Origin of the sequence: Zobellia uliginosa, assembly GCF_900156625.1 — a bacterium.
GTDB lineage: Bacteria > Bacteroidota > Bacteroidia > Flavobacteriales > Flavobacteriaceae > Zobellia > Zobellia uliginosa.
In genome coordinates, this window is the sequence record NZ_FTOB01000001.1 from 980,417 (window position 1) to 1,095,759 (window position 115,343).

102 protein-coding genes, 1 tRNA gene and 1 pseudogene (2 of these 104 running past the window's edge) are annotated in these 115,343 nt (G+C 41.9%); 42 read left to right on the plus strand and 62 right to left on the minus strand.

Translation table 11 applies throughout. From position 1 onward, the window contains the following. The 3 genes from BW980_RS04095 to BW980_RS04105 form a co-directional block, all read left to right on the plus strand. Positions 1–458, plus strand: the 3' portion of a protein-coding gene (locus BW980_RS04095; RefSeq protein WP_076453630.1) for a TolC family protein. The gene continues 907 nt to the left of window position 1, outside the view; the window shows 458 of its 1,365 coding nt (coding positions 908–1,365); its start codon lies beyond the left edge, outside the window; the stop codon is at positions 456–458. Between the two features lie 69 nt (positions 459–527). Next, entirely contained in the window at positions 528–1,547 is a 1,020-nt protein-coding gene (locus tag BW980_RS04100) for a Gfo/Idh/MocA family protein (protein WP_076453631.1), read from the plus strand. Positions 1,548–1,557: 10 nt separating this feature from the next. Further along, positions 1,558–1,740 carry a CPXCG motif-containing cysteine-rich protein gene (locus BW980_RS04105; protein ID WP_046287365.1) on the plus strand — a complete coding sequence of 61 codons (183 nt, stop codon included), beginning with the start codon at positions 1,558–1,560 and terminating at the stop codon, positions 1,738–1,740. A gap of 2 nt (positions 1,741–1,742) precedes the next feature. On the opposite strand, the gene BW980_RS04110 is transcribed toward BW980_RS04105, so the two are convergent. Beyond that, entirely contained in the window at positions 1,743–2,423 is a 681-nt protein-coding gene (locus BW980_RS04110) for a head GIN domain-containing protein (protein WP_076453632.1), read from the minus strand. A gap of 218 nt (positions 2,424–2,641) precedes the next feature. Here BW980_RS04110 and BW980_RS04115 point away from each other — a divergent pair, with 218 nt between their 5' ends. From BW980_RS04115 to BW980_RS04140, 6 genes are all read left to right on the plus strand, one after another. Further along, on the plus strand, positions 2,642–3,688 hold the full coding sequence (locus BW980_RS04115; RefSeq protein ID WP_245799934.1) for a formylglycine-generating enzyme family protein: 1,047 nt from the start codon (positions 2,642–2,644) through the stop codon (positions 3,686–3,688). 60 nt (positions 3,689–3,748) lie between these two features. After that, entirely contained in the window at positions 3,749–4,291 is a 543-nt protein-coding gene (locus BW980_RS04120; protein WP_083690338.1) for a YceI family protein, read from the plus strand. 35 nt (positions 4,292–4,326) lie between these two features. Beyond that, on the plus strand, positions 4,327–5,514 hold the full coding sequence (locus BW980_RS04125; RefSeq protein WP_076453634.1) for a M20 metallopeptidase family protein: 1,188 nt from the start codon (positions 4,327–4,329) through the stop codon (positions 5,512–5,514). A gap of 198 nt (positions 5,515–5,712) precedes the next feature. Next, positions 5,713–8,046, plus strand: a complete 2,334-nt coding sequence (locus tag BW980_RS04130) for a PSD1 and planctomycete cytochrome C domain-containing protein (protein WP_076453635.1) — start codon at positions 5,713–5,715, stop codon at positions 8,044–8,046. Between the two features lie 3 nt (positions 8,047–8,049). Beyond that, the gene (locus BW980_RS04135; protein ID WP_076453636.1) at positions 8,050–9,510 is read left to right on the plus strand and encodes a DUF1501 domain-containing protein; all 1,461 of its coding nucleotides are present in this window, start codon (positions 8,050–8,052) and stop codon (positions 9,508–9,510) included. A gap of 3 nt (positions 9,511–9,513) precedes the next feature. Next, on the plus strand, positions 9,514–10,947 hold the full coding sequence (locus BW980_RS04140; RefSeq protein ID WP_076453637.1) for a c-type cytochrome domain-containing protein: 1,434 nt from the start codon (positions 9,514–9,516) through the stop codon (positions 10,945–10,947). Positions 10,948–11,356: 409 nt separating this feature from the next. On the opposite strand, the gene BW980_RS04145 is transcribed toward BW980_RS04140, so the two are convergent. The 21 genes from BW980_RS04145 to BW980_RS04250 all read right to left on the minus strand — a co-directional run bounded on the left by BW980_RS04145 (position 11,357) and on the right by BW980_RS04250 (position 34,911). Then, entirely contained in the window at positions 11,357–12,424 is a 1,068-nt protein-coding gene (locus BW980_RS04145) for a DUF3137 domain-containing protein (protein WP_076453638.1), read from the minus strand. A 10-nt stretch (positions 12,425–12,434) separates the two neighbouring features. Then, a complete protein-coding gene (locus BW980_RS04150) occupies positions 12,435–13,241 on the minus strand; it encodes a DUF1266 domain-containing protein (RefSeq protein WP_083690339.1) in 807 nt (268 codons plus the stop codon). 3 nt (positions 13,242–13,244) lie between these two features. After that, positions 13,245–13,805, minus strand: coding sequence for a LemA family protein (locus BW980_RS04155; protein WP_076453640.1), 561 nt, complete (start codon positions 13,803–13,805; stop codon positions 13,245–13,247). A gap of 18 nt (positions 13,806–13,823) precedes the next feature. Beyond that, positions 13,824–14,546 (minus strand): hypothetical protein, encoded by a 723-nt coding sequence (locus BW980_RS04160; protein ID WP_076453641.1) that lies wholly within the window; start codon positions 14,544–14,546, stop codon positions 13,824–13,826. After that, positions 14,543–16,426, minus strand: coding sequence for a PA3715 family protein (locus BW980_RS04165; protein ID WP_076453642.1), 1,884 nt, complete (start codon positions 16,424–16,426; stop codon positions 14,543–14,545). The genes BW980_RS04160 and BW980_RS04165 overlap by 4 nt, the downstream gene beginning before the upstream one ends. Positions 16,427–16,475: 49 nt before the next feature. After that, complete coding sequence (locus BW980_RS04170) at positions 16,476–16,817, minus strand: hypothetical protein (RefSeq protein ID WP_076453643.1); 342 nt, start codon at positions 16,815–16,817, stop codon at positions 16,476–16,478. Next, on the minus strand, positions 16,818–17,990 hold the full coding sequence (locus BW980_RS04175) for a hypothetical protein (RefSeq protein WP_076453644.1): 1,173 nt from the start codon (positions 17,988–17,990) through the stop codon (positions 16,818–16,820). It lies immediately after the preceding gene. Next, positions 17,987–18,604 (minus strand): hypothetical protein, encoded by a 618-nt coding sequence (locus BW980_RS04180; protein WP_076453645.1) that lies wholly within the window; start codon positions 18,602–18,604, stop codon positions 17,987–17,989. Before BW980_RS04180 ends, BW980_RS04175 begins: the two co-directional genes overlap by 4 nt. Before the next feature lie 31 nt (positions 18,605–18,635). After that, a complete protein-coding gene (locus tag BW980_RS04185) occupies positions 18,636–19,775 on the minus strand; it encodes a hypothetical protein (RefSeq protein WP_139327579.1) in 1,140 nt (379 codons plus the stop codon). Positions 19,776–19,800: 25 nt separating this feature from the next. Then, a complete protein-coding gene (locus tag BW980_RS04190) occupies positions 19,801–20,865 on the minus strand; it encodes a trypsin-like peptidase domain-containing protein (protein ID WP_076453647.1) in 1,065 nt (354 codons plus the stop codon). Positions 20,866–20,875: 10 nt separating this feature from the next. Beyond that, complete coding sequence (locus BW980_RS04195; RefSeq protein ID WP_076453648.1) at positions 20,876–22,081, minus strand: type III secretion system chaperone family protein; 1,206 nt, start codon at positions 22,079–22,081, stop codon at positions 20,876–20,878. Positions 22,082–22,122: 41 nt separating this feature from the next. Next, a complete protein-coding gene (locus BW980_RS22760; RefSeq protein WP_245799936.1) occupies positions 22,123–22,341 on the minus strand; it encodes a hypothetical protein in 219 nt (72 codons plus the stop codon). A gap of 237 nt (positions 22,342–22,578) precedes the next feature. Continuing rightward, complete coding sequence (locus BW980_RS04205) at positions 22,579–24,270, minus strand: hypothetical protein (RefSeq protein ID WP_076453649.1); 1,692 nt, start codon at positions 24,268–24,270, stop codon at positions 22,579–22,581. A 49-nt stretch (positions 24,271–24,319) separates the two neighbouring features. Then, on the minus strand, positions 24,320–24,880 hold the full coding sequence (locus BW980_RS04210; RefSeq protein WP_139327580.1) for a hypothetical protein: 561 nt from the start codon (positions 24,878–24,880) through the stop codon (positions 24,320–24,322). Between the two features lie 469 nt (positions 24,881–25,349). After that, entirely contained in the window at positions 25,350–26,087 is a 738-nt protein-coding gene (locus BW980_RS04220; protein WP_076453651.1) for a LytR/AlgR family response regulator transcription factor, read from the minus strand. Further along, the gene (locus BW980_RS04225; protein WP_175609842.1) at positions 26,084–28,237 is read right to left on the minus strand and encodes a tetratricopeptide repeat protein; all 2,154 of its coding nucleotides are present in this window, start codon (positions 28,235–28,237) and stop codon (positions 26,084–26,086) included. Before BW980_RS04225 ends, BW980_RS04220 begins: the two co-directional genes overlap by 4 nt. A 708-nt stretch (positions 28,238–28,945) precedes the next feature. Then, a tRNA-Arg gene (locus BW980_RS04230) sits at positions 28,946–29,019 on the minus strand. A gap of 163 nt (positions 29,020–29,182) precedes the next feature. Then, on the minus strand, positions 29,183–29,578 hold the full coding sequence (locus tag BW980_RS04235; RefSeq protein WP_076453652.1) for a response regulator: 396 nt from the start codon (positions 29,576–29,578) through the stop codon (positions 29,183–29,185). A gap of 4 nt (positions 29,579–29,582) precedes the next feature. Then, complete coding sequence (locus BW980_RS04240; RefSeq protein WP_076453653.1) at positions 29,583–31,148, minus strand: sensor histidine kinase; 1,566 nt, start codon at positions 31,146–31,148, stop codon at positions 29,583–29,585. A 274-nt stretch (positions 31,149–31,422) separates the two neighbouring features. Continuing rightward, positions 31,423–33,513 carry a methylmalonyl-CoA mutase gene (gene scpA / locus BW980_RS04245; RefSeq protein ID WP_076453654.1) on the minus strand — a complete coding sequence of 697 codons (2,091 nt, stop codon included), beginning with the start codon at positions 33,511–33,513 and terminating at the stop codon, positions 31,423–31,425. Between the two features lie 12 nt (positions 33,514–33,525). After that, positions 33,526–34,911 carry a methylmalonyl-CoA mutase subunit beta gene (locus tag BW980_RS04250; RefSeq protein ID WP_076453655.1) on the minus strand — a complete coding sequence of 462 codons (1,386 nt, stop codon included), beginning with the start codon at positions 34,909–34,911 and terminating at the stop codon, positions 33,526–33,528. Positions 34,912–34,976: 65 nt separating this feature from the next. Between BW980_RS04250 and BW980_RS22890 the strand changes: the two genes are divergently transcribed. The 12 genes from BW980_RS22890 (at position 34,977) to BW980_RS04305 (ending at position 47,044) form a co-directional block, all read left to right on the plus strand. Then, entirely contained in the window at positions 34,977–35,099 is a 123-nt protein-coding gene (locus BW980_RS22890) for a hypothetical protein (RefSeq protein WP_262508135.1), read from the plus strand. Positions 35,100–35,128: 29 nt separating this feature from the next. Then, entirely contained in the window at positions 35,129–35,632 is a 504-nt protein-coding gene (locus tag BW980_RS04255; RefSeq protein ID WP_076453656.1) for a T9SS type A sorting domain-containing protein, read from the plus strand. Between the two features lie 203 nt (positions 35,633–35,835). Beyond that, a complete protein-coding gene (locus BW980_RS04260; protein ID WP_076453657.1) occupies positions 35,836–36,831 on the plus strand; it encodes a T9SS type A sorting domain-containing protein in 996 nt (331 codons plus the stop codon). A gap of 4 nt (positions 36,832–36,835) precedes the next feature. Beyond that, positions 36,836–37,315, plus strand: coding sequence for a hypothetical protein (locus BW980_RS04265; protein ID WP_076453658.1), 480 nt, complete (start codon positions 36,836–36,838; stop codon positions 37,313–37,315). Beyond that, positions 37,285–37,578: a hypothetical protein gene (locus BW980_RS22255; RefSeq protein WP_139327581.1), complete on the plus strand. Its 294-nt coding sequence runs from the start codon at positions 37,285–37,287 to the stop codon at positions 37,576–37,578. Before BW980_RS04265 ends, BW980_RS22255 begins: the two co-directional genes overlap by 31 nt. Continuing rightward, a complete protein-coding gene (locus BW980_RS04275) occupies positions 37,575–39,731 on the plus strand; it encodes a hypothetical protein (protein ID WP_076453660.1) in 2,157 nt (718 codons plus the stop codon). The genes BW980_RS22255 and BW980_RS04275 overlap by 4 nt, the downstream gene beginning before the upstream one ends. Positions 39,732–40,078: 347 nt before the next feature. Further along, positions 40,079–41,245, plus strand: coding sequence for a glycosyltransferase (locus BW980_RS04280; RefSeq protein WP_076453661.1), 1,167 nt, complete (start codon positions 40,079–40,081; stop codon positions 41,243–41,245). A gap of 15 nt (positions 41,246–41,260) precedes the next feature. Next, positions 41,261–42,400, plus strand: coding sequence for a polysaccharide pyruvyl transferase family protein (locus BW980_RS04285; protein ID WP_076453806.1), 1,140 nt, complete (start codon positions 41,261–41,263; stop codon positions 42,398–42,400). 3 nt (positions 42,401–42,403) lie between these two features. Continuing rightward, positions 42,404–43,813 (plus strand): Coenzyme F420 hydrogenase/dehydrogenase, beta subunit C-terminal domain, encoded by a 1,410-nt coding sequence (locus BW980_RS04290; RefSeq protein WP_076453662.1) that lies wholly within the window; start codon positions 42,404–42,406, stop codon positions 43,811–43,813. Beyond that, positions 43,810–44,364, plus strand: coding sequence for an LbetaH domain-containing protein (locus BW980_RS04295; protein WP_076453663.1), 555 nt, complete (start codon positions 43,810–43,812; stop codon positions 44,362–44,364). The genes BW980_RS04290 and BW980_RS04295 overlap by 4 nt, the downstream gene beginning before the upstream one ends. Continuing rightward, a complete protein-coding gene (locus BW980_RS04300) occupies positions 44,364–45,266 on the plus strand; it encodes a glycosyltransferase family 2 protein (RefSeq protein WP_076453664.1) in 903 nt (300 codons plus the stop codon). The genes BW980_RS04295 and BW980_RS04300 overlap by 1 nt, the downstream gene beginning before the upstream one ends. 35 nt (positions 45,267–45,301) lie before the next feature. Continuing rightward, positions 45,302–47,044, plus strand: a complete 1,743-nt coding sequence (locus BW980_RS04305; protein ID WP_076453665.1) for a PQQ-dependent sugar dehydrogenase — start codon at positions 45,302–45,304, stop codon at positions 47,042–47,044. 60 nt (positions 47,045–47,104) lie between these two features. Here BW980_RS04305 and BW980_RS04310 read toward each other — a convergent pair whose 3' ends face one another. Genes BW980_RS04310 through BW980_RS22260 form a run of 3 tightly spaced genes read right to left on the minus strand, consistent with a single transcriptional unit; the run spans position 47,105 to position 49,511 of the window. Continuing rightward, positions 47,105–48,250 carry a sugar-transfer associated ATP-grasp domain-containing protein gene (locus BW980_RS04310; RefSeq protein WP_083690342.1) on the minus strand — a complete coding sequence of 382 codons (1,146 nt, stop codon included), beginning with the start codon at positions 48,248–48,250 and terminating at the stop codon, positions 47,105–47,107. Next, positions 48,175–49,293: a phenylacetate--CoA ligase family protein gene (locus tag BW980_RS04315; protein WP_076453667.1), complete on the minus strand. Its 1,119-nt coding sequence runs from the start codon at positions 49,291–49,293 to the stop codon at positions 48,175–48,177. The genes BW980_RS04310 and BW980_RS04315 overlap by 76 nt, the downstream gene beginning before the upstream one ends. A gap of 11 nt (positions 49,294–49,304) precedes the next feature. Next, complete coding sequence (locus BW980_RS22260; RefSeq protein ID WP_139327582.1) at positions 49,305–49,511, minus strand: hypothetical protein; 207 nt, start codon at positions 49,509–49,511, stop codon at positions 49,305–49,307. Between the two features lie 15 nt (positions 49,512–49,526). Between BW980_RS22260 and BW980_RS22490 the strand changes: the two genes are divergently transcribed. Then, positions 49,527–49,691 (plus strand): hypothetical protein, encoded by a 165-nt coding sequence (locus tag BW980_RS22490; protein WP_175609843.1) that lies wholly within the window; start codon positions 49,527–49,529, stop codon positions 49,689–49,691. A gap of 6 nt (positions 49,692–49,697) precedes the next feature. Here the strand turns inward: BW980_RS22490 and BW980_RS04320 are convergent, their stop codons facing one another. The 10 genes from BW980_RS04320 to BW980_RS04360 form a co-directional block, all read right to left on the minus strand. After that, complete coding sequence (locus tag BW980_RS04320) at positions 49,698–50,957, minus strand: WcaI family glycosyltransferase (RefSeq protein WP_076453668.1); 1,260 nt, start codon at positions 50,955–50,957, stop codon at positions 49,698–49,700. Between the two features lie 25 nt (positions 50,958–50,982). Further along, the gene (locus BW980_RS04325) at positions 50,983–52,308 is read right to left on the minus strand and encodes a hypothetical protein (protein ID WP_139327583.1); all 1,326 of its coding nucleotides are present in this window, start codon (positions 52,306–52,308) and stop codon (positions 50,983–50,985) included. Positions 52,309–52,333: 25 nt separating this feature from the next. Then, on the minus strand, positions 52,334–53,572 hold the full coding sequence (locus tag BW980_RS04330) for a glycosyltransferase family 4 protein (RefSeq protein ID WP_076453669.1): 1,239 nt from the start codon (positions 53,570–53,572) through the stop codon (positions 52,334–52,336). A 56-nt stretch (positions 53,573–53,628) separates the two neighbouring features. Next, complete coding sequence (locus BW980_RS04335; RefSeq protein ID WP_076453670.1) at positions 53,629–54,951, minus strand: lipopolysaccharide biosynthesis protein; 1,323 nt, start codon at positions 54,949–54,951, stop codon at positions 53,629–53,631. Between the two features lie 42 nt (positions 54,952–54,993). Further along, the gene (locus BW980_RS04340) at positions 54,994–57,264 is read right to left on the minus strand and encodes a GumC family protein (protein ID WP_076453671.1); all 2,271 of its coding nucleotides are present in this window, start codon (positions 57,262–57,264) and stop codon (positions 54,994–54,996) included. Positions 57,265–57,653: 389 nt separating this feature from the next. Further along, positions 57,654–59,009, minus strand: coding sequence for an exopolysaccharide biosynthesis polyprenyl glycosylphosphotransferase (locus BW980_RS04345; protein WP_076453672.1), 1,356 nt, complete (start codon positions 59,007–59,009; stop codon positions 57,654–57,656). 737 nt (positions 59,010–59,746) lie between these two features. Then, positions 59,747–59,878: a hypothetical protein gene (locus BW980_RS22895; RefSeq protein ID WP_013992472.1), complete on the minus strand. Its 132-nt coding sequence runs from the start codon at positions 59,876–59,878 to the stop codon at positions 59,747–59,749. Between the two features lie 12 nt (positions 59,879–59,890). After that, positions 59,891–60,367: a hypothetical protein gene (locus tag BW980_RS04350; protein WP_139327584.1), complete on the minus strand. Its 477-nt coding sequence runs from the start codon at positions 60,365–60,367 to the stop codon at positions 59,891–59,893. 41 nt (positions 60,368–60,408) lie between these two features. Then, positions 60,409–61,227: an SDR family NAD(P)-dependent oxidoreductase gene (locus BW980_RS04355; protein ID WP_076453674.1), complete on the minus strand. Its 819-nt coding sequence runs from the start codon at positions 61,225–61,227 to the stop codon at positions 60,409–60,411. A gap of 38 nt (positions 61,228–61,265) precedes the next feature. After that, the gene (locus BW980_RS04360) at positions 61,266–62,084 is read right to left on the minus strand and encodes an SDR family oxidoreductase (RefSeq protein WP_076453808.1); all 819 of its coding nucleotides are present in this window, start codon (positions 62,082–62,084) and stop codon (positions 61,266–61,268) included. 418 nt (positions 62,085–62,502) lie between these two features. On the opposite strand from BW980_RS04360, the gene BW980_RS04365 reads away from it, so the two are divergent. The 5 genes from BW980_RS04365 (at position 62,503) to BW980_RS04385 (ending at position 71,783) form a co-directional block, all read left to right on the plus strand. Next, on the plus strand, positions 62,503–62,949 hold the full coding sequence (locus BW980_RS04365) for a hypothetical protein (protein ID WP_139327585.1): 447 nt from the start codon (positions 62,503–62,505) through the stop codon (positions 62,947–62,949). Beyond that, positions 62,946–63,701 (plus strand): alpha/beta fold hydrolase, encoded by a 756-nt coding sequence (locus BW980_RS04370; RefSeq protein WP_076453676.1) that lies wholly within the window; start codon positions 62,946–62,948, stop codon positions 63,699–63,701. Before BW980_RS04365 ends, BW980_RS04370 begins: the two co-directional genes overlap by 4 nt. Before the next feature lie 113 nt (positions 63,702–63,814). Further along, positions 63,815–68,809, plus strand: coding sequence for a translocation/assembly module TamB domain-containing protein (locus BW980_RS04375; RefSeq protein WP_076453677.1), 4,995 nt, complete (start codon positions 63,815–63,817; stop codon positions 68,807–68,809). A 2-nt stretch (positions 68,810–68,811) separates the two neighbouring features. Beyond that, complete coding sequence (gene tamL / locus BW980_RS04380) at positions 68,812–71,133, plus strand: translocation and assembly module lipoprotein TamL (protein WP_076453678.1); 2,322 nt, start codon at positions 68,812–68,814, stop codon at positions 71,131–71,133. Positions 71,134–71,345: 212 nt separating this feature from the next. Further along, complete coding sequence (locus BW980_RS04385; RefSeq protein ID WP_076453679.1) at positions 71,346–71,783, plus strand: BLUF domain-containing protein; 438 nt, start codon at positions 71,346–71,348, stop codon at positions 71,781–71,783. A 61-nt stretch (positions 71,784–71,844) separates the two neighbouring features. On the opposite strand, the gene BW980_RS04390 is transcribed toward BW980_RS04385, so the two are convergent. Further along, a complete protein-coding gene (locus BW980_RS04390; protein ID WP_013992461.1) occupies positions 71,845–72,345 on the minus strand; it encodes a Dps family protein in 501 nt (166 codons plus the stop codon). Between the two features lie 216 nt (positions 72,346–72,561). Here BW980_RS04390 and BW980_RS04395 point away from each other — a divergent pair, with 216 nt between their 5' ends. Beyond that, positions 72,562–73,053 (plus strand): YciE/YciF ferroxidase family protein, encoded by a 492-nt coding sequence (locus BW980_RS04395; RefSeq protein ID WP_076453680.1) that lies wholly within the window; start codon positions 72,562–72,564, stop codon positions 73,051–73,053. A 259-nt stretch (positions 73,054–73,312) separates the two neighbouring features. Here the strand turns inward: BW980_RS04395 and BW980_RS04400 are convergent, their stop codons facing one another. The 10 genes from BW980_RS04400 to BW980_RS04440 form a co-directional block, all read right to left on the minus strand. Beyond that, entirely contained in the window at positions 73,313–74,341 is a 1,029-nt protein-coding gene (locus tag BW980_RS04400) for a helix-turn-helix domain-containing protein (protein ID WP_076453681.1), read from the minus strand. Between the two features lie 44 nt (positions 74,342–74,385). Then, positions 74,386–74,529 carry a hypothetical protein gene (locus BW980_RS22495; protein WP_175609844.1) on the minus strand — a complete coding sequence of 48 codons (144 nt, stop codon included), beginning with the start codon at positions 74,527–74,529 and terminating at the stop codon, positions 74,386–74,388. Between the two features lie 220 nt (positions 74,530–74,749). Beyond that, a complete protein-coding gene (locus BW980_RS04405; protein WP_076453682.1) occupies positions 74,750–77,749 on the minus strand; it encodes a PAS domain-containing protein in 3,000 nt (999 codons plus the stop codon). Between the two features lie 5 nt (positions 77,750–77,754). Further along, positions 77,755–78,201, minus strand: coding sequence for a response regulator (locus BW980_RS04410; protein ID WP_076453683.1), 447 nt, complete (start codon positions 78,199–78,201; stop codon positions 77,755–77,757). Between the two features lie 9 nt (positions 78,202–78,210). Beyond that, on the minus strand, positions 78,211–78,774 hold the full coding sequence (locus BW980_RS04415; RefSeq protein ID WP_076453684.1) for a helix-turn-helix domain-containing protein: 564 nt from the start codon (positions 78,772–78,774) through the stop codon (positions 78,211–78,213). A 272-nt stretch (positions 78,775–79,046) separates the two neighbouring features. After that, positions 79,047–79,238 (minus strand): hypothetical protein, encoded by a 192-nt coding sequence (locus BW980_RS04420; protein WP_076453685.1) that lies wholly within the window; start codon positions 79,236–79,238, stop codon positions 79,047–79,049. A gap of 28 nt (positions 79,239–79,266) precedes the next feature. Next, positions 79,267–79,428 (minus strand): DUF1328 family protein, encoded by a 162-nt coding sequence (locus BW980_RS04425; RefSeq protein WP_013992452.1) that lies wholly within the window; start codon positions 79,426–79,428, stop codon positions 79,267–79,269. A 164-nt stretch (positions 79,429–79,592) separates the two neighbouring features. Continuing rightward, a complete protein-coding gene (locus BW980_RS04430; RefSeq protein ID WP_139327586.1) occupies positions 79,593–80,333 on the minus strand; it encodes an SOS response-associated peptidase family protein in 741 nt (246 codons plus the stop codon). Between the two features lie 77 nt (positions 80,334–80,410). After that, the gene (locus tag BW980_RS04435) at positions 80,411–80,860 is read right to left on the minus strand and encodes a ferritin-like domain-containing protein (RefSeq protein WP_076453687.1); all 450 of its coding nucleotides are present in this window, start codon (positions 80,858–80,860) and stop codon (positions 80,411–80,413) included. 198 nt (positions 80,861–81,058) lie between these two features. After that, on the minus strand, positions 81,059–82,129 hold the full coding sequence (locus tag BW980_RS04440) for a DNA topoisomerase IB (protein WP_076453688.1): 1,071 nt from the start codon (positions 82,127–82,129) through the stop codon (positions 81,059–81,061). Between the two features lie 228 nt (positions 82,130–82,357). On the opposite strand from BW980_RS04440, the gene BW980_RS04450 reads away from it, so the two are divergent. Beyond that, the gene (locus BW980_RS04450) at positions 82,358–82,543 is read left to right on the plus strand and encodes a hypothetical protein (RefSeq protein ID WP_076453690.1); all 186 of its coding nucleotides are present in this window, start codon (positions 82,358–82,360) and stop codon (positions 82,541–82,543) included. Between the two features lie 45 nt (positions 82,544–82,588). Here the strand turns inward: BW980_RS04450 and BW980_RS04455 are convergent, their stop codons facing one another. The 11 genes from BW980_RS04455 to BW980_RS04500 form a co-directional block, all read right to left on the minus strand. Continuing rightward, on the minus strand, positions 82,589–83,689 hold the full coding sequence (locus tag BW980_RS04455; RefSeq protein WP_076453691.1) for an AI-2E family transporter: 1,101 nt from the start codon (positions 83,687–83,689) through the stop codon (positions 82,589–82,591). A gap of 78 nt (positions 83,690–83,767) precedes the next feature. Further along, on the minus strand, positions 83,768–84,667 hold the full coding sequence (locus BW980_RS04460) for a mechanosensitive ion channel family protein (protein WP_076453692.1): 900 nt from the start codon (positions 84,665–84,667) through the stop codon (positions 83,768–83,770). A 111-nt stretch (positions 84,668–84,778) separates the two neighbouring features. Further along, positions 84,779–85,651: an SLC13 family permease gene (locus tag BW980_RS04465; RefSeq protein WP_245799938.1), complete on the minus strand. Its 873-nt coding sequence runs from the start codon at positions 85,649–85,651 to the stop codon at positions 84,779–84,781. 62 nt (positions 85,652–85,713) lie between these two features. Continuing rightward, entirely contained in the window at positions 85,714–85,875 is a 162-nt protein-coding gene (locus BW980_RS22500; RefSeq protein ID WP_175609845.1) for a hypothetical protein, read from the minus strand. Positions 85,876–85,913: 38 nt separating this feature from the next. Then, positions 85,914–86,213 carry a ribosome hibernation-promoting factor, HPF/YfiA family gene (gene hpf, locus BW980_RS04470; RefSeq protein ID WP_013992442.1) on the minus strand — a complete coding sequence of 100 codons (300 nt, stop codon included), beginning with the start codon at positions 86,211–86,213 and terminating at the stop codon, positions 85,914–85,916. Between the two features lie 198 nt (positions 86,214–86,411). Next, entirely contained in the window at positions 86,412–87,437 is a 1,026-nt protein-coding gene (locus tag BW980_RS04475; protein ID WP_076453693.1) for an AI-2E family transporter, read from the minus strand. A gap of 37 nt (positions 87,438–87,474) precedes the next feature. Then, the gene (locus BW980_RS04480; protein WP_076453694.1) at positions 87,475–87,714 is read right to left on the minus strand and encodes a DUF7218 family protein; all 240 of its coding nucleotides are present in this window, start codon (positions 87,712–87,714) and stop codon (positions 87,475–87,477) included. 50 nt (positions 87,715–87,764) lie between these two features. Continuing rightward, entirely contained in the window at positions 87,765–88,508 is a 744-nt protein-coding gene (locus BW980_RS04485) for an SDR family oxidoreductase (RefSeq protein WP_076453695.1), read from the minus strand. 120 nt (positions 88,509–88,628) lie between these two features. Beyond that, the gene (locus BW980_RS04490; protein WP_076453696.1) at positions 88,629–89,534 is read right to left on the minus strand and encodes a YihY/virulence factor BrkB family protein; all 906 of its coding nucleotides are present in this window, start codon (positions 89,532–89,534) and stop codon (positions 88,629–88,631) included. Between the two features lie 202 nt (positions 89,535–89,736). After that, a complete protein-coding gene (locus tag BW980_RS04495) occupies positions 89,737–90,711 on the minus strand; it encodes a serine hydrolase domain-containing protein (protein WP_076453697.1) in 975 nt (324 codons plus the stop codon). Positions 90,712–90,957: 246 nt separating this feature from the next. Further along, positions 90,958–91,440 (minus strand): hypothetical protein, encoded by a 483-nt coding sequence (locus BW980_RS04500; RefSeq protein WP_139327587.1) that lies wholly within the window; start codon positions 91,438–91,440, stop codon positions 90,958–90,960. Positions 91,441–92,289: 849 nt separating this feature from the next. Here BW980_RS04500 and BW980_RS04505 point away from each other — a divergent pair. From BW980_RS04505 to BW980_RS04525, 5 genes are all read left to right on the plus strand, one after another. After that, positions 92,290–93,270, plus strand: a complete 981-nt coding sequence (locus BW980_RS04505) for a fatty acid desaturase family protein (RefSeq protein ID WP_083690361.1) — start codon at positions 92,290–92,292, stop codon at positions 93,268–93,270. A 9-nt stretch (positions 93,271–93,279) separates the two neighbouring features. Next, a complete protein-coding gene (locus BW980_RS04510; RefSeq protein WP_076453700.1) occupies positions 93,280–94,437 on the plus strand; it encodes a DEAD/DEAH box helicase in 1,158 nt (385 codons plus the stop codon). A gap of 25 nt (positions 94,438–94,462) precedes the next feature. Next, complete coding sequence (locus tag BW980_RS04515) at positions 94,463–94,654, plus strand: cold-shock protein (RefSeq protein WP_013992432.1); 192 nt, start codon at positions 94,463–94,465, stop codon at positions 94,652–94,654. Between the two features lie 322 nt (positions 94,655–94,976). After that, the gene (locus tag BW980_RS04520; RefSeq protein ID WP_175609846.1) at positions 94,977–95,282 is read left to right on the plus strand and encodes a hypothetical protein; all 306 of its coding nucleotides are present in this window, start codon (positions 94,977–94,979) and stop codon (positions 95,280–95,282) included. A gap of 112 nt (positions 95,283–95,394) precedes the next feature. Then, a complete protein-coding gene (locus tag BW980_RS04525; protein ID WP_076453702.1) occupies positions 95,395–95,784 on the plus strand; it encodes a helix-turn-helix transcriptional regulator in 390 nt (129 codons plus the stop codon). 175 nt (positions 95,785–95,959) lie between these two features. Here the strand turns inward: BW980_RS04525 and BW980_RS04530 are convergent, their stop codons facing one another. The 4 genes and pseudogenes from BW980_RS04530 to speB all read right to left on the minus strand — a co-directional run bounded on the left by BW980_RS04530 (position 95,960) and on the right by speB (position 104,657). After that, positions 95,960–99,250, minus strand: a complete 3,291-nt coding sequence (locus tag BW980_RS04530) for a VCBS repeat-containing protein (RefSeq protein ID WP_076453703.1) — start codon at positions 99,248–99,250, stop codon at positions 95,960–95,962. After that, positions 99,240–102,767 (minus strand): VCBS repeat-containing protein, encoded by a 3,528-nt coding sequence (locus BW980_RS04535; protein WP_076453704.1) that lies wholly within the window; start codon positions 102,765–102,767, stop codon positions 99,240–99,242. The genes BW980_RS04530 and BW980_RS04535 overlap by 11 nt, the downstream gene beginning before the upstream one ends. Before the next feature lie 367 nt (positions 102,768–103,134). After that, positions 103,135–103,854: pseudogene (locus tag BW980_RS04540) on the minus strand (Dph6-related ATP pyrophosphatase). A 26-nt stretch (positions 103,855–103,880) separates the two neighbouring features. Beyond that, complete coding sequence (gene speB / locus BW980_RS04545) at positions 103,881–104,657, minus strand: agmatinase (RefSeq protein WP_076453705.1); 777 nt, start codon at positions 104,655–104,657, stop codon at positions 103,881–103,883. Between the two features lie 179 nt (positions 104,658–104,836). Between speB and BW980_RS04550 the strand changes: the two genes are divergently transcribed. The 7 genes from BW980_RS04550 to BW980_RS04580 all read left to right on the plus strand — a co-directional run bounded on the left by BW980_RS04550 (position 104,837) and on the right by BW980_RS04580 (position 112,454). Continuing rightward, entirely contained in the window at positions 104,837–105,523 is a 687-nt protein-coding gene (locus BW980_RS04550; RefSeq protein ID WP_076453706.1) for a GNAT family N-acetyltransferase, read from the plus strand. Positions 105,524–105,683: 160 nt separating this feature from the next. After that, the gene (locus BW980_RS04555; RefSeq protein WP_076453707.1) at positions 105,684–106,259 is read left to right on the plus strand and encodes a Crp/Fnr family transcriptional regulator; all 576 of its coding nucleotides are present in this window, start codon (positions 105,684–105,686) and stop codon (positions 106,257–106,259) included. A gap of 68 nt (positions 106,260–106,327) precedes the next feature. Then, positions 106,328–106,882: a hypothetical protein gene (locus BW980_RS04560; protein WP_076453708.1), complete on the plus strand. Its 555-nt coding sequence runs from the start codon at positions 106,328–106,330 to the stop codon at positions 106,880–106,882. 97 nt (positions 106,883–106,979) lie between these two features. Next, on the plus strand, positions 106,980–109,316 hold the full coding sequence (locus BW980_RS04565; RefSeq protein ID WP_076453809.1) for a helix-turn-helix domain-containing protein: 2,337 nt from the start codon (positions 106,980–106,982) through the stop codon (positions 109,314–109,316). A 120-nt stretch (positions 109,317–109,436) separates the two neighbouring features. Beyond that, positions 109,437–110,477: a serine hydrolase domain-containing protein gene (locus BW980_RS04570; protein ID WP_076453810.1), complete on the plus strand. Its 1,041-nt coding sequence runs from the start codon at positions 109,437–109,439 to the stop codon at positions 110,475–110,477. A gap of 23 nt (positions 110,478–110,500) precedes the next feature. Then, on the plus strand, positions 110,501–111,358 hold the full coding sequence (locus BW980_RS04575) for an alpha/beta hydrolase (protein ID WP_076453709.1): 858 nt from the start codon (positions 110,501–110,503) through the stop codon (positions 111,356–111,358). A 205-nt stretch (positions 111,359–111,563) separates the two neighbouring features. Further along, the gene (locus tag BW980_RS04580) at positions 111,564–112,454 is read left to right on the plus strand and encodes a metalloprotease (protein ID WP_076453710.1); all 891 of its coding nucleotides are present in this window, start codon (positions 111,564–111,566) and stop codon (positions 112,452–112,454) included. Between the two features lie 163 nt (positions 112,455–112,617). On the opposite strand, the gene BW980_RS04585 is transcribed toward BW980_RS04580, so the two are convergent. Next, positions 112,618–113,499, minus strand: a complete 882-nt coding sequence (locus tag BW980_RS04585) for a family 16 glycosylhydrolase (RefSeq protein ID WP_076453711.1) — start codon at positions 113,497–113,499, stop codon at positions 112,618–112,620. A 1,015-nt stretch (positions 113,500–114,514) separates the two neighbouring features. On the opposite strand from BW980_RS04585, the gene BW980_RS04590 reads away from it, so the two are divergent. Then, on the plus strand, positions 114,515–115,343 hold the 5' portion of the coding sequence (locus tag BW980_RS04590) for a carbohydrate-binding protein (protein WP_076453712.1). Its footprint extends 779 nt past the window's final position; the window shows 829 of its 1,608 coding nt (coding positions 1–829); it begins with the start codon at positions 114,515–114,517; its stop codon lies off the right edge, out of view.

The following is a 115,343-nucleotide window of genomic DNA, read 5'->3' on the forward strand; positions in this document are numbered from 1 at the left end:
GTGCGCCCAATTCGTTTTTGCCGGGCCAAGTTATTCCGGGCAGTAACCGGTCTAGCCTTACCTTCGGTTTGGGGGCAAGTTTAACTTGGAATCTCTTTGATGGGGGAAGGACCACTACCTTGCTCAAGAATTCTAAAATAAGCTATGAAAACCAAGAGTTGCTTCAAGAACAGGTAGCGCTTGAAGTCGACCGTGATATTCTCAATGCCTTGGCGAGCTATGAAAATCGCTTGAACATCTATGAAATCCAAGAGCAGAACGTACTTACCAACCGCAACAATTTTGAGCGCTCAAAAGAGCAGTTTCAATTGGGAAGGATTACGTCTATTGAATTTCGTCAGGCGCAGATCAATCTTTTGAATGCCCAGACCAATAAGAATTTGGCCAAGTATGACACCAAATTGGCAGAATTGCAATTGCTTCAACTTACCGGGCAATTGTTGAATGTTGAATTGTAACCTAATAGCTTGGTTTGTCGCTTACGTAATTTCTTCGTAGTATAGTCGAAATTCCAAAACAGCTTTTACATGTCGCAAATCGGTATCGGAATCGTGGGTACGGGATCCATTGTACACACCTACCTCAAATGTATCTCGGAAATGGCAACGGCCAAGGTCGTGGCCCTGTGTACTTCGTCTCCCGATAGGGCTCGGGAAGTTGAGACGGAATTCGGATATCCGGTCTTTAGTGATTACCCAGAATTTCTTGCCAAAAGTGATATCGACCTTGTATGTGTATGCAACGAGAGCGGTAAACATGGGGAGGCGATTAAGGCTGCGGCAATGGCGGGCAAGCATATTTTGACTGAAAAACCCTTGGAAGTAACAACGGAAAAGATAGATGCCCTAATCGCTTTGTGCAAAGAACGTCAGGTTTATCTGGGCTGCGTCCTTCAAAATCGATGTGCTGCGGACTATAAACGCGCGGAGGAGGCCATAAGGTCGGGTAAATTGGGGAAGTTGCTTATGGGGAACGCCAGTATCGATTGGTATCGGTCAGAGGACTATTATGCAAAGAGCGAATGGCGCGGTACCCTGGCTTTGGATGGTGGTGCGGCCTTTATCAATCAAGGCATCCATACCATAGATTTACTCATAAACCTTATGGGCCCCGTTTTTTCAGTCTATGCCCATGTGCAAACGAGGGTCCACAAAATTGAAGGGGAAGATGTGGGCGCTGCCTTGGTGAATTATACCAATGGGGCCATCGGCACCCTTACGGCAGGAACGGCCCTCTATCCTGGCTATCCCGAACGCTTGGAGGTGTATGGGGAGAAAGGAAGCATCATTATGGAAGGGGGGCAGATCATCGCCTGGAATGTCGAAGGGGAAGACCATAAGGCTGTGTCTTCGGAAACCTTGGGAAGTGGGGCTTCGGATCCGACCGCAATCGGTCATGAAAACCATAAAACGGTACTCGAAGATATGGTCGAGGCCATCCAGATGAAGCGGCCGCCAATGGTAGATGGTGAGGAGGCCAGAAAATCCGTAGCGCTGATAAACGCCATTTACGAGTCGTCAAAGCGGCGTAGTTTGATTCACCTGTAACCCGATACGCATGTACGAACACTTTTTTCAATGCCCGTATTGCTGGGAAGAAATATCCATGTTGATGGACCCATCCGTAAGTAAACAGACCTATGTAGAAGACTGTGAGGTCTGCTGCAATCCTATAGAGGTAAGCCCGCAATTTCAAGATAACGAACTGGTCGCCTTTGAAGCCCGTGATATAGAGCAATAGGCTTAATCCATTTCCTTGATCCTTCCTCCAAAGACTTTGTCCTTTTCAATGCTTTTAGGGTTTCCGTAAATGTAGATGGATCCACCTGCACGTACTTTGGCGCTCACTTTATCGGAGGCGTTTACATCGGCCCTTCCCCCCGCGTTGACCACTACTGTAGTTTCCTTGGTGTCAAGCTGCTTGTTATAGGTTTTTCCTCCCGTATTCACCATAATCTCTTGCTGGGTGGCCGAACCACTAAGGGTTACTTCCCCGCCGGATACGGATTTTGTATAAAGATCTTTGATGTCCACTTTTAGCTCTATCTGTCCTCCCTCTTGGGTCTTGATCTCTACGCGTTCCCCTTTTACCGTTTCGTCAGATTGTATGCTTGCGTTTTCGTTCGCGTCGATCAAGGTAAGTTCCTCGGTGTAGTATAGGGTGGCATTTGCCTCGTTCCCATCTAAGAAATTATCGAACTCCATTTTAATTTTTAAGAGTCCGTTCTTGTTGGAGATGTTTACTTCATCCTTGTCATCGCCCGTAATGACCAATTTGTTCTCGTTGCTTTTTACAAGTTTAACGATAATACGGTCGTAGACTTTGAGTTCGTTGAACTTTTCCAGGGTTTTTGTATTTGACTTTTGTGCCCATATGCCTGCCGAGATGAACAGGGCAAGGACGAGTAGTTTTATTTTTTTCATCGCGCTTATCATTTCTAGTGTTGGCCCAAATATAGGCTATTTTTGGTGAAGCAATTTTGTCGGTCGTGCCCCATAATGGCATGCCGTCATTGGTTTTGTGGCTTTTTCAAACAAAAGTTGTAGGTCTTGTTATCTCTTTGTCCGTGTTGTGTTTTTAAGGGGGGCGGGTTTGTGTTCTATCGATAAAAAAAGCTATTTTTAACGAAAACCAAACATCAATGCAAATTCCGTATACTAAAGTTACCATGGCAGTCTGCCTTCTAGGCGCGATGCTACAATCTTGTAAAACTTCAAAACCAGCGGCAGAAAACCCGGCTCCAGTGGCACAGACGGAGGCCCCGTCTACCGCCAAGGCCCTTCCGGAAGCTGTTGAAGGTTATACTGAAGTCGTACCCGGCACCGATAAGGGGTTTAAGATGGTTTACATCCCTGCGGGAAAATTTACCATGGGCAGTCCGGAAACAGAAGCGAACAGAAAGGCTGATGAAGGCCCTCAGAAGGAAGTGGAACTCGATCCCTTTTATATGGCCCAACATGAATTGACCTGGGATTTGTTCGAACTGTTCTTTAAGCAAAACAAGGAGCTGTTCGTTAAATTGGAGAACGATAAGGTGATGAAAATCGATGCGATCACCCGACCGAGCCCACCTTACGAGGATCCTTCCTATGGTATGGGCAAGGACGGTTTCCCTGCTGTGAGTATGTCGGCCTATTCGGCCTTGGTCTATTGCAAATGGCTCAGTACGGTGACCGGAAAATTCTATCGATTGCCTACCGAGGCGGAATGGGAATATGCCGCAAAAGCCGGAACGCAAACGGCCTATAGTTTCGGGGATGACCTGGCACAATTGGATGACTATGCGGTCTATTATAAGAACTCCGATGGGAAGTATGCCAAAGTAGGAAGTAAAAAACCGAATCCTTGGGGCTTGTACGATATGCACGGAAATGCCGCGGAATGGACCTTGGACGAGTATAAGAGCGATGCCTATGCCACAACCGACGCCAAAAATCCATGGGTGACACCCACGGTAATACATCCGAGGTCGTATAGAGGGGGTTCATGGGACGATGATGCCGACAAGCTGCGTTCATCGGCTCGGTCGGCCTCAAGCCTGAAACAACAAAAACGAGATCCCCAGATCCCGAAGAGTTTTTGGTGGTTTACCGATTCCAATTATGTTGGCTTTCGCGTGGTGAGTCCAAAAAATCAACCCAGTCCCGAAGAGCAGAAGAAGTTCTGGCAAATTGTTTTGGATGAATAGTAGGCTTGCTAAGGCAGGTCGCAATAGAATTAATAACGCCAATCACTTAATTGGCTCCATATGTTTACAATGAAAAATACCTTTTTAGTATGGCTTTTGGTCGCCTTTGCCTTTGTGGGAAGGGCGCAAGATGAATACGTGCTTTCCGATCAGAGTAAACTGACGATCAGTGGCACTTCTACCGTGCACGATTGGACGGTTGCGGCAAATGCCCTTTCGGGCCGCTTGGGTTACGATGGTACAGCCCCTACCCAAATCGATTTTGAGGTGGCCGTCGAAAATATTCAGAGTGAACGTGGAGCGGCAATGGACAAAAAAATGCACGCCGCCCTTAAGAAGGAAGAGCATCCAACCATAACTTTCAAGCTTAAGGAAGTAAAGGATAAATCGATTTTTGTGGGGGTGTTGCGCATTGCGGGCGTAGAGCAGTCCGTGGAGATTCCGGTCGATATGGAATCGGATTCCCAAGGATTGAAAATCACAGGGAAAAAGCAATTGATCTTACAAGATTATGGAATGGAAGCTCCCACGGCAATGTTCGGACAGATAATCGTAGGGGACGAGGTTACCGTTAACTTCGATTTGCGTTTCTCAAAGAACTAAGGTGTTTTCGGGGGCGGCTTTTAAAAACCTTTTATATGGATGAACGTCAAAAGATTAAAAATCTGGCCGCCCAATATGCTCCCGACTTTGTGGCCGTACGAAGGCATCTGCACCAACACCCTGAGCTTTCCTTTCAAGAACACCGAACCTGTGCCTACCTAAAAGAGCAATTGTTGTTGCTGGGGGTGACCGATATTGTATCGGTTGCCGAAACGGGGCTTTTGGCTACCATCCATGGCAGCCGAGCGGGAAAAACGGTACTCTTACGGGCCGATATCGATGCCCTGCCCATTCAGGAACGCAATACGGTCGATTATGTTTCCAAAAACGATGGGGTCATGCATGCCTGTGGTCACGACGCCCATAGTGCCTCGCTTTTGCTCTGTGCCAAGATTTTAATGGAGTTAAAGGAGGTTTTTTCAGGAAGCGTAAAGCTGCTTTTTCAACCTGCGGAAGAGTTGAGTCCCGGTGGAGCCAGTGCGGTCATCCGTGAGAAGGTCTATACGGCTTTAGGAAGCCTTCCCCATTTAGGACAACACGTACGGCCCGATATCCCAGTGGGAAAGGTAGGTTTCCGTTCCGGAAAGTTTATGGCCAGTATGGACGAACTTTTTTTAACGGTCAAAGGGAAAGGGGGCCATGCCGCCATGCCTGAAAAGACCATAGACCCCGTTTTGATCGCCTCCCATATCATAGTGGCCGCCCAGCAATTGGTCAGCCGCAGGGCCGACCCCAAAATACCTTCCGTACTTTCTTTTGGAAAGGTAATCGCCGATGGGGCCATAAATGTCATTCCCGATGAGGTGATTATAGAAGGCACGTTCCGAACATTGGACGAAGATTGGCGAAAGATCGCTTTGGGGCAACTCGATAAATTGGTGACAACCTTGGCCGAAGCCATGGGAGGCAGTTGTGAATTGAAGATCAATCACGGCTATCCGCATTTAAGGAACGAGCCCGTATTGACCGAGCGACTAAAGGCCCTCTCGGAAGACTACCTCGGAAAGGAAAACGTATTGGAGTTGGACCAATGGATGGCTGCGGAAGACTTTGCCTATTACAGCCAACAAAACCCGGCTTGCTTCTATATGTTGGGTGTGGGCAATGCGGAGAAGCACATTGGCTCGGGCTTGCATACCCCCACCTTTGATATTGATGAGTCTGCCCTTGAGATCGGTGGGGGGCTCATGGTTTGGTTGGCCTTAAGTACACTCTCGGCCTAATCTCTTGGTTTACTATTTTTAGATTGATGTATTTTTATTTTTCGTAGGACAGTTTTGGTGATTTTGTTAAAAACGAGGATGAATATTCAAAAAATACTAAAGAATAGCGAAAAAGTACAACTCATTGAGTTGTCGACATAGCCCCAAACGACTACTTTTAAGGAATAACATTAAGTGTATAATGTACTATTCCTAAAAATGAGATATAAGGTAATTATTACAGTAGCTTTGGCAAGTTTGATCGGTTTTCTTTTCCTATATAAGAAAGGGGTATTCGATAGGGAAGAGAATGCCTATTCCGATATGAAGCTTCCTGAAACCGTAGATTACAATTTTCACATCAAACCTATTCTTTCCGATAATTGTTATACCTGTCACGGACCCGATGCGAATAAAAGAAAGGCGGGCTTGCGTCTCGATTTGGAAGAGGCCGCTTTTAAGGAGCTTTCCGAAAACCCCGGACACTATCCCATCGTTTCAAAAAATTTGAAAAAAAGTAGATTGTACCAGGTAGTCGTTTCCGATGATGACGATGTGTTGATGCCTCCTCCCGATTCAAAATTGGCCTTGAATTCCTATGAGAAGAAATTGATAAAAAAATGGATCCAACAAGGGGCAAAGTTCGAAAAGCACTGGGCTTATATTCCTCCTAAAAAGAAAAGCGCCCCCCAAACGGAAAACACACAGTGGGTGCAGAACGAAATCGATGGTTTCATTTTGGAAAAACTGGAAGAAAAAGGTTTGGTCCCTTCTGAAAAGGCGCCCATAGAAACCTTAATACGACGGATAAGCTTAGATTTAACGGGCTTGCCGCCCCAGCTTGAGCAGGTGGAACAGCTTAGGTCGGAAACCGATATTGCCAAGATCGTTGATACCTTTTTAGCGTTGCCCGCCTATGGTGAGCGTATGACGCAGTCTTGGCTAGACGTTGCCCGCTATGCCGATTCACACGGATACCAAGACGATAGTTACCGTACCATGTGGCCTTGGCGTGATTGGGTTATCCATGCGTTCAATAAAAACTTGCCCTATGATGAATTTTTAACCTGGCAGCTGGCCGGTGACCTATTGCCCAATGCTAGCAAGGAACAGATACTGGCTACGGCCTTTAACCGCAACCACCCCATAACACAAGAAGGTGGGGTTATCCAAGAAGAGTATCGTACCAATTACATCTTGGATCGCACCAATACATTGGGGAAGGGCATTTTGGGGATTACCTTGGAGTGCGCCCAATGCCATGACCATAAGTACGACGCCATTTCACAGGCCGACTATTTTGAGATGTTCGCCTTTTTTAATCAGGTCAATGAAAGGGGCTTGCAAATGGACGCCGTTCAGGCAGGGAGGCGAAAATTCTTTGCCGACCCCCCTTATATTACGATAACGAAGGAGGAAACGGAAGACGTTTTATCGTTTATCCATATGGATAGCCTGTCGCAAATCAATGTGATGGTGATGAACGATTCGGCTCCTAGAACGACCCATATATTAAATAGGGGACAATATGATCAACCGGCAGATTCGGTGAGTCCGAAAACGCCCGAGGCCATCTTGGCCTTTTCCGATGACCTTCCCAAGAATAGGTTGGGACTTGCGCAGTGGCTGGTCGATAAAGAAAATCCGTTAACGGCAAGGGTATATGTAAACCGTATCTGGGCCATGTTGTTCGGTAAGGGCTTAGTAGAGACCTCTGAAGATTTTGGCGTTCAGGGAAGCCTGCCTAGCCACCCCAAACTATTGGATTGGTTGGCGGTAGATTTTATGGAACACGATTGGGATATCAAGTACCTCTTAAAAAAGATTATGCTATCGGCAACCTATCAGCAAAAATCGGAATTGCGGTCCGATCTTAAAAAGGCCGATCCCGAAAACAAATTGTTGGCACGGGCACCGCGCTTTAGAATGAGCGGTGAGATGATCAGGGATTATATTTTGGCCACAAGCGGCTTGCTCAACCCTGAATTGGGCGGGCCAAGCGTAAAACCCTACCAACCTGCGGGTCTATGGGAAGAAACCAATGCGGGAGGCAACCGCGGGGTACTTACCAAATACGTACCCGATACCGGGGAAGATTTGTACCGCCGCTCGTTGTATACCTTTTGGAAGCGGACTTTGCCACCGCCGAACATGACGATTTTTGATGCACCTACAAGGGATTATTCGGAAGTACGGAGACAGAAGACCAATACGCCCTTACAGGCCCTAGTGATGCAGAACGATACCCAGGTATTGGAAGCGGCAAGGGTTTTGGCACAACGCTGTATAGAGGCGACACCCGATGATCCCGATATTGTGGCGACCATGTTTAAACGCATACTTGTGCGGAGTCCGAGGGAAGAGGAATTATTGACCTTGAACAGTTATTACCACAGCGCATTGGAGCAATACAAGAACGATAGTGAAAGTGCCGAAAAGCTGATTGCGGTCGGTGAATATGAACAATTGCCGGTCGATCCCGGAAAAACGGCAGCCCTGATGCTTACGGCACAGGTGATTTACAATTTAGACGAAACCATTACAAAAGAATAGGCCATGAAAGAAGACGAAAACCAAAAAGAAAATCCGCTAAAGGGAAATCGACGCCATTTTTTTTCACAACTGAGTGTGGGTATCGGTTCCTTGGCCTTAGGGTCATTGTTGATTCCCGATTTGTTCAAGGGCGGTAATGCCCAACCTTTGACCCAACCCTTGGGAATACCCCATTTTGCCCCCAAGGCGAAGAGGGTGATTTATTTATTTCAGGCCGGGGCGCCCTCACAATTCGAGTCGTTCGATTATAAGCCGACTTTGCGCAAACGTATGGGGGAAGACTTGCCCGAATCGATACGGAACGGACAGCGCCTGACGGGAATGACCGCAGGACAGGACAAATTTCCATTGATGCCGGCGGCTACCAATTTTAAGCAATACGGCGATAGCGGAACGTGGATTAGTGACTACTTTCCCCATATCGCAAAAATAGCCGATGATATTACGGTGGTGCGCAGTATGCATACCGAAGCCATTAACCATGACCCCGCCATTACCTTTTTTCAAACCGGAAGCCAGATTTCGGGTCGCCCCAGTATGGGATCATGGATGAGCTACGGACTGGGAAGCGAAAACAAGAACTTGCCCTCTTTCGTTGTACTTACCTCGCGGGGTAAGGGCAATAGCCAAGGACTCTACTCTAAATTGTGGTCAAGTGGGTTTTTAGATTCCAAACATCAAGGGGTGCTTTTGCGCTCGGGCAAAGACCCGGTATTGTATTTGAACGATCCCGACGGTATTTCAAGATCCGATAAGCGCCATTTGTTGAACGAGGTTAGCCAATTGAACAAGTTACATCATGTGGAGACGGGAGATGATGAGATAGAATCGCGTATTGCCCAGTATGAAATGGCCTACCGTATGCAAATGTCGGTGCCGGATGTCATGGATATTTCAAAAGAACCGGAATCGATTGTCAAACTGTACGGTGAAGACTGTCAGGTGCCGGGTACCTATGCCGCAAACGCCTTACAGGCACGAAGATTGGCGGAAAATGGCGTACGCTTTATACAACTCTACCACCAAGGGTGGGACCAACACGGTAATTTGCCCAATGCCATGGCAGGTCAGGCCAAGGATGTGGATCAGGCGTCTGCCGCCCTGGTCATGGACCTGAAGCAGCGGGGTATGTTAGAAGATACCCTAGTAGTTTGGGGCGGTGAATTCGGTAGGACCAATTATTGCCAAGGCAAATTTGATCCGGCCGATTTCGGTAGGGACCACCACCCAAGGGCCTTTAGCATTTGGATGGCCGGTGGCGGTATCAAACCCGGACTCAATTACGGGAAGACCGATGAGTTTGGATACAACGTTATAGAAAACCCCGTACACGTAAATGACTTTCACGCGACTTTAATGCATGCCATGGGACTTGATCACGAGCAATTGACCTATAAATATCAAGGTCGACGATTTCGATTGACCGATGTGGCCGGTAATGTAGTCAAAGACCTTTTAGCATAGCCGATGACCGATATTTTAAAAAAACGTTGGGTAGATTATACCATTTTGGGCCTATCCGTATTCCTAGTATTTTGTTTGGTTTTTGATGCGTATATCGTACTGCCTAATCTGGTGGCGTGGTTGGGACGCTGGCACCCTTTGGTGCTCCACTTTCCGATTGTACTCTTGCTTATAGCCGCTTTTTTAGGATTGACAGGAAGGCCAATTCCACATCGCTTGTTGGTCATAGCCGTATTATCGGCCCTGCTTACCGCTATATCCGGTTTTTTTCTAGGAAAGGAAGTAGCCGTAAAGGGCAATTTGCTCTTTTGGCACCAGTGGATGGGTGGCGCCGTGGCCCTTATGGCATCGGTATGGTACCTTCTGAGCGATAGGGGGCTGGACCGTACGGTTTACGGGAAGGGACTTCAGGTCGTTTTGATTGTTTTGGTTGGGTTTACGGGGCATTATGGGGGAATGGTAACCCATGGGGAAGAGTTTTTGGCCCTTCCGACATCAAAAAAACAAAAAGAGATACCCGAGAACCCAATAGTGTATACCGATGTGGTAGCGCGTATCTTGGATGACAAATGCGTGTCTTGTCACAATGCCAATAAAAAGAAGGGGGAATTGCTGATGATCAATATGGCGGAACTGCTGGAAGGTGGTAAAAGCGGGCATACCATAGTCCCAGGGGAGCCTCTTAAGAGCGAATTGATAGGTAGGCTACACTTGCCCTTGGAAAACGAAGAACATATGCCTCCCGAAGGGAAAACGCCCCTAACGGATGCGGAAATTAAAATCTTGGAAAGATGGGTGGCCTTAGGGGCTTCCGATACCTTACGTTTTGATCAATTGCCCAAAAGCGAACCCTTGGTCGCACTGATCAAAGGGCTTATGGAACCCGACCCCATGTCAAAATGGGCGGACTTGCCCTTTGTGGCCGATAGCACCCTACAAAACTTGGGATCGGATTATCTGACGATTGAGCGGGTGGCAAGCAATTCCAATGCCTTGAGCGTAGATGTGTATTTGCCGCCCGAGTACGATGCAGCGGCTGTTGTGGCCATGGAGCGCATTGCTGGACATATTGTGGAACTCGACCTTAGTGGCCTGCCCATAGGGGCCGCGGAAATGGATTTTGTTGCAAAATGCCAAAACCTGGAATGGTTGGAAATCGACAAGACCCCAATAGGTGACAGCGAACTTGAAAAGTTGGCAAGCTTGAAAAACCTGAAGTTCTTAAAAACCTACGCCACTTCCATTACAGATAAGAGTATACCGGTCTTTGAAAATATGAAGGGACTAAAAAATCTCTATGTATATCAAACCGGCATTTCTAGGGAAGCTCTTGAAAAACTTCAGGCCAAGAACCCAACCTTGTCGGTCAACTATGGCATCGACCCGGAAATTGAAGCGTTTTTTGTGGCTGGCGACTCCGTGGTCGTGGCGAAATAGTTTTAATACCTTGTTCTTATAGAAAAGCACGGGCCCTATAAGGCTTTTGCTGTTTCTGAAGCCCCTGTTGTTATAGGGTTTTTCAAATCAATGCTTAGCTAGGTGAAAAGGCATAAAAAAAGGCTTCCGATAATTCGGAAGCCTTTTTACTAAGAGTGATGCGCCAGGATTACCTTACCTTTTTTATCAATGGTGCAAATAGAAAACCACAACGTCTTTACAGTCCAAATTTTACACTAATCTAAAAAGCGGATTAACCGAACTCTAAACTGTATTCAAAACAGTACATTCTGTGGTGAAACTTATGGGTGTTTTGCAAAGTAGAATTAATAATAATTAGCTTATTGGAGCTAATCTTAAAGCGTCGGTTTTACCAATAAATTCCCATAGTATCAGATGAATACACAATCTACAATTTTAATTCTTCGGAAATCTCCAAGGCAGTTTCAATGTCATTGGCCAATTCTTCCACTAGCTTCATACTGTCCAGCTTTCCTGATGGAAATGAAAACAGCCCATTCGCATTTTTTACGGCCATATACATTTGTCTATTTTGAAAGGACAAGGATATGGGGCGGTCAAATTCTTCTTTTAAAGCAACAATTTTTTCCATGATTGAAGCAGATAGAACATAACGGGCCTCCACTTGGTCGGTACCGTACACCATAAACTTGCTGGTAAACCTTGGATCTTCCAAATGTATTTCCTGCTCTTCCTTAAAATTAAAACTGGCCAATCGGTCCACTTTTGTCATTTGGTTTTTGGACAATACCACCGTATGGCCGTTCAATTTCTTTTTAAACCGCAACCAACAGAACATACCCCGGAAAGAATAGTTGGTGTTGTCAGCTAATTTTTTGGTTACCATATTCTTGAATACGGTCTGGTACATAACGCCTAACATATTTAGAACGGGAATACGCATTAATATACCCAAAAACTTGTTGGCTACATTGTTTTCCACAATGCCCAAGTCCGTTATGTTTATTTCTGTATCATTGGTTCTTCCTCTAATCTGCCCGTAACTATAAACTGGTGCTTCTTCCTTTATCCAAGGGAATAATTTGCTTTTTACCACTTCATTGGTTGGGGCCATTGCACCTTGGGTAAACTCAACCTGTGGAAACAGCATTTTGACCATTTTAGCAATGGTTTTCTGTTCCGTGGTTTTGAATTTTTGAAATGCCCTGGTAAAAAAGATGGTGGTCGGATATAAAAGGACCATCAGCCCCATTATTGGATAGAGGGATGCGTAGGGGTCGGTGTGACTGCTCTTGAAAACATCCAAAAAAGCCAAAGAAGTATTTTCGAGCATTGGTATGTATTGTATGCCCAACAATGCAAGCATAAATATGAGGTACATACCGGTAATGCCCCACATGACTCTTTGCAAAAAAAGGGTGCGCTTCTTTTTTTTATAAAGCGTATCCAACACTTTGCTGGTTTCGGAATAGGCCGCTACTATGCGCTCTTGCATTATCTTAATATTATGGCCATTTTATGGTGTTCCACGGACTGTCTGGGCTTTCCAAAACCTGTTTGTAAAGGTGGAATACTTCTTCTTTGTACGTACTGGAATCGGCACTTATATCTATGGCAAAACCAAGGGCAAAGCTTTTTCCAAAATCTTCCCAAGAAGAAAAATGTTGCAAGGCCAATGCTTTGGCAAAATTGATGACCTTCCAGGCTTCTTCCTCAGAAATAAGATTGCCGGTATAGGCTTTACGTGCCTGCCCGACCAATACTGCCGCATCATAACCTGCCACACCAAGCTTTAATTCGGAATCAAAAAGGATGATGCCTTTTTGCTTTAAACTGTTTAGGGCTTCTCCAGAACTTAACGTTTTCAAATAACGATGGGCCCGCTCATTACTGCCGAATTTTTGATCCATTAGTTCGCCCCATTTTTCTTGAGGTTCGTTTTCAATCATTCCTTGGATAAAATCAAAGTACCATCGGCGACCATCTTTCATAAAATACTCGGTCAAACCCCAATACCCTTCCACGGTATCAATGCCCCAACCTTCCAGATAGGGCTTAACATCTTTGGCAGTGAGAAATGATAGGGTGTTGGTGTTGGCTTTCCACCATTCGGCTATGGGCGTATACAAGGCTAAGCCAAATAATTGTTCTTGATTGAGATCACTGTTTGGCGACTTTCTAAATTTCGCCTTCGTCTTGGCCGGGGTATCGTATTCTTTCTTTCCAATTTTAAAATAACGAATGGCATAAGAAGCAATAGCGATGGCCAGTATCACATAACCGTACCAGGGTAAGTTTTCGAACATTTGCATGATTTATGGTTTTAAAAATTGATTAACGTTGATTTCTTTTTGTTCCGCTTTAGGAATTTCCAATAGCGTACCGGGTTGGTCTTTTCGAATACCCGCGATAATACTTGCGGGAAACATTTCTATGGTATTGTTATAGCTGGTGACCGCCGCATTATAGGCACGTCGTGCCGCGGATATCTGGTCTTCAATATCAGAAAGTTCATATTCGATGTTCGTGAATTGCTTGTCGGCCTTTAAATCGGGGTAGTTTTCCACGTTGATGTTCAACCCGCCAATAATATGAGTTAGCTCGTTTGAGGCCTTTATTTTTTCGTTCGCCCCAGAGGCTTTTTCAACAGTACTACGTAGTTCTGTGATCTTTAGCAAGGTTTCCTTTTCATGCGCCAGATATTTGTTGAGCATGGCGATAAGGTTCGGAATCAAATCAAACCTTTTTTTAAGATAAATCTCAATGCTGCCAAAGGCTTGTTTGATTTGATTTTTTTTACCAATTATCCGGTTGTTGACAATAATGCCAGTTAGCCCGATAAGCGCTAGAATTGCAATGGCGATAATGATTTTCATACTACTTTTTTTAAATGGTTATATGCGTAACTGTTGAAATTCCCACTCAAAGGGTTTACCTAAAGACTGGATTGTTTTTAAGTGGTCTAACTCAAATTTTTTTAAGGTTTCCTCATATTCACGCTCATCGTCTTCATTGCGGGTTTCGGTTGTGATTTTCAGTGTTTTATTTTGAAAATCGATGCTATAGTTCATTTCATCGCCCGATACCCTTTGGACGACACCTTTCTTATATTCGACCAATTCAAAAGCTCTATTTTGAAACCTGAAAATGTATTCGTGGGAAGACCATGTGGTACATTCGCGACATGGCCATATATAAAACTCAATTTGCAAATCTCCATTTGGAAGAATTTGAAGCCCTTTAAAAGGTTCTTCCATCGTGGGTGTATTTTGGTTAATGATAAACGCGTTGGATTGAAGTACTTTTTTGAATTTTCCATTGCGTTTGCCAAAGTAGATACCCAATACCCTCGGGTTAATGTGTAGCGTATCGCTATCTGAACCGTCTCTGTAGATATATTTTTTCTCTATGGGACTTTCGATCGCAAATACGATGTCTTTATAACCGTCTCCGTTTAGATCTCCTGAAGCTTTTGACAAAATTTTATAATTGGTCGGGATTATATTTTGCATCGACCTTCCCTTGGCGGGCAGCTCCGACAGCATAGGTTCACTTTGGGCGTAAAACACCTGAACCAAAAAGAATGCCATCAAAAATGCTATGTCCCTAAAATTCATTTCCAATTTGTTTTCAACGCCAATTCATTGTTTTGATACACGTAAATGACATTTTTGTTGGTCCTAAGCGTGTCTTCTGAACCAGGCTTTAGAATCACTTCTTCAGATTTGAGGGCGAAAACAAGGCTACCTTCTATTTCATTTATCTCTAAAACATCTGTCAAATAATTATCCAAATTTTCATCATAGGGTTCAATGTCAAGGGTTCCCATAGACTTCAGGTTTCCGTTTTCAAGAATAAAAGCCTCACCTCCAAAGGGATATTCAAATGCCATTTGACAAATAATAATGACTTTGTCCGATGCGTTGCTTTTATAAAAATGGGGCTCAAATAGATAGGCATCACCTATACCTTTTGATCGGTATACTATTTTGTTGGATGCATCCAACATTAAAAGGCGGTCGCCCCAATCCGTTTCGGTATCTGGGGCTACGGTTCGTCCGTTTTCTGGTTTATAGTTTCCTGCTGCTATTCTGAATGCCTCCAACTGATAGGCGTGATCTACATTAAATCTGTCTATGTGAATGTCCTCCAATTTTTCTGGATCGTACTCGGAAAATAAAATGGCCCCAGAATCATGTTCGGTATACGTACTTCCATTGAATTTCAAGACATTGTTTTTAACATGAAAGAATTTTTCTGTTTGGCATTCCCCATCATTATCTTTAAATATCTTGGTTTCGGTTATCTTGTTGTTTATTAGAATATCAAAATGGTCATTGGTCTTCTTAGTGCTCATCACCACCGCTTTTTCTTCATCTTTAAATCTTCCGTCACAATCCCCATCCCATTCTCCACGATTCATGGCAACGGTATAATTGGCAAGCACCTTGGTCAAACTATCTTTTGATTTCATGAAAAGGGACAGTGTTTTATTTTGGTATGGATTGACCCTTGAGTGTCCGAAGTAGGAAACGTACAAGCCGAAAGCCACTTTATTTTCAGTAATCTCAAATAAATTTGGGGCAATCTGAATTTCGTTTAACTCAATGGCATCAGAAATCCATTGGTTGGTCTGGTGACTTTCAAAGTACTTGTTCATTATTTTTCCAGAACGGTTGTCCGCAATAACAATGTGGCTGTTGAGATCAAAATACTGTTCGCCTTCATCCACGACTTCTGGGATGACCACAATGCTTTCATCTGGGTTTTCTGGATTTACTCTAGTGGCAATTAAATCGGTCTTTGTTTGCATCCAATCCAAATTCAGGTCCGTTAAAACGCCATTGATCAGCGCAAAATTTTTAAAGGAATCGTTCAATTTTTTGGCATCTATTTTTATAATGGTGCCATTACCCCGAATTTCATATTGAATTTCTTCTACTTCTTTGGTGTTGCCCCAAAATATTTTGTTTACCGTTAGTTTGCTTTCGCTAATTCGGGAGACTGTCCTGGACATGCCTTCGGCTATTTCATCGAAAGCTACTTGTTTGTGATCTATGATGTTCCCCTCCGTATCATAATTGATTATAATCGTCTCCATTTCATGGTCCCCGTGTTGAATGGTTGCAACAATGGTGTGAAAATTTGTATTCACAGGTATCTTATAGATGGTGATTGCCCTGTAATTATGACCTTCCGAATTAAAATCAGGATAGATTTGGTCCAGTTTCAAAGCTTTGGCATCTACTTCATCATAATCATCTTCATCGATAAAACTGTCAAAATTCGTGTCTTCGATGTGTGGCAATTTTTTAGTTTGGCTGTTGGCAATTACTTCGGCAAAATCTAAATGCACGCTCTTAGGTAAGGTGTCCAAAGCCGTTTCAATGATTTCAACGGCGCCTTGGGTTTCGATCTCCGGTTCTTTATTCGTTTTGGGGCCTTGGCCACAGGAGATTGTAAGTACTAGTAAGGCTATGTGATATTGAATTTTCATTTAATGCCGTTTATGGTTTATATAAATCCACTGTTTTTAGTTTCTTATACTATATTACGTCAATGACTTTTTCGAGTAAATAATGCACTATGGAAACGAGTACAGTAATCATTAGCAGTACTGCCAAACGGATAACCGTCCTTTTCGGGTTGTTTTTTAGTTTCTTTCGTAGGTAAAAAATATCTAACAACACGAAGCATAATGCAATGGCGCTCCCAACCCACAGACCAACTTGAATCATCCCTATATCATAAAATAGATGTAGCAAATAGCCCAATCCTTCTTCGCTTACCGTATTGGCTCCTAAGACCAAACGCATATAGCCAATGCCTATGAACAACGACAACAGCGTCCAAAATAGATAGGCCAATATGTATTTTAAAATTCGCATCTATAACATTTCTTTCGTGCAAACAGTGTTTTTTTCAACTTCATCGGGCATCCCCTTTAGTTTCTCAAAAAAATGGGTGTCGGCCATATTTAGTCCTTGCGCTACATCGCATACATAGATAAAAGCATCTTTTTGATTGCTGCTTCGGGTTCTGTAGACCGAATTGGTCAGTATCCAACTATTCTTTTTAAAGGCTATGTGATGGTTGGCCTCGTTTAGTCCGCCATCAGGAAAGGCAGTTTTAATGAAAAAGCCATCGGGTTCTGCGACCACATCAACAATTTGATTGCCTCCATCTTCAGAAAAATTGGTGGTTTTTAAAGCGAATTGGTATGCTTTCCCTTCATTTGTAAAGAGCAATAGTTCGTCTCCTTGATAAGGCCCTGCACTTACTATTTTATCGACTATGCCATCGTTGTTGATGTCAATATCCCTGATAAAAAAGTGCTCGTTTTCCATGTAATCCGATAAGGTGTAGGTGCCATTGGTTCGGTCATCTGGAAATGGGTCCGGATTTTCATTGTCATCAAAAAACGCTGTTTCAAATAAATCTTCTAAAATCTGTTTTTTCGAAGTAGTTAAATGGGATGCAAAATCAGCATCAAATTTTGGATGTGGCCCGTCAAAGAGAAAGAATAGCACCGATTTTGCCTTTTCGTTACTTAGCTCGTTTATCAGGTAATATTTTTTGTATTCCCTTAAATAGTTTAGCACATGATGTTGAAAGTAGTTGACCCCATCTGCTTCCCATTGTCCGTTCTCACAAATACGGATAATGTTTTTTTCATAACTAGGGTATTTGTTGGTTCGCAGCAGATAAAACAAGTATTCGATATAATGTACACTGTGTTCGTAAAGTTCATGGGGAGCGTCATTTGGTGTATCCCAGCCAAAATAGCTTTGAAACTGTTCAAAATCTTGAGGAAACTGCCGTAGAAATTCTTCTTCATCCTTATCTTCCATGGATTTATACAGGTTTAGGATGCTGATTTCCATTGGACTTTTTTCTTGAGTCTCAGCTGGAGCTTCCCATTCGTCCACGTTTAAGTTTTCTGAAGCTTCCATAAAGAGGGCATTCACCGAATCTTTAGCTTTTTGCTCTTTTTCAACGCGCTTGTTCTCCTGGCCACAAGACAGTAATAAGAGTGCTAGAAATACAAATTGAAACTTCATTTTACACGTTTTGTTTTAGGATAAATACCATTGGAAAAAATATTCTTTAGGCTATCGGCTTTGAAGAATTTACCTTCTTTGAAATAATTGATTTCGCCACAGTATAAGGTTGAATCATTTAGGCATGGGTCATAATAAAACTCTGCCATGCGGTAATCCCGGTACATACCCAGTTCTTCGCTTACAAAGCCCCCAAAATCTTCTTCATGGTCAATAAAATAGCCCGTGCCAGCTTCCCCAATAAAACCAAATGTCGTTCCCCCGTATTCATAAAAATGAATCCCATTTTCGCCGGTATACGAAAGTGGTTTTCCGGTTTTATGCTCTGTCCGTAGGTGCACCTTTATTTTTTCTTGTATGGCCTTCTGTACTACGGAATAATCTTTATCCGGATATTTTACCAAATACAAATTGGGATATACGTTTGACTGAATAAACCGCATATCCTTAAAGAAGAAGTGGTGGATTACCAGTCCCGTCGCACCAAATACCAACACGGCCAAAACTGCCTGAACCCGTCTTTTGCTTTTTAAGGTCCACTTGAAAAACCTAAAGGCAAGGATCAATAGCAGAATTGCTACAATAACCAGTATGGTAATGACTAGTATGAACACAACGTTGGCTTATTTTTGATATTAAAATGGCTCAATGGCTTTTTGGATTATTAGGAAAATGAACATTTACTTTATCTATCTCAACGGTATACAATGGGTTTTGCATGAAATCTGCACTCTGATGTGCAACCCGGATCAAGTACCCTCCCTTCTTTAATTTTTCTCGATATTGACCATGCAATTTTCCCTTTTTGTTGAGGTATTCTTCCATGGTGAAAAAACCATTGTTTTCTAGCACGGAGAAACGGAAATCCATACCCTTTATCTTTGACTTCATACGGATTGAAACTTGGGCATCTTCCTCCAAAAAGAACAAGAAAAAGGTAGCATTGGCATAAAAGGCATCGGTAAGGGAAGAATAGGATTGAGGCTCATCAATAGTTACAGCATTTGCGTAAAAAGAGGGCTCCACAAAGTTGATGATTTGATTTTGCCCATTTTTATTAGGTTTTTGATACGAGTACAATCCACCTTTGAACATAAATCTTAAAACGGGATTTTTTTTCTTTAAGTCTATAGCATAGCTGATTTTTGTTGGATATATGGTTTTGTACCATTGATTGTCGGCATCTAAACCATGAGCATATGATACATGTTCCAGGTAAGCATTTTTAGTATTGATTTCGATTGGATAAACACTTTCCAACACGTAGTCTATATTTCGAAAGTCCTTTAGTTCTTCGTTGATTTTTTCTTGTGTTTCGCCTTGAAACATATAAAAACGGGTCATAAATCGTCCGTTTTTCTTAAAAACCCAATTTTCAACACCCATCTCGTTTTGAATTCCAAAATGGATGAACTTTCCTTTTTCTGCTTTATAAAGAGGTTTTAGGTCCGCTGTTCGGTTGGAGCAGCCCGCGCATTCCGCTTGAATAAAATTTGCTAAAATTGATGTTGACTTTCTCCAATCGTCTAAAAGCACGATTTCTTTTTCTTCAAGCAAATCAGAAACTGATTTTGAACCATTCCCATTCGTGATTTCTTGAAATGGATACATTACGGAATCCAATGTCTTAAAAACTACTTTTTCTCCAGAAGTTGGCACTAATGCTTTACATGAAACAAATAATAGGGCAATGAACAGCATAGCACTAAACTTTATTAAGAATGTGCCATGCTGTGAAATATTATATTGTGGATCCATTGATCCTTTCAGGTTTACCTGTTTCAAGTAATAATTTTTGGCTTTCGAAGCACTATTTGCTATAATGTGTCATTTCCGCTCCAAAATCGTTTACAAATGTATTGTCCAGTTCATCGGCTTTGGTGGCAAGCTGGGCCAGACATTCCAGAATTTCGTTTTTATGGTCGGAATACAAATCGCTGATATGGATGCGATACGATAAGTAGATCTGATTATCGGAAATAGACAATCGATGCGGGCCCATATCCGCGGTTAGGATGTACTCATAAATCTCGGCCAGATTTTTACGGGGCAAGTCGTTTAGGGGAGAGGTAGCGAATAGATAATTGTTGTCATAAACGAATATGCGTATCTCTGCACTGCCTTGGTGAAAATACCAACGCTCCCTGCCCGACCTTGCCAAAATGGGATTGATATCCAGTTTGGATATGGCTTCCTCGACCTTTAGACTGAAATCGGAAAGTTCCATTTCTTCGAATAACTTTTCGTCTACAAGTGTGCCACAATTGGGGCAGTAATCGGTCTTTTCTTCAATAAGTCCCCCACAGTTGGAACAACCAAGGGTAAAGGCATCCGACATATCATTGACTATCGTTAATTCTTCCCGAAGGGTTTCCATGGGAATGGCAAAACCCATGTTGTCGGCGTCGGAAAATTTTGAGGTCACAATCCCCATTAACTCCCCTTTTTCATTGATTACCGGCCCACCGCTATTTCCTGGATTGATGGCGGCGTCCGTTTGAATATAATAGTTACCTCCTATACTTTGGCGTGGATTTGAAACAATACCTTCGGTAACCGTAAATGGCATACCGTAAGGATAGCCCAAGACAATCACCTTGTCTCTTGATTTTGATTCTGTCCGATGTTCAATTACCACCGTTTCAATAGGTTTTGGAAGGTCGTTAGCTCGCAAAAACGCAATGTCCTTTCCCGGATTTACATAAAGCACTTGGGTCAAGTACCTGTTTTTATCTTTCCCTTCCAGGCTAACGGTATGACAACCCGCCACCACGTGGTAGTTTGTGATGATAATATCATTTTTTTTGTTGTAAAAACCTGTGCCCGTTCCGTTTGCGGTATTTATCTTAAATACCGAACTTTCTATATTCTTCATGATTCCTTGCTTAATTGATTTTAAAGTTTGCCATGATCTTTTGCATGGCCGCCATGGATTGCTGCATTTGTTCGCCCATCAGTTTTGTAAGGTCCATACCGTAATCGGCATCCATAAACGTATCTTCCATGATGGCTTGCATGCCCTTTAAAAGGATGGGAGCCGCTTGGCTCCATGGCAAATCACTGGCTTGTGATAGGGCGTCGGTGATGGGTTTGCTGATTTCTTCGTTCACCAAATTGTAAAAGAACATATTGTAAAAACAGGACTGTATAAGATTGGAAGCATCCTCGAATCTGGAGTTGGCGATCATTTCCTGCGCTTCTTCATAATTTTCTTGCCAATTTTCTCTGATGTTTTCCTTTTTTCCGCTGTATTTATAGGGAATAAAGGTTTCTGTCTGATAGAGGTCGGCCATGAATTGCTCCTTAGGGAGTTCTTTCAATTTTTCCAAGGCCGATTTTCCATTCAGCAATCGGTCATGAAATGGTAGCCTACCATCAAAAAGTCCGTCTATCGCCTTTTCCAATAGGGTACGTACATACCCTTGGGGCTCTGCATGAAACTCTATCTTTTTTAAGGTGATGTTCAAGGTGTACCATGCATTGTTTCCATGCCGTTTTTCCATGTATCGGTCAAATCGTTGTAGGCCATCCCCCAAAATTTTTAGATAATTATCGTAAGCTTCCTGTTTGCTGTTTTCTGGAAAAGGGCTTGTTTTTGGCTCTTGTATGTGGGCTGCACCAAATTTTTCTATAAACTCGTCGTCATAGCTATCTGCGTAATAGCATATTTCCCGAAGCACCCCATAGATTTTGTACGGTTCACAAAGACTTATTGGACATGAAAAAGAAAAATACACCAAATGATTGTCCAAGACTATATTGGTCAAATTGAGCGGATACATTCTGAGTTCCGCCAATTTTCGCATCATGGGTACTTTTTTGGCATTTTTTATGTTCAAAAAAGGACATTTGATCAACAGTTCATCAGTTGTTTGAGTAATGGATACCACTACCGACCCATGGGGTATTTCGTAGGTGTCACCTTTTTTTTTGCCGGAAAGATGATTCCCGACATAATCCAATAGGGTAGGCACTACCTCGTTATATTGTTTACTGTTAAAAAGAGCTACTGCCTCGTCCCATTTTTCATCCTGCCTTGTCGATGATTTTTTAGGATGTATTGGTGGAAAATACTTGTTGTTTTTATCCATTATTGTTTTGTAATTAATTGGATTACATTGTATTATTAATTTTAGGCCGCTAAACTTTTAATTTTGCCCTCCAATTCCTCAAAGGCTTGCTGCTGCGATTTTACCAAGACGGCCTGTTTTAGGGCTCCAGTGATCACTTCTAAGATGCTTCTGCGAGCCTTTACACTTTTCCCGAAATAGGCGTGCATTAGTTTATTGGGAATGATATGGTTTACTTTCACCGTGTTTTTATTCACAAAAAGTAACTTAACGGCGTGCATGCCACTTTTTTAAGTACAATACATTGTGCCATTTGTCCGCTGTTGTCCGTGCAATGTTCCCAAACATCATATTCTTTTGAACACTCAAAACCGGATTCTTTTTTTAAGACTTCATAGAGTTCCTCTAAAGAATTGTATGGTTGTTTTATTTGAATTAAGTTCTCCATTGGTTGTATGATTTTGGTTATAAATGAAAAACCACAGATGGTTTTGACCATCTGTGGCGGTACTTTGTTTTTAAAAGTCGGTAAAAGACCGGATTGGCAATACGATGAAATTTGCAGTATTTTTAGGAAGGGCTATGGGAGCACTACCCCCTAAAAAAGCTATATAAGCATCATTTGCATTAACTTCTGTAGAAGTCCATACTGTACTAAAAAGGGCGCTTCCTCCATTGGCGAGTATCGTCGGTGCAATGTAATCGTCGTAGTTTATCGCTATTTCATTGAATTCATCCACACTTGGTAAAAACCAATCATCATAACCATTCCAATCCAAATTGGAAATAGTTAATGCGGCAGATGGAATACAACCTGCGGCAATAATTGCCTCAGAATTGGTTTCTCCTGTTCCGATACCACTTCCAGAAGCCCCTGTTAGTATACCTGAACAACCCCAGGCGTTAACGGTTAGACCTGAAATTGCACAAACCAAGCCTTCACTATTGTTACTTGTAGGGTCTATCCAAAAAATAACACCACCATACTTGAATTCCCCAATCTCGTTCAAGTCATTAAGTTCTACGAACGCATTGGCGGAAACTGTTTCGGTACCATTGCTTACCGAAATGGTGGCCAACATATTGGGGTTGGTTTCAAAATCGAAAAGGGTTTCATCCGCTACGGACAATTCACCTGTATTTTGATCTATCGTAAATGCACCAGCCGGATTCTGGAACGTAATGGTATAGGTTACATTTGAACCACTGGCCTGTATGGTTCCCACAACATCGCCATTGGAAGGGTTTTCATCTATGGTCAAATCCGTATTTGTGGCAGATACTTCGTCTACATCGTTTAGATTGATGGTGGCCGTGGCCGTAGCTGTTTCCGCACCATCTGTCACTGAAATTTCAGCTGTAATCACGGGGTTGGTCTCAAAATCGAATAGGTTGGGGTCAATTACCGTTAATTCTCCCGTAGCGGCATCAATGGCCATGGCGCCCATGGGTGATTGCGAGGTAAATGAAAACGCTAAAGTACTATTGCTGTTGGCCTGTACCGTTCCTAAAATCTGTCCGTCCGTTGGATTTTCATCAATGGAGACCGTAAGGTCTTGGGCCGTTACTTCAATTACATTCTCAAGGTTCACCGTAACGGTTACCGGATTATCTGCATCTTCAATAGAAACGGTCGCTGTCAGTACAGGATTGGTTTCAAAGTCGAATAGCGCAGCATCCAATACGGTAAGTTCGCCCGAATTGAAATCAATACCCATAGCGCCGCTCGGTGTCTGGGACGTGATGGCAAAGCCCGAAGCATTGCCAATGGTCTGTAGACTGCCTATAACTTGCCCTTCGGCAGGATTTTCATCTATGGTCACTTCTAAATTCTGACCGGAAACCTCATTCACATTATTCAGGTTTATGGTAATGCTTGCCGAATTTTCAGCATTGTCCGCGGTAACGGTTGCCGTAATCGTAGGATGGGTCTCGAAATCGAATAAGGTCGCATTGGCTACAGTAAGTTCACCAGTAGAACCGTCAATACTCAAAGCTCCCGCAGGTGCTTGTGAGACGATATTAAAATTTGTGGTGGAAACATCGGTTTGTACGGTGCCCACGAGATCACCTTTTTGGGGATTTTCATCTAGGGTTGCCTCTAAATCCGACAGTGTTACGGTTACAGCTCCATCATCATCATTGTTGCAGGCAACACTTAGAAAAAGTACACTTACGGCCAAGTAAATAGTTTTAAGTTTATTGTTCATGATTGTTTGGGTTAAATAAATTAATTTAATTGAGTAATAGGTTCGGATTTTAGTAGTCCATTTTAATTAATGAACCGTCTATTTTGTATGAAAAAGTAAAAGAAGTCCCCCCGTTTTCAGGCTGCAGTTTTACGATGTATTGGGCATCACTCAAATCACCGTTCTTTGGGTATTTGACAAAAGCCATTTCAAGTCGGGGGTTCTCGATGTCTTTCTCGGCCTTTAATTGCTCACTCGATTTTTCAACGAGTTCTCCTAATTTCCCAAGGCTGATTTTTTCACCCAATTGAAACATAAAATCTGCCGCCTTGGTACCCTCTGGTATTTCCAAGGTTACTTCGGAAGTTTGCTTCCAATTGCCCAACGAGTAGGTCCATTGCCCCATTTTTAAAGATTCAGGGGCATCGGTTACCGTGGTCGAAATGCTATTACCGATGGATTCATTGTAAATGATAGTCAAATCCGTATAGTAGGCACTATCCCCAAATTCACTTTTCAGTTCTTTCTCAATGCCCGCAAAGCCATCGGCGTTGGCAGGTAGTTTTGCCGTGTCTCCTCCACAGGAAACCAGTGTTATCGCTATCATTAAAATTATCAACTGTATTTTCATTTTTATGCTTTTTTTATGTTGATTGACTATTACTCTTCAGCTCTTCCAAATAGAAAAAACAGTGCGCCACCTGCTAGAATCAATACTACCCTGAGCACCCATCCCGTGGTACTGCCCCAGCTATCTATCCAAGCAAGTAATCTGATGTTGTAATTAGAATTGACTAAAGGGTAGTAATTATGCCCATAGCTGCAAGTACAAGGCCTTTTTGGCCTAGTTTGGATTTGATGTTTTCCATTAAGATTTGATTTTAATATTTCTTGATAAGCACCATTGGAAAAGTGTGATTTTCGAAGAGGACTTAAGTAAGAAATGGTTTGGTCAGGGTAAAGATGGGGCAATGGCATTTCCTATGAAATAGCCAATCTATTTTCGCGAGCCGGGAATCATTATTCGTGCGAAGTAAGGAAATATGCGTTTTTGGAGAGATAGCTATTTCCGGTAATCTTGATCATTGGGGCAATAGTTCTCAATGACTATTGTATTTCAAAAAAGTCGTTATAAAAGCTTCCTTTTTTCTGGAGGAAACAGGAATTTTTTGACCATTCTTTAAATAGATGATGCCCGACTTATCGTATTTGTCTATGAATTTCAAGTTTACCATGAAAGACTGGTGGGGCCGGGTGAAATTGACTTTTTCAAGTTTCTCCTCGTATTCCTTTAATGGTTTGGAAGCCACGTATTTTTTATTATTGGCCAAGTAGAATGTCGTATATCCCTTGTCGGATTCACAGTACAATAATTCTTGCAGGTTTATGACCTGAAAACTGTCGCTAAGCGAAAGAACCAAGGTGGCATCATCTTGATACCAAACCTTTTTTACCGTATTTATTTGTCTTTTTTGTTCGGTAATAGGTAAGGTCTTTATCTTTTTTAAGGCCAAATCCAATTCTTCAACGTCAACAGGTTTTAAAAGATAATCTACGGCACCAGCCTTAAGTGCCTTCAAAGCATATTCTTCATAGGCGGTAATGAATATGGTTTTGAAGCTAAGGTGCTCGGTTTGGTCAAGAAAGTCGAATCCAGTACCGTCTGTGAGATTTATGTCCAGAAATATCAATTCTGGTTTACAGGCATTCGCGACCACAACGGCCTCCTTGACCGTAGCACATTCACCTATGATTTCTATATTGGTTTCAACCGTTTCCAAAAGATTTATCAAGCCTTTTCTAATATAGGCTTTGTCCTCAACGATAAGTGCTTTCATGAATTCTTTATTATTTTATAGGGAATGATCAAAGTAACTTTGGTTCCTTGCTCATTATATTTTTTTCTATCCTCGACAAATACGGATCCTGGCATGTTGAAATCTTTGGCCAAAAGGTTTAGCCGCTCACTGGTAATGGTGGTGGCCAACGACTTCTTTTTGGTATTTGTTTTTTGGAGCATGGCATCTATTCCAACACCATTGTCCGTTATGGCACAGCTTAGTTTTTTGTCCTTAAAAGAGAGGTGAACCTCTATTTCCCGATGTTCTTGATTAGTAGAAAATGCATGTTCTATGGCATTCTCAATAAAGGGCTGAATGAGCATGGGAGGAACCAAAAAGAGATTGATATTTATGTTTTCGTCCACCACCAAACTATAGTCATAAGGTGAATTGGCATCCATATTTTGTAAGATCATATAATTGTCTATGGCATCCAATTCTTGAATGAGGGGAACTATTTTGTCCCTTGAATTTTCTAGAACAAGTCGTAGTAGTTTCGAGAACTTTGATAGATAGGTAATTGATTTTTTCTCTTCTTTGTTCAAGATCATGCCCTGCAAGACTGAAAGCGAATTAAATATAAAATGTGGAGTCATTTGCGAGCGCAATAACCTTTGTTCGGTAATAATATTTTGGTTTTTTACTTTAACGTTCTTGTATTTTTGATAGAACACCAAAGAACCTGACAGGATAGAGATAACCAAAATGCCGATAACGGCCCAAAGGTAATTTTGTTTGGTCTTTGCAAGGTCTTGTGAAGTGCTCATTACCGTTTTGGTAAGTTTTAATTCGCGTATACTAGCAGAATCCAATGCCTGCTTGTATTTGTATTCGTATTCCAACTGGGCAATTTTTTCGATATTTTCCTTATTAAAAAGGCTGTCGTTCAATAATTTGAATTGCTGATGACTTTCAAGGGCTTTTTTATAGTTTCCCTTTGCTTTATATATGGTTGCCATTGTTTTGTATACCAATATTTGCTGAGGCAGAAGTTCTAGTTCATTTGCTATTTTTTTTCCGTTCTCGGCGTGTATTAGAGCATTAGAATAATCTTTGAGCGAAACATAAGTTTTTGCCAATCCAATATGGGCATGGCAGCTATAGATCTTATCCTCAATCGATTCACTTATCTCTAAACAAGCTTTATAATGTTTCAAAGCATTTTTAGGTTGATCCATTAAAAAGTACAAATCCCCAAGTTGAAAATAACCCCCACTTAATTCTGTTTTATCATTGATTTCTTTGCTAAGGTTTATAGATTTTGTCATATACAACAGGGCGTTTTCAAAATCTTTTAGATCTGCATAAACCGCACCCTTGTTGATCAATGTTCTGGAAATCTGTTTCTTATCATCTAATTCCCTATAAATATTTAGTGCAATATCTAGATGATCAAGTGTTTTGTCGTACTGTTTCAATTCATAATAAACCGCACTTATGTTATAAGAAGAAACGGCAATATCTTCCTTTTCATCATTTGCAATATGTATGCTCAAACACTTGTTAAAATAAGTTAGGGCTTCTGTATATCTACCTTGATTAAGGCAAATAGCACCAATGTTGTTTAAAATGTCCAAGTTTAATTTTTCCTCACCTAATTGTTCACTTATATCAGCTGCCTTTTTAAACAGGTCGATAGCTTCATCAAAATTTCCTTTTCTGTACCTGGAGGTTCCAATTTGATTATACATATTTGCCTGAACTAATGAGTCACCATTTTTAATGCTTAGTTCAAGTACTGTATTATAAAAGTCGGCAGCCTTATCAAATTTACCGTTTAAGTATGCTATTTTTCCCAAAGATGTATAGGAAGCATAAATACAATCCGGGTCCTTCAGTTCCTTACATATTTCAAAGGCTTTAAGCGTATAGTTTTCGGCATTATCTCGTTCATTGTTTCTTAAGGCATTGTTGCTTAATCTTAGTAGACTGTTTGCAGTTCCCTTTTTGTAATTAAGCTCTTTGGCCAAATCATAGGCTTCTTGAGCTTTTTCGTTGGATCGGTTTATATCTGCTGTAGAATAACTTTTAGAAAGCTCGATTAACAAATTAACTTTTGCAGTGTCTTTTTTGGTATGAAATGCCAATTCTTTCTTTAAGCTGTCTATTTTGATGTCCTGCGCCCTTATTGCGCTTGTGATTAGCAAAAAAATGAGAATAAAAATTTGAATAGGAGAATTTTGATTCCAAAAAATCGACGTAATTCTATTGACCCCTATGTTGGCTATTTTACATAAGAAATGCATAATTGAAATAAAAAGATTGATTCGGCTGGTTTACTCATTTGCTTATTGGCTGAAAGGCTTGACTTAAAACAAAATACGGGTTTTTAATCTCCTTCAGAAAATATAAGCGTAATTTTCTTGGCGGTGGACTACGATCAATTTATATACGTAATGCTTGAATAAATATTTGCAAGGGCAGAATGTTTATTTGTTTCGTAACATGAAATCAATAAATTCTAGCACTTAAGCAAACCTTATCCCTAACTTTTGAGCATGGTTTTCTGAGTGTCGTGATCGCGCCAGGATTACCTTCGGTGTTCCTTTTTTATCAATGGTGCAAATAGAAAACCATGGGCTGTCGCCCTGGTCCATTGTTTTTTTCCAAAACCTAAAACTTCGTTTTGGTTTTTCCATAAAACAAAGAACCATGCTCATAGGAGCATGGTTTTCTGAGTGTCGTGATCGCGCCAGGATTACCTTTGGTGTTCCTAGGCGCTCAATGTTGCAAATTGTAAACCACGAGCTATCGCTCTAGTTCTTCATTTTATTCCAAGATGACAAGACCCGTGGTCTTGCATCTTTCCATAAAACAAAGAACCACGCCCTAAGGACGTGGTTTTTAATTTAAAGTGATCGCGCCAGGATTCGAACCTGGGACCGTCTGCTTAGAAGGCAGATGCTCTATCCAGCTGAGCTACGCGACCATTTCAAAAGCGGTGCAAAGATAGTTTATTTTCGTAAAAAATAAGACAGGTGGGGGTAAAAATAAGGTTTTGTTGAAAAATAGGGTGTTTTTCAACGGAGCTACAGGGGCTTGGAAGAGGACTTTAGCCCTGATAATGGGGGTTCAGCGAGAAGGGAGTATGATTATTTTGAGCTTTCAAATTTTGACTCGTACAGCTTTTGGCAAATAATTTCGAATTCAGTAGTCAATTCGTATTCGTCTATAGGTTTTTTGAGAATGTGGATCGGGCCGGTCTTACGGGCACTTTCCAAGGTGTTGAAATCGGAGCTCCCCGTAATATACACAAAAGGTATTTTATATTTCTCCTTGATGAGCGTAGCCGTTTCAATGCCATTGAGCGTTCCCGATAGTCCGATGTCTAGCAGCACTACGTCGGGCATGTACGACTCTATGATGTAGAGCGCGTCTTCACCGTTGTCGGCGGTCTTTACATGGGTGCTGCCCACATTGGTAATGATATGTTCAATGAACATTTGAATAATCAGGTTGTCTTCTACTATTAGAACTTTTGTAGTCATACTGTTAAGATATCTGTTCAATTTCTTGAAACGTTATTATATAATGAGTGCCCTCTTCGGTATTGTCTTTTTCTATGTTGCCCTTTAACTGCAGGCTCAGCATATGAATGAGTTTTAGGCCCAAGGATTTGGTGTTCCTGAAGTTCACCGTTTCTGAAAAACCACTTCCGTTATCCCCGATATGCAAAAGGTAGTTGGGGTATTGCGCCTTTTCGAATTTGATGGTGATTAAGCCCTTGTTTTTGTTCTTAAAACCGTACTTCAACGAGTTGGTGATGATTTCATTGATCATGAGGCCGAGTGGAACGGAGGTGTCAAGGTTCAAATGAAGTTCTTCGGCTTCTAGCTTTAAATCGATTTCCTTATTTCGCCCTTTCATTGAGGCGATCAGGGTCGTAGCCAATTGGTTGACGTAGCGGCCATAGTCGATTCTGCTCAAGTCGTTTGATTTGTAGAGCATTTCATGTATAATGGCCATAGAGTTGATGCGGTATTGACTGTACCTGAACAGGGCCTTTATCTTTTCGTCGTTGATAAAGCTTGATTGTAAGCTTAGGAGACTGGTAATGACCTGTAAATTGTTTTTTACCCGATGGTGTATTTCCTTTAATAGGGTATCGCGTTCGTTGAGTTGTTGGGTAACGATCTTGTTAAGGGCGTTGACTTGCTTGTTCTTCTTATAGAGTATATAAACAATACCCAACAATATCATAAGGCCAAGGGTTAAAATGGCCGAAGTGATATAGGTCGATTTTTTATAGGCCGATAGCTGATTTTGTATAGAGGCAAGGTTTACCTTGGTATAGAGTGTCCATAGGTGCTTGCCTTCATGGTTAATTTTACGTACGTGATAGTAAGGATGGCCAAAGGAGTTTTTTTTGCTAAGGTCAGTTTTAAGGGTTTCGTATGGTTTTTCGTTATCGCTACTGTGAAAGACTTCGTTTTTTGAGTTTAAGAAACTAATGTTCTGACCTTTAAAATTATCCAGCCAGTGGGTGGCATTAAGGTTGAGTCCTACGATTCCCTTCAGTTCGTTCTGAAGATAAATTGGGGTAAAAAACCGGATGGTAGGTCTGTGCGGAACTTCCACTTCTTGGTTTTCTACATTCAGTTCAATTTCTGAAATGTATACTTTTCCCTTGGGTAGTGCCAAAGCCTTCTTAAAATAGTCTCGATCACCTTTGTATTGGGTGTTGGTGGTGACAGGATTGCTTTTATTCTCTATCCGTATCATTTCCATCCCCCGACGGTCAATTAGGCGGACTTGAAAATAATTGTTGTCGATATTGAGAAAACGGGACAGTTTCTGTTGGGTGATTTCTATAGGGGTGTTCGTTTTAAGATCGAGTTCGATGAGGTCCCTTAAAAAAATAACGTTCTTTTTACTGATGTTGTAAAGTTCATAAAGACGGGACTCGGTATCCTTGAGTCGGTTTTCGGTGGTAATCTCCTCTACAAGGGTGATGTTTTTTTCGTATAAATTGATACGTTGAACGGAAAGATACCATATAATACTACACGTAATTAAGAATAGTAGGGTCGATGCGATTATTAGTTTTTTTCCCAGCATTGATTCTATTCTTAGGGTTGTAGATTTATATGAGTTTAAGCCTTGTCAATATGATTTTTTCATCATGTAGAGCGGTTGTATCTTTAAATTTACTTCAAAATCTAAGCCGATGGAGTTAAAATATGTTAAATTTGTAGTATAAATAGTACAAATTTGTTGTATTTTGACATTTATGCAACAAATTATGCAATAATATAAAATGTAGGGGCCTTCACTTCTTTAGTAGGAAGAAGTGTAGTCGTAAAAATGTTTGATTTTCAGTTCCGATTTGAACTCAGGGGTCTTCGTCGAGTAAGATTTCGAGAATAAGTAGGGCGGCTTCGGTAATTTTGGTCCCGGGTCCGAATACGGCTATGGCACCACTTTCCAGTAGAAAGGGATAATCTTGTTTTGGTATGACGCCGCCCACTACGACCATAATATCGTCACGTCCATAGGATTTCAGTTCGGAGATTACCTCGGGTACCAAGGTCTTATGGCCTCCAGCCAAAGAGGAAACCCCCAAAATGTGAACATCGTTTTCTACGGCTTGCTTGGCCACTTCGGCAGGGGTTTGAAAGAGCGGGCCTATATCGACGTCGAAGCCCAGGTCGGCATAGCCCGTAGCTATGACCTTGGCGCCGCGGTCGTGCCCGTCTTGGCCCATTTTCGCAATCAAGATACGGGGGCGCCTACCGTCTTGTTCGGCAAAGCGGTCTGAAAGTTCACGCGCCCGTTTAAAGCTTTTGTCTTCCCTTATTTCTTTTGAGTACACGCCGGTTACCGATTGAATGTTAGCCTTGTATCTGCCGAACACCTTTTCTAGGGCCGTGCTGATTTCGCCCAAGGTAGCCCTATGTCTTGCGGCATCTACCGCTAAAGCTAATAAATTTTCACGGGTGTTATGCCCTTGTGATGTATTCGCAATATGCCGTGCCGCCGCTGTAAGTCGGTCTAAGGCTTGTTCTACCTGTTGCTTATTGCGGTTTTGCTTTACCGACTGTAGGCGTTCGAGTTGCTTTTTCCGTACGGCATGGTTGTCGACTTCCAGAATCTGCAACATGTCGTCATCTTCGGTCAGGTATTTGTTGACCCCGACAATGATATCGCGGGTACTGTCGATGCGGGCCTGTTTTATAGCGGCCGTCTCTTCGATGCGTAATTTGGGAATGCCCGTTTCTATGGCTTTGGTCATCCCTCCCATACCTTCTATTTCCTGGATCAGTTCCCAGGCTTTGTGGCTGAGTTCTTCCGTGAGTTGTTCCAGGTAATGGCTACCGGCCCACGGGTCTACGGTTTTAGTGATTTTGGTTTCTTCGCGTAGGAACAACTGGGTGTTTCTGGCAATACGGGCCGAAAAATCTGTCGGAAGGGCAATGGCCTCGTCCAAGGCGTTGGTGTGCAGGCTTTGGGTGCCGCCCAATACGGCCGACAGGGCCTCTATGGTGGTCCGGGCCACATTGTTGAAGGGGTCTTGTGCGGTAAGGCTCCATCCACTGGTTTGGCAGTGGGTGCGGAGCGACATCGATTTCTCGTTTTTCGGATGGAACTGTTTTACCAGTTTGGCCCAAAGGATACGGCCAGCCCTTAACTTGGCGATTTCGGCAAAATGGTTCATGCCGATACCCCAGAAGAAGGAAAGCCTTGGCGCAAAACTATCGATGTCGAGTCCCGCTTTAAGGCCTGTTCGGATATACTCCAGGCCGTCGGCCAAGGTATAGGCCAGTTCAAGTTCGGCGGTGGCGCCCGCTTCGTGCATGTGGTAGCCCGATATACTAATGCTGTTGAACTTGGGCATATGCGCACTGGTATAGCGAAAGATATCGGCAATAATTTCCATGGAGGGCGAAGGCGGATAGATATAGGTGTTTCGTACCATAAACTCCTTCAGGATATCGTTTTGTATGGTGCCCGTAAGTTCCTGTAAAGACACTCTTTGTTCTTCGGCGGCAACGATATAGAAGGCCATAATGGGCAATACGGCCCCGTTCATGGTCATGGAGACCGACATTTCGTTCAAGGGAATACCATCGAAGAGAATTTTCATGTCCTCTACCGTATCGATGGCCACGCCAGCTTTTCCCACATCGCCTACCACCCGTTCGTGGTCACTGTCGTATCCCCTGTGGGTAGCCAGGTCAAAGGCAATGGAGAGTCCTTTTTGGCCTGCCTTCAGGTTCCTTCGGTAAAAGGCGTTGCTTTCTTCCGCCGATGAAAAACCTGCATATTGTCTGATCGTCCATGGGCGTTGTACGTACATGGTACTGTAGGGGCCGCGTAAATAAGGAGGGATGCCTGCTGCAAAGTTCAGCTGCTCCCTATCGCTTCCGATGGGGGCCTCTGCCGCCTTTTTTTCAAATGCTATGTGCTGTATGTCTTTTCTCATCTGAATCACAATCTACTGATTTGAACGTTCATGCCATCCTTCCTGTTCTAGGCGTTCGCGTTCCAATTTTTCGCTCAAGCGTTTCGGAATAATCGGTTCGATCAAGGTTTTTTGTGCGCGCCGGGCCATAAAGGGATTCCGGTGGAGTTGGGACTTCATTTGGTCTTCGCGATTGGTGTAGGCATTGGTGCCGACCAATACTTCTTGCTTATTATCGAAGCGGAGCTGTTCCTTTTGGGCGCTTTCCTTGATTTTCTTTTGAAGGGTATGTTGTTTCAGTTGTTTTAGAAAACCGCCTCCCGCCTCTATGTTTTTAAAGAGGAACAAGGCTTTTTCCGCCAGTTGGTCGGTAAGGCTTTCAATATAGTAGCTGCCGTCCGCTACTTTTTCAAGCGAATTGAAATAGCTCTCCGTTTTTAGGATAAGCAATTGGTTGCGGGCCATGCGCTCGGCAAATTCGTTGTTGTCGTGATATATAAAGTCGTAGTTCAGGCTACTGACGGCATCGGCCCCGCCCAATATGGCCGACATGGCTTCGGTGGTGGTCCGTATCATGTTCATATTGTAATCGTAGAGGGTTTTGTTCCGTTGCGATGGAGAGGCTTCGATGTGGCAATTCAGGTTATTGTTGTATTCCGGGGCGAGTAAATTGAAGAGCTTTCGCAAGGCCCGAATTTTCGCAATCTCGAAAAAATAATTCCCGCCAACGGCCACTTTAAGGTTTAGGGAAGTCAGCTTTGGGTAGCGATTCAGGTATTCATTGGCATGGGCCAGGGCGTAGGCCAATTGTTGTACCATGGTCGCCCCTGCATTTTGGTAAAGAGAGGCATCTACGCTGATTGTGTTTTTTTGGGGGTGGGCTTTAGGCGAGAGCAGTAGGGTATCGAGCAACTCAAAATCGTCTTTCATTCTACGGTACCAGTTACCGCTGCGGGCCAATTTTCCAATAGGGTCTAGATTCAGGGCCAATGGATCGCTTTGTAGGGTGCCCAAGTATGATACGGCATCCGGAGGAAGGTCGTGAAAATCAAGGGTAACCTCGGTATGTTCAAGGGTTATGTTTTGATACAGGGTTTTAAGGTCGGCTGGGGCCGAAGTAATGCTAAAGCGAATGCTGTCGGCGCCGTTTTTTAGGGCGTGCAAGGCCCTTGCATTGGCGGAGGTAGCCGTGTCGACGTTAATATGTTGTACGATGTTCCATGCTTTGGGGGGAGTCGGTACGGGCAGAAGTTCGGTGGTCCGGTCGTCGGCGTGGTAAAAGGGTTTGACCTTGATGCCTTCGGGAGATTCCCAAACCAATTTTTCGTTATAATCGGCCCCTTTAAGATCATACTGGATCTTTTGTTTCCACGCTTTAGCGGAAACTTCCTGAAAATCGGTGAACAGTTCTTCTTTCATAAAAATCGTTGCATAGAAAGCTAGTTGAAAAGTACGATTTTAGGGGCGATCCAAAAAATATGTAGATGAAGTTTCTGTTTCCGTCCTTTCCGTTAAGGGGATGCCGATATAGAAGGGAAACATCGATAAACGGTAAGCGAGTGGTGCAGTTGGTCGAAAACAACAATAAATTAGGACTTTGTTTGTAATACAGGCTGTTGTCGGTCGTTTCCCCAGCATGAAACAAGTGTTTAGTTCCCTTATCGTATTGGCTTTCTGTGTTGTAGCCAAGGCACAAAATGTGGCAAAGCCCGAAAATTCGTCCGCAGCCATGGCCTCCTTGAACGTGTCGGGGGGAGAGGCCAGTAGCAGTAAAGGCTCTGTGGTCTATTCCGTAGGGACGATTTTTTATACCAATATAGAAACACAGCACAATACGGTGTCTCAATGTATACAACAGGCCAAGTTAGAAAAAGGCAATGACTTAAAAGATATTTCGGAGCTAAGGGTGATGGCCTATCCGAACCCTACTACCGATTATGTATTGATCGATATTTTGGACTATGGGAATGAAACGGCCCGATACGAATTGTTCGATTCTAGGGGGAGTCTTGTAAAGAGTGAACGCATTCATACGGCCACAACAAAATTACCCATGGATGATTTAGGGGCGTCTACCTATTTTTTAAAAGTTATCGTAATGAACCGATTTGAAAAAACGCTGCCCCTGATAAAGATGTAAACCATAATGGCCCGTATACCGATTGATGACGTTTTACGGGATAAGGGTCAAACAATTTAAAGAAGTGTATTTTATCGATATTATAATACATTACATCGATTATTGATAATTCTGCAGATCTTGTTTTTTTGGATAAATTTTTAATCTAAAATAGGTAATTTCACGTATACAAGTAGCCTTTGTCCCCAACGATAGCGCTACTTATGAAAAAAATTGTCCCCTTTTTAGTATTGGTTTTCGGCTATACTTGTGTGCAAGGTCAGCAGAATAAAAGTAATACATCCGAAAATATGGTAATCTATAATGCTTCAGGAGGTGATGCTCTTTCCGGCAGTGGGTCGGTGGCCTATTCCCTTGGAAGTATTTTTTATAGTGTAATTGAATCACCCCGTATATTGGTTTGTGAAGGCGTACAACAGGCCGAGATGGAGGAAGAAACGGTAGTCGATGAAGAGGAAGTCGAGGATCCCGAGGAAAACCCCACCTTACCCGAGACCCCGATTGAAACCCCTGACCCTGTAGTAGATGAGGTGCCAACGGAGCCCTTACCGGAAGTGCCAGTGAACGAAGGGGAAGAGGAAGGTCCTGAGGAAAACCCCACCTTACCCGAAGCCCCAGTTGAAGCTCCTGACCCTATAGTAGATGAAGCGCCGGTAGACGAAGGGGAAGAGGAAGGTCCTAAGGAAAACCCTACCTTACCCAAAGCCCCGGTTGAAACCCCTGATCCTATAGTAGATGAAGTGCCAATGGAACCCTTGCCGGAAGAACCGATAGGCGGAGGGGAAGATGCCCAGACACCTCCCTTGAGTCCCCTACCAGAACCTGTGATGGTAGACCCTCCTGAGGAAGGGGAAGTGCCGGACACCGACCAAGAGCCCGATGCGGGCCAGTCCTATGAACTGCCTTTGCCCTTACAGGCCCAAGATCTTGTAGGGCATGCGCTTCAAGATGTGGGGGAGGTTGACATTGTCACCTATCCAAATCCCGTGGTGGACGATTTTTCCATCGGAATAAAAAATTATAGAGATCAGCATGCCTGGTATCAACTTTTTGATCAAGGGGGTAGGGCGCTCCTTGATGGGCGAATCTCTGGGAGGACCACTGAGGTGGCCATACCCCATTTGAGTCCCGCTACCTATGTGCTGCGCATATATATAGCCAACCAAACGGTCAAAACCTTAAGGATTTTAAAAAAGTAACGCTATGAAATTGAAATTTTTATTTGCTTTTATGCTGCTCGCCTTCATGGAAATGTCGGCGCAGGCACCCGAAAAAATGAGCTATCAGGCCATTATTCGGTCGAGTGACAACAGTTTGGTGATCGATGCGCCGGTCAATCTTAAGATTATTGTACGCCAAGGGGGTGTAAACGGAAGCGGCGTATACGAAGAGTCGCATTCGGCCACGACCAATGCCAACGGTTTGGTAAGTTTGGAAATCGGTGCCGGCAGCCAGATTTCAGGTAGTTTTAGTGAAATACCATGGGACAACGGTCCCTTTTTTATAGAGACCCAAGTAGACCCCAAGGGCGGAAGCAACTACTCCATTATCGGGGTGAGCCAGTTGTTGAGCGTGCCTTACGCCTTGTATGCCAAATATGCCGAAAACGTATCGGGGGCGGCTACGGGCAGTGGGGGTATTCCAGTGCCGCTGTGGTATCCTTGCGGGCGTCGCGTAATATAGCTGCAGGTGATATCGGGAATACCTTGGAGTGTACCAAGACCGCTACGGTAACCCTTACCTCTGGATTTTCGGATATGCAGGTGGGGGAGACGGTGAATTTAGAGGCCCATAACGGGGCTTCGCTTACCGTAAAAGCGGCAAGTGGTGTATCTTTGAATTACAAAGAGGGCGGTACCGCCAATTTTAAAAGCGAGAGCGGGAATGTACGCTTTGGGTTATTGCGAAAATCAGGGGATAACGCCTATATAATATCAGGACAATGAAGTGTTTTAAATTTTTATTTCTATTGTGTGTAGTTTCGGTAAGTGCCCAGAGCTATCATTATGCCTTGGATGAAAAATCGGTACCTGATTCCCAAGATTCAGAGGTAAGTGAAGCCGAGAACCTGCCAGAGGAAAAACTCTATTTCGATTCATATTTACTTCCACTTGAAGATGCGTACAAGTTACAGGAAGCCTTGGATACTTATGGAGCTGTTCGTCTTGAAGAAGGGAATTACCCCGGTCCTAAAATTGTATTGAAATCAGGTCAACGTTTATATGGACATCCGACTAAAAATAAAGTGCCTAGTATTACTATAAAGGCTGGTAGTAAGGATGTTTGGGTACTAAATGTAAATTCTAATATAACTTTTGAGGCTGGTGCCGAAATATCCAACTGTACGATAAAGAATCTACTGTTTACTACCCTAGAATGTAAGGATTGTAGTTTGTCTGATAATGTGTTCATTAATTTGGATCGATGTATGCTGAATTGGGATTGTGGTAATGCTGGTTATTTTCGTAACAATAAATTTATTAAGCATTGGATTCATGGTAGGTGGCCTCAAATTGTGATGAAAGGAAATAGTATTACACCGAGTTATGGTAATGTGTCGGTTTGGTTGAACTTATTGACTCCAGGAGGTCATTCTGCCGAATTTGAAAACTTGAAATCACTTACATGGGTTGGAGTGGATGCGGAGAGTTGGAACTATGATGGGGAGAGTGATAAGCCGTTGCTCAATATGAAAAAAATGGGTGAGGTTAGTTTAGTAGGTATGACTGGGGGGAACAACGGTCCCCATAAGACTCCGGTATTTGATGTGGAAGCTGAAATTCTTAACATACAAAAGCAAAGTCTGACATCTAAAGGAGGGGGAGCAAGTGTGGTGCAGCCGAATACAGATGTATTTTCTTTGTCTGATGATTCTGAAGGATACAAATTGGTCAATCCCCAATCAGGTACTAATTTGGCTATGTTTTCAAATAGTGCCGACGTCTACCTTGATAAAAGCCCTGTAGTTTCAAAAATAACAGGTGGAAATTTAGAAAAGATAAAAGCTAATATTATAGGTTCTCAATCTAAACCATGGAGTAGAGGTGAATTTGGTAATTTACCCGATCCGATGGGTGGTGAATGGGGAGGAAAGAGAAAAAATCAGTTAGATCAGTCTGAGTATATTCAGAATCTGGTAGATTCAGGTAATATTGCAGAATTGGATGAAGGGGTTTATTATATTGGAAGTAGTATTGTTCTAAGAGATGGGCAGGGAATTGTTGGTAAAGGTACAGCGAAGACTGTTTTGGTTGGTCTTACCGATGATTTTCCACTGATTATTGGGGAAGGGGCTTCTTCTGCAGTAGATTTTACTCTTGCTAATATGACATTGCAGGGGGGGCGTTCGGGCTTTCGAATACGGTCTGATGGGGATAGTTTTTTACAGGTCACCTCGTGCAACTTGAAATTTTTGGTTTTTCGTGATCAACAATATGGTATTCATTTGGATAAATTCTATGGATTTGATAATAATTTTATCGATCATGTGAGTTTTGTTAAATGTGGAGTTGGTTTTTATCAAGAAGTAGATCCGTCATATGTAAGTGGACAGACTAAATCTATGATGTATGTTGATAAATTGGTGTTTTACGAAAGTCAATTCATTAATTGCGATATTGGTGTGAGTATGATGGCCGGTCGTGCTGACAATTTAATTGCATGGGTAAATTGTAAGTTTGACGGGAATAGGATTGCTGCTGATTTAAAATATCATATTGGGTCGTTCTTTGCTAATTGCGATTTTATTAATAACTCAGGTGAATATATCATAGGGGAAAGTACCATTTCCATCTACTCGGGATTGTTCAAAAACAATAAATCAAATACTATTTTTAAATCGAGAGATGTCTATATGGAAGGCACAGTCGTGTCGGATAATATTCCTTTATTTGCTAATGATATCAAGAGCAGAAATGCATTTATAGTTAATTCAAGTTTAAGTGGGGGATTAGGGCGTTTGGATTATGGATTGCTCGTCAATTCGGTTATAGGTTCGGGAAACTCACATCCTCTTTTGATTAAAGTGAATGAAAAAGCGCAAACAGTCCTTATAGATTCTCAATCTCATCCGTATCCTCAGCTTTTGGTAAGACATTAATTTCTTGTTTGACAACTGTTTCTAAGCATGGATTTAGTTGCAGTTTTATTAATCTTGATATGTAGGCTTTTGGAGTCTGTTTATTTAGAAAAACCAAACATATCTAACTAAATTGTATGAAGCTGATAAAAATGAAGTCAATTGGATATAATTGGGTTGAATAGTTTGAGATTATCCTGCAAAAGAATGATATTTACTTGCGATTTAATAGGTTGCCATTTTTGTTGAAAATGGTCCAACAAACGTGTCTTATTACTTTTTGATGTCCGTTAAATTTATGATTAACAATGTTTTTTTGGGTAGTTCTTTCAGACTATTTGAGGTGTAATTTAAATTGAGAAAAAAGCATGAAAATACTTCGAGTTATAGCAAGCATGAACCCTAAGCAAGGAGGACCATGTCAAGGTATCCGAAATGCTATTCCGGAGCTTCTGAAATTAGGTGTAGAGAATGAGGTGGTTTGTTTTGATGAATTGGATGCGGATTACTTGGGTAAAGATTCGTTTAAAATATACGCTATTGGAGGAGCAAAAAATCCATGGAGATACAATAGTAAGTTAATTCCATGGCTACTAAATAATTTCGCTGGGTATGATGCGGTAATTGTTCATGGCCTTTGGCAATATCATAGCCATGCTGCAATAAAGGCAATGCGGGTCTATAGAAAATCAAAAAAAGCGTCTCCAAAGATTTATATTATGCCACATGGTATGCTGGATCCCTATTTTCAAAAAGCTAAAGAAAGACGATTAAAGGCATTGAGAAATGAGGTGTACTGGCGTTTGTTCGAGAATAAGGTTGTTAACGGTGCAGATGGTATTTTGTTCACTTGTGAAGAAGAATTATTACTGGCCAGAACTGCGTTTGCCAATTATAATCCGAAAAAGGAAATTAATGCAGGGTATGGTATCCAACCCCCGCCACACAACAATCCCAATAATAAAAAAGCTTTCGCGGAAAAGGTGCCAAAATGGAAAGGAGAGCCTTTTTTTTTGTTTTTAAGTAGAATTCATCAAAAAAAAGGTGTTGATTTATTGATTAAGGCCTATTTGCGACTAGAGAAAGAATTGTCAGAATTGCCACAACTTATAATTGCGGGTCCGGTTGATCATGCATATGGTCACGAGATACTGAAATTGGGAGAAACATCTGAAAATATTCTATTCACAGGAATGTTGACAGGAGCTGCAAAGTGGGGGGCTTTTTATGAGAGCGAGGCTTTTGTTTTGCCGAGCCATCAAGAAAATTTTGGTATAGCTGTAGTGGAAGCTTTGGCTTGTAAAAAGCCTGTACTTATAAGTAATAAAGTTAATATTTGGCGTGAAATAGAAAAAGAAAAGGGTGGAATCGTGAAAAACGATAATGAAGAGGAAACTTATGAACTATTAAAAAAATGGTTGTCTTTCAGCGAAGTGGAAAAGTCTAAAATGGCTATAAATGCGATTAAAGTTTATCAGGAATATTTTACAATAGCTCAAGCAGCTCGTCAATTTTTAAAAGGAATAAACCCTTAAATGAATACCTCCCAAATGAAAAAAATAGGAATTATTACCATTCTTAACGTAAATAATTATGGGGCTGAACTCCAGGCTTTTGCCCTTCATCATAAGCTCAAGCTTATGGGGTTTGATAATGAGATTATTAATTACCTCTATTATAAAAATCCTAACTACAAGAGTGAAGCGGCCTCTCAACCTCTTATAAAAACTTCAATAAAGAATCGATTAAAAGATTTGGCTTTAAAGTGGTTAGATAAATATAGTGCGTTCAAATATCCTGAAATCGCAAAAATCAGAAAGCAACGTTTTGATGGTTTTCATGAGAAGCATACGGCTGTGTCAAAAACATACCACAGCTATTCCGAACTCTATAATTCAACATTAGGTTATGATACTTATATTGTTGGAAGTGATCAAGTATGGAACCCGAATAATGGTACGAATATAGCTCCTTATTTTCTCACTTTTGCGCCTAAAGAAGCTAATAAAGTTTCTTATGCGTCTAGTTTTGGGGTTGGTAGTATAGATGGAACCTATTATGACCAATATAGAAAATGGATTAACAACCTTAAGCATATAAGCACAAGGGAATCTGATGGTGTCAATATCATAAAAGATATAACCGGCAAGGATGCATTGCATGTTGTTGATCCAACCTTATTGCTTTCAAAAGAGGATTGGCAGAACATTATGATTCCTTACGAACATAGTGAGCCTTATATTTTATTCTTCATATTTAAGAAAAACAAGTACGCTGAAGATTTGGCATATAGAATACAAAAGAATACAGGTTATAAAATAATTCGTGTTTGTAAAAATGAAATGCCCTTAGAATCGGACGATAAAATAATAAATATTAGAGATTACGGTCCTGCCGAATTTCTAGGGTTATATAATAGTGCCAGCATTGTTTTAACAACTTCATTTCATGGAAGTATATTTTCGTTGATTTTTGAAAAACCTTTTTATACAATTACACCGGCGAGTAAAAATAATAATAGCCGACAAGAAAGTCTCATGAACGTAGTAGGTTTACAAGAACGTTTATTGCGGGAAGGTGATGAGGTGAATTTGAATAAATTAACTGATATTGATTTCGAAATAGTTAAATCTAAATTAGATAAGCAAATAAACATTTCAGTTGAATTTTTGAAAAAATCATTAAACTAGTTTATGACAGCAGATACTAAAAAAGGGAGTTTAGAGAAGGTAGTTTCAGGTGGATACTGTACGGGGTGCGGAGCATGTGCTTACGCTACAAGTACAAAAATGAGTATTAATGAGTATGGCGAATATATACCTGACCTTAGCTTAATTGAAAAAAAAGATCAAAAAACGATAGAGAAGGCAGAGTTTGTTTGCCCCTCATTAAATCCTTCTTTCAATGAAGATGTGCTGGCCAGTACCTTTTTGGGTCGGGATAATGATAAAAGTAGTGAGTATATAGGTCCTTATCAAAACGTCTATGGGGGGTATGTAGTTGAGTCCGACTATAGAAATCGTGGTACTTCTGGTGGTTTTGGGACTTATATTGGCGCGGCACTCTTCGAGAACGGAATGATTGATGGCGTCATACATGTTAAGGAAGCAAAAAGGAACAACGCTTCTGATCCTTTTTTTAAATACGGAATAAGTACAACGTTGGATGAAATCCAAAATGGAGCTAGAACAAAATATCATGTTATAGAGCTTTCTGGAGTTTTAAACTTAATTCATGAAAAACCGGGAAAATACTTATTGATAGGTGTACCCTGTATGATAAAGGCGATTAGAAGGGTGCAATTGCAAGATTCATATGTGAAGGAGTCTATAAAATATACGTTGGCCTTAGTTTGTGGTCATCTGAAAAGCGTAAATTGGACACTTTCCTTGGCGTGGGGAAAAGGAATTACACCTGAAAAAGCAACTAAGTTTAAATATAGGACTAAGGGTGAGGGTATTCCTGCAAGGGCCTATGTGTTTACAGCTTATAGCGATGCTCAAGAGATTGTTGAAGATTCGGGAAATGTTATAGGGGGTAAATTCAATCAGGGGGCTTTAATGTTAGAGGCTTGTGATTTTTGTGATGACGTAGTGGGTGAAACTGCGGATATTACCGTTGGTGATGCTTGGTTGCCTCAATTTGAAATTGATGCGCAAGGAACGAATATGCTTATTATTCGTAATAAGGAAATAAATAGCCTATTGGAGAAATGTATTGAAGAAAAAAAGGTGAATTTAGTAAACCTTACCGAAGAAGATGCCAAGTACGCACAGGCCGGCGGGTTTAGGCAACGCAGGGAAGGATTGTCATATCGTTTACATAAGAAAGATAAATCAAATAAATGGAGGCCGGAAAAAAGAGTGGCTGCTAATTCCTATAAGCTTTCTCCACTTAGGAAGACAATTTATACGATGAGATCAGATGTTACTAAAGTGTCTCGAGTAAGCTTCCACAGGGCGCTTAAAACTAACAACTATAGTATTTACCAACGACGTATGAAAAGCACGCTTAAAAGGCTTCGTATGTTAGAGGTGGCAAGTTCGGCTCCTAGAATTATCAGTAAAAAAATTGCGTATATACGTTTAAAAAATAATATATGAGTGACGCTTACAATATGACGGAAACCCGACATAATTTTTCTAAGTCTAATAAAATTGGAAGGGTTGTGTGGTCTATTGGGTATCTGCTTTTGTTTAGGCCATTTTCTATTCGAATTTTCCGAAAATGGAGAATTTTTGTTTTGAGACTCTTTGGGGCAAAAGTGTCTTATAAAAGTATTGTACATGCTAACGTAAAGATTTGGGCTCCATGGAATCTTGAAGTGGGGGATTATTCATGTGTAGGCCAGAAAGTAGACTGTTATAATCAAGGACGAATTACTTTAGGGAATAATGTTACAATAAGCCAAAAGTGCTACCTGTGTGCATCTAGTCATGATTATACGAGTAAATCACATGATTTATTTCTGGCGCCAATAGTTATAGAAGATAAATCTTGGGTGGCCGCCGATGCATTTATCGGACCGGGTGTAACGATTGGTAAAGGTGCCGTAATTGGCGCTAGAGCAGCAGTTTTTAAGAGTGTTGAACAGTGGTCCGTTGTTGGGGGTAATCCAGCTAAATTTATTAAAACACGCAAAATAAAAGACTGATGCATTCCATCTCTACCTTTATTCTGACCTATAACGAAGAAAAGCATATTGAGCGCTGTATCAAAAATGCCCAACGCTTTTCCGAAACCGTATATATTGTCGATTCTTTTTCTTCGGATAAAACCGTTGAGTTGGCTGAATCGTTAGGAGCAAAAGTCTATCAGAATAAGTGGGAAAATAATCACGCCAAACAGGTCAACTGGGCCCTTAAAAACTTGCCGATTCAGACCGAATGGGTTTTTCGCCTAGACGCCGATGAATATTTGACCGACGAACTCATCGTGGAAATTGGGGAAAAACTCCCTACCCTAGAGCCCCGTGTTTCGGGCGTGGTCTTCGAGCGGAAAATGTATTTTCTGAATAAGCTCATGACCAAGGGGATGATTCAGATGAACATCTTGCGAATGTTCCGTTATGGGAAGGCGGTTTGTGAAGATCGTTGGATGGATGAACATATAGTACTTACCGAAGGAGATAGTATGCAGTTCGATGGCTTTTTTGTAGACCATAATTTAAATCCCTTGGGCTGGTGGATTGAAAAACATAATAATTACGCGATTCGTGAAGCTGTAGAGTTGTTAAATCTAGAGTTTGGGTTAATAGAGCCCAAGGGTGAAGCTGCAAAATATGCCATGTCTGCCGATGCCCAATCCAAACGGGACAAGAAAAAAAAGTATGCCAATATGCCCCTCTTTTGGCGTTCCTTTATCTACTTTGTCTATCGTTACTTCTTTAAATTGGGGTTTACCCAAGGCAAGGAGGGGTTTTTATGGCATTTTCTTCAGGGTTGGTGGTACCGTACGTTGGTGGATGCTAAAGTGTACGAGATAAAAAAAGCTTGCGGAGATGATACTGACGGTATGAAACTGTATATATATCAGAACTATGCTATAAGATTGTAGCCAATAAAAGAAGTTTTGGTAATAAAAAATAGAAAGTGAATCTAAAAATACAAAGAATATTAGTTGTATTGTTGTCTGGCGTCTTCGCCGTTCTTATATTTTATCCCAATAGGTTAAACCGATATGTCAAAAGAAAATATCGAGCTTATGTTACTGCTCCTAAAGGCACATTAAAAGACGACGTAACCTTCCAAAAAATAGAGTTAGGGAGTGAGGTTAAAGGGCTATATACAAGTTTGGTATTTGGACCGGATCACAAATTGTATGCGGGTGAGATAGATGGCAAAATAAAGCGATTTCAGGTTCAGCCTTCGGGGGAGTTGCGGTTAGAGCATACCTTTAAACCTTATGGCGAAGAATCTAAATTTTCCATTGGCCTAGCTTTTGATCCGGCCTCGACCTTCGATAGTTTAATCGTTTGGGTTACTTATTCGGAGACTTCTTCTAATTGGGCAGAATTCCCAGATTCCCATCAGGATTTTAACGGAGAGATTTGGGCCGGTTGTATGGCGCGTTTACGTTTGAGTAGTACGACTAGTGAGGTTGTGCGGAATGATTTGATATTAAAGGAGTTGCCTCGTTTTGGTCCGAATGAGGAAAATTTCGCGAATTCCATTGTTTTCGGGCCCGATAGGAAGCTCTATTTTGGACAGGGAGCGAATACGGGTATGGGTTGGTGCGACTGTGAGGAGGGACAGGCGCCATCTCGGGAGGCTTTGTTGTCGGGCACTGTTTTGTGTTTGAATACTGTTGAGCTACCTGAAAAATTACCTATTGTAGTTAAGACCGTTGATGGTGGAGGAAGTTACGACCCCTATGATGTTAGAGCTCCTCTTAAGATATATGCTACTGGCCTTCGAAATGCCTATGACATGGTCTGGCATAGCAATGGGCAACTTTACACCACGATCAATGGTTCTGGGGGTAATGAAAATACCCCATCTTCAGACCCTAAATCTCCGTATTATATTCCTCCCCATCCGAAAATTCATTATACCGGGCCAAAAGATATTCCTGCCGTAATAGGAGCTCAACCGGATCAAAATGATTTTATGGCAAGGGTGGAAAAGGGCGGGTATTATGGGCACCCCAACCCGCTTCGGGCCGAATATGTGTTGAACCGTGGAGGTGCCGATGTAGATAATTATGAATATAAGGGAGTTGAAGCGGATAGTAATTTTAGAGGATTTACTTATGATTTTGGTCCTCATATTTCACCCACTGGAATTATAGAATATGGGAGCGATTGTTTTAACGGGAAGTTAAAAGGGTGTCTTATCGTGGGGCGATTAGGGTATCAAGACTTAGTTGTTCTTAAGCCAGATGGCAAGGGCTATAATATTGTGGAAGACTATGATGGGGCTCAAATGAAATTAACTCTTGATAGTGGCCCTTTGGATTTGGTGGAGAACAGAAGTAACGGTGACATATATGTTTCTGAATATGGTAATAAGACTATTACTCTGTTTCGTCCAACAGAAAATGAATCTAATGAAATGATAAAGGGTGTTGCGGTTGAGGAAAAAGAAGAGATTACTCCTTTGAAGAAAGGAATGGTAGTCTATGAACAGAATTGTCAAATATGTCATGGGGTTAAGGCTCGGGGAGCAACTGGTCCAAGTCTAGTAGACGATAAATGGATATATGATAAAGATGATATGATGTCTATTATAAATGATGGGGCGAAAAATGGTACAATGCCAGCATGGAAAGATATCTTAAATGATACTGAAAAAGAATGCGCCGTAAAGTATATAATGTCCCTTAATAACAAATAGATTACTAATCTATACGATTCCTGTATTTTTAATTTAAAATATATAGAATATGTTGAATGGTTATTTTTTGAGTGAAAATTTTTCCCAGCCAAGATCTTTGAAGCATGGGCCTTGGATAGCTTCTGAGAATTTTATATCATTACTATAACCGTTCCATTCCATCAATACGGGAGTACTATCTTTATCGACACTTAAATCCCAACCTATAGATTGCACCATAGGCATTTCTTTATGAAGATTAAGAACTAAAGAAACACAGTCTTGATAGTTGGGTATTGTTATATGATTAAAACGAGCTTTTGAATCAGGATGATGGTTGATTGATTTCCAATTTGATAGATAACCTACGTTATAAAGTTTCCCGTTTTGTATATCTAAGGGTACACGAATATGATTGGTAGATTTAACATGTGTATCATTTATTCTTCCTAAACGTAGGTAACAGGCACGAACAGAAATCTCATTTTTAGAGTCAATAACTGTAGTGATGCGAATAGTTGCTACTGCTTCTGAAATCAGCTCATCAAAAATAGGATGTTGTTCTATGAACTTTTGGATAACGCAATTTCCCTTTTTTTCAATTTGTTCTAGATTAAAATCTTCTTTTTCAATTCTAAATATTCCGCGACCTTGATAGGATTGGTCCAGTTTACAAATTACTTGGTTTGTATTTTTGAAAATTACATCATAAACTTGGGTGTTTTTTATAGGGCGGAGATTATGGTCGAACCAAAATCCGTTAATAAAAGAAGCCACCTCAGGACAGACTTTTTTATTTAGGAGTTTATTAGATAAAGGTTTAAGAAAAGAAATTTGGCCATATGAACCCTGTATTTGTTGTATAACGACTCTGCCATAATAATTGTCAGGTATCCAGCCCTCTTTGAAATCTCTAGCTAAGGCCGAGTAAGTGTGCAACCAAGGAGAAAAGCCTTTCCACCCCAAAATCTCGATGGCATATTCATCGGCTCTTTTCTTTAATCTTGGTTCTAGTTGTCCCCTATCTTTTTCAATTTCAATGAGCGCTTTTCGCGCAATAGTGTTGGATATTTGGTGGTATCTATAATCCAATAATTTTTTAGAACACTGCTTAAACAATAATTTAATATTTTCTTTAGAGGTTCTAGTTTTTAATCGTGTTCGAGGTGGCTCACAATAAGAGGAGTTTTTGTTGTTGTACGTTTTATACGGTTTACTTTCTTGCATGTTACTTCAATCTCTAAACGTGAACGTTTTTTTAGTAAATGAACCATTTCTTCAACTGCATCCCTAGCTTCTTTATCCGATGTGCGTGGGACATATTGTATACATACCGTATAATCCGGTTGTTGAAGTAGTTGAATCTCTTTAAAAGCCGCAATATATTTATCGAACATAATCATCAAATGTTCTCCCCGTATACGCAAGCCTGAAGGAGTCTCAATATTAACTGATTGTCTCCCTCTAACGTTGTCCATTAGTCGTAAGGGTCTGCCACACTTACAAAAATAATCTAAGTATTTTCCTTCGTCTCCTATTTCATAACGAATTAAGGGAAAAGCGTGGTTGGTAAGGTCGGTTAACAAGATTTTTCCAGTAGTATTTGGCGGTACGGGCTGATTGTCTTTGTCAACAAATTCAATATGTACGGTGTCTTCCATGATGTGCAGACCATTTTGTTCGGGGCACTCGGCCGCAATCAGCATTATTTCGGTATTACCATATTGATCACAAACGGGTGCTCCAAAGGCTTTTTCCATTAGTAATCGCTGCTCTTCAAATAAAGGAGCTGACGTAACCCAAACTACTTTAGGCGGATTTATTTTTATATTGTTGTCCAGCAAATAAAGAGCAAATTCAAAAACAACGTCTACATAGCCTTGCAGTAATGAGGGTTTGATACGGTTAAAATCATTAATAAATCTATTAAGTTTTTGTGTATCAAAATTCGCTGCGGCAAGAAATATTCGCTTGGTAGGCCACCAAAGTAAATGATTTTTGATCCTTTTTTTTAAAGGTCTTTTATATCTGTAGATAAAAGCTTGATTTTCCCAAGGTTCTATTCCCCAAAAGTCTAAAATGCGCCATCTAATAGGGGTTTCAGGGTGTCTCAGGTCATGTAATATAGTGATAGGTTTTCCGGTACTTCCAGAGGTACAGGCCTTTCTGTAGTCGGCCTTAGAGATGTTGTCCGCCTTAATGTCTTCAAAATTTTCACTTAATTCAGAACGTGTTAAATGAGGAAGCTTTAAGAAGTCTTCCTTAGTCATCACTCCGTTTTTTATAAAATCCAATTGGTGGTATTTTTTTTATAAAATTTAGTGTGTGTAATGGCGTGGTGTACTAAGGCTTGGCGTCTTATGAAATTGAGGGCAGATAAATCCTCAGTTTCCAAATTTGTCACTGTTGCGCGATGTAAACCTTCAAGTTTTGGATTTACAAATTTAGTTTTAAATGAAAAAACTGCTTTTGAAAAGCTATTCTTCATAATGGTCAGGTATTAATGATAGCCAAGATAAGGATATCGGATAATTATTTGATCGTACAAATTGGTCTGGCACAGTCAATCGAATTGGGGGAGGCAATGAGCTTAAAGTTACAAATGAATCTGCAAACCATAGGGGATACTTTATCAATAGCGCTATTGATCGATAAACTACATGTATAAATTCGCTCAAGTATACAGTTTTTTTTCAAATGCCTGCATGATGGTGTCGATGGCCAAATAGTTCTCGGCATAGGTTCTTGCCGCTTTTTTTATGGAAGCGTTGTCTCGGTTTTCAAAAGCCTCTAAAATACCGGTGTTTAAAGCTTCTTGGTTTTCGGCGGCAACTAAAAGCCCCATGTTGTATTTCCGTACAATTTTATGCAAACTAGATTGTTCATTGGCCGTAATCAGGGCCAAACCGCCCACGGCCAAAATAGTGGTTAATTTTGAGGGCATAACGAGGTCACTGGCCTTTTCTTTCTGTATCACCAAATGTAAATCGGCCATATTTAAAAAAGCATTAAAATCGGCTTTGGGTTGTAGGGGAAGGAAACGCATATTCGGCAAGCCCATTTCCTCTGCCATATGGATTAGGGTTTCCTTATAAGGCCCTGTACCGCAAATAGCGAATTGTAGTTGCTTATGACCCTTAAGGGTTTGGGCGGTATGGAGAATGGCTTCAAGGCCTTGTTTTTCGCCAATGGCGCCCGAATAGAGTACCACCCAGTCGTTTGGGGCAAACCCAAATTTTTCTTTTAAGCCCTCTCTGTTCTCAATCATCGGATAAAAGCTATGGGTCTCCGTCCAATTTGGAAAGAACAATAGGGGTTTTTGGGCTTTTTTTTCAATGCGGGCCATCATTCCATCGGAAATGCTACTTACCACATCGGTATTTCTAAAAATAAAGCGTTCGGTGCCGTATAATAGCTTGAGCAGTCGAGGTGATTTTATGAGGCCCAAATCTTGGGCGGCTTCAATCTGTAGGTCTTGTATGTGGTGCAAATGTTTGGCCCCTCTTAGTTTTTTATATAAAACCCCTAAAAGACCAAATTGAAAAGATGGGGCGATGGAAATAATCCAGTCATATTTTTGGTGAAAAAATAATGGAATCATACGGAAGAAAGCTGTAATGGAAAAAGTAGTATCTAGCATCATGCGCTTTGCTCCACTAGGTTGTTTTGGGACATACATAGGACATCGTATTACGGTAAGTTTGCCACCTGACTTAAAAACTTCTTCCTCTTTTGTATACCAAAACCGATTCTTACGATATGGTTCTTGTATTTTCCAATATGGATAATAGGGATAGGATGTAAGTACAGTACATTGATGTCCCTTTTTAGCTAACCAATGCATCATTTCACCTGAATATTTACCTATGCCTGTTAATTCTGGCGAAAAATTATATCCTATAAAGATTATACGTAAAGTTCTTTTGTTTTCCATAGGTAAAACATTTAGTTGTATTTATTCAATAAATCTCTTTGCGAAGTGTTGAAATATTTTCATCCTTTAGTAAAGCTTGTGCTAAACCAATTATCACTACTGTAAAACCTAGATTCATTGTAGATGCCCATTGCCCTTGAATCAGAATAAGTAATCCTACACTTAATAACAGCCATGGCAAAAGGTTGCCGTCTTTGAGAGATTTAAAACTAATAAGTGATAACTTAATTGCGAATAGTAGTCTTACTAGGATGATTCCACTGCCCATTACTAACCCCATTTCACCAATTATTCGCCCATATTCCATTTCTGCAATAAGAAATTTTCTGTCCCCTGTCATTAATTGACTTCCTACATTTGTTCCCATACCGATGCCATATCCAAAAAAAGGTACATCTCTTGATTCTACAAAGCCCCTGAACATATATCCAAAAATTCGGTCAACTAATGAATTTGAAACACCTCCTTCAACTTCGTTGGCCTGTTCAAATCTTTTTACTATAACATCTAAAGGAGTACTGAAGAATTCAAAATTACTGAGTAATGCTCCGAAAACAATTAATACGCCTGTGACCAAAAGAAGTTTTTGTAATTTTTCTCGGTTAAAAATTAGACTGAAAAGGACGAACAAAAATGTAAGACAAATGGAGTAAAATAGAGCTCTGCTTATGGCAAGGGGAATGGAGGCTATTAAGCAAAATGTTGATAAGGTTAATAACAAATTATTGATTTTCGCTTTGCTAAACCAAAAATAGAAAATATAAACTGCTAGGAAACTATAAAATAAGGTCGTTCCCATTGTGAATGAAAAAGTTCCTGGCGGTCTAAAATAGCCCATAGCTCCGGCGAAACCAGCTCCTTCAAGATTGCCGCCAACACCTCGGTTCACCCATGCAGATTGCGGGCTATAAAATTGTAAAGCAATAAGGATGGTCATTGGAATGGCAAGGTAAATCATAATTCTTCCCAAGTTAATGACATCACGTTCGTTAAAAACACCACCAATAATAAATATTAAAGGAAAGTGTAAGAGGTATATTCTTGCTCCAAATAAAGCAACAAAAATATTTGAATGGCCAAAGAGAAGGGCTGTGATAATACCGAGGGAGCCTAGACCGAACATACTGATTAAAAAAATGTTTTTTTTCAGAATTTTATGTTTCCAAGAATAATACAAAATCCATATGGCTAACGGATCACGTACAACCAAAAGTGCGTCAGATAAGGAAGGAAGAAACCATTTTCTTAATGCTCCTTCGAAAATTAACAGGAAAAAATAGAGCCAAATAGCTTTCTTTAATTTTCTATCTACACTGGTTTTTAAATCTATATGTTGTATGACTTTGTACACTAATAGGTTGGCTTTATGTTTGCAATCATAAGTTTTTGACAATATTGTTAACTTCGTCGGAATAAACAGACCATTGTCGTTTTCGAGCTGTTTCCATAGCCTCTTGAGCTACGGGTACAATTTGACTTGGGTTTAGAACTAAATCTTCAATTAGGGCTTCAAGGTTCTCTGTATTTCCCGCCTCAACTAACCAACCGTTTTTACCATGTTTGATTAAATCGCCGCCAGCTGTATTTGATGTTGTAATAACGGGGAGCCCTTGAGACATAGCTTCTGTTATCACAAGCCCAAAGCCTTCAAAAAGTGAAGGGAAAACAAAGACGTCATGATCCCGCATTAGCTCCAAAATTTTAGGAAATGGCAGGCTGGGTATATAATTATGTTTTGCTAATTGCTCATTTAATGGCTCACATTTATTATTCCATTTTCGACCAACAACGGTTAGTGAAACATTATCTGAAAATTTATTAACGGCAGTGAAAAGATTAGCGATCCCTTTTCTTTGAGATAGTCCTCCAACAAATAATAACCTTAACTTTTGGTTTTTTTTAATAGAGTTGAATTTTTTGTGTTCAAAAACCTTTGGGAAACCAAATGGAACAACTTCAATTTTATTGATTTTACCTGGGAATTCTTTTAAAGTATTGGCAGTGAAAGTACTAGCGGCAAATACACAATCAGCGAGTTCTAACTCTTTATCTTTGTTCATTAATCGTTCTTCTGAGTTATTGATTGAAGGAATAGTTTCTACCCACTCAGGCCATTTTTCCTTTTCTTCTTGATACATGCGCTGAGCAGCACGCCAATATCCAATTGGTTGATCGTAAAAACATTTTAATCCTAAAGTTTTGGCTTTTTGAAAGGAATGATATGCGCCATCTTCATAGGCATATATTGCGGTAGCGCCATTTCTACTCTCCTGAATAAGACGATTTGCTACACTTTTGTCAAAATTTTTATAAACGGACCAAATTGAGTACGGGTCATTGTCTGTGCGCGCTAAATTTTTCAATCCGAGTCGAGGCATCATTAATCGCATAATCTCTCTATATGGATATATATGTGTAATTGATTGAAGAGAACTGTCAAATTTTCTCTTTTTTATCTCTTCGAAAGGTTTTAGTTCACTTATCTTATCTAAAAAATCATTAGGGAAAGCAGCAAAACAAGTATGGAAGCTTTGAAGTAAATTTTCATTATGTAATCCAAGTGTCATTGCTCTATTTACTTGATTACTGGTAGGATGAGAAACTATTATTTTCATTTTCGTTTAATTTAAAATCTCTTTATAGTAATAAATTGAATTTTATTAATTTGTAATCATTCGTTGATTCTTCCGTCAACGTTAAAGGACTTTAGACCATACCATAAATTAAAAAGGTATAAAATTAAGATGGACGCAAAAGAAAAAATTGTAAGATAGAGTCCACCAGAAACCGTTGTGAGGTCCAAAAACAGAATACCGCATGTAATCGCAAGTATATTAAGAGGGATTTCAAAATAAGGCGAAAACTTAATCCAGCCTTTCGAGTTGTTTAAGGTATTAACAATTTCTACAGCAAGCATTAGCAAGCTTAAGGTGAAAACCAGAAGTAATTCAAAATTCAGATTTGAATACTTAGGTCCAAGCAACCATAGTAATTCGTCTGAAAAAAGATAAACTATGAGTAATGTGACAAAGAATAGAATAGTGTAGCCGAAAAATGTAATACTTATCATTTTTATTAACTTATTTTTTTCAGAGCATCTGCCGAACGAAGGGCCTAAGATATTTGTAGCTAAGGCATTTATGCTCAGAAAAACAAGACCAAATCTAGTAATAGCACCTAAATCGGCAAGCCCACCTGTACTTCCGAAAAAACCTAAAATTAAAATTGCAATTTGATCTCTGAAAGCAAAGAAAAGAGAGTTGTGCCAATTCAATTTGATATATTTGACTAAGGTAGCTTTCTGTTCTAAATTAATAATTGGAGAGGGTTTGCCTAAAGATTCAATTTGTACTTTTTTTATATAGAAATATGAGCTTGTTAAAGCTATTACTGTAATGACCAGTACTGTCTTTATTGTCAAATATTCCTTAAAGAGCAGTAATACTGTGATGACCGCAATGAGTCTAATTGACTGATTGATTATAGATGTCCATTGAACAGCTGCAATTTTTTTTTGAAGTAAAAGAGCGTCTCTAATAATTCCAATATTTGCACTTGGGATAGCCATAAATAGTAAACTGCAAAGAAAAAATATATTCTCTCCAATTGGAACTTCTTGCCTGTGTAAAATCAACCCTGCGTATGATCCTGCTATAAGAAAAGAGAATATGATTAAGTATTTACGGAGTGATAATGTGGTCTTAATCAATTCTGAAAACGCAATAGAGTCATCCCAAATTTGAGAGCCAATTTTTTTGAACCCAATCATGATTCCCGAATTAGATATTATACTCAACATACCGGAAACGGCCATTAGAACCGTGTAGAGTGCATATTCGGATTTTGGTAAATTCCGGACAAGTACTAGACTAATCACTAACCCCATTATCTGAAATAGAATCTGCGCGCTAAATACTTGCCCTATGGCTTTAACTAGTGGCTTGGGCAGTAAACTTTTTATACGACTATTTGTAAGATGAAAAAAATCTGTCAAATGATATGTCTTTAAAAATTGTTTTCTTCGTATTAGATAAGACTATCGAGTTTTTTCATAACCATAGTTTTTGGCCTCTTGGCTGTCATTTAAAACAACCATTGTATTTCTCAATTTTCCGTTTTCATGAATTGTTTCAAGTGTTTTGATACAGTCAATTTTAGTATAATCTTGTCTAACGACATAAATCGTACTGTCTATATAATCATTTAAGGCAAAGGCATCTGAAATAAGTCCAATTGGAGGAGTGTCAATAATAATTCGGGTGTACTTGCCTTTTAAAAACTCCATTAAAGTGCTAATACGGTTGCTTAGTATCAGTCTACCTACTTGAGAGGTTTCGGTACCCGCCCCAATGAGGTGGAGATTGTCATATTGGGGATGTGTTTGAATAATTTCGCTAATCTGAATATCATTATCAATAATAAAATTTGTCAAACCTGGATTGTCAGATAGCCCAAATTGATTCATCAATTTGGGCATTCTCAAATCGAATGCTAAAACTATCACCTTTTCGGAATTAGATGCCATTGTAATGGCCAGATTAGAAGCAATGTATGTTTTGCCTTCTCCTTTTATGGTAGAAGTAATTAAAAGGGTTTGATTATGCTCTGATTTTTTTAAATATTCTAGATTAAAACATAATAATCTAAATAGCTCAGCAATAGGAGTTCTGTTACTTTGAGGAGCTATAAGTGTTTCTCCGGTTGTACTTTTTGCTATTTCGCCCAATATCGGGGCAGTTGTGTAATTGCTTAATTCTTCACTTGATGAAATCTTATTGTACAATAAATCTTTAATATAAATAATTGAAAAAGGTAGGAATAGACCTAGTAAAAAACCTCCTAAATAAAGAGCTGTTTTATTGGGGCTTACAGGATACGTGCTTGATTTCGGTAGACTTACAATTCTTGTCGATGATACTGGAGCTGCTAAGGATAGGACTTCCTCTTCTCTTTTTTGCAATAAATACAAATAAAGCCCTTCTTTTGTGCTCTTATCACGACTGATGTCTACCAGTTGGCGTTCCATTGAGGGGACCTTGGCAATCTGGGCCTGGTATTTATTGGCATTCGATTGTAAGTTCCGCTGGGCGATCATCAAACGGTTTTTGGCACTACGGACGTTTTCAATTATAGCTTTACCCAATTCATCTAGAGTTCGGTTTAAGTTGACAATAATTGGGTTCGCATCCGAGGCGGATTGGGCCATTTGCCCTTTTTGCAATAAAGTAGCATTATACTGGTCAATCATACCTGTCAACGACGGGTCGTTGGCGCTCAAAGAAGCAGGTATGGGGGTATCCATATTACCTTGTTGAAGGTAAGTCTCTATCGCATCTATAACTTTAATTTCGGTTTGGTATTCGGAAATTAATTTTTTATAATCATTTGCTTGCTCAACGTAAAGACTGGCATTGCTAGCAACATCAGTTAAATCATTTCTGGTTTTAAATTGTTCAACAGATTTTTCGACCCCCTCGATTTCTCCGGATAGAAGTTTGAGACGACCATCAATCATTTTTATGGTGTTTTCTGCGAGTTCGTTCTCGTATTTTATCATTTCTTCAACATATGTCTCAATTAGTCCGGCTACAACATCCTCTCCTTTTTTCTTATTTTGACTTAAGAACTGAATTTGTAAAAGGTTCCCTGTTTTATTGGCTAAATCAATATTTAGCTTTTTTAAAAAATCATCAATAACTAATTCAGAATTTCTAATGACAAAATACAGAGGTTTTCCATTGTCAACATATGATGAATTTTCATTTTTTGATATGGTGAATGTTCCAAATGGGGCTTCCACCAAGTCTCCGAAACTATAAGAAGCCCTATAGTCTTTATCCTCCATAACTGTTATAAGTTCATATTTGTTATTCTCAAGGATTTTTATTTCAATAGGCAAATCATATATCAAACCTGATGCGGTTTCATCTACAAGAACTTCAATTGGTGAATCATTTCCATAAATTTCTACATCGCGTACTTTTCCTTCAACGTAATAGTTGATATTAAGAGAGCGATTGGCTATCACTTTTTCCATAATACCAGTTGATTTTAAAATGCCAATTTCGTCCTCTACTTCTGTAGTATTTTTTATAAGCCCTAAACTTTTAATGCTTTCCGCTTGTATGGATCCTTGGCCAGCATCTTTGGTTTTAACAAGTAATGTACTTGATATTTGATATTCGGTATCTGCCCAATACCTCAAGTATAAGAATACCCCTCCCAAACAGATTACTAGGCTAATTAAAAACAGAGGCCAGTATTTTGTGTAATTCGAGAGTAACTTGTTAATGTTATTTTCTTCCATTAGGTGTTGATTTTGAATTTTTTGGTGTAGTAATTCTGTAGGATTATTGTTTCTTAAATTAATTTCAAGAAAGTTGATAGTTTCTTGAAAAACATCATTACATGTATTTTAAATAGTCATAAAAAAAAAGAATAGTTCGATTTTATAGCAATTTTCAATTATTTAACCTTATCTATAATTTCAAAGGAAAGCCATTTTTTACATACCGAAAATTTTTAAAGCATCTAAAAGAGAGATGTCGAAAAAATCGATTCTCAATGTGTTTAATTTATGTGTAACCTATTGAATTAATATAAATTAGGGGCTTGTAAAACTGTGTAAAAAACAAATCGAGCGCCATTTTATAAGAATATGAGATTTAACATTTCTGCCAATTTTATATCGTTTACCTAATAGGCCTTTTCTTCTCCGCGTACGGCATTGACTACGGTTTGTACTATGATCTGTAAGTCTAATAACAGGCTCCACTTTTCTACATAAAAAATATCGAGTTTGGTGCGGTTGAGAATATCTTTCTTTTCCGCAATTTCGCCCCTATAGCCTTTTACTTGGGCAAGGCCTGTAATGCCAGGCTTTACAAAGTGGCGTACCAAATATTTGTCTACCGACACTTCATAGTCCCACGTATGTAATTCCATATGCGGTCTGGGGCCTACCACGCTCATATCGCCCAAAAACACATTGAAGAACTGGGGTAGCTCGTCTATACTCGTCTTTCTGATAAACTTGCCTATGCGGGTCACGCGCATATCGCCCTTGGTGGCCATTTTTGAGTCGGCATCCTTAGAGGGGCGCATAGATCGAAACTTATAACACCAAAAGGTCTTACGTTTTAGGCCGTGGCGTTTTTGTTTAAAATAGAGGTCGCCCGGTGATTCCAATTTGATCAATACGTACATAATGGGCACTAGCCAAGAGAGTACGGTAAGAATCACGAAGGAAGAGAAAAGAATGTCGAAGCTGCGTTTGGAGATACGCGCAAATTCGGTATCCAAAGGTACTTTTCTCAGGTTGAGAACGGGTATGGTCTCGTAAAGTTCAATAGACATGCCCCTAGAATAGATTTCTTTATTGTCGGGAATGATCTTTATACGGATGAGATTGTTGTCGGCAAAGTCGATCAGGTTGCGCAGCTCTTTGTTGTTGAACTTTGAGGCAACGCAGTAGATTTCATCAATGTCGTTTTCCAAGATATAGAGAAAGCAGTCGATGACAGGCCCCAGATAGGTTTGGCTTTTTGATTTTTTATCGTCAAAGTAGCCCATGTAACGGTAGCCCAATTCGGGTTCGTCAAATACCTTTCGTATTTTTTTTAGGTTTTTGTCACGGCCGATGACCACGACCCTTACCGAGTTTCCGCCCCATAAACGGTATTTGCGGCGGACCCAGAAAAATAGGGCCCTATACAGGGTCAAGGCAATACATATGGTCAAATAGACAAAGAGCTGGTGCTCCAAGGATTCATAAATACGTCCGGTGAAGCCAAAAAGGGAAAAATAGGCCAAACCATAGATAAGATAGAGCTGGACCATCTTATGAATGTTGGTCATAAAGCGCTCTTTACGCACCCTTACGTAGTATCCTAAACCATAGGTAATGAGCAACCACGATATGTTGTAGTGCAAAATGTAGTAAATATGGGTGTAGGTATCGGGAGTAAGTAAAAATAATAGCCCGTTTATGATACACAAATGTGCCGCTACGGATATGGGTAAGATTAAGTCTGAATTCTTTGCATTTATCATCTCCGTAGTTCTAGTAAATTGTCAACTGGAACATCTTGTTCGTTTGCAACGTGATTTTTTTTATAGCGTGCATTTCAAAATGGACCATTGTAAGAATTTAATACATTGTTGATGTCGCCGTAACAATAAATTTCAACACATTACCTCATTATTTTTAAAAGATTTTAATGGTAATTTCTCTAGCTTCAGGGCGTGTTTTAAATACGGCGACAAATATAAGATTTCGGGTATTACGGGCAAAATTATTAGCCTTCAATAAACCAAGGGCCCTATGGTTTGGCTGGGATTTAATTCTTTAAAATGTAAGTAGTTGCAATGGGGATAGGGCTTACCAAAGATTGGGGGCGAGTGCATTTTTACGAATTTTATTTTGCTGTATCTTTTACTTGCTCTTTTCGGAAAAAATTGGGGTAGAACGGCTTTGAAATCTTTTATTCGATAATTATCGGGGGCGCTTTTAAGAAAGCCGAAATTTTATAGGTGATTTGTTGTTGGATTCATAGTTGAAATGCGTAAAATCTTACTTTTAAATGTTTTTTAGACTTCACTTAAATGCGGCTTGCCCTTGACCGTTGTATAAAAAAAGGGAGCGCACCCCTACGCTCCCTTCAACTAATTATACAATTACTATTTCACAAGTGAAATAGGTAATCAACCTACTTATGAGTTACAAAGATGCGGCGGTTTGCCTTACGGTATTGATCCTAAAAAAATCAAGATTGACGCTATTGCCAGTCTTAGTTGATCACATAACCTAATATCCAGTACAGGATGATAAAAACCACGATGCTACCTATGCACCCGCATTTGCCTCCACCTATTTTCTTGGCGCCCCAACCGGCCAGTAGGGCTTTTAGTATGTTCTTCATATCCGTAATTTTTTATAGGGTCTTTATAGGCCCCGTTCGGTAAATGGTGTTATAGTCCATCCGTAGCTTTTGGAGCGTACTGTTCAGGTTTTCGGCTTGCGATTGCAGCAGGGCCTTGGTCGTTTTGGGGACTCCATTAAGGCTTAGGAGCTTTTGGTAACCTAGCACCAAGGCCTCCTCCCTATCGGTAATCAATACATTGATTTGGGCATCGGATAGGTGGTCTTCCAACACCTGTTTTTCCAAGGGGGTAAAAATAGGGCTTTCCCCCGTAAACGGCGCGACCATTTTTCGTTCCGTTACGCTGTGGTACTCGTCGGTTAGGATTTTTGCGAAATCCCTTTGCTCAAAATGGCGTTTTTTAAAATAGGCGTGATAGCTCGGGTAGCGATCAGATCGTATCAAGCTGCCATAGGCCCTTTCTGCGGCCACGGTTTCGGCTACCAATTCATGTAATGCATTTTCCCAGGTACTGCGTTCTTTTTCCATTTGCTTTCTGTTTTTTAATTGTCGTACTGTTCTTTTCTTGATCATCCAAAGGCCGATTCCACGGCCCCGCCATCGATACGGACATTGGTCCCGTTCACATAACTGGCGTGTTCCGAACACAGAAAAGCCACAACGGCGGCAACCTCTTCGGGCTTGCCCCTTCGTTCCATGGCAATATGGGGTCGTTTGTTTTTTACGAACCATGCTACGGCTTCCTCTACCGAGATGTCCTTTTCCTTGGCCAAGGTTTCCATCATGGCATCGGTCATCGGGGTTTCTATATAGGCCGGGGAAATACAGTTGAAAAGAAGGTTTTCTTTGGAATAGGCCCTCGATAGGCATTTAGACAGGTTGATGATACCGGCTTTACATGCGTTGTACGGACTCTCTTCTTCGTAGGGCTGGAAGGCATTTTCGCTGGCCACCAGCACCATTCGGCCCCATTTCAGTTTTTGCATTTGGGGGATAAAGGCACGGGCTACGCGTACGGCACCCATAAGGTCGATTTCAATGGTCTTCATCCAGTCCTCATCGGTCAGTTCAAGAAAATCGCCTGCGGCACCACGGGCTCCGGCCGAATGGAAAATGATGTGCGCCCCACCAAATTCGGTCTCGATTTTCTTGGCAAGGTCCAGTACTTCTTGGTTCTTGGAAATATCAGCGGCAATACCCATTACCTTGGCGCCATTCCGGGCGTCTTTCTCTACTTGTTTGACCGCGTTCTTCAGTTCTTTGCCATTGGCCTTATCCGATAAGACGACATTCACGCCTTCCCTAGCTAAAAACTTGGCGGTTTCAATGCCTAGTCCTGAATCCCCTCCGGTTACGAGGGCCGTTTTTCCTTTTATATTTAAATCCATTGTCTTTTTTTTATGTTATCTCTAATAGGTTATCGGTCTTATCCGTTCGTGGTAAAGCCGGGGTAGCAGGTCATTCCGCCATCGACGAAAATAGTGGTGCCATTGATGTACTCCGATTCGTCGGAAGCCAACCAACTGGCCACGCTACCGATGTCTTCGGGGACGCCAATACGTTTATAGGGTATCAATTTTAGCATGTCTTTTTTCCCTTGTTCCGTGCTCCATACGTCTTTGTTGATATCGGTCTTTATGGCGCCGGGCGCAATACTGTTGCACCGTATTTTATGCGGGGCGTAGGCTTGGCATATGCTTTCCATCAACATAAGGAGTCCTCCTTTTGAAGCGGCATAATTGGCGTGGCCGGCCCAGGGAATCTCTTCGTGTACCGAACTCATATGGATGATTTTTCCCAAGGAACTCGATACCTCCTCGCGTAGGCCCCTTCTCAGGAATTCGTTAATGGCTTCCTTGGCACACAGAAACTGCCCGGTGAGGTTGACGTCCAAGACCTTTTTCCAGGCTTCCAAGGGCATTTCGTGTAAAGGATGGTCTATTTGCAGTCCGGCATTGGCCACACATACATCCACCGTACCGAAATGGGAAATCGTTTGCTTGAACAATGCTTTTACGTCTTCCTCCTTACTCACGTCGCATTTCAAGACGATGGCCTCGCCACAGCTTTGGTGGGTATTGATCCAATGGGCCACCTCCTCCGCGGCTTCCTTTGAACTGCGGTAATTGACTACAATATTGGCACCTTCGGTCCCTAAGGCCTTGGCTACGGCGGCACCTATGCCACCACTTGAACCGGTGATAATACAGGTTTGTTGCTCGAGTCTTTTATTGGGTTTCTGCATGTTGTTGTGATTAGGGTGTAAAATTATGGGGAAGAAATGGGGTGGAATGGTGCAATACCTCAAATTGATGACGCTATGCGTAAGCCTAAGCCCGTGAAAATCAAAGGAAGGCGGGGCTATGGTTTTTACGTTACAAGTTTTAGCAATCCAGCCTATCCGACCTTTTTCTGCGGCCGTTCTTTGTAGGATATAGTTTGTAAGGGGCCTGAAGCCGATGCTTACCTCCATTAAATCCTCGTAACGGAGCTATTATATGGGTAAAAGAAGTGTCAATAAGGAAAGTGGGTGAAAACCGACCCTAAAAAATCGTATCTTAAGTAAGAATCTCGAAAGGTCTTCGTGAAGACGGAAACTTTAGGCCGTGACGGTCTATGTTAGAGGGGCCTTCATCACACCTTCCAATAAAATGAAGCGGATTATGGAACTACATTATAGTATATATCGCAAGGTTAAAATTTACTTCAACAAGGTATGCGGCACCTTGCCCTATCTCGAAGACCTAAAGCAGCGTTCGTCCCTTCCCGAAGGGAAAGCCTTGATCGGGGCACGTATCGGTGAGTTTCGTTTGGTGCAGGCCCAATTGGTGGCCTTTTTTATAAACCCGGGCATTACCATTCCCTATGTTCCGGCTTCACGCTGTTTGGCGCTCAAAATGTGGTATACCGACCCAGCCTTGCTTTCCCCGTCAAGCCTAGCTGTCCTATTGCGCCATCTGACCAAAGCCGATATCATGATCTTGCAGGAAGCGGGATATATCGCTTCGGAACCCTTGATGCCCTTAAAACTTGGCAAGTTGTTCATGGATCATAGGGAAAGGTTGGCACATATTTCAGATCATCAGGAACAGGTAGGCCCATCGCGATGAAGACCTATACAGGTTTGAAATACGAAAAAATTGGAAAGGGCAAAAAGGCCATCGTCTTTGTGCATTATTTTGGGGGCGATGCCGGAAGCTGGCATTGGCTGGCAAAGCGCTTGCGCAAACGGTACACCTGTATCTTGCTGAATCTGCCCGGTTTTGGAGGGACGAAACCCCTGGCGGAACCCTCCATTTACGGTATGGCCCAGTACATCAATCTGTGTCTCGACGAGTTGAAACTAAAGGACTACATCCTCTGCGGACATTCCATGGGCGCTAAACTGGTTCTCTATGCCGCACAGCTCAAAAAAGGGAATCTGGCCGATAAGTTATTGCTTATCGCTCCTTCACCACCTACCGTAGAAGATATGGCCGACGATGAACGCCAACGCATGCTAAAGCATCCCGATAGGGAAGAGGCGGCAAAGACCGTACGGGGCGCCACCAAAAAGAAAATGGGCAAAAAAAGAAGCTTGTATGCGGTCAATTCCCAATTGCGTATCGATGGGGCCACATGGCAATGGTGGTTGAAGGGGGGAATGAAAAACAATATTGCCGAACGCATTAAGGGGCTCGATATACCCACAACGGTCATCTTTTCGAAAGACGACCCCGTAATCGCTACTGAGGCCATCTATAACGAGGTCCTTCCCCATTTGTGCCAACCGTCTACCGTAACCTTGAGCAGGGTGGGGCATCTGATCCCAATGGAAATGCCGCGAAAATTGGCCCGCATCATTAAAAAGTGGGACCGATAGTCCGCCTCTTATAAGGCTAACGTAGGTATAAGGTCAAGACGAATAGCAATTAAGTCAATTTATGATGGTGAAAAGCATACAAGTCATGGGCTTATTACTGATCTTTGTGCCTTATGCAAGAGGAGAAAAGGAAATATAGGTGGCTAAGGCGCTTCGGACGGGTGTCTCTAGTGCTGGTCTTGCTATTTCTCGCTTTGGTGCTTTTTATTCGAAGCCAATGGGGGCAAGACCTTATTGTCGGTAAACTGACGGACTATGTTTCCCAAAAGACCCAGACCAAGGTGGGCATAGACCGCTTGTTCCTTACCTTTTCAGGGAATCTTTTTTTAGAGGGGCTCTATTTGGAAGATACCAAGGGAGATACCTTGGTCTATTCAAAAAACTTGGAGGTCAATCTGGCCCTTAGGCCTTTGGTCTTCGGGAATGAACTGAATTTAAAATCTGCCACTTGGGAAGGTCTCCGGGCAAATATCCATAGGGCGGAAACCATGGAGGATTTCAATTTTACTTTTTTGGTCGATGCCTTTGCGGCTGCCGATACCACTACGGTGTCTACCGATACGGAAGCCATGCAAATACGTATTGGGAAGCTGCATTTTACGGATTTTAAAGTGGACTATAAGGATGCTTATTTGGGAATGGACAGCCGTATCCGACTGGGTGAATTGCTATGGGATGCCGATGCAACCGATCTGGAAAAACTGAGATTCGAGCTCGATGGGTTTCAGCTATCGGACACTGAAATCTTCTATAGGCAAACAAAAGCCTTTTCTTCAGAAGATACGACCCAGACGACCTTGCCTTATCTGGCCGTAGACCATCTTCAATTAAAGAACGTAAAGGCCGACTATGGTTCGGTTCCCGATTCCACTTTTGCCCATTTAAATTTTTCCGATTTTGAACTTGAATTGCCCAAAGCCGATTTGGCAACAAATACGATTGAGGTGGATCGAATGGCCCTAAAGGGTTCGTCAATGGCTTTGCATCTTCCGTCAGACCTTGCCACGGTGGATTCGACCGAAACAGATGTTCCCGATACTGCCTTTGAGTGGCCCAAGTTTTCGGTACGTGCCGATGGGGTCGATTTTGAAAACAACACAATTGTATATACCAGGGGAAGGGCCAGGTCCCAAAAGGGCGATTTCAATCCGAACGCGATTTCCCTGTCGGAATTTAAACTACGGGCGGAGGCGATACGCTATCAACCTAGAATGGTGCAAATGGATTTAAAGGCCTTGTCCTTTGTTGAAAAAAGTGGGATCGTACTGCGAAACCTAGCCTTTGGTGCCGAGATGGATGATACTTCCGCAGCCTTGACGGGCTTGCAACTACGCCTTAACGAGAGTGCTTTGGCTGGGGAAATGACAATGGGTTATCCCTCTGTGGAAAAGCTGATGGATACCCCGGATCAAACCGAGGTAGATATGGCACTTGAGGAGGTATACCTCGATTTAAACGATGTGTTCACCCTTCGGCCCCAACTAGCGGATAACACCTATTTAAAGTCCGCAGCACAACATCCCGTTCAAGGCGGAATTACGGCAGAAGGTACCTTGGAAGAAATCGATATAAAAAATATGCGGTTGAATTGGGGTGAAACCAGCCAATTCATTGCCCAAGGAAGCCTTAACAATATAACCCGTCCGGATGCTTTGTATTTTAATTTCGATACGATTCGACTGAATACGGTCAAAGCGGACATCGCCCGATTTGTTTCTGAAAAGGAGTTGGGAATATCCCTTCCCCAGACCTTGGCTATCGATGCGGAAGCAAGGGGAGAAATAAATGACCTAAGGGCCGAGGCAACGCTGGCCATTCCGGAAGGGACCATTGCGGCAAAGGGCAGCTACCAAGACGGTGCGGAGATGCGGTTTAAGGGAGCCCTAAAAGTAGACGGCCTTCAACTCGACAAGCTATTGAACAATCCGCAATTGGGTGGGGTTTTCTTTACCATGGATGTTTCGGGAGGTGGCGATGTCAATAATCTCGACGCCAAACTCAAAGCCGATTTCAGTCAGCTTCAACTAAACGATTACGATTTTTCGGCCTTAAAACTCGAAGGGGATATACAGAACGGTAAAGGGGCCATAGACCTTTCTTTTAAGGATGATAACTTACACCTTATGGCCCAGACCAAGGTCGTACTCGATTCCGTAAGTTCGGAGCTCGATGTAGACCTGAACGTGATAGGGGCCGACCTCTACGCTTTGGGGGCCACACGTGAGAATATAAAGGCAGGCTTCGAATTAAAGGCCCTTTTTACGGGCAATGCCGATGCCTATACCATCGATGGGGGAATTGAGAACGGAGTGGCCGTCTATGACGATGAGCAGTATCAATTGGGGGGCGTCAAACTGAGTTCTTCGGTAGATCCGGCCCATACGGGACTAAGCCTTGATAGCGATTTTTTGATGGCCCGTTTAGAGTCGAACGCCTCCCCGCAAGGTTTGGGTAAAGCCTTGCAGCAACAGTTTGAAAACTATTTCAAGGATAGCCTTACCGAAAATTCGGAAACGGATTCGGTAAAGGTGAAAATGAACCTAAAATTGTCGCCCACCCCCATTTTGACCGAAGTGTTTTTAAGGGGGGTAGAACGATTGGATTCCCTTTTGGTCGAAGCCGACTTTGATGCAAGGACGAAAAAGATGAATGCGGATGTATATGTGCCTTCCCTGGCCTACCAAGGGAGTTCCATCGATAGTTTGGGCGTCCAATTAAGGGGTACGGCCACCGACCTGAATTTTAGTGCGGGCTTTGGCGGCTTGGTATTTGAGCCTATACAAATGGAAGGCACCTATATTACGGGCAATCTAAAAAATAAGGAGCTTCTCCTGGATTTTGTGGCCCTTGACGGTAAGGAGGAAATGGCCCATATTTCCTCGGTCATGACCCTTTCCAAGGACACTACCCTAATTCGCATCGATCCGTCGAACCTGCTCTTGAACAAGAAAAAATGGTCCCTTCCCCAAGACAACCAAATTGCCGTAGGTGAAAAGTTATTGCGTTTTAGGAAGCTGAATTTTACCCGGAACGAGCAAGAACTGACCATTAGTAATAGAATGGAAGGCGTTGAAAAGGAACATATCGGAATCGGCTTCGACAATTTTAAGCTACAGACCTTTTTGAGTTTGCTGAATCCCGACGAGACCTTGGCTTCCGGCCTGGTCAAGGGCGATTTGGTAATCGAGAATCCCTTTGGGGCCACGGGCCTTGTGGCCGATTTTAAGATCAATTCCCTAGAGGCGCTCGAAAATCCCTTGGGTAATTTAGGCCTTAAGGCCAATTCCACCGGGGTCTCGGCCTATGACTTTAATCTGGCCTTGAAAGATGGGGGTGTCGATTTCGACTTGGTGGGCGATTATGCCGCAGCGGAAAAAGGGGCCTTGTTGAATTTAGACCTCGATTTAAACCGTATCGAACTAACAAAACTTCAGGTGTTTACCAAAGGCGCCATTAAGGATGCGCACGGGGCCGTTTCAGGACGGATTAATGTATCGGGTACTACGGCTTCCCCTGAATATAAAGGGGTGCTCGATTTCAACGAGGTCGATTTTAACGTAGCTTCGCTCAATGCCGTTTTTAAGATATCCGAAGAACAGCTCAAATTAGATACCGAAGGCGTATATTTCGATGGTTTTCAGGTGATGGATGCTGATGGAAGTGCGTTTACCGTGCAAGGTGGTATCGGTACCCAAAGCCTACTGAACCCCAGCTTTGACCTGAAGTTGAAGGCCGAAAAATTTCGGGTGTTGAACGCTACCGAAAAAGATAATGAGCTTTTTTATGGGGAAGCGAGTTTAGATGCCGATATCGCCGTTCAGGGCGATTTGGAATTACCGAAAATCACGGGGAAACTACGGATCAGAAAGGTTACCGATATCACCTATGTGGTACCTGAGTCGCAGTTGGACGTAGAGGAAAGGGACGGGGTGGTACTTTTTGTAAACCGTGAAAATCCCGATGCCATATTGACCCGTAACGACCAAGAGGAAGTGCCTTCCTTTTTTCAAGGTATGGATGTAAGGACCGTATTGGAGATTGCCGAGGATGCCGATTTTCACGTTATTATAGACGAGCGTACCGGGGACAATCTAGAAGTTTCGGGCGAGGCGGCCCTGAACCTGAATATAGAGCCCAACGGAAGAATGAACCTAACGGGGCGGTATGAGCTTAAATCGGGCCATTACGAGACCAATCTTTACAATTTGGTGAATCGCCGCTTCGAGATCAATCCTGGAAGCACCATTACCTGGCAAGGGGATCCCGCCAATGCCAAGTTAGATGTAACGGCCGTTTATAAAGTGGAAACTTCGGCCTCACCATTGATGGCCTCGGTTACCTCAAGTGAAGATTTGGGCGTGTCGAGCCAATACCAGCAAGTGCTGCCCTTTTTGGTGTATTTGAACGTCGATGGGGAACTTTTACAGCCTGAGCTATCGTTCGGGCTCGATATGCCCGAAGACGAACAGGGTTCCTTGGGGGGTGCCGTTTACGGAAGGGTACAGCAACTCAACGGTCAGGAAGCGGAACTGAACAAGCAGGTATTTTCCTTATTGGCACTCAATCGCTTCTATCCCGATTCGGGAAGTGACGGAAGCTTGGGGGGTACGGCCGCCATCGCCAGGGATAACGTAAACAAGGTGCTCTCGGGCGAACTCAATGCTTTTTCCGATAAGGTTTTCGGCAGCACCGGCCTTGAGGTCGATTTTGACCTTGACAGCTTTACCGATTATCAGGGCGATACCCCCCAAGACCGCACCCAACTCAATATCAACGCAAAGAAAAAATTGTTCGATGACCGTTTGGTGGTTACCGCAGGTAGTGCCGTAGACGTGGAGGGCAGTGCCCAGTCGGGACAGGAGCAGACCCCCATTATAGGTAACGTAAGCTTGGAGTATTTGCTTACTCAAGACGGACGGTACCGCCTTAAGGGCTTTCGAAAAAGTGAATATGAAAATATTGTGGACGGTCAGTTGATCGTTACCGGAATGGCCGTAATTTTTAATCGGGAATTCAACAAGTTCAGTCAGTTGTTCAACCCCTTAAAAAAGGAAGCAGGCACGGACAAGAAGAAAAACAAGACCGAAGAACCCCAGGAGAATCAATAGATATGAAGTGGAGAACGACCTTTATTTCGCACTTTTTTTTACTACTCTTTCTATCGGGCCTGACCGCCTGTAGCGTGCGCAAGTACATACCTGGGAATGAAACCCTGTACAAGGGAGCCGAGGTCGACGTGGTTACGGATGAGGGCAAGGATGCTCGGAAGGCCGTAACGCAAGAGTTACACACCTTGCTTAGGCCCGAGCCGAACTCTACGCTTTTGGGGATGCGTCTGGGCCTGTATTACCATTATAAGTCACAGCGCAAAAAACCGGGGTTTTTAAACAAATGGCTCAATAAAAAATTCGGGGAAGAGCCCGTCTACCTCAGTGATGTGGATCCCCAACGCATAAGGGAACTTATGCGCAATAGGCTCGATAATAGAGGGTTTTTCTATAGTAAGGTGTCGTCGGCCATTGACAGTACCCGAGACTATGCCTCTGTGGCCTACTCGGCCGAATTGTCGAAACCTTATACCTTAGAGCAGTGGAAAATTGACAAAGATTCCCTGGGGATTTATGGGGAATTGGAGAAGGCCATGGCCGATACACGGCTAAAGGCGGGCGAACGTTTCGACCTTGAATTGTTGAAGTACGAACGGGAACGCATAGATGGGGTTCTCAAAGGCCGGGGATATTATAATTTTAATCCTGATTTTTTGATTTTTGAGGCCGACACCAACCGTTATGACCAGAGAAAATTCGACCTGTTCCTGCGCTTAAAGAAGGGAACGCCACAAAAATCGGTGATTCCGTATACGATAGATTCCATTGCGGTCTATCCTAATTATTCGATTGAAAACGACAGTCTGCCCAAACCATGGGCAATGACCGAGGAGAACGGTATCTATTTTGTTCAGGAGGAAGAGTTCTTTAAACCCAAGCGCTTGGAGCCCTACATCCTTTTTGAAAAAGGGCAGGAGTATAACGCTGAAACGGCCAGGTTAACCAGTAACCGACTTTCCGATTTGGGAAGTTACAAGTTCGTAAACATACGCTTTAACGAAAACGATACGGTTTCCGCAGACGGAAAGGGCTCGCTTACGGCCGATATTTTTCTGTCGCCCTTGACCAAACGTTCGGTCAGGGCAGAGTTGCAAGCGGTGACCAAATCCAATGGCTTTGCAGGGCCGGGTATAGCCTTGACCTATAACAATAGGAACGTTTTTAACGGAGGGGAAACTTTTAGCCTAACGGGTGATTTTTCGTATGAAACCCAGTTATCGGGATCCCAGAATTCTGGTTTAAGCAGTATTGCGGGCGGGTTAAAGGCGAATTTGCTATTGCCCAGGCTGCTGCCTTTTTCCCCCAGTCGTTTTAACTATGCGGTACCTAAGACCAAAATCAGTTTGGGGGGCGATTTCCTTAAGCGGAGCCAGCTCTATACCTTGACCTCGTTTAACGGTTCTTTTGGTTACACTTGGAAGGCCAACCGCTTTGTGTTCCACGAGTTGAACCCTATTAATATAACCTATGTCAACCTTTCGAATACCACGGCCGAGTTCGATGCGATCTTGGAGAAAAACCCGTTTTTGAGTAGCAGTTTTGAACAACAGTTCATCGCCGGTCTCAACTATACTTTTAGCTATAACGAATTGGTCGACGAGAATAAAGACCATCCTATTTATTTGTCCACCAGCTTAGATGTGGCCGGCAATACCCTGAGCCTTTTGAACGGAGGGAAGAGTACGGCTTTCGGTTTGGAATACGCACAGTATGCCAAGGCCGATATTGATTTTCGGTACTACCTCAAATGGGGCAAAGAGAGCGCCTTGGTAAGTCGCGTTTATGCCGGATGGGGTATTCCATACGGTAACTCTTCGACCCTGCCTTTTGTAAAACAGTTTTTCTCGGGCGGGCCCTACAGCGTTCGCGCTTTTCAGATCCGCTCCTTGGGTCCCGGAACCTTTAGTAGTGATGAAGAAGGGAACAGTTCGTTTTTTGATCAGTCGGGTAACCTGCGTTTAGAGGCCAATCTCGAATACCGCTTTCCGATATGGTCGTATTTAAAGGGGGCTTTTTTTGTTGATGCGGGCAATGTCTGGTTGACCAATGAGGTGGAGGTAGACGAAGACGAATCGGCTGAAAGTATAGCCTTTAACCAGCGGCTCGCCACCGAAGGCAAGTTCGGTTCCGATTGGATGAAGGAGCTGGGTGTCGGTTTGGGCTTTGGACTCCGGGTAGATATACAGAGCTTTGTCATCCGCTTCGATTTTGCTTCGCCCTTACAGGTGCCCTATTGGCCCGAGGGGGAACGTTTGCGTACGCCGTTCATCGACGGGGGAAGCAATAATCTTATATTTAATTTCGCCATAGGGTATCCGTTTTAAGCGTTCTTGCCCAAAGGGTAATCCGTGGTAGTACTGTTTTTTACGGGTTTTAGGTTCGTATTTGGTAATTTGTAATTACTTTTGCTATCTTCATACATGCTGTTTGGACGTTTTCATCTAGAAGTGAAAACGAGGGCAAGGAGCATTAGAATTTGCTTTGTACCGTGGGCTAGGGTCATGGGCAAAATAATCATCCCCATTCTATTTTAGAAATGTATACACTTACTTACGAATCAAAAGCGGTCAAAGACCTTTCAAATATCGACATCGAAGCCATCTTGGAGACGGCCCGAAACTTTAATAAGGCCAATGGATTGACAGGTTGCCTCATTTTCTACAAGCGAAAGTTTATTCAAATTTTAGAAGGGGAAAAGAAAAAAGTACACGCGCTTTTTGAAAATATCAAACAAGATCCTCGGCATAGCGGTGTTTATTTGTTGTCGGAAGGCGAAACGGAAGAACGGAATTTCCCCAACTGGGGTATGGTCTACTATCCTATAGACGACAACGAGCTCAACAAAAACGAGTACGAACAGTTCAAGAGAAATTTATTGTTATTGGCCGATTTAACGGTGCATTCCAATAAGACCGCCATATTGTTTTGGAAACGGATGAAGGTCTTGATCACCATGCCCCCGGATAATATGTAAAATAAGGCTAAGACAAAAAAAACGGCGATACTATCGCCGTTTTTTTTTGTACTGATCCGTTTTAATCGAACTGTTTTAAGGAGGCCCTTAGCATCCATGCCATTTGTTCATGGGCCTGGAGGATTCCTGTAATGAAATCGGCGGTACCTTCGTCATTGTGGGCCTCGGCATTATCGCCAATACTTTCCCTGATGAATTTGATGACCTTGTCGTGGTCTTTTAGCAATACGGTCATAAAGCTGGCGCTGTCGGTTTGGTCGGGCTTGTTCTCATCTAAATTTGACAACTCTAAAAATTCTTTTAATGTGCCCGGGGAATAAAACCCTAGCATGCGGATACGCTCGGCTACCTCGTCTATAAAGGTTTCCAGTTTTCCGTACTCCTCTTCGAAGAATACGTGCTTGGTATGAAAATCTATGCCCTCAACGTTCCAGTGGGCATTACGGGTCTTGGTATAAAGTAAAAATTCATCGGCCAATAACTGGCGTAGCATTTTTACCACGGCCTCACGGTTTGATTTTTTTATGCCTATTTCGGCTTTTTGTGCTTCTTTAACTTCCATGGTATTGTTTTTGGATTCATAGGCAATTTAAGATAGAATAGGGGCTTTGGTTGACCGGAAAAAATTATTGTTTACCCCTAAAGATATTCGCTCTTCGAGGACTCGTCCATATTTGTATTACAGCACTTTTTTCTTCTATCAGGTCAATTTCCTATGGGGCCCTGGCTTATTTTTAATCCTGCAAATAAGTAGTATTAATTAGAAAAGCGAAGGCATATGAAGACGTTGAACGACTTATTCGAGCATAAACTTAAAGATTTGTACAGTGCTGAAATCCAATTGTTGGCGGCACTTCCCGATATAGTGGAGCACGCTAATGACAAGCGGTTGAAGCAGGCTTTTGAAAACCATTTGGAGGAAACCAAGGAGCAAAAGAGCAGAATTGAAACCATCTGCCGCGAATTGAATATTACGCCAAGTGGTGAAACGTGCCAGGCCATGAAAGGACTGATCAAGGAGGCGAAACAGTTTATTGGGCAGGCCGAGAACGATGAGCTTATGGACGTTGGCTTGATTGCGGAGATCCAAAGGGTACAGCACTATGAGATTTCCGGCTACGGTACCGTGGTGCGCTTTGCCAAGGAATTGGGCTACCGACAAATAGCAAAGACCTTGCAAGAAACCTTGAACGAAGAGTACGACGCCGATAATGTCTTAGAGAAATTGGCCGAAACCCGACTCAACAAAAAGGCCATAAACGACGCTTAGTCGATTTCATGGCGATTTCCATTTTATTCCTGTGAATCTATTTTAAAAAGCCGTACGGTAGGGAGTCCCCAAGAGGGTATCACCTTGTTGTAGGGCTTCCTTTCGTTTGACTATTCTCATAGCACAACTCCACTTTCTATAAGGAAGCATATTCTTAAGTTACCCATTGTGTAAAGTAAATCTGGGATGCTTATGCATAAAAAAACCGGCACATCATGTGCCGGTTCTTATCAACAACCAAACTATATAAGCAAATTTATTATGCCGATACGGCCATCATGTTCTGCTTGTCTTTATACTGTTTTGGGCTACAGTTATATTTGTTTCTGAAAATTTTGGAGAAGTAGCTACGACTGGTAAAACCAATGCTATAGACCACTTCTGAGATGTTGAGGTCGGTGTTTTTGATCAACTCTTCGGCTTTTTTGATCCGTACCTCGCGGATGTAATCGGTCACCGTGGTGCCGTGCATGAGTTTAAAGCCTTCTTGCAACTTACAAGGTGAGAGTCCTGATTTACGGCAAAGCTCGGCAATAGACAATTGTCTCTCGGGATAGTTGTGTACAAAACTTGAAATTTCCCTTACCGATTCCATTTCCCTGGTGTTCAGGCTTCCGGTCCGGTTCTCTTGGTTCTTAAGGTCGTCCGTGTGTTGTTGAACCTCTAGGGCCAAGATCATATGTACCAATCCCTCTATGAGAAGGCTGCGCACGATACCCTGTTGCTTGATGGCCTTCAATTGTTTGATCTGATCGGCAATCTTTAGGTTGTACGAACCGATGTAGATGGTGTTCTCTGCGGTCTTTCCCTTTAAGATACGTTCTTGAAGCCTATAGTTCAATCCGTTTCGTTTTTCCGTCTGTTCGGCCCCAACGGTCTTTACAACGATCAATGAGGTGTTGACCCTTACATCTTTTCTAAAGTATAAGGTATTTACGGCATGACTCTCATTGGTCAATATTCCGGTTTGGAAATTCTCCAAGGTATGTCTTTCGCTTTCGTTGTTAAAACTGTGTTCTATACGCCCTTCGGAGCAGTAGGCAAAACATATGGGAGCGTTCTTGTCCGTGCCGGTCCTTAGGGTTACGTCTTCCGAAAATTCCATATCGAATTCTAGATAGGAAATTCCTCCTTTAAAGGTAATTCCCCTAATGTGTCCACGTCCTAGCTCATTGTCAAGGGTTAAGATATGTTCTTTTACGTTTACCGAAAGCGACCCCCCAAAGTTGTGGTGAAGTTGTTCGAACATATTTTTAATAGCTGCAGATGATAAGGTGATAGTTGTCATAGTGTTCTGTTTTAAGGTTGTTAATTTCTTTTGGTTGAAATTGATTATCCTTGGGGGTGTTGTTCCGTTCGGGATGCCCCCATATTGAAATGGTCGGATGTTGTTCCATTAGCGGAGAATTCATGAATCGATCGTACGCGGCCTACTTTGGCCAGTTGTTCAGATACTTTTTCCATCAAATTTTTCATAAGGACCAGTTCAATTGTTTAACTGTTGCAAATATCGGATGAGAGGGAGCCTAGCCTCTTACACAATTACTGCATTGTGTTATACAATTGTGGGTTTTGGTCAAAAACCGCGTTAAAATGATCTAAAGTAGGGGGTAGGAAGTATCGCCGTTACTCGGTTTTAGGTCGAGTAAGGGGCGATGTCGGCCGGCGAGGAAAACAAAAAATGGAAGCTTAGGGGTTAGGCCGGAAGGTAAAAAACAAAGGCGGAGCCTTTACCTAGTTCACTAGTGGCATAGATAAAGCCATGGTGATTTTCAATAATCTTTTTACAAATAGCGAGTCCGATTCCCGTACCCGAATATTCCGATTTTTGATGCAGCCTTTGAAAGACCTCAAATATTTTTTCGGAGTGCTCGGTAGAGAAGCCAATGCCATTGTCGATTATGGTTATCTTATAATAGGTATTGGCAATCTTAAAAAAGTTCTCGGGAATCTGTTTGGAATGGATCTTTTCGGCCTGAATGGTAATGTTGGGGGTAACCTCGGTCGCCCTATACTTCAGGGCATTTGATATGAGGTTATTGAACAGTTGTTCCAATTGGTAGGATACCCCCTTAATGGCGGGGAGCTCTTCACTTTTGATCAATGCCCCTGAATCGGCAATATTCGAGGAAAGGTCTTCTTTTACTTTGGCCAGTACCTCGTTAAGGTCAATGATGTCGAAATCTTCGTGTTTTGAATCGATACGCGAGTAGGTGAGCAGGTTCAGTACGAGCGATTGCATACGCGAGGCGGCATTGACCACTTTTTGAAAGTAGATGCGTCCCTTTTCAGATAAGTTTTCGGCCTCGGTACTTTCTAGGCGAGATATGAACATCTGGGTCTTTCGCAAGGGCTCCTGAAGGTCGTGGCTGGCCACCCGGTTGAACGATTCCAGTTCCGCATTGGAATGTTGTAGTTGGAGGTTGCTCGCCCGTAATTTTTCCTCGGCGGCGATGTTTTGGGTTATATCTTGGGCCACCCCTAGCATGACCGAGGTATGGTTTTTCTCGATCAATTGTCCGTTGACCTCAAAATGTTTTACTTCTCCCTCGGTAGTGATAATACGGTAGCGGTGTTCCTTGACCTTTAGTTCATTTGTTGAATTTTTGATGTTTTCGTCGAACATCTTTACATCTTCGGGATGGATAAACTTACGAAAAGCCTTTAAAGACGATTTAAAACCTTTGGGCTCAAAACCTATCATGCGATAAAAGTTATCGGAGATTTCAATTTCATCGGTACCTACGTGCCATACAAAACTTCCGATTTTTGCAATGCGCTCGGCATCGGTAAGAATGGAGTTCTGAATGGAAAGTTCTTGGTTGAGCGCTGCCACCCGATCTGTTTTCTCTTTTTTTTCCGTTACATCGAGAACGACCCCGACCGAGACTTTTCTTCCGTTTCGGACCATACTACGTCCGTTCAGTTCAATGTGTTTTACATCGCCCTGCTTGGTGATGATACGGTAGCCATTTACCTGCGATTGTCCGTGTTCGGAGGTTTCCTTGCCCAATCGGTCGTACATCTCGCGATCATCGGGATGGACAAACTTACGGTAGCTCTCGTAAGTAACTTTAAAAGTATTCGGCTCATAGCCCAGTATGCGATAGAAGTTGTCTGATATGATAGCTTCTCCGTTATCGAGGTACCAGATATAACTACCGATGTTGGCAACGTTTTCCGCGTCGACAAAAATGGAATTCTGGGTCTCTAATTGGGTGTTTAGGTGCAGTAGTTCGTCGGTCTTTTCTTTTTCTTCGGTAATCTCCCGGGTCGTAAGGGTGATGCCATCGCCGAGTTTAATGGCCCGGGCACTGAACCATTTGGTCTTTCCGTCTACCTCATAGGGTACTTCGTAGGAAGTCGGTTGGCCCGAGTTGACCACCCCTTTTAGATATCCGAAGATTTCCGTTTCAAATATGGTAGGGAAGACACTAGAGATATTCTTGTTGATGATATCTTGGGGCTGGTCGCCCGTAATCGGCGTAATCTTATCGTTGATGAATAAGATTTTAAAATCGATAATGGCCCCAGAGCTGTCCCTTACCGACTCAAAGTTCATGACCACATGGGATATGCTCTTAAAGATATTGTTGAGAAAGGCCCGGTGATCTAACAATTTTAGGTTTTGTTCTTCCAGTTGCTGGTTGAGCAATAACTGTTCTTCCTTGGCTTTTTCTTCGGCGGTTGAATTGCGTGCCGTTACCATAATACCATCGGCCAATGGGGTAATGATCGATTTAAACCATAGTCGTTGGTCGGGACCCGAAATTTGACGGTCAAGGGTAATCTTGGTTTTTTCGGTGTAGGAAGTCACCAATTTTTCGAATTCGCCGTTCAACATGAGAAAGGGAAAAACCTTTGAGATGGGCTCGCCTATGATTTTATCGGGGTCGAGTCCTAGGTAGTCGCGGTTACACTCGTTGGCAAAACTGATCTTAAAGTCAATAATTTTTTTCTGGGTATCGAATAGGGGCTCGTAATAGTTGACAATGTTATCGGTGGTGGCCAAAACGCTACGCAGAAAACCTTCTGACCTGCGAATGCGCAATTTGTTCCGGTAAATTTTAAAGAAGGCCAAGACGAAGACCAACAAAGCAAAGAAGGCCAATAAGAGCGATGTTAGCGGGGCCAGGTATTTATTGGTGTTGTATTCGCTCCGGGCATTCTTTATAGACAAACGTTCCTCGGCCAGCATTTGGTTCTTGATGTTCCGAATGCGGTAAAGGGTAAAGTTGATATTGTTCTTTTGCAATTTCTCGGCATCCTCCAAACTCAGGGTGTCGGAATTTGCCGAGGGCTCTTTCGATAGGTTATAAAGGTCTTCGTATAGCGTATCTAAAAGCGATTGCATCGGGGCCAACCTAATCTGTTGGGATGAATCATTGGCGGTCAATTTTTTTAGGGTGTCGAGGATCTTGGTGCCGTCTTCCTTATAGCTATTGAAAAGGGCATCATTTGTATCTACGGTTTTCAACTGTTTTCTAAACTCCTCTGACTCGGCTTGGGTATAATGGGCGCTGAGCTCACTAATGGCATTGTTCACCTGAAGGGTATGGGCCACCTTTTCCGCAAGATCTTGCATACGCATAATCTGATAATAGGCCATGTTCGCCGTAAATAAAATGATGGCGAAGGAGATAATCAGTAATACAATGTAAGTCTTTGAAGATTGATATATTCGTTTGAAATCCATAAAGTCTATATGCGGAACAGAAAAGTATCTTTGTTTAGGTTAGACGTATGGTACTGCCAATTAAGCTGCAATATACGTTCGACCGAATCTTGCAATTTAACAAAGTTGTTGGGCTTATTCAGATAAATATTTGCCCCATTTAAAAAGGTTTCCTCGATATCTTTCTCTGAGGAAGAGGTTGAATATATGGCAATGCAGAGGTCCCGCAAGGCCGGATTGCTTCTGATTTCCTTAAGGCATTGCATACCGTTTTTGATAGGCATGTTGAGGTCAAGGAAGATAAGGTTGGGCAATGCGATGTTCGGCGTATTCAAATGCTCCATCAATTCTTGTCCGTGCTTGAAGCAGGTCAATTGGGTCTTGATAGTGATTTCCTCAATGGCTTCACTGAAAAGCATTCTATCATCTTCATCATCATCGGCAAGTGCAATGTTTAACAGTTTGTTGCTCATGAGTAAATTTTAGGTTTGGGAATGGGTCGTATAATTCGTTTTTTTTGCCATGATCCTCTGGAACGTACTAGGGGTAAGGCCGGTTGTTTTTTTAAATTGTCCCGATAAATGGGCCACACTGCTATAATTCAATTGAAAGGCAATTTCCGTAAGGGTCAAGTCCGTATTACAGATGAGTTCTTTGGCAAGATCTACTTTGCGCAAAATAATATAGTTTTCAATGGAAGTATAGGTGCTCTCCGAAAAAATGGAGGAGAGATGGGCATAGGAATAATTCAAGGTGTCGGCCAAATACGAGGATACTTTGACAGATTTTAGCTTTTCGTCCTTTAAGAGTTCGTCAATGGCATTTTTGATCCGTTCCACCAAGGTGATCTTTTGGTCGTCTAAGATTTCAATTCCATATCGCTTTAGCGAACTGGCCAGCGCTTGTCTTTGTTCTTCCGGTAGCTTCCCTTTAATATGGACTTCCCCCAGACTGCCCAAGGTATATGAAATACCAAAAGCATCAAGATGTTCCTTTAAAAGTGTCTTGCATGCCAGGTTAAAATCATATTTCACAAAGAGAGTCATAGGATAACGGTCAATGAATTTTATGAATAGGAAAGATATGTACTTTATTTTAAAAATTAAGCTATTTAATTTTCGAGGGGAAGGAAAAGTGGAAATTCAAGATTTTTTTTGATCGCCGATATATTGATGTGCTTCTTTTCCGCGGGCTTGTCGCCTATGATGGTATAGGTGTCGGTTCAAACGATTCCCGGAAATACTATTCGGGCAAGACCCAAAAAAGCGGGAGCCTCCCCAAGGGAGAGCTCCCGCTTTAACAACCAACCAAACTTATTCTAATTGTCGTCTACAGCATCTTCGATACCGTCTTCAACATCTTCTGCGCCTTCTTCAATGGCATCTCCTGTATCGTCGATGGCATCTTCTATCTTATCACCGGTGTCTTTGTGCTCTTCCCTGCAACTTGTCAGGGTAGTGAAAGATGTGGTCATTACAATCATTAGCATGATATATAGTGTACGTTTCATATGTTTCGATTTTATAGATTAATATAGGTTATACGGTCTTCTTTCCAGTGAACAAAGAGATCACGAAAAGGATGAGAAAAATAAAGAACAAGACTTTGGCGATGCTTGCAGCTCCAGCTGCGATTCCTCCAAATCCGAATATTGCGGCAATGATTGCCAGTATTACAAAAGTGACTGTCCAGCGTAACATAATATGTAGTATTAGATTAGTAATTCTTGGTGTCGTACTTATCCGACTTCTATGATACAAAGATGGGGGATACGGGCCGTTCGGGTTGACACTATAAATTATGATTTTGCCTTAAAACAACAAGGGTGTGGGGTGTACTGGGTTCTAAAACAAGGGGGTAGGACTTAGTTCCCGTCTAGGTCAATATTGTTCTGGTACAATAGCTCGCTCAGGGAAGTCGGCAGAAAATCTTCTTCTTTTAAGTAGGGGAGGTCGCCATATGCATCGGAATGCATATCGTAAACCAAATCTTCGGCAACCGCTTCGGCGGTCAATGTAAGGGTAGCCGATATATCTACTTCGTTTACCGATATCTTATCCTCCAGCCATTCCCTTTGTTGGTGATCCGGTATCAAAACCGGCATTTGATCATCGATGTTATGCACTTCGGAAAATGAGCCATAGGCCTTTCGGGTGATGAGGGCACTGGTAACAAATCCGTCTTCGAGTTCGTTGCAAATACCGGCAAGACAAAAGGGTCTGCCCGATTCTTGGGACATATGGAAAAAGAGAGCTTCGCCTTCATGTACGAAAGTGGTGAAAAAACCGGTTACGATCAAAAGGCATCTTTCCGTTTCTTCGGTCTGGGCGTACCACGGTTTGGAATATAAGGATGCCCAAGGTACCGAAAGGGTATTTACGTGTTTCTGAAATGCGGCCCAATCACCTTGGAACTTCTTGGGCAATAGGCCCCAAATAGAGGTGATAATGGTATTTTTCGGTCTTGAGGTAATTATGGGAACGGTACTCTCCTCGAGTCCGTTTACAATGGGTCGGGGCCTATAGATATCGGGAAATCGAAATCGGGCCCCGTAGGTCTCCTCAATCAGGTCCCGGTCTGCCCTGATGGATAATTTGTTATACATATCTAACTTATCAATGGTTCGTAAAATGTAAAAAAGGGATACAAATGCATCCCTTTTTATTTTGGTCTTTACCACGCTTACAGCGCGTCTTCCACTATTTTGATATTATTTAGATCGGTACTGATCTTGTTCATCTGCTGGGTGAGTAGCGTAGTGGTCGAGGAAGGCAGGGAAACTTCCTTCAATACTTCCCTATACTCGTCAATGGCCGCCTTTTCACCGGTAATGGCTTCCTCTAGCATGGCTTCGTCATTGTCTGCGCTGAACCAAGCTTTTACGTCCATCCAACTTCGGTGCATGGCACCAGTGGTGCTTCCGCCCTTTTCAAAATCTTGTCCGTAACGTACAATTTCTGTTTTTAAATCGTGACCGAAGCTATAACGCTCATCGGCCTTGCGCTTAAAAAAGGTTTTCAAATCCGTGCTCTTGGCATGTTCGGCCGCTTTTTTGAAGCCTTTTTCCGCATCGTACGTTTTCTCTAATATGTTATTCAATTTAGTCTGTACTTCTTCGCTATATGTACTCATAATCGTATCTGTTTAAATGAACGGCAACTTGTTTATGGGGGATGTGTGCCGCATGACATCTTGTTAACTGATAGTAAAATTAGGAAGATGTTCTCGCGGACCTTTACCTGAAAAAATCAATTCTTGATGCAATCCGTAAATGCGGTGTTCAAAGGGTGTCTATTTGTATTTTATTGTGAAATAAAGTATAAATTCGTGTCAAAATTGGGGGGTGTACTGGTCAAAGAGTTCAAGTATGACCATTTCGGAAGTGGAAAAATGTTCAGATTTAGAATTGCTTTTATGGGTTTTGTCGAAGCATTTTTTTATGGATCCGTCTTCATAGGAAGAAGGCAGAACCGGATGCACGTAATATTTGCGACATACATTTCTAGTATTGCCGAGTGCCGCGGCAGCGGCGTCAAAACCAATGACTAGGTTTTTTTGGATTTCCTTTTGCGATTCGGAAAGGCCCAAATCTAAAAGGGTGTCGAAAAAAACGACCGAAGCGGCCCAAGTTCTAAAATCTTTGGCGGTAAAAAATTCTCCACTCACCTCGTGCAGATATTCATTTACCATAGTACTGTCTGCCGATTGCTTCTTGCCCGCTTCATCGTAATACTGAAAAAGTTCCCAACCCGGTATGTCTTCGCAACGACTGATGAGGTGCATCAATTTTTTGTTGCGTACCGTAACCGAGTGCTTCTTTCCTTTCTTTCCCACGAACTCGAACTTGATATTGTTTTTAAAAACTTCAACATGTTTTTTGCGCATGGTAGAAAGTCCGTACGATTTGTTGCGTTTGGCATACTGCTCGTTGCCGATACGTATATGGGTTTCATCCATCAACTTTATGATCAGGGCCACCACTTTGGCCTTTGACCATTCTTTTAACGAGAGGTCTTTTTCTACCTGGGCCCTAATGATCGGCAACTTTTTTCCGAACAGGGCCATTTTATAAAACTTGGTCTGTTTTCTGATCTTTACCCAAGTCGGGTGGTAGCGGTATTGCTTCCTTCGTTTCAGGTCTTTCCCTACGGCTTGAAGGTGGCCATTGGATAGGTGGGTAATCTGTACGTCCTCCCAAGCAGGAGGTAAAACAAGGCTTGTAATGCGTTCCAGTTCCTTGGGGTCGGTAAGGGGCTTTTGATTGTATATATAGGTAAACCCCTTTCTTTTTCGAAGCCGGGAAATCGACAGCTTGTCGTGATTTACATAAACCAGGTCAAGGTTTTCTATGGCTAATTCGGGGGCTTTTAATAGTTGGCGTAATAATTTCGCTTTGGTCATCGGTCTGTGGGTGAAAAGGATTGTCGATACGGTTCAGGTTAAAGATATCCCTAATCGTATATGGGCTTTGGGCTCAATCGATAATTAGTTTGACCGCTTTGGTAAAAGCACTTTTTAAAGCAAAAAATCGCTGTATATTGAAACAAAGCGACGGCTGGAGCCTGTGTGATCAAGGGCTTTGGCATCGTTTGGAGAAACCATTGACAAATCGAAAAAAAGAAAATAAGCATGGAAAATAGAGTAGAGGATAAAAAAGTAGGGAAGGAAGAAACCGAATTGGCCAAGGAGGCCCATGACCCTAAGGAATCGTACATTTTTCAAAAGAACGGAATTACTATAAAAGGGTTCTTCATCATTGTCGCCATTTTGGTGCTTTTGGTCGTGGCCCTTGTGGCATCGGGAGTAGCCTTTTAAATTTAAGTACGACCTTAAAACGTTTGGAGTAAATGGATGGAATAGTTACAGCCCTTTGGTTAGGGCCGTAACTATTTTGTTTTTAGAGACGAATTGTTTGAGAACTACCTTTATCACCGTATACCCGGGTACGGCCAGCATCATGCCTACAATACCGAAGAGCAGGCCGGCACAGAGTATTACCAAGAAAATTTCAAGGGGATGCGACTTTACGCTATTACTGAAGATAATGGGCTGGGAGAAAAAATTATCGATGAGCTGGCCGATCGTTACCCCAAGAAGGACATATCCCACCTTGGGAAGTATAATGGTGCTAAAATCTAAACCGGGATTGCCGGTAACGGTAAACATCACCATAATCGTAGCGCCTATTACAGGGCCCAAATACGGAATAACGTTAAACAAGGCACACATAAAAGCTATAAGTACGGCATTTTCCAAGCCTACCAAGATCAGGGTAATGGCATACAGGGAAAACAAGATGAACAGTTGGATCAAAAGTCCGACAAAGTATCGCGACAGCAGGTTTTTGATCTTCGTTAGGGAATTGAGGGTCTTTTCCCTATGGGCGTCCGGCACCGATAGTAAGATGGACTTTTGGATCATATTACTGTCCCTAAGGAAGAAAAAGGAAATGTAGAGTACGGAAAACATTCCGATTCCAATATTGTCCAACACCTGTAAAATCGACTTGATAAATGAGGGCACCAAATCTTTCCCAAGGTCATTGACCGAATTTTTATCCAAGGCAGCGTCTTCTACCAAGTCTTCAACCACTTTTTTGGTCGTACCAAAATACTCGGAAACCATAAGGTAGAGTTTGTCGAATTCGGCTTGAATGATCCCGAAATCGAATAGGTACAGGTTTTTGCCCTGTTCGGTAAGTAAGGGTACGAGCAAGGTGGTGATTCCCCCGAAAAGCGCGGTCAAGATGAGCATGGTAAGAATAACGGCCATGGTATTCGGTATTCTCAAGCGGGTTTTTAGGAAGGTTACAACAGGTCTTCCTATCAAGGCCATTACGGCCGAAATAACCAAGTAGGCTACTATCGACTGTAGTTCGTATATCAGGAATAAGAGAAGTAGAACGCCGCATACCGCGGCGATCGCTTTTAGAATTCCTTGGGCTATTTCGTTCGATTTCATGAATTCACTTTAAGTATGATGAAGGGTACTTTGAACAATGGGGTAATTTGGCCCCGTTGTTTTACGGTCCGCTTGGTCCTAAGACTCCGCTTTGATCCTATGGGTGTTCATATTTAGACGATTCTTTCCGAAATCCAAGGTGCGGATAGGGAAAGGAATATTGATGTCTTTAGCGTCAAAATGATGCTTGATCAGTTTTACGGCTTCATGTCTGGCTTCGAGTTCTTGCTTGGCTCCCTTCATATCGATCCAAAAGCGAACCATAAAATTAATAGAGCTATCCCCGAATTCGGTAAAGAAAAATTCTACCGATTCATTTTTTTTCTGGGGAAAGTTTTCACTGATAATCTTCAATACCAAGTGCTCTACCTCCTGCAGCTTACTCTCGTACCCTATACCACATTTGACGGCAATACGGCTTCTTTCGCTTAGGGAATAGTTCTTAAAAGACCCATCAATAAATTTAGAGTTGGGTATGATTACGTAATTGTTGTCGGGTTGGCGGACGACAATATTGCGTAGGCTTATTTCCGAGACGAATCCTTTAATACCATCACTTTCAATAAAGTCATCAATATTTATTTTTGGCATAAAGGAAAGAATGAGTCCCCCAAAAGTATTGCTCAATGTCCCTTGCAAAGCCAAGCCGATGGCCAGGCCGACGACCCCGGCACCTGCAAGAATACTGGTAAGGACCTTGTCAAGCTCGAGTACGCCCAAGGCGATGAAGAACCCGATTAAAATTACGGTTAAGAAAACAAAGCGCGCAATGATATCTTGAATGGATTGCTGGCTGATACGCTTTAATAAAAACTTTCGCAATAGCTTACGTATGCCCCGTGCGATAAAATAAAACAAGACCATAATAAAAATGGCCATCACGATGTTCGGGAGTTTTAGGATAATGGCATCGAGCCATCCGTCTAACTTACCCCATAATTTAACAATTGAATCTTCTATTGAGAACTTACTTTCCATAATTTATATTTTTATAACATGTTGGTTAATAAGAGGGAAGCCACTACCGCCAGAATAAGGCTCAAAAGGCCACCTATGATTAAAAAATAACTAAACCTGTAGTTTCCTAGGCTATATATAAGCGTGTTGGTTTGGTAGGTTTTCCCATGCATTTATCCGCGATAGGTTCTCTAGGTCGCACAATAGGAGCAGTTCGTCACCCGCCTTAAAGGTGATGTACTTTCCCGGGGAATTGTGGACTCTATGGTTTCGGGTCAGTTTTAGGAGCGTAACATCGGGGTTTTCAAATAGAAAACTTTCTTGAATGGTCTTTCCGACCCATTGCGACCCCGCATTGATATGTACATGGGTCACATAGTTATCAAGGTTATAGTCCTCATCAATATTTTTTGTTTTTCCCCAAGGCAGCCAGTGTAGGGTAAGGGTGAGGTAAACAATTGAAATGATCAGAAAAATAGATCCCAGGAGGGAGAATTCGAAAAACCCTAATTTTTCGGCGCCTAGGTCGGTCGCCACTGAATTTACGATCAAGTTGGTAGAAGTGCCCATAAGGGTGCAAGAACCGCCTAGAATACCCGCAAAAGATATGGGCAATAGCAATTTGCTTTGGGAAACATTGTATTTTTCCGAGAGCTGGTTTACTATTTTAATAAAAACTATAACTACGGCAGTAGTGCTGATAAAGACCGATATACCCGCGGTTACGGACATAAAGAGAGGGGCCATGACATAAAGGGGGAAGCCCTTGATCCGGCCCATGCCCGATGACAGCCCATTGATGACGCCATTCTCTTCTAGGGCAATGGCAAGAATCATTAAGGCAAGAACGGCTATGGTGGCACTGTTGGAAAACCCGCTAATGGCTTCTTCGGGTTTTACCAAACCCAATAGGATAAGGGAAACAATAATCAAAAAGGCGATTTTGTCGACCGGAAAGACCTCGAACACAAATAAGATTACCGTTACCAGTAATACACAAAACATTAAAGTTATTTCCCAAGTCATTTTTTGTTTGGCCTTGAACCGGAGGTACAAGGCCCGATTGATTAGCCTTTTAGTTTTTTTCTCTTCTTCCTTCCTTTGTCCGATTCTTTGCTCTGTATGAGTTTGTATCCCAAGTAGGCAAATTGCATTCCTACCAAGGCAAGTTTGAGTTTTCTACTGCTGGCCAGTGCCGAGGCAATGCCAATAAGCGATGTGGGTCTCATATTCGTTTTTTTTAGTTTTTACATTGGGTGATATCGGTTTAGTGCTCCGACATTTTTTCTTTTATTTTTCGCAGTTGGTGTTCTAGGTCGCGAACGGTCTCGTTCAGGGCCGTATCAAACGTTTCGGCATTGGAGGAGGCGAAGATGCGTGGTCCGGGCATGCTCAAACGGATATCGCAGAACATACCGTAGTCGTCGCTTCGATTTTCAGTCTTGAAAAACACATCGGCGCGATGTACGAAATCGTATTTTTTTTCAAGTTTTTCGAGTTTTTCCTTGGCCAAGCCCTCTAAACGTTGACTGGCCGATACATCGTGATACTCATAGATAATTTGCATAGTATTTTCTTTTGGGTTATAATTTTTGATAGCTCTTGGTCGAGCCGAGCTAGGCTATAATCTAAAGCTAATTAGCCCCATGGTATATTAGGGATACTTTTAAAAAGTGCTTAGCCCGATTAGGTGTATTGTTAGTGCTATAAGATAGCTAGGCGCCTTGGGGCTTCTGATCGGTTGTCCTTTTCCGGTTTTTAAGGGTCAGGCCTCGTTATGACTGGTTTCTTGACCGTATTCCTGTTTATAGATTTGAACGATGATTAGAAAGAGGCTGACAAATAGCGGCCCGAAGATCAATCCGATAAAGCCGAAGAGGGGAATACCGATAAGCACCCCGATCAAGGTTATCAGGGGATGGACATCATCTAACTTTTGGAGGATGTACAATCGGATGATATTATCGGTAGAACCTACTACAACAATGCCGTAAACAAGAATACCCCAAGCCTGAAAGGTGTCTCCGTTCGATAAGGTCAGTATGAATACGGGCAGCGTACCCAACATATTGCCTACAAAGGGAATCATAGACCCTATGGCCACGATGGCCGCCCAAAAAAATGGGTTTTCGATACCGAAAATGAGGAAGCCCAGTAGGGCCACAACCCCTTGGGCAATGGCCACCAAGGGAATGCCAAGGGCGTTGGCGCGTACCATCTGTCTTATTTTACTGCCGATGGTTTTTAAATTTTCCGTGCTGATCGGAATGTATTCATAGAGCGACTCCCGCATTTCCTTACGGTTGGTTAGCATAAAGTAAAGAATGAAATACATGATGCCAATAGCGATAACCGAGGTGAAGGTACTACCGGCCAGCCCCTGTAGCTTGTCGGAAAGCCATCCCGATACGGCCGACACATCAATTTGCGACGACAGGTCGTAGCCCACATAGCGCTCTAAGTTTTCCAGTTGTGACTTTACAGCTTTTACCACCTTTTCGGAGTTGTTGACCGTTTGGCTCACTTTGTTGCCCAACATGAGCACCGCACCGGAAACCGGTATTAAGATGACGATGACCGAGGCAAACATCAAAAGGCCCGCCGCAAGATTGGGTTTCCAGCCCTTTTTGATCAGTCGGGCCATGGGTTTTTTTAGTAAGACATAGAGGGTAATAGCCCCTAGGACCCCCGAAAAATAGGGCGCCATTTCTTTGAAAATGAGTCCGCCTATAAATACTATGAGCAATAGCACGAAAATTTGGCGAATGACTTTTGGATGTATCGATTTCATAGGGCGTAATTAATATGGGAAATGAGGCGGCAACTTACTAATTGTTCCGAAGGGCATGGATAAGCTCTAACTTGCTCATTTTCGAGCGGCCCTCAATGGCTACATTCTTGGCTTGTTCGTAAAGTTCCTCTTTGGTCCGTTCTTCATATGGCTTTGCTTTTCCGCCTTTCTTTCCGGGATGGCTAGAATTGGCTATCCGCGCTGATTTTTCTTTGCTGTACCCCTTGTCCCTGAGTGCCTCGTATCGGTTTTCGTTCTTTATGCTCGGTAAGTCCATTTTATGCGTTTTATAGGTGAATAATCCGTTTCAAATCAAATAGGGGTATTCTATTTTTGTTGCTCTGTGGGCATGATAAAGACATCGTTGATATTGGCCCTGGCAGGTTGTATCAAGGCGTAGTGAATGGCCTCTGCAATGTCTTTCGCTTCTAGAAAGGTCATTTTTTGCATCTCCTTAAAGGTTTCCTTGATATCTTCGTCGGTTATGGTATCGGTGAGTTCCGTAGCGACCGCGCCAGGTTCAATAGATGTTACGTTAATACCATATTTAGGGGCAAGTTCTTGCCTAAGGCCTTCGGAAAACATTTTTACGGCCGATTTTGTAGCGCAATAAACGGCCCCGCCCGGAAAGTAATTGTGGGCCGCACTCGAAGCTATATTGATAATACTTCCACCCTTGTTTTCGATCATGGTCGGAAGTACGGCGGCCACACCGTTCAATACACCTTTAATATTTACGTCTACCATCTTCTCCCATTCGTCCGTCTTTAATTTTTCTACGTAGGAGAGCGGCATTAGACCCGCGTTATTGATAAGGACATCAATTGTTTTGAATTTGCCCAGTGTTTTTTCAACCAATTTCTCGTAATCCGATTTTTTGGTAACGTCTCCCGTTACGATCAAGGCTTCACCGCCCCTTTCCTCAATTTTTTTCTGTATGTCTTTGAGTCGGTCTTCACGTCGTGCGGTAAGTACTACCTTGGCTCCTTCTTTTGATAGTTTAAGGGCGGTCGCTTCACCTATTCCACTTGAAGCTCCGGTAATGATGACTACTTTATTATCTATGTTCATTTTTTTATGTTTTTAAATTGAAAGTTATAGTGTGGCAAAGGTTTCGATTTGGGGTGTAAGGGCTTGATCACATCAAGAAAAATATTGACTATAACCGTGCACTAGGGAAGGGAGAAGGGGTTATTCAATCAACTTTTCGGAAGATTCCTTGGGGACCCCATGCCCATATCGTCTGGCATAGACCCATGTGAATTCGGCCCCGAAGAAAAGGATCAGACACGAGTAGGAAACCCATAGAAGAATCAGAACTATGGTACCTGCCGCGCCATAGGTAGAGCCTGGGTCTGCCTCGCCAAAATAATACCCTAAGAGCGACTTGCCCAGAACAAAAAGAACGGCGGTGATAAGGGCGCCTATCCAGACCGTTTTCCAGCGTATTTTCGTATCTGGGAGATAGCGGAAAATCAAGGCGAAGAGTATGGTAATTATTCCTACGGAAACAGCAAAATCAAGAATATAGGCAATGTAAACGATTACGTCGGGCAATATACTGCGGATGTATCCGTTAAGGGCCGAAATGGCAGCCGTGACCAAAAAGCTGATGAGCAACAAAAATCCTATGGCGAGAATAAAGGCGAAGCTTCGGGCCCTATCGATAAGCATTTTTACGAAATTGGAATCGGGTTTGGGGTCGACCTCCCAAATCTGGTTAAGCGATAATTGCAAGTGGTAGAAAACCCCAGTGGCCCCAAATATCAAGGTGCCTATACCAAGAATACTGGCAACGGTGCTACGGTCTTTGTTTTGAGTCTCGATCATCATCGACTGTATGGCCTCGGCGGCATCACGCCCCAGGGCACTCGATATTTCTTGGGTGAGCTCACCCTGAACGATTTCCGTACCCCAGACCGAACCTACCAGATTGACGATAATCACTAAAAGTCCGGGTAAGGAAAGCACTGCATAGTAGGCGATAATGGCACTCAGCCGAAAGGGGTCATCGGCCTCCCAAGCCTTGTAGGTGTCTACAATAAGCCGTGGCAGGTGTTTGAGTTTAAATCTTTTTTCAGAATCTGTAGCTGTCATAGGTTTAGGCTAAGGTATGGTCTGCATACCTGCTCATGGTAAAATTAGCCTTAGGCTTTTCAAGGGCTTGACCGAAAAGCGTAATGTTTTAATGGGATTGCATCATGCGGGCTATGCTCTTTTATGGGAAGGCGGTTGAGGTAGGGAAATAAAAACCATCGGGCGGACCGATGGCTACGGGAACAGGAAGGAAGTCCTGATCTTATATTTCGAGTTGGGGAAGGAGCCGTTGCTGAATGAGCGAGACCCTGTCTTTGGCGCGGGGCATAAATCGGGAGGTTAGGGCAACGACCGTTTTCTTTTCCGGGCTCACGTAAATGATGTTCCCGCCATCACCAATGGCAGCAAAGCAAGGGTTTTCTTTCCCCTCAATAATCCACCAGAGATAACCATAGTGTCGCTCTTTCCAGCGACTATGTGTTTTGGTGCTTGTTTCTACCCATTCTTCGGATACGATCTGTCGGTTTCGCCACTGGCCTTTATTGAGGTAGAGTTGGCCAATTTTTGCCATGTCCCGTGCGCTTAAGGTTAGTCCCCAACCCGCTGTATTGATCCCTTTGGGGTCGATAACCCAACCCTTGACATATTTATCTTTGAGGAAGGCAAAATGTTCTTCCTTGTTATGGATGCTTACGTTAGGGGGTGTTTTGATGTTTAGGGGCCTGAACAAGTGTTCCGTAGCAAAATTGAGTACAGCGGTTTTAGTGGCGTTCGCGAGTATTCCTGATAATACCTGTAGCCCTACGGTGGTGTATTTAAAATCACCGCTTAAAGTTTTTCCTCCCAATAGATCCAATACTGCCTTTGTCCAATCGTCGCTCGAATACACTTTGGTATAGGGTTCGTATTTGAATTTGAAGGGTGCGGTCATGGTAAGCAAGTGCTTTAGCTTTACTTTTTGGATGGTTTTCTCCCTTTTTTTGATGAGGTATTCCGGGAAAAAATCCAAGACATTTTGATTTACACTAGTGATAAAGCCCTTGTCTATGGCGATGCCTATGAGAATGGACAATACACTTTTGGTCACCGACGCGATATGAACCGTATCGTTCGGGCCGTATCCTTGAAAGTAGCTTTCGTAGGCCATTTTGTCGTCTTTTAGAACTACGATGCCCGCAATGTTATCATAGTCCTTCTGTATGAGTTCCACCAGCTCTTTTTGAAGTTGTTTCGTCATGGTCAAGGTATCTTTTTTTTATGCGTAAATGATTTGACAAATGTTTCTTGACTGTATAAGGCTTCCTCCCTAAGATCGATTGATCAAGGGAAAGTTTGCAATTGAAGATAGCACATTTACCTAATTTAGGCTAGGGGGAAAAACGCAAAGTACCGGGTTTTGACCGCTATTTTTTAAAAGAGTAGAAGAGTTGTTGTGAATTGCAGGATGTTCTAAGGTTTTATAAAAAAGCGGAAGGTTTTTGGTCTATTTCAAGGCTGTGGTCAAATGCTCCAAGTAGGTGTCGGTATATTTTTCCCCGAAACTGTCAATGGCAATGGCAAAACCCAAATGCAGGATAAGGGCCGTAAAGATGCCGAACAAGATAGATTTTGATGCTAGAAAGGACATGGTCACGACCAATGCCACAATTACGATTCCGTAGATCAGTTTAAGCCAGAAGAAAGATTTTAAGGCCTTTTGGGTGGCTAGGGATTCGGCTTGAAGAAATTTGGAACGATTACTTTGGTAGGTAGATATCTTATGTTCTATTTTCTTTGGGTACTTCAGGTAGGTAGAAAACATGGCGGCCATTTCCAGGAGCCCGATGACGATCATGGTCGTAGCGAAAACCTTATGGACGGAGAACATCATGAGGAGCAGACCGAGCACTACTGAAGCCGTACCGATTATTCCCGCGAAAAGGTATAGTGTTTTTTCGCTCTTAAAAAAGTCCGATATAAATTCCATAATCGAGGGTTCGTTTTGCACTAGGCCTTTGTTTTGGGTAAGCATGGTGTTTTTCTTGTCTTCGTTGGTTTTGGTTCGAATGGTATGGGTAGGGAATATAGTGAAAATCCTGTTAGTACCTAAAACCGACTATAGAAGGGGAAGGATATTTTCTTGGTCATAAGAGTAGATTTTTTAGGGGAGTTTCAATACCTTATTCTCTGTTGAAATGGGAAAAATAAAAGGATGGGCCCCGAGCCGTAAAAGTTTGTTTTTTTACTCGATAATTGAGATTAAATGCTCCGAATCTTGCCTCAAAATCAAGATGTATTCCTTTTAATGCTTCGCGGGCTTGCCCCGAGGTAGTTGACGCTGTTTTGAGAAAGGGACAAGGCAAGAAAGAGAAAAATAATAATGGGAAGCGAAACTAGGGCCATCCGTTTGTGGTGCGGGGTTTTTGTCTTATTGTCGGCTGTAAATGAGTAGGTTAAAAATATCATTTATGTAGGATAATTAGGTCAGTCGGAATATTTGACCTATCTTTGTCACTGTTCTGGGTATGAAAATTGAATCCCACGACTAAGATAAATAGTAAAAATAGGCTACTCCTCCAGTAGTTCTCCGTTAAGCAATTCTTCACTAGATTTTACTTCAACGTTTCAATTTGATTTCACAAGTCGAATATCATTTTTACCCTTTCTCGAAGTAAATATTGTTTAACTAATTTCTTTTCCTATTAAAAATTTAACCTTTTCTAGATCAGTAAGCTCTGATTTTTCCAAAACGCTGAAAGTTCGTGTTTCGGAATATTTTAAAAGCACAGAAAAAAGTAGATACGGCAATACACCTATGGTTTTTAAAACCGCTATTATGTTGTTGTTGTTCTTCACGCCATTATCAATCATCATTTTCTCATCGATAACCAGTGTTCCATTACTGTTCGGTCTTTATATTCTGAGCGGCCTAGGTATGGCCGGTATCGGTATGGGAGTAATGCACGATGCGATCCACGGCTCCTACTCAAAGAACAAGACGATTAACCGGATCATGGGCTACACCATTAATTTAATTGGTGCGAACGACAAGGTTTGGAGGCTACAGCACAATGTGCTTCACCATAGCTTTACCAATATCGATGAGCATGACGATGATATCAATGCTCCTTTTTTCCTGAGGTTTTCCCCCCATGCAAAACGGAACAAACTACATAAGTACCAACATTATTATGCTTGGTTCTTTTACGGACTATCGACCATTTCGTGGGTTACATCAAAAGACTTTATCCGATATAAGCGATACTATAAAATGGGATTGATCAAAGATCGAAGCACCTATAGAAAAGGTATGATGAAGATTATAGCGTGGAAACTGCTGTATTATTCCTATGCCTTGGTACTGCCGATCGTTTTGACCGCTTTTGCACCTTGGACCGTAGTGTTGGCCTTTTTGGCCATGCATTTTGTAACTGGGTTAAGCATCTCCTTGGTCTTTCAAACGGCCCACGTTTCTCCCAATGCCGCATTTCCCCTGCCGGACGAAAACGGACATTTGGAATCGGGACGCCTGGCCCACCAGTTGGAAACCACCTGTAATTTTGCACAAAAAAGTGTGCTCCTATCATGGTTGATAGGTGGCCTTACCCATCAAATAGAACATCACCTTTTTCCGAACATTTCGCATGTACATTACCGGAAAATAGCACCGATCGTTAAACGGACCGCAGAAGAGTTCGGACTGCCCTATCATTCCAATGGCTCTTTTGTTTCTGCCGTCTCTAAACATTTTCAAATGCTCCGAGACCTGGGGCGTATGGATATGCTTCCTATCGAAGCAATTCCCACAAATCAATAAAATACAAGAATGAATTATAAAAAGAATAAGTTCCGGACGAAAACGTCCGGAAGAAGGCCGGCCTCTACCTTAAACCCAGAATTGCTGGTCAAGAAATCAACAGGGGTTTCAGTAACACCTTTTGAGTCGGAACGTAGTTTCGACCAGTTGGAACTGCATCGTACACTGTTGAAAAACATAGAGGAAAAGGGATATAAAAGCCCTACCGAAATACAAGAAAAGTGCATTGATCCATTGATGTCGGGCAAAGACCTCATAGGTATTGCCGCCACCGGTACGGGTAAAACGGCCGCTTTTCTAATTCCCATGGTGCAGCAAATGCTCGCCTCTAAGGGTATCACCGGATTGGTGGTCGTGCCTACCAGGGAATTGGCACAACAGGTGTACAGCGAATTTAAATCGTTGACCAAGGGTACCGCTTTGTCGGCTGCCTGTTTTATAGGAGGAACCAGCGTGAACAAAGACAGTTCGCTGGCCAGAAGAAATCGAAGCCTGATCGTAGGTACCCCGGGAAGGTTGAACGACCTGATCGATAGGAAAGCCCTAAACACCCGAGCACGTTCCGTTTTGGTCTTGGATGAATTTGATAGAATGCTCGATATGGGCTTTATCAAAGACATCAGGAAGATTGTATCGGGAATGCACGGCAGAAGGCAGACCATGCTCTTTTCGGCTACCGTAGACCCGTCACAAGAAAGGGTGATCAATGAAATTATTGGAGACCCCTTACGGATCAGTGTGTCTAGCGGCACGAAATCTAGCGACAATGTTGATCAAAGTATCATCAGGGTCGGTAGGGACGAGAATAAGTTCGAAGTCCTTTTTAACCTTGTCAACGAGCCCTCTTTCAAAAAGGTACTGTTGTTCGCGGAAACCAAAAGAGGAGTAGATAAATTAAGTAAGCAGCTTATGCAATCAGGGATTCGGTCTGACGTGATCCATGGCAACAAATCACAGAACTACCGATCTAGGGCCATTGAGTTGTTCAAATCGGGTAAAACCAAAATATTGGTGGCAACGGATGTTGCGGCCAGGGGAATTGACATAAAGGGGGTAACCCATGTCATCAATTACCAATTGCCCCAAACCATGGATAGCTATATCCATAGAATAGGTAGGACCGGCCGGGCAGAGCGCACGGGAACGGCCTACACGTTCGTCAATTAATAAACATTAAATAAATAATATAATAATGAAAGAAGGAACAGTAAAATTTTTTAATGATGCGAAAGGATTCGGTTTTATAACACCGGCCAATTCGGATCAAGACATTTTCGTACACGCATCGGGTCTAATCGATGAGATACGTGAAAATGACCAAGTTCAATTTGAAACGGAACAAGGTAAAAAAGGCTTAAACGCCTTTAATGTTGAAGTGATTTAACATTTTAAAGAAATAGATTGTTGAGAAGCGGCTCTTTTTAAGAAAGGGGCCGCTTTTTTATGACTATGTCCGTGGCACAAACCATGTATGCATCGGAGGATGTGTCAACGACAGAATGGACTATGGGTCAAACCTGTAATTTAATGTTCAATATATCGTGACGCTATTTATTGAACATATGAGTAGGTTAAAGTTTTTACATTACACTGTAAATATTGATACCTAAAGAATGGATTTTAATCTAAAGAGACTAACTTTTTTAAGTCTAGGCTCGATATTGTTATTTGGTTCCTGTGGCGAAATAAAGAACAAGCCCGATGGTATGGCTGAAGCTAAAGCCAAGGAATGGGAGGAGCTGGTGAAGAAACATACGGATACCTCCGTAAAGGTTTTTGGGCATTATGCTGCCGTCAAGTTGCCGATAGACAAGGGTGTTCCCTTGTGGAACCCCACTAATGTGGCTATTGGTCCCGATGGTGTTATGTATGCCGCTAATTACACGGGTGAAATCTATTCGCTTCAAGATACCGATGGTGATGGCTTGGAAGACGAGGCAAAATTGTTCTGTGATGTAAAGGATGATGGGTTGCGATATCCCACATCCATGATATTTAAGGAAAACAAGTGAGGTTCTAAATGTTTGCTTCACTGAAATCGGAAAATGTATAGAAGAATCAAAAACTGAAGGTCAGATTCCACATTCAAAGCTTACCATACTGATAAACCAGTTGTTGTTGCAAATGCTCGATCTGTTCAGAAAGGGCCAAGTGGAATTGGATGAATCCTTGATCGTTAACCTTCGAACGGTAGAAATATTCTTAGACCACCTTCGGACAGATTTCGAGAGGCATTGGACCTTGGATGAAATGGCTGGACATTGCGGTATGGATATAACTAGCCTGACAAAGTATTGTAAACAGCTTTCAAATTTGACCCCGATTAATTATCTCATTAAAATAAGGCTTGAAGCGGCTGCAAAAATGCTGCTCGATGATGAAGATAAGGGGGTTGGGGAAATAAGTTATGACTGTGGTTTTTCGAGTAGCCAATACTTTGCGACTCGGTTTAGAAAGCAGTACGCCGTTTCACCGAAAGATTATCGGGCAAATTTACTGCTTGCCAAAAAGTAGTTGTAAGCTATAATTCCTCAAAATATCACTAATACTAGTTTATGCTTAGGTCATTCGTATGCGTCGCATCTGCTCCTAGAACAGGTCGAGCGATATGGGTATGAACGGATACATGGAAGGATGCAACTAAGATTTCGTAATCGTATGGATATAGTTATACAAAAATTTTCAAGGTTCAATTCTTTTTAACAAAGGCCTTTAATGTGGAAGAATTGGAACTCACCAATAGTATAGGGCGGCCCGAGGCCCCTGTGATAATTTCAATGTCACGGGCATCGTCATCTACAAAAAATCCGCTTATATTTCCTTTGATGGGAGCAAATGTCCCTTTCCCATCTCCCATTAAAGAAAGTCCGATCGAGGCATCATGGTTGCCCACAGACGCATCATAGCTATAGTCGTTACCTGCAAGAAGAACATCTAAGTTGCCGTCCGCATCAATATCCGTGACCTGAATGGTTTGTACCGGGGCAAGTTGGGCTTCAATGGGCAACGCGCTCAACTTGAATCTTCCCTTGCCCAAGTTCTCTATATAGGCGCTTTCAAAAGTTTGACTCTTGACCACATAGGCATTTTCTATTTCTTCGGGAAGAAAGGCTTCTTCAAAAGTGACGTTGGAATACGATTCAAATGTTGTAAATCGGCCCTTCATTGCCGGAATTTGTCCGATTATGGCATCCCTAGGGGGCGCGGGGTAGTTCTTTCCCTTAATGTAGTAGCACATAACGGGGTCAAGGGTGCCGTTCTTGTCGTAATCATTAGTGTAGATGCATAAGGGTTCCTTGACGGAGGCCTTGTACTTGCTGTTTAAGCCTAGGTTTCCGGCTATGTAGTCTATATCCCCATCATTATCGAAATCTCCTTGGGCAAGGCTGTTCCACCAACCGTAAGATTCTGCCAAACCTGCGTTCTCGGTTTCTTCGGAAAAAGTGGTGCCCTTGTTTTTGAAGATTCGAATGGGCATAAATTCGCCTGTAATTACCAAGTCTAAGAGGCCATCCTTATCCATATCTGTCCACAGCGCGGCGGTAACCATTCCGGCTTCCTGTAATGGGGCACACATGCTAGGGGTGACATCGGTGAATGTCCCGTTGTCGTTTCTTAAGATAAAGCTCTTTGCGGGCATAGGGTATTCTCCGGGAACGAGTCTTCCTCCTACGAATATGTCAAGGTCGCCATCGGCATCATAATCGCCTGTTGCCACTGGCCCCCCGGAAGTTGTTATTTGGGGAAGGGCATCGGGGCTGAGCTCAAAATTTCCCAAGCCGTCGTTTGTGTAGAGTCGGTCTTGATAGAGGCTATTGTTTTTCGGGAATTCAGAACCCCCGCTTACAACGTATAGGTCTAGGTCGCCATCACCATCGGCATCAAAAAACAAGGCATCCGTATCTTCGTTTGCTATTTCCGAGCCTAAGGGCCGTTGGCTAAAGCTTCCGTCTTGCTCTTGAACAAAGAACAAGCCGCTGTGCCCTTTTGATCCCCCCATGTAAAAATCCTCTAAATTATCGCCATTGATATCCCCAACGGCAAGTTTGGGCCCCAATCGGGAGTGCATATGGGGTAGGAGCGGCTGTTTGTTAAAGTCGATATAATTGTTCTCCTTGTGCTCTACCGCAATGCCCATTTCTTCGGCAATATCGGCAAACAATTGGGGAGGCTGTGGAGTGCTTGTATCTGTGGACGTTTTTGCGTTTTTGTAGTCCAGAACAAGTAATGTGTCGCTCTTGATATTGCGCAATATCTGTATTTTTCTATCGGGCCAGGTAATCTTAAGGCTGTCGATCGCGGGGAATTGTGCAAGTCCGAAATGAATATTGTGGTCGATGCTCGAGGCATATCCTCTTGTGAGGAAGTGCTCGTAATACTGCGAAGCACCTTTTGTGAACAAGCTGATTTTTGCACCTATGCCATCTTGGTTTTTATCGCTTCCTTTTAACCGTAATTTGAGATAGTGCTTGTTCTCTGTTCGGTCTATGTTGTTTCTAAGGATGCTGGCTTTTTCATTGATATTGTTGATTACCAGATCTAGGTCTCCGTCGTTGTCAAGGTCGACATAAGCGGCCCCGTTCGAAAGACTGGGTTCGACGGCCGCCCATTCCTTTGAAGTATTGGTAAAGGTCAGGTCTCCGTTGTTTTTGAAGAAATAGTTAGGAATGGCGGCACTTGGCAATTCTTTTATTTCTTTGATTTTGCTCTCTTTTTTCGCCGTTTCCGTACCAAAAAAAGTAGAGCTTTGCTGTTGGTAATTGATATAGTCTAAATTGCCCACGTCTCTTCTGAACCCGTTCGTGATAAATACATCCCTAGTTCCGTTGTTGTCGTAATCGGCCAATAGAACGCTCCAGCTCCAGTCCGTACTGCTAATACCGGCCAAGTATGATATTTCGCTAAAGGAGTCGTTGCCGTTGTTTATCTGCAGGGTATTGCGGGTGTATTGTTCCTTATAGCCCTTTCTTTTGAGCATGTTGAATTTGTCGTAGCTGACCGACGGAATAAGGTTTTTAAGTCTTTTGTTTTCTTCCGGAAGCATATCCAAGACTACGATATCGGTTTTGCCATCGTTATTGACGTCGGAAATATCATTGCCCATACCGGCAAAGCTGGTGTGTTTTAATTGTTCTTGAGATTGGTCTGCGAACGTGCCGTCCCCATTGTTGATGTACATAACATCATTGGTCAAAAAATCATTTGAGATATAGACATCGGGCCATCCGTCATTATTTAGGTCACTGATGCCAAGTCCTAAGCTATATCCTTCAATGCGAATTCCAGATTCATAGGAAACATCGGTAAAAGTACCATCTCCATTGTTTCTGTAGAGTTTGTCCGTACTAGGGGCTTGTCCGTCCAAGAGTTTGGGCCGTACGGAATTTACGTTAGACATGGTGTAATTCACCGGATTGATGATCAAGAACAAATCCAAATCGCCGTCTAGGTCATAATCGAAAAAAGCGGATTGTGTGACTTGGGAGGTATCTGCAATACCATAGGCCTGGGCCTGTTCTGTAAATGTATTGTCCTTGTTGTTGATGTATAATAGATTGGCCCGGTTTTTTGGCACGTCGGAACCGGAGACGTTAACGTAAATATCTGACCATCCGTCTTGATTTATATCTATTATGTTTACGCCCGTACACCAGCTGGAATTTTCTAGGCCGGCACTTTTGGTAATGTCCTCGAATACAAAATCGCCTTTGTTCAGATAGAGTTTGTTCGACACGATATTTCCCGAAAAAAAGAGGTCGGGTAGTCCGTCGTTATTGAAATCTCCGATTCCTACGCCCCCACCCGTATAAACGTTCATAAAATTGAACATGTTGTGGGTGTCGTCTTCCTCAATTTCATTGGAGAAATCGACTTGACTATGGGAGGCGGCTATTGGGGTAAAGAGCTGGTCGGGGTTTTCTTTACAAGAAAATTGGGCGAAACCAACTAGTGTCAATAAAAATAAAAGTTTACTCCTCATGGCTTATTTTTATTTGTCTCATTTGTCCGAGGAAAGAGAAGATTTCTACGGTCTCCGTGGTTTTTGGGTCTATTTTTAGGCTTCGTGATGTCTGGCTTAAGTAAGAGTTTCCGTAATGGAATTCTTGCTTATACGGACTCCCATTTTTTGGATGGATAATGGCATAAGCCTCGTTTGGGGCGATTGGGATCGTTTCTTTTTGGGAAGCGTAGGTATAGGCTTTTACCGGGCCGAGGTTTTGGCTTGCCACGACTACGGGCTCGCCGTTAGCGGATTGAAGTTGAACGATAGCTTTGGCGTCACCGTCAATTTTTAATCCGCTTTCCGAAGTATTGACCGCTTTGAAATTACCTTCTCCATCACCTAACAGACAAAGACCAGAGAAGGCATCATAGGCCCCTGTTAGGGCTTCAACGGAGTGCATATTCCCTACTAAAAGCAGGTCTGGGTTGTTGTCGTTATTGTAATCTTGGACTTCCATTCCGAAAATGGGTGCAAACTGTGCTTCTAGGGGAAGGGGAGTTGTTTTGAATTTGCCGTTTCCTAGGTTTTCAAGGTATGCGCTGCTGAACATTTCGGCCTTGAGGGTATAGGTGTCTTTTAGTTCTTCTTCTGAAAAGGCTTGGTCGAAAGGTGTATTGGCATACGATTCAAAGGTTCTGAAACGGGCTTTCATTGCATTTATTTGACTGCTTAAGACATCCCTGGCGTGTATGATCTGCTCTTGACCTTGAAGGAAGGTGGTCGTTATGGGGTCAATGGCCCCATTTTTATCAAAGTCTTTGGCGTATATGGTCATCGGTTCTTCAGGACTCACCTTGTAGCAGCTGTTCAGGCCTAGGTTTCCCAGTATATAGTCCGTATCCCCATCCATGTCAAAATCGGCGGATGCAATACTGTTCCACCAACCGTTGGCATTTTTAATTCCGGTATGCTTTGAAACATCGTTGAATACCCCTTTTTCGTTTTTCAGGAATATAGGCGACATGTATTCGCCGACGAGGATAAGGTCGATAAAGCTATCGTTGTCGAAATCGGTGAAAAGGGCATCGCTTAACATGCCTAATTCTCCGTTGCCCTGGAGGACGGTTTGGGTGGCGTCAACAAAGCTTCCGTTTTCATTTACCAAAAGATAGCTTTTGGGAGATAGGGGGTAAGAGCCGTCGATGTATCTTCCTCCAATGAACAGGTCTATATCGCCATCTTTGTCAAAATCGGCCGCCCTGATAAAGGAGCCGGAGTTCGGTCTTGTAAAGAGAGTGCTTTCCGAAAATACCCCGTTACCATCGTTCGTGTATAGTCTGTCGGTATAGTCGTTAGAGGTATTGGGGGTGCGTTCTCCCCCGCTAATGACCAAAAGGTCTAAATCGTTATCATGGTCTATATCTATCAACAATGCCCCCATATCTTCATGCGATTCACCATTTTCCAGTATTCTTTCGGTGAAGCTTCCGTTCGCTTGTTGTATGAAAAAACTCCCGTTTTGCCCTTTGCCTCCGCCAATGTAAAAGTCTTCTAAGCCATCGCCGTTAATATCGCCTACGGCCATGCCCGGCCCCAGCCTTGAAGTCATTTTTATTAAAGTTGGCTGTGCATTAAAGTCGATGAATTTCTTCTCTTTATGTTGGTATGTGATACCGATATCATCGGATATTTCTTTGAATAGGTGTAGGCTGTCTTTTTGTTTATGGACTTTGACGGCCTCTGCTTCTTGGTATTTTAAAAGAAGGGATTGATTGGTTGGAACATCGGTCAAAACCTGGTAGGTGCCATTGGGCCAGGTTATTTTTAAGGAGTCTATTTTTTTTGTGGCCCCCAGGCCGAAGTGCAGCCTGTTGTCCATTGTAGATAAATAGCCCTTGACCGGGGAATAGAATTGATATTGTTTGGTGTCTTTGGTGTATAAGGTGACTTCCGAACCTATAAAATCGTCAAGTCCTTGAAGAAGGATGGAAATGTAATTGGTGCTATCCGAAACTTGATCTGTAGCGGAAATGGTCATGTTTTGATAAAGGTGTGCCTTGTCGTCAATATTGTTCACGACCAAATCTAGATCACCGTCATTGTCAAGGTCGGCATATGCCGCACCGTTAGAATAGCTTGGGGTGTCGATTCCCCAGTCTAAAGACTTGTCTTCAAAAGTTAGGTTTCCCTTGTTTTTATAGATGTAGTTGTGAAGTTTTACCTCGGGCAAAGCTTTCAATTTTTTCAATTTTTCTTTGTGGATGGCCGTGGGGTCGCCAAAAGGCCCTTGTTGTTGTCCGTATACGATAAAGTCTAAATTGGTGACATCCCTTCTATATCCATTGGTGATAAAAATATCTTTAAAGCCGTCATTGTCAAAATCGGCAATCAAGGGAGACCAGCTCCAATCCGTAGCGCTAATACCGGAAAGCTGGCCGATTTCGCTAAAGCTGCCGTTCCCATTGTTCAACTGGAGTGTGTTTCGTACGTATTGGGGGGTGTATCCAAAATCGGTATCAAGAACGAGCTTGTCATAGCTGAAGTAGCCAATAGTTTGTTTTAAACGCTTGTTGTCTTGGGGCATCATATCCAATACGACAATATCGGAAAGAGCATCGTTATTGATGTCTGAAATGTTCAGTCCCATTCCGTTATAGCTCTGGTGCTTCAAGTAGTCGGTAATCTTGTCGGAAAATGTGCCATCACCGTTGTTTATGTACAAAATGTCATTGGTCAAAAAATCATTGGAAACGTAGATATCTAGCCATCCGTCTTGATTGAGGTCGCAAACCGCAACCCCGAGGCCAAAGCCTTCGATGGTAATGCCGGCCTCCTTCGATATGTCGGTGAAGGTATTATCGCCATTATTGCGATAAAGTCTATCGGTACTTGGGGCCTCTCCATTGGTGATTTTTGGTCTTGAGGTATTTCGGTTGTAGGGAACCAAGGCGTTGGTCAAAAGGTATAGGTCTAGATCACCATCTTTGTCGTAGTCGAAAAATACCGATTGTATGCTGTAGCCCGTATCGGCCACTCCAAAGGTCTTGGCCACTTCCTTAAAAGTGCCATCGCCATTGTTGAGGTAGAGAAGGTTGGCCATTTTTTCTTCCGAGGTGTTTCTGGGCCCGCCTTTGCTGATGTACATATCGATAAAACCATCTTGGTTTACGTCGTGAAAAGCCACTCCGTTACACCATCCCGTGGTCTCAACGTTGGCCTCCTTTGTAATGTCTTTGAATTTGAGGTTGCCTAGGTTGCGGTATAGTTTTCCGGGGACTTGGTTGCCTGAGAAATAAATGTCTTGTAATCCGTCATTATCGATATCGCCTATAGCTACCCCACCTCCGTTGAACATAAATTCAAAGTCGAGAATATTGGTCGTATCGTTTTCCGATAAGGTGTTTATGAAGTCTATGGAGCTGTCTGTGGAAGGAAGAAGTTTGAAAATGGGGCTTTTGGAATTCTTCGGGGTGCAGCTTGAAATAAGGAGACCCAATATGCCAATAAGGGATAGTTTGCAAGCAGAACGTTTTATTTGCTTTTGGCGTATCATTCTAAGTTTGTCCTTTGTTTTTACTGAAAATGTAGAGGTTAGATGCACTTACAATACGTATTAGATGCGCTCAATATAATTAAATATGTTTAAAATAGCTTGGTATTTGCAAGATCTAAAAGCTTGGGTAATGAAATGGGTGTCACAATTTTCTTGTGTAATTCCCTAACGTACAGGGTTTAAATAAGGATGTCTTTTGAAGCAATAATGCTCTGGCGAGAGAATAAGGTGAAAATGCGTGGCTGAAATTTTATCGATAATGGCGGCCACTTCGCACTTTGGTTTCTAGGATATTGTTTTTGGGGCCTTGGGGAGGACCATATACTTACTACCGGTCCAGCGGGAGTCCGTTTGGCATATTTAGGTATTATTCCATGGGTATCAGGTCGCAAAACCAGAACCCCATGGTATTGCGTGTCTTTGCTTCACTGTCGTTTTCAGGGTTCTTATATTCCCTATAGACTTTTTCTCCCAAGGTGAATTTTACAGGATTTTTAAAAATCGGACCGTCATAACAGAAGGTGTGGAATTCCCCGTTTTCACCGCATATATCAACGTTTTCAGGTAGGTCCCTAATAAAACTTTCATCAATATCCCTTCCGACAAACGAGGCATCTAGCAGGTCAGATTTTATGCATATGACCATGGCTTTAAAGCCCAAGGCTATAAACTCCTCCATTAGGGCTTTAGAATCTCTTTTCCAAAGCGGAAAGCAAGGGGTAATATTATATTTTTTAAGTTGTTCTTCTCGATAAGCCCTGAGGTCTTCCAGAAAGATATCCCCAAAACAGCAATGCGTATACCCTTTGGATACCAAATTCGTGACAACTTGGTCCATTTACTTGTTGTAAACCTCCATTGTAGGCTCTTCGGGTAGTTCTATGGTTGTGACCGGAAGCCCGATTTCTTGAGTTTGTTTTACGAGTAATTCCCTTCTAAGACCGTGCATGGAAACGCGGTTGTGGTGGGCGTTTATAGAAGTGACCAGGTGGTCTACGTGATATTTTCCGTCTTTTAAAATGTGGTAATAGGCCAATGCCGCATCCTTGCCGGTACTCCAGTTAAAATAGGTCTTTAATTTGCTCATTAAGGGTTTGTTTTTTTCGTACTGCGCTACATCATTTTGCCAAGTATTTCTTTCATCATTTTCGCCGCCAAAAAAGCGGTCATATTTTGAAAGTCCCTTTTAGGATTGTATTCAACAATATCGGCACCGATGATTTCAGTTTCTATGTTTTGGATTAAATCGATTACTTGTCTAGAGGTGAGGCCTCCGGGCTCATGATGCGAAACGCCAGGGGCATAAGCGGGGTCAAAACCATCCATGTCAAGGGAAATGTATAAAGGGTTTTTAAATTTGGGGATTTGGGTTAAATCCAAATCTTTCATTTGGTGGATCTCAACATTGAATTTATCGGCCTGTTGGGCTTGATGACTGTTTAAGGTTCTGATTCCTACTTGCACTAATTTAACGGCAAATCCGTTTTCCATGATCCTGGCAAAAGGGCAAGCATGGGAATATTTATCCCCCTCAAAGTCGTCGTATAAATCGGAATGTGCATCAATGTGGAGAATGTCCAATTTTGGATATTTTAGACTATGTGCCTTCATTATAGGGAAGGTTATGGAATGGTCGCCACCTAGGGTAAGCACTTTGGCCCCTGTATCTAAGTGGTCTTTAGTTATTTTTTCAATATCAAAATATTCCGATATTTCAAAATCACCTTTATCATCGATTTTTGTGTTTTCAATGGAGACTAGATTTTCCGTATACATATTTGCAGAACCACAATGGAGGGCTTCCCTTATTAATGGTGGGGCAAGTTTAGGTCCCTTTTGATATGAAGATTTGTCATCGAATTGTATTCCCTGGATGATTATTCTATTCATTGTACCGTATGTATGGCATTAGGTGTAAGTGGCGGTAAAATTCTTCTTTCTTAAACCTAGCTTATTTAATGGGTGTTCCGAAAGAATACGTAATCGCTATAGCAAATATAGAATTGTTTGAAGATAGATTTAAAATTCTGTAATCTGCTTTTTATTTAATCTTGGTTATCTTTATTCGAATGATAGAATTAGAAGAACAATTAAAAAACCCCGTTTGGTATTCCCTAAAGGAAACTCATAAAAAATTTGTTGTTGAACTTAACGGAGTTCAATTTTATAACCCGGAAGTTTGCACTTTTGGTTCTTTCTTTGATGAAACAAAAACTACCGAAGCAGCAAATGAATATTTAAAGGCTTCGGATCATTTCTTCTTTGTTTCGGAGAGCCAAACCCCTATAGTAGATGATACCCAGGTTTTCTTGGAGAAAAAAATTGATGGTTGTCAGATGGTTTTAAACAAGCTAACCGACGTTTCAATAACCGAGAATATTGTGTTGTTAGGTGAAGGGTTCATTGATGAGATTTATGATTTAGTCTGGTTGGTTATGCCCGGTTATTATAGGAGAAGGACTTTTGAAATGGGTAAATACTTTGGGGTATTCAAAAATGGTAAATTAGTTTCAATTACGGGCCAACGAATGCAAACTAATCACTTTACAGAAGTCAGTGCCGTAGTTACACATCCTGACTATACAAGAAAGGGACTGGCCAAACAATTAATAGCACATACTACAAAAGAAATTTTAAAGGAAAACAAAACGCCTATTTTGCATACAAATAAAGGAAACCCGGCGATTTCTTTATACGAAAAACTAGGTTACGAGTTAACCAGGGATATGAACTGGTGGCTGTATCGTAAAAAATAAGCTGTTATTGGGTAGTGTATAGTAGTGTATTTTTGACTTCCTCCGCTTCTCGGAAAAGCCGATTATTCAAACTCAATCGAAGTTTCAGTAATCCATTTTTTGGGGAGTTGGCCTAGGGCTTTTGCCCTTGTGTTCGTAAAAATGTTTTACCTTAAGCGCTATGGAAGTACAGAGGTTAAATAACTCAATTTGTGCATACGGTCATGATTTGACCCAGAAGTCTCTTGCGGCCTTCGCTGCTTTATGTAAAGAAAGGACCTATGCAGCCGGAAGTACCATTTTTAAGCCTAATCAAAGCAATACATCCGAGTATGTCTTACTAAAGGGAATAGCGCGCACTTTTTTACTGGACACCCAAGGAGAGCAAATCACGCTTTCCTTTTTTGAGAAAAATATGATTTTGCCTCCCTATGTAACCCGAACCAAAAATGGAAAGTCATTATTGTACGGAGAGGCGCTAACTGACTGTGTCTTTGCCGAAATAAATGCGGATGATTTTGGGTTGCTGATGATTGAAAATCTAGAAATACGCGATTTTGGTAATTCCGTGTTACGACAAGAGCTATTGAACAAAGTGCATAAAGAAATACGAATGGCCTCTTGGACTGCCAAAAAGCGTCTGGAGCAGTTTCGGGATGACTTTTCCATGTTAGAGAACCATATTCCCCATCCTATGATCGCTTCCTATTTGGGGATTACCAACGTTTCCCTTAGCAGACTACGGAAATCGTCTTAAAGAGCGATTTTATCAATTGTTAATGTAGGAGCTAAATTACTGCCATTTCTTTGCTGAAAATCAAGGAAATGAAAACGTTTAAACATAGTCTGCTCCAAAATATTCAAGGTAAAAAGGTATTGTACCTGTTCTTGCTTACCAATACCGTTTACGCCACAATGCTTTTTATTACCATTCCTAATGTCATGAGCTTTTCCAATGGAATGCGGCTGTTAGATATGCAGCCCTTTGGATATGGGCATGAGTATGTTCATTCACTCTTTCGTACCCTTGGTCCGGAAGGCCGTCGTGCTTATTTGTACCACCAGATACCTTTAGATATGGTATATCCTTTTCTGTTCGGAATAAGCTATTGCCTAGTCTTGGCATACTTTCTTAATAAATACAACAGATTGAAGCCTCCTTTGGTATATGTATGCCTGTTGCCATTAATTGTTGGTGTAGCCGATTATTTTGAAAACTTTGGAATAGTATATCTATTAAATGCTTATCCTGAAACATCTGATGGTATGGTAACCTTTACGCTCGTTTTTACCTTAGTGAAAAGTATGGGCACGCTTTTGTATTTTTTAATTTTAGTGGGGTTATTGATCTTACTTGTGCTTAAGACCTTAAGGAAATAAAAACACAGGGTTCATGTTCATTCCGGATGCCGATAAACAATACAAAACGGGCCAGCCTTGCCAATTAAGAAATTATCGTAATTTTAATGACAATCTTATGTCCGAGTCAAAAAACCGTCGCATTGCAGCTATTATGTTTACCGATATTGTCGGTTACACTGCATTGATGCAAAAAGATGAGACTGCGGCAATGGAGATGAGAAAGAGGCATCGCTCAACCTTCAATAAAAACCATAATGTATACACAGGGGAGATTGTTCAGTACTATGGAGATGGTACTTTAAGCACGTTTTCGAGTGCTGTGAAAGCCGTTGAATGTGCAATTGCTATTCAACGAACCTTGCAAACCGAAAAAACGGTACCCATACGAATTGGACTGCATTTGGGTGATATTGTTTTTGATGGAACGGAAGTGTACGGAGACGGTGTAAATCTATCCTCTAGAATTGAATCCTTGGGTGTGGCAGGTTCTATTCTGATATCGGGAAAATTGAACGATGAACTTAAAAATCAACCGCAGATAGCTACAAAATCCCTTGGCTTTTTTGGGCTGAAAAACATTGCAAAACCTGTAGAGGTTTTTGCGGTCGCCAACGAAGGGTTGGTAGTTCCAAAAAAATATGAACTCAAAAATAGCTTTAATAAAGAAGATAAGACTATTGCGGTATTGCCCTTTGTGAACATGAGTTCTGATGCTGATAACGAGTTTTTTTCGGATGGGATGACCGAAGAAATAATCAACGCTCTTTCAAAGGTGAAAGGGCTAAAGGTGACCTCCCGTACATCTTCCTTCCATTTTAAGAACAAGAATATCCCAATTTCAGATATTGGCAAGGCGTTGAATGTTTCCACTATTTTGGAAGGAAGTGTGCGCTTGTCCGGCAAGAAAATGAGAATAACCGCTCAATTAATAGATGTGGTTGATGATTTTCATTTTTGGTCGGAAACCTTTGATCGGTCGATAGATGATGTTTTTAAGGTTCAAGATGAAGTAAGCATACTCATTGCGGATAAGTTGCGAGAACACTTAGGCCATTTTAATATTGGAGAACATTTGATAGAGGCTCCCAATGTGCCTGTTGACGTTTATACCTCGTATTTAAAGGGAAGGTATCATTTAATGAAATTAACGCTTCCGGAAACGGAAAAGGCCATCGGTATCTTTAAAGACGTAATAGAGAAGGAGCCCAACTTCCTCTTGCCATATTTGGATATTAACCAAGGTTATACCTTTCTCGGAACCATGGGGTTGTTACCTGCATTTGAGGCTTTTCAAAAAGCGAAACCTTTTTTGGATAAGGCCTTGGAGTTGGATGCCAATTTACTGGAATCGCAATTGAACCTGGCTTGGATAAGCTGCTGGCAAAATTGGGATTTGGAAGGAGCCTATCGACATTTGAACAATGCTTTGGAAATTCGCCCTTCTGATGAAATCTATCTGACGTTTTCAAACATACTTACGCTAGAAGGGAAGCTAGGGGCTGCCTTGAATTATGTTGAAAAAGCCCTTGAGCTAGACCCTTTTTCCGCAATGAACATCCACTATAAGGGCTTTCTGTATTACCTTATGGAAAAGTACGGGAAAGCCGCGCCTTTTTTTGAAAAAGCTTTAGACTTAAAGCCCAACCTGCCTTTTCCGCCACTCTATATAGGGAGTATGCTATTACTGGAAGGACAGGCCAAGAAAGGATTGTCCTATTTCCAGAATTTACCTCCGTTGGGCCCCGAAGATTTAACGAAACGGGGAGGTATGACCATGGCGTATATAGCCTTGGGGAACGTACCAAAAGCGGAGGAGGGCATAGCGGAACTGGAGTCCTATTTGCAAACGGATTCAATGGGCCGTGCCTTGTTCTTTTTAATACTATGCCACACCATGAACGGCAATTATGGGAAGGCACTTGATTTGGTGGAAAAGGGTGCCGAATATAGGTTACCTAGGGTATTGCTGCTGTATACAGAGCCCATAGTAAAACCCCTTCGCTCTAACCCCCGTTTTTTAAAGGTCATGCAGCCGGTTCTAGGAGACAGAAATGTTCTGAAGAACTCTACAAGGAAATATAAGAAGTCGTTGTTCAATACAACTGAACTCAAACAATACCAGGCTCAATTAGAGCATTTAATGTTGAGTGAGGAACCTTATCTTAATCCGGATTTAACCCTTCGTGACCTGGCCCAAATGATGGAAATTCCTCCTAACTATTTATCGCAATTACTTAATGAAGGTTTTGATAAAAACTTCTCTGAATTTGTAAATTCCTACCGTTTGGAAACCTTTAAGTCTAAAGCGGCAGATGCATCACAGCGGCATTTAACAATTTTGGCATTGGCTTACGATAGTGGTTTTAACTCTAAGACCGTTTTCAATACCTATTTCAAGAAAACCATGAAAGTCACTCCCAAGACCTACTGGAAGCAGTTAGTTGAAAATTAGTTCCGATTTTCATATCCGAACGATTCCCCCTTTTTTACTCAGTAAGTTTGGCCTCTAATTTGGGGAACATCAAAACACTCAAAATTGATAGAAGTCTATCAAAAAAAAAACAAGGCAGATATGACCAAGCGGCAGATAAAACGGATACTGAGGATAGGGTTTATAATGGTAAGTATTGGCTCGCTATATTTTGTGCCATGGATTTTGGTAAAAGCTTGGATACTGCCATTGCCGGGTACCGTTCAAGAACAGCTTGAAGAAGCATTAGGGCATGGATTTGACGGAATGGTCGTATATGTGGACCAAGGGGGCAGGCCATCGGAATTTTATGCGGCCGGTTACAAAAATAGAGCGGAGAAAATACCGGCAGACCCTAAGTCCCTATTCAAAATAGGGAGTGTCAACAAATTATATATTGCCGTTTCTATTGCCAAATTGGCGAATGATCAACGTTTGTCCTTAGATAATACCTTAGCCGATTATTTTCCTGAACTTGAAGATAGGATAGTATATGCAGATAAAATTACTTTGCGGTTAATGGTGCAACACCGTAGCGGTATCCCCAATTTTACAGATCACCCGGGCTTTTGGAACGAACCACAGGCAAGGGGTAACGATGTTTTGGAATATGCACTTGATTTACCGGCCAGTTTTAAGCCGGATGAAGGTTATGAATACTCAAATACAAATTATTTATTGCTTTCCAGGCTCATTGATAAAGTAGTAGGCTATAGTCATCACCAATACATTAAAGAGAAAATTTTGATACCACTTGGGTTGAAAAATACCTTTAGCTCCCTTAGCGAAATAAATATAGATAAGCTTATGAGCGGTTATTATGTAGGGTATGATGAAGACCTAAAAACAAACGATTACGGATCCATGATCGCTACGGCCGAAGATGTGGGTATATTTTTAAGGGCATTGAACGATGGTACTTTGTTGAATGAAAATGAGCAAAAAATATACTCGTCTATATATGTATATGAACATGGGGGGCTTATTCCCGGGTATCAATGCTTAGCGGAATATCATAAGGATATAGATACCGTAGTGGTCCAATTCATCAATACCACCAACTTTGATGGGTACGAATGGAATTTATCCGAAATCGTAATCAACCGCATTGTGAAAATACTTCGAAGTAGGGAAAGTTCATAGGACCATATAAGAGATTAAAAATAATGAAGGCACTTTTTAAAACAGAAATAGGAAAGAGGGAAATATTGGATCTGTACGATCAAAAACTAGAGGAACTCAATATTGAGTTTACATATCTAAATATTGATACTGGATTTGGGAAAACCAATATAATTGCCACTGGTGAATCTACTAATCCACCAATTGTATTGATTCACGGTTCCAATGGTTGTGCGCCAATTGCGCTTGAAACCTATCCTAATTTAAGAAAGAACTTTAGGGTGTACGCCGTAGACGTTGTAGCGCAACCCAACAAAAGCGAGGATAAGTGGTTAAGTATGAAAGATGATTCATATGGGCGTTGGGTCAATGAAATCATAAGTTCTTTAGGGCTTGAGAAGGTTACTCTTGTGGGGTTTTCTTTAGGCGGACTCATCATATTGAAAACGCTTGAGTTTGACGAGAGTAAAGTGAAGCAAGTGTATTTGGCCGCGCCAGCTTACATAGTTAATGGAAATCCGTTAAAAACATTGTTCAAGATTTTTATTCCCATGAAGCGTTTTATGAGAACCCAAAAGGTGAAATATATAGAGAAATTCCTAAAGGAACTTTTTACGGAACGAGACGAATTTGCCATGCGCTATTTGTCAAAAGTTTTTTTACATTTTAAAATGGATTTTACACCGGTTCCTGTAATAAATAAAAGCCGAGCTAATTCAATACAAACTCCAATAACGCTATTTGCAGCTCAGGACGATATTCTGTTTCCCGGCATAAAAATGATAAAAAGAGCAAAGGAAATATTTCCTTCCTTAAAAAGCGCCCAAATATTTGAATATTCAAAACACGTTCAAAGTAAGGCACAAAACCAGATAATAGAAAAAGCTATTTTGGCGGATTAAAACCTTTAAAATGATAAGACTTATACTTATAATAATAGCCTTCGTTCTAACGGTTTATTTTTAATAGACCAAGGTAGATTTATTCCCTAAAAACCTAGTAATCCCATAGTTATACTGTATTGTTAAAAAAATGATAATATTTCATTATTTGTAAGAATTTATTTATTAACATTGTAATTGTTATAACTAATTAAATTTTAATAAAATGAAAAATTTAAATCGGAAAGTAGCCTATATATTAGGGGTTACGTTTTTTTCAGTGTTACAATCTTGTACTAAAGACACCGACGTTGCAGGTGTAGGAATTGCGGAAGAATCTGTTTTGGCAATTTCAGATGCTTTTCCAGAAGAACTGCATAATTGTGGGTATGTAGATGGTTATTGGAGCAGCACGGCTTTTTTATCTAGCACTATTGGTACTGCATCGGAAACTAACTTTATGCAAACCCAGAATTCTAAGATAGCATCTGTTTGGGGAAGACCAGCTGTGCCTTTATCTTTTGTAAAAGACAACGTTAATCCAAATTCTACGTACAATGCTATATCTTATGGTAGTGGTAAAATTTATTTCGGTGAGGCTATTTATAATGCAGCAAAGGCACAAGGGCAAATTGCTAATGTTATGATTTTAGCACATGAATTTGCACACCAATTACAATTTACTTACGGTTATCCTTCTAAAAATGAAAGCACGGCAAGAGCTGCGGAGTTGGAAGCAGATGGTATGGCTGGATATTACCTAAGAAGACCGAATGGGTACAATAAAACCAGTTTTTCCGAGATTGCGGCGGCTTATGAGTTTGCTGAATCTATAGGTGATAATAATACATCTAGCCCAGGACACCATGGTCGTAGCTACCAGAGACGTTCTGCGGTGAGGTTAGGGTTTCTTTTAGGGGCATATGACCTTGATGCCGCTAGTTTTGATTACAACTTTTTCTACTACTATAATGGCGTATTGAATGGCTCTTACAAGCAAGAGAAATCAGAATATTTTAATCCGGAAATGGACAAATACATTCGTTCTTATACTAAGGAGTTAGAAAGAATTAAGAATGGTGAAATGACGGATGAAGAGTATTTTCAGTTAGATTAGACACTATCCCAATAAGTCTGTAAGTTAAAAATAACGGGGAGACTTTAAACTGAACTCTGTCTGAATAAAATTAATGATTATATTCTTTTTTCAGACAGAGTTTAATTTACACCCTTATGATAAGGTAGTAAAGACACTTACTTTAGATAACCTTTGCCAACAATTAATTCTTTGAATCAACCAATTGCCATGACCTTACCCAATTGTATGTTGTAGTTCTATCCTCTTTTGAACCGGTCATGCCACCGTCTTTGGGTACTGGATTCCAATCATAGGTCTCAACGACCATTCGTAAATACATTTCAATATCAAAATCGGCCGGGGGCGTTACTTTAGATTGCATTTTGCCGTCCAAGAAAAATATAATTTCATCCTTAGATTTCCACCAAACGCCATAAACATGGAAATCTTCGTATGCTTTTCCTCCTAACTCCGCTTTGCCTTTGTTCGATCCTTTTTCGTATTCACATCCTTCGGGAATATTTCTACTATGGGTATTCGAGTTCATGGTTTGGTCAAAGTATTTCATCCAGTCGGCATCATTTGTTATTTGTCCAACAGATTCCTGAATGTCCAATTCCGTTGTTCTTTTGTCGCATCTTGATCGGTCTTTACCTTCATTAATTAACCAAAATGTAGAGGACATAAAGGTTTTGTTGGCTTTCATTTCGCACTCATAATAGCCATAGGTCATACCATTTCTTGAGCCAACGTAACCACCCCCGTGCGTATAGGTCTTATTGTTTTTGACTATAGGTTCTGGCAGCATAGTTGTAGTTATTTGTAAACTTCCGTTATTTAAGGAAATATTTTCTGCAAGAAACAATCCCGGAGCGCGACCTATCCATCCTTGTCCCGAAATCTGCCATTTTTTTTCATCTATCTTTTTCCCTTCAAACTCATCGGACATGTTTTCAATTAATTTCCATTCCTGATGAGGTTGCTTTGGGTCTTCTCCAGGCTTAAAATGTGGGGCTTCCTGAGCGAATGTAATACTTGTGATCAGTAGGGTAATTGTTGTTAGGAGTTGGTTGGAAAGCTTCATTTTCGTAGATGTAAATTTTTAGTTTGTTAAAATTTTGCCTTGTATTGGTTTGATATAGTTGTTATGGAATATATAAAGGGTAAGAAAACATATCATTTGATTTAATTGCATTTCGCACGATTTTAGAATCGAAATTAAAGGTGTAATAACAATCGGCGAATTAATCAATGACACCCTAATTACCTTTTTCATAGGAATTGCAATTTATGAATATCTAGATTCTTTCGTCATGTATAACTCGTAGAACTGTAAGAGATACTGTAACTTTAACGGTAAAATATTAAAATTACTGTCGTAGTAAAGGAAATTATCAAACACAAAAAACAAGCGAGAAATAGATGGCCTTTTTTTTTAGTAGCACGGACTGGACTCGGACCTGACCCCTCCCCCTATTTAAACAAACAGATTAAAGTTGGAAAGATCGGAGCGAATAAATGTTCAAGTTTAAACCACTATTTGTTTTTTAAGGCTAAAGAATCCCATAATCTTAAAAAGGGTACTCTTGTAGATTGCCAATGTGATTTCCTGTTTTTCGATATCCTAAAATTTTAATAAAAACGGCATCATTCAATCCGTGAAAATACGTTTTGAAGGAGTTTCGGTGTATATATCCTAAGAAAGGAACCACAAAAACATCGAAAATACCTGCACAACACCTGCACAAAATCAATCGGAGCGCTATTTTTTCGGAAAAAACCTTACTGTTTTTAGAATATTGAAAATCTATCTAATCGTATAGTATATGGGGTGTTTTACTATCAATTTATCAGTAAAAAGGTATTTTTTTGCTTTGTATGTTTTTTGTTGATATTCTTTCCTCTCTTCAAAGGAAGCAACGATAATATATTTGCGGCTCATTATAATTTCAATTATGGAGCCATCTTATGTAACAAACTCTCCTGTACTTAAAAAAGTACAAGGCCCTCCTTAGTTTAGGTGCGTATATTTTTTATTCCTCAATTTTTTACATGTTTAACTCAGGGACTTTTATAAGAGTCTCTCAAACTTATTGATTATGAATTCACTAAAAAAGATTATTGGGTCTCTTTTCTTGATTCCCTTTTTGTTTTCGTCCTGTTCCAAGGAAATCGCTTCCGAGGAACAAAGTTTAGATCCGGAACCGATAACCCCGGTTGCGGCACAGGCCTCATCTGTAGATAAGCCCATTGTTTTGGGGTATTTCCCGTCTTGGTCCGAAACTTGGGCGGCTTCCGGGCAACCTTCGAAGTTAAGAGATCTTCCGGGGCATATTACTCATGTTTTTCTAGCCTTTGCCAAACCAAATTTGAGATACCAAAAGGGTTCTATGTCACTCTCTGGTACAGGTATACAGACACCTTATGACGGTGAGGCCCTCAAAGAGACCGTTTCTATCCTAAAGGCTAGGGGCACCAATGTCATCCTTTCCATCGGTGGGGAAACCTATTGGGGGTCTCAAGCGGCCTACGACATCGATTACCAACAGATTAAGGATTTTGTCGATGACATGGGCTTTCAAGGTATCGATTGGGACTATGAGCCCAGGGGGAGTTTCGCGACCATCGGTGATCCGGAAAACGTACAACACTTTATTGATTTTTTCAACAAATCAAGAGCCATCATGCCTAAGGGCGAATACCTTTTGGCCTGTGCTCCTGCAGGTGTAGGGGCCTTGGGAGGTCTAAACAATGACGACCCTGCTTCTCCCTATGCCTACAGTAAGCGAAATTCCGTAACCGGGGAATCGGACGACAAACTCTATAAGGCCACGGAGCCCAATGAGGCCATCAGTCTTTTTGGCTTCGGTGCTACCGGACATTTTATTCCCGTTATGAAAGCGGTGGGCGATAAAATCGACCTTGTGG

Coding starts and splice junctions, on each gene's coding strand:
- BW980_RS22895 (WP_013992472.1), bottom strand. CDS start 59,878: ATGAAGAACATACTAAAAGCCCTACTGGCCGGTTGGGGCGCCAAGAAA.
- BW980_RS04385 (WP_076453679.1), top strand. CDS start 71,346: ATGTATACACTTACTTACGAATCAAAAGCGGTCAAAGACCTTTCAAAT.
- BW980_RS04405 (WP_076453682.1), bottom strand. CDS start 77,749: ATGGATTTCAAACGAATATATCAATCTTCAAAGACTTACATTGTATTA.
- BW980_RS04250 (WP_076453655.1), bottom strand. CDS start 34,911: ATGAAAGAAGAACTGTTCACCGATTTTCAGGAAGTTTCCGCTAAAGCG.
- BW980_RS04525 (WP_076453702.1), top strand. CDS start 95,395: ATGCTCGATCTGTTCAGAAAGGGCCAAGTGGAATTGGATGAATCCTTG.
- BW980_RS22500 (WP_175609845.1), bottom strand. CDS start 85,875: ATGAGACCCACATCGCTTATTGGCATTGCCTCGGCACTGGCCAGCAGT.
- BW980_RS04575 (WP_076453709.1), top strand. CDS start 110,501: ATGAAGGCACTTTTTAAAACAGAAATAGGAAAGAGGGAAATATTGGAT.
- BW980_RS04195 (WP_076453648.1), bottom strand. CDS start 22,081: ATGGATAAAAACAACAAGTATTTTCCACCAATACATCCTAAAAAATCA.
- BW980_RS04280 (WP_076453661.1), top strand. CDS start 40,079: ATGAAAATACTTCGAGTTATAGCAAGCATGAACCCTAAGCAAGGAGGA.
- BW980_RS04320 (WP_076453668.1), bottom strand. CDS start 50,957: ATGGAAAACAAAAGAACTTTACGTATAATCTTTATAGGATATAATTTT.
- BW980_RS04165 (WP_076453642.1), bottom strand. CDS start 16,426: ATGAAAATTCAATATCACATAGCCTTACTAGTACTTACAATCTCCTGT.
- BW980_RS04480 (WP_076453694.1), bottom strand. CDS start 87,714: ATGGACTTACCGAGCATAAAGAACGAAAACCGATACGAGGCACTCAGG.
- BW980_RS04430 (WP_139327586.1), bottom strand. CDS start 80,333: ATGTATAACAAATTATCCATCAGGGCAGACCGGGACCTGATTGAGGAG.
- BW980_RS04190 (WP_076453647.1), bottom strand. CDS start 20,865: ATGAAGAATATAGAAAGTTCGGTATTTAAGATAAATACCGCAAACGGA.
- BW980_RS04500 (WP_139327587.1), bottom strand. CDS start 91,440: ATGGAATTTATATCGGACTTTTTTAAGAGCGAAAAAACACTATACCTT.
- BW980_RS04375 (WP_076453677.1), top strand. CDS start 63,815: ATGCAAGAGGAGAAAAGGAAATATAGGTGGCTAAGGCGCTTCGGACGG.
- BW980_RS04160 (WP_076453641.1), bottom strand. CDS start 14,546: ATGAATTTTAGGGACATAGCATTTTTGATGGCATTCTTTTTGGTTCAG.
- BW980_RS04565 (WP_076453809.1), top strand. CDS start 106,980: ATGTCCGAGTCAAAAAACCGTCGCATTGCAGCTATTATGTTTACCGAT.
- tamL (WP_076453678.1), top strand. CDS start 68,812: ATGAAGTGGAGAACGACCTTTATTTCGCACTTTTTTTTACTACTCTTT.
- BW980_RS04265 (WP_076453658.1), top strand. CDS start 36,836: ATGAAATTGAAATTTTTATTTGCTTTTATGCTGCTCGCCTTCATGGAA.
- BW980_RS04145 (WP_076453638.1), bottom strand. CDS start 12,424: ATGCAAGAGCGCATAGTAGCGGCCTATTCCGAAACCAGCAAAGTGTTG.
- BW980_RS04560 (WP_076453708.1), top strand. CDS start 106,328: ATGAAAACGTTTAAACATAGTCTGCTCCAAAATATTCAAGGTAAAAAG.
- BW980_RS04530 (WP_076453703.1), bottom strand. CDS start 99,250: ATGAGGAGTAAACTTTTATTTTTATTGACACTAGTTGGTTTCGCCCAA.
- BW980_RS04100 (WP_076453631.1), top strand. CDS start 528: ATGTCGCAAATCGGTATCGGAATCGTGGGTACGGGATCCATTGTACAC.
- BW980_RS04420 (WP_076453685.1), bottom strand. CDS start 79,238: ATGAAACGTACACTATATATCATGCTAATGATTGTAATGACCACATCT.
- BW980_RS04495 (WP_076453697.1), bottom strand. CDS start 90,711: ATGACGAAACAACTTCAAAAAGAGCTGGTGGAACTCATACAGAAGGAC.
- BW980_RS04205 (WP_076453649.1), bottom strand. CDS start 24,270: ATGAACAATAAACTTAAAACTATTTACTTGGCCGTAAGTGTACTTTTT.
- BW980_RS04505 (WP_083690361.1), top strand. CDS start 92,290: ATGTTGTTGTTGTTCTTCACGCCATTATCAATCATCATTTTCTCATCG.
- BW980_RS04135 (WP_076453636.1), top strand. CDS start 8,050: ATGAAAGAAGACGAAAACCAAAAAGAAAATCCGCTAAAGGGAAATCGA.
- BW980_RS04140 (WP_076453637.1), top strand. CDS start 9,514: ATGACCGATATTTTAAAAAAACGTTGGGTAGATTATACCATTTTGGGC.
- BW980_RS04235 (WP_076453652.1), bottom strand. CDS start 29,578: ATGACTACAAAAGTTCTAATAGTAGAAGACAACCTGATTATTCAAATG.
- BW980_RS04370 (WP_076453676.1), top strand. CDS start 62,946: ATGAAGACCTATACAGGTTTGAAATACGAAAAAATTGGAAAGGGCAAA.
- scpA (WP_076453654.1), bottom strand. CDS start 33,513: ATGAGAAAAGACATACAGCACATAGCATTTGAAAAAAAGGCGGCAGAG.
- BW980_RS22260 (WP_139327582.1), bottom strand. CDS start 49,511: ATGAAGAATAGCTTTTCAAAAGCAGTTTTTTCATTTAAAACTAAATTT.
- BW980_RS04260 (WP_076453657.1), top strand. CDS start 35,836: ATGAAAAAAATTGTCCCCTTTTTAGTATTGGTTTTCGGCTATACTTGT.
- BW980_RS04240 (WP_076453653.1), bottom strand. CDS start 31,148: ATGCTGGGAAAAAAACTAATAATCGCATCGACCCTACTATTCTTAATT.
- BW980_RS04465 (WP_245799938.1), bottom strand. CDS start 85,651: ATGTTTTGTGTATTACTGGTAACGGTAATCTTATTTGTGTTCGAGGTC.
- BW980_RS04510 (WP_076453700.1), top strand. CDS start 93,280: ATGAATTATAAAAAGAATAAGTTCCGGACGAAAACGTCCGGAAGAAGG.
- BW980_RS04175 (WP_076453644.1), bottom strand. CDS start 17,990: ATGAAGTTTCAATTTGTATTTCTAGCACTCTTATTACTGTCTTGTGGC.
- hpf (WP_013992442.1), bottom strand. CDS start 86,213: ATGCAAATTATCTATGAGTATCACGATGTATCGGCCAGTCAACGTTTA.
- BW980_RS04330 (WP_076453669.1), bottom strand. CDS start 53,572: ATGAAAATAATAGTTTCTCATCCTACCAGTAATCAAGTAAATAGAGCA.
- BW980_RS04410 (WP_076453683.1), bottom strand. CDS start 78,201: ATGAGCAACAAACTGTTAAACATTGCACTTGCCGATGATGATGAAGAT.
- BW980_RS04295 (WP_076453663.1), top strand. CDS start 43,810: ATGAGTGACGCTTACAATATGACGGAAACCCGACATAATTTTTCTAAG.
- BW980_RS04340 (WP_076453671.1), bottom strand. CDS start 57,264: ATGGAAGAAAATAACATTAACAAGTTACTCTCGAATTACACAAAATAC.
- BW980_RS04315 (WP_076453667.1), bottom strand. CDS start 49,293: ATGACTAAGGAAGACTTCTTAAAGCTTCCTCATTTAACACGTTCTGAA.
- BW980_RS04415 (WP_076453684.1), bottom strand. CDS start 78,774: ATGACTCTCTTTGTGAAATATGATTTTAACCTGGCATGCAAGACACTT.
- BW980_RS04435 (WP_076453687.1), bottom strand. CDS start 80,860: ATGAGTACATATAGCGAAGAAGTACAGACTAAATTGAATAACATATTA.
- BW980_RS04520 (WP_175609846.1), top strand. CDS start 94,977: ATGGCTGAAGCTAAAGCCAAGGAATGGGAGGAGCTGGTGAAGAAACAT.
- BW980_RS04150 (WP_083690339.1), bottom strand. CDS start 13,241: ATGCAAATGTTCGAAAACTTACCCTGGTACGGTTATGTGATACTGGCC.
- BW980_RS04585 (WP_076453711.1), bottom strand. CDS start 113,499: ATGAAGCTTTCCAACCAACTCCTAACAACAATTACCCTACTGATCACA.
- BW980_RS04395 (WP_076453680.1), top strand. CDS start 72,562: ATGAAGACGTTGAACGACTTATTCGAGCATAAACTTAAAGATTTGTAC.
- BW980_RS04210 (WP_139327580.1), bottom strand. CDS start 24,880: ATGAAAATACAGTTGATAATTTTAATGATAGCGATAACACTGGTTTCC.
- BW980_RS04220 (WP_076453651.1), bottom strand. CDS start 26,087: ATGAAAGCACTTATCGTTGAGGACAAAGCCTATATTAGAAAAGGCTTG.
- BW980_RS04490 (WP_076453696.1), bottom strand. CDS start 89,534: ATGACAGCTACAGATTCTGAAAAAAGATTTAAACTCAAACACCTGCCA.
- BW980_RS04255 (WP_076453656.1), top strand. CDS start 35,129: ATGAAACAAGTGTTTAGTTCCCTTATCGTATTGGCTTTCTGTGTTGTA.
- BW980_RS04365 (WP_139327585.1), top strand. CDS start 62,503: ATGGAACTACATTATAGTATATATCGCAAGGTTAAAATTTACTTCAAC.
- BW980_RS04555 (WP_076453707.1), top strand. CDS start 105,684: ATGGAAGTACAGAGGTTAAATAACTCAATTTGTGCATACGGTCATGAT.
- BW980_RS04345 (WP_076453672.1), bottom strand. CDS start 59,009: ATGATAAATGCAAAGAATTCAGACTTAATCTTACCCATATCCGTAGCG.
- BW980_RS04350 (WP_139327584.1), bottom strand. CDS start 60,367: ATGGAAAAAGAACGCAGTACCTGGGAAAATGCATTACATGAATTGGTA.
- BW980_RS04285 (WP_076453806.1), top strand. CDS start 41,261: ATGAAAAAAATAGGAATTATTACCATTCTTAACGTAAATAATTATGGG.
- BW980_RS04290 (WP_076453662.1), top strand. CDS start 42,404: ATGACAGCAGATACTAAAAAAGGGAGTTTAGAGAAGGTAGTTTCAGGT.
- BW980_RS04455 (WP_076453691.1), bottom strand. CDS start 83,689: ATGAAATCGAACGAAATAGCCCAAGGAATTCTAAAAGCGATCGCCGCG.
- BW980_RS22495 (WP_175609844.1), bottom strand. CDS start 74,529: ATGAAAAATTTGATGGAAAAAGTATCTGAACAACTGGCCAAAGTAGGC.
- speB (WP_076453705.1), bottom strand. CDS start 104,657: ATGAATAGAATAATCATCCAGGGAATACAATTCGATGACAAATCTTCA.
- BW980_RS04130 (WP_076453635.1), top strand. CDS start 5,713: ATGAGATATAAGGTAATTATTACAGTAGCTTTGGCAAGTTTGATCGGT.
- BW980_RS04355 (WP_076453674.1), bottom strand. CDS start 61,227: ATGGATTTAAATATAAAAGGAAAAACGGCCCTCGTAACCGGAGGGGAT.
- BW980_RS04535 (WP_076453704.1), bottom strand. CDS start 102,767: ATGATACGCCAAAAGCAAATAAAACGTTCTGCTTGCAAACTATCCCTT.
- BW980_RS22490 (WP_175609843.1), top strand. CDS start 49,527: ATGATAGCCAAGATAAGGATATCGGATAATTATTTGATCGTACAAATT.
- BW980_RS04400 (WP_076453681.1), bottom strand. CDS start 74,341: ATGACAACTATCACCTTATCATCTGCAGCTATTAAAAATATGTTCGAA.
- BW980_RS04460 (WP_076453692.1), bottom strand. CDS start 84,667: ATGGAAAGTAAGTTCTCAATAGAAGATTCAATTGTTAAATTATGGGGT.
- BW980_RS04475 (WP_076453693.1), bottom strand. CDS start 87,437: ATGAAATCGATACATCCAAAAGTCATTCGCCAAATTTTCGTGCTATTG.
- BW980_RS04300 (WP_076453664.1), top strand. CDS start 44,364: ATGCATTCCATCTCTACCTTTATTCTGACCTATAACGAAGAAAAGCAT.
- BW980_RS22890 (WP_262508135.1), top strand. CDS start 34,977: ATGAAGTTTCTGTTTCCGTCCTTTCCGTTAAGGGGATGCCGATATAGA.
- BW980_RS04515 (WP_013992432.1), top strand. CDS start 94,463: ATGAAAGAAGGAACAGTAAAATTTTTTAATGATGCGAAAGGATTCGGT.
- BW980_RS22760 (WP_245799936.1), bottom strand. CDS start 22,341: ATGCACGCCGTTAAGTTACTTTTTGTGAATAAAAACACGGTGAAAGTA.
- BW980_RS04115 (WP_245799934.1), top strand. CDS start 2,642: ATGCAAATTCCGTATACTAAAGTTACCATGGCAGTCTGCCTTCTAGGC.
- BW980_RS04125 (WP_076453634.1), top strand. CDS start 4,327: ATGGATGAACGTCAAAAGATTAAAAATCTGGCCGCCCAATATGCTCCC.
- BW980_RS04450 (WP_076453690.1), top strand. CDS start 82,358: ATGGAAAATAGAGTAGAGGATAAAAAAGTAGGGAAGGAAGAAACCGAA.
- BW980_RS04580 (WP_076453710.1), top strand. CDS start 111,564: ATGAAAAATTTAAATCGGAAAGTAGCCTATATATTAGGGGTTACGTTT.
- BW980_RS04425 (WP_013992452.1), bottom strand. CDS start 79,428: ATGTTACGCTGGACAGTCACTTTTGTAATACTGGCAATCATTGCCGCA.
- BW980_RS04110 (WP_076453632.1), bottom strand. CDS start 2,423: ATGAAAAAAATAAAACTACTCGTCCTTGCCCTGTTCATCTCGGCAGGC.
- BW980_RS04155 (WP_076453640.1), bottom strand. CDS start 13,805: ATGAAAATCATTATCGCCATTGCAATTCTAGCGCTTATCGGGCTAACT.
- BW980_RS04390 (WP_013992461.1), bottom strand. CDS start 72,345: ATGGAAGTTAAAGAAGCACAAAAAGCCGAAATAGGCATAAAAAAATCA.
- BW980_RS04550 (WP_076453706.1), top strand. CDS start 104,837: ATGATAGAATTAGAAGAACAATTAAAAAACCCCGTTTGGTATTCCCTA.
- BW980_RS04275 (WP_076453660.1), top strand. CDS start 37,575: ATGAAGTGTTTTAAATTTTTATTTCTATTGTGTGTAGTTTCGGTAAGT.
- BW980_RS04105 (WP_046287365.1), top strand. CDS start 1,558: ATGTACGAACACTTTTTTCAATGCCCGTATTGCTGGGAAGAAATATCC.
- BW980_RS04570 (WP_076453810.1), top strand. CDS start 109,437: ATGACCAAGCGGCAGATAAAACGGATACTGAGGATAGGGTTTATAATG.
- BW980_RS04485 (WP_076453695.1), bottom strand. CDS start 88,508: ATGAACATAGATAATAAAGTAGTCATCATTACCGGAGCTTCAAGTGGA.
- BW980_RS04310 (WP_083690342.1), bottom strand. CDS start 48,250: ATGCAAGAAAGTAAACCGTATAAAACGTACAACAACAAAAACTCCTCT.
- BW980_RS04170 (WP_076453643.1), bottom strand. CDS start 16,817: ATGCGAATTTTAAAATACATATTGGCCTATCTATTTTGGACGCTGTTG.
- BW980_RS04360 (WP_076453808.1), bottom strand. CDS start 62,084: ATGCAGAAACCCAATAAAAGACTCGAGCAACAAACCTGTATTATCACC.
- BW980_RS04120 (WP_083690338.1), top strand. CDS start 3,749: ATGTTTACAATGAAAAATACCTTTTTAGTATGGCTTTTGGTCGCCTTT.
- BW980_RS04440 (WP_076453688.1), bottom strand. CDS start 82,129: ATGACCAAAGCGAAATTATTACGCCAACTATTAAAAGCCCCCGAATTA.